Below are 115,343 nucleotides of genomic sequence, written 5' to 3' on the forward strand. Positions count from 1 at the left end.
GCATGCTGGCCGTTGGCGCAGACCAGGATCAGCGGTTTGTCCTTGTGTTTTTCCAGCTCAACCAGGCGCTTGGCCAGGCTGTCATGCGGAATGTTGAGCGAATCGACGATATGGCCAGCGGAGTATTCCTTTTTCGCCCGCACATCGACCACCAGGGCATGTTCGCGGTTGATCAGCGCAGTAGCCTGCTGGGTGGTCAGCACTTTGCCGGCCTTGCGCCCTTCGGTGACAATCAGCAGGGTCAGTACTACCAGAAAGGCGGTGGTCAGAATGTAATGGTTGCCGATGAACTCGATAAGTTGCTGAAAAAACTGCATTGAAGAGGTTTCCGGATGAATAAGAAAGTGGGCCAGTATACACAGCCTGTACGTTGTGCAGAACCTTTGCTCCCGGGCTTGCCGGACTGTGTCGATTGACTGGCTGCATAAGCCCTATTGGCTGGGCTGCATGACAGGCCGCATGCGGACAAGTAAACTGTGGCCAATCCGGCGGGCCGTCCCGAGTGCGGGCCCGCATCCCGTTTTCAGTTAATGATCTGCGAGTTGAGTCCTTATGACCACAGTTGCCCCCAAACCCCTGGTGCTGATGATCCTGGATGGCTTTGGCTACAGCGAGTCGCCCGAGTCGAACGCCATCATGGCTGCCACTACCCCAGTCTGGGATCGGCTTTGGGCTGAAGCTCCACGCACCCTGGTTTCGGGGTCGGGAATGGATGTGGGTCTGCCGGACGGGCAGATGGGCAACTCGGAAGTCGGTCACATGAACCTGGGTGCCGGACGCATCGTCTACCAGGACTTTACCCGGGTGACCAAGGCGATTGCCGATGGCGACTTCTTCAGCAACCCGCAGATTTGCGCGGCGGTCGATCAGGCGGTAGCCGGTGGCAATGCCGTGCATGTGCTTGGGCTGTTGTCGCCGGGCGGCGTGCACAGCCATGAACAGCAACTGGTGGCGATGGTTGAGCTGGCGGCTCAGCGCGGTGCCGAGCAGATTTACGTACATGCCTTTCTTGACGGCCGCGACACCCCGCCCAAGAGTGCCGAGCCTTCACTGCACCTGCTCGACAACACCTACCAGCGCCTGGGCAAGGGCCGCACTGCCAGTCTGATCGGCCGCTATTTCGCAATGGACCGCGACAACCGCTGGGATCGGGTCGAGGCGGCTTACAACCTGATCGTCGATGGCAAGGCTGAATTCACTGCGGCCAATGCCGTCGATGGTTTGATGGCCGCCTATGAACGCGGTGAAAGCGACGAGTTCGTCAAGGCCACCAGTATCGGTGAGCCAGTCGCGGTGGCCGATGGCGATGCAGTCGTGTTCATGAACTTCCGGGCCGACCGGGCCCGTGAACTGACCCGGGCCTTCGTTGAGCCGGCGTTCTCTGGTTTCGAGCGCGCCCGGGTGCCGCAACTGTCGGGGTTCGTCATGCTGACCCAGTATGCCGCCGATATTCCGGCGCCTTGTGCCTTCCCGCCGGCCAGCCTCAACAATGTGCTGGGCGAGTATCTGGCCAAGCAGGGCAAGACCCAGCTGAGGATTGCTGAAACCGAAAAGTACGCGCACGTCACCTTCTTCTTCTCCGGTGGCCGCGAAGAGCCGTTCGAAGGTGAAGAGCGGATCCTGATTCCCTCGCCACAGGTCGCTACCTATGACCTGCAGCCGCAGATGAGTGCGCCGGAAGTTACCGACCGGATCGTCGAGGCCATCGAACAACAGCGTTACGATGTGATCATCGTCAACTATGCCAACGGCGACATGGTTGGCCATACCGGGGTGTTCGAGGCAGCGGTAGCGGCGGTCGAGTGCCTGGATGGCTGCATTGGTCGCATTGCTGAGGCGCTGGCCAAGGTCGGTGGCGAGGCGCTGATTACCGCTGATCATGGCAATGTTGAGCAGATGGCTGACCACAGTACTGGTCAGGCCCATACCGCGCATACCTGTGAGCCGGTGCCGTTTGTCTATGTTGGTCCGCGTCAGGTCAGCCTGCGTGATGGTGGCATCCTCTCGGATGTGGCGCCCACCGTACTGACCCTGCTCGGGCTGGAGCAGCCGCCGGAGATGACTGGCCGCTCGATCGCCAGTCTGAATTGAGCCTGCGCGTATGCTGAGGCCATGGTGCTGGCGTATTGGGGTAGCGTTGCTGCTGGCAGCACTGGTCGGCGCGCCAGCGCTGCAGGCTGAGCCGAGCGATTCGCGCGAGGCCCGGGCCGAGCTGCGTCAGACCCAGCAGGAGATCGACCGGCTGAAGAAAATGCTGGACAGCCTGAAGCAGGAAATGGGCGGGCTGGAAGCGGATCTGCAGAAGAGCGAGAGCGAAATTGGCCGGCTGCGGCGCGAAAGCGGTGAGCTGGAGCGCCAGATTCGCGAAGGCGAAAGCCGGCTGCGTGACCTGCGCGGCCAGGCCGCTGCCTTGCAGGTGGCGCTGGAGGCCCAGCAAGAGCAGATTGCCCGGCAGCTACGGGCCGCCTACATGGCCGGCCAGCAGGATTACCTCAAGGTCATGCTCAATCAGGACGACCCGGCACGGATGGCGCGGATGTTGCGCTATTACGAATATGTCGGCCGGGCCCGGGTCGATGAGATCGAGCGCTACACCGACACCCTGACTCAGATCCGCCAGGCAAGTGCTGCGATTGCTTCCGAACAGGCCGGTCTGCAGCAGAACCGTGAGCAACTGGCCAGCCGCGAGCAGGCGCTGCAGGGCGAGCAGCAGAATCGTAACCGGGCGCTGTCCGGGTTGCGCAGTCGCAGTCAGTCGCAGAGCGAGCAGCTCAAAAACCGCGAGGCCGAGCGTGAGGCTTTGACCAATCTGATCAAGCGTTTGGACGAAGCGGTCACCAGTATTCCTACACCCGCCGGCAACCTGCCCTTTGCCCAGGCGCGCGGCAAGCTGCCACTGCCGGTACAGGGGCGAGTTCAGGCTCGTTTCGGCAGTCAGCGTGGCGAGGACGCCCGGCTTAAATGGGATGGCCTGCTGATCGGTGCCAACGAGGGCGCGCCGGTACATGCCATTCATGGTGGCCGGGTGGTGTTTGCCGACTGGCTGCGGGGCTCCGGGCTGTTGCTGATTCTGGATCACGGCGACGGTTATCTGAGTCTATATGGACATAACCAGAGCCTGCTGCGCGAGGTTGGCAGTTGGGTTCAGCCCGGTGAAGCGATTGCTACCGTGGGGCGCAGTGGCGGGCAGTCGAGCCCGGCGCTGTATTTTGCCATTCGCCACCAGGGCCGCGCCCTTGACCCGCTGGCGTGGTGTATGCTGTCTGGATAAAGCGGGTTGTGAATGTTCCCCGCTAACAGTGCCTTGGGAGAAGATGATGACCGTTGTGCGTATCCTGTTCGCTGCCGGCTTGAGCCTGGCGCTTGGCGTGGCCTCACTCCAGGCCCAGGAACAGGAGTTGGCGGCGCCATTGCCGCTCAATGAACTGCGTACCTTTGCCGAGGTGCTGGACCGGATTCGTAGCGCCTATGTTGAACCGGTGGACGATGCCACGCTGCTGGAGAACGCCATTCGCGGCATGCTTGAAGGGCTCGATCCGCATTCGGCCTACCTGGAGCCGGAGGCCTTCCAGGGCCTGCAGGACAGCACGACCGGGCAGTTTGGCGGGCTGGGCATCGAGATCGGACAGGAGGACGGCTTCATTCGGGTTATTTCGCCGATTGACGATACGCCGGCGGCCCGTGCCGGGATTGAGGCGGGTGATCTGATCATCAAGATCGACGATCAGCCGGTCAAGGGCATGAGTCTGGTCGATGCGGTCAACCTGATGCGAGGCGAAGCCGGCTCCAAGGTCACCCTGACCCTGGTGCGCGGCACCGGTAGCCCGTTCGAGGTGGAGCTGACCCGGGCGGTGATCCGGGTTGCCAGTGTGCGTTCCGAGGAGCTGGAGTCCGGTTATGCCTATTTGCGTATCACCCAGTTCCAGAACAATACCGGCGATGAGGTGCGTCGCAGCCTGGGCAGTCTCAACCCCAATGGCGAGCTCAAGGGACTGGTGCTGGATCTGCGCAACAACCCTGGCGGGGTGCTGCAGTCGGCGGTCGAGGTGGCTGACAGCTTTCTCGATCAGGGCCTGATCGTCTATACCCAGGGACGTCTGAGCAATGCCGAGATGCGCTTCAGTGCCACCAGCAACAATCCCAGTCGCGGCGTACCGCTGGTGGTGCTGATCAATGGTGGCTCGGCCTCGGCCTCGGAAATCGTCGCCGGCGCCCTGCAGGATCACGCCCGGGCGGTGATCATGGGTACCGACAGCTTCGGCAAGGGTTCGGTTCAGACGGTGTTGCCGCTGAACAATGACCGGGCGCTGAAGCTGACCACCGCGCTGTATTACACCCCCAATGGTCGCTCGATCCAGGCCCAGGGCATCGTGCCGGATATCCATGTCGAGCGCGGCCGGGTTACTCAGGAGCGGGAGGAGGCCGGTTATCGCGAGGCTGACCTGCAGCGCCACCTGGGCAACATCAACGGCGAGGAGCGCACTACCCGGCAGGTGCAGGCCGAGCGCAGTGAGCGGCGCCAGGATACCGATTATCAACTCAGTCAGGCCCTGAATCTGCTCAAAGGCTTGAATATCACCCGCAGTCGTCAATGAGGCTGTTGCTGTTCGGGCTGCTGGCTCTGCTGGCAGCCTGCTCGGACGCGCCTGCCCCTGCCGAGATACCAACCCGCGACGCTGAGACGGAACTGCAGATTGAGCTGCAAGAGTCGCCACCGCCAGCGCTTGCTGGTCGTGGCGATAGCGCTGACTGGATGGCTATCGAGCATGCGGGCTGGCCCGAGCGGCCAGCCGAGGTGTTGGCTCCAGTGCTGCCTGATCCCGGTCCTGTGCTGGCTATCATTATCGACGATGTTGGTCATGCTTATGCCCAGGGCCGGCGGATCATCGATATGCCGGTACCAATCGCCCTGGCGATTTTGCCGCATACCCAGTTTGCCCAGCGGCTGGCGCAGGAAGCCGCCGAGGCCGGGCGCACGGTCATGCTGCATCAGCCGATGGAAAACGGCGCCGGGCTGGATATCGGCCCGGGTGGTCTCTACAGCGGTATGCCCGAGGAAGAGTTTGACCGGGTGCTGCGCGACAACCTCAACAGCTTTGTGCCGATTCAGGGGCTCAACAACCACATGGGCAGCCGTCTGACTGCCGAGCGTGAGCCGATGGACCGGCTTATGCATCATCTGCAGGGGCGTCAGTTGTTCTTCATTGATAGCCGTACCACCGCCGCGACCCAGGCGGCGTTTGCTGCCGAAGCGGCCGGTGTACGCCATCTGTCGCGTGATCAGTTTCTCGATCATGTGCGTGAGCCTCAGGCGATTGCCGCGGCCTTTGAGCAGGGGCTGCGGCTAGCTCGGCAGAATGGTCAGGCGCTGCTGATTGGGCATCCCTACCCGGAAACCCTGGATTATCTGGAGCGGGTATTGCCGGAACTGGAAACGCGTGAAGGGGTGCAGGTGGTTGGTGTTGAGGAGCTTTTAGCGCGCAAGTACGCGCGCTGAGAGCGGTATCGCCGTGGACGATACCGCCTGGCCCTGTTACAGGCGCATTTCGATGCCGCGTGCCGCCATGTAGGCCTTGGCTTCGGCGATGCTGTATTCGCCAAAGTGGAAGATGCTCGCCGCCAGTACCGCATCGGCGCCGCCCTGCAGTACGCCGTCCGCCAGATGCTGGAGGTTGCCGACCCCGCCCGAGGCGATCACCGGGATGTGCAGCGTATCGCTGATGGCGCGGGTCACGCCCAGATCGTAGCCGCTCTTGACCCCGTCCTGATCCATGCTGGTGAGCAGGATTTCGCCGGCGCCCAGATCCTCCATCTTCTTGGCCCAGGCCACGGCATCCAGACCGGTCGGCTTGCGCCCGCCATGGGTGAAGATTTCCCAGCGCCCGGGCTCGCCGTCGGCCGAAACCCGCTTGGCGTCAATGGCCACCACGATGCACTGTGAGCCGAAGCGGTCGGCAGCCTCGCCAACGAACTCCGGGTTGAATACCGCAGCAGTGTTGATCGAGACCTTGTCGGCACCGGCGTTAAGCAGGTTGCGGATGTCCTGCACGGTGCGCACGCCGCCGCCCACGGTCAGCGGAATGAACACCTGGCTGGCCATGCGCTCGACCGTGTGCAGGGTGGTATCGCGTTCCTGGTGGCTGGCGGTAATGTCGAGGAAGGTGATCTCGTCGGCACCCTGCTCGTTGTAGCGCCGGGCGATCTCCACCGGGTCACCGGCATCGCGGATATTCTCGAACTTGACGCCCTTGACCACGCGACCGTTGTCGACATCGAGGCAGGGGATGATGCGTTTGGCCAGGGGCATTGCAGTTCTCCGGGGTGAAAAGGTTGATTCTACAGTTGGCGGCTGTCCGGCATGGCGTCATTGCGAGGAGCGTCAGCGACATGGCAATCCATGTCTGTGCTGCCAGGGTCGCATGGATTGCCGCGCCTTCGGCTCGCGGTGACGTTGTCAGGTGCCATGCCTTCGGCCCACATGACAGCCCGGGGCGGCTGAGGTCTCAGCCCTGTGCGCGGTCGCACAGGGCCTGCGCCTCGGCCACATCCAGCGTGCCTTCGTAGATGGCGCGGCCGGTGATGGCGCCGATGATGCCGGGGGCGCGGGCGTCGAGCAGGGTCTGGATGTCGCCAAGATTGTGGATGCCGCCGGAGGCGATCACCGGAATCGAGGTGGCATTGGCCAGCGCGGCGGTGGCCTCGACATTGCAGCCCTGCATCATGCCGTCTTTGGCGATGTCGGTGTAGACAATCGCGGACACGCCATCGGCTTCGAAACGCTTGGCCAGATCGATGACCTGAATGCTGCTGACTTCGGCCCAGCCATCGGTGGCGACAAAGCCGTCTTTGGCGTCCAGGCCGACGATCACCTTGCCGGGGAAGGCGCGGCAGGCCTCGCCAACGAATTCCGGCTGCTTGACCGCCTTGGTGCCGATGATCACGTAGCTGACTCCAGCCTTGACGTATTCCTCAATGGTTTCCAGCGAGCGGATGCCACCGCCGATCTGGATCGGCAGATTCGGGTAGCGCCGGGCGATGGCGGTGACCGCCTCACCGTTGACCGGCTTGCCCTCGAAGGCGCCGTTCAGATCGACCAGGTGCAGGCGCCGGCAGCCGGCGTCTACCCATTTGGCGGCCATCGCGACCGGGTCGTTGGAGAACACCGTGGCATCGTCCATCAGGCCCTGGCGCAGGCGTACGCAGGCGCCGTCTTTGAGGTCGATAGCGGGGATGATCAGCATCAGTTTTTCCTTTGGAAACAGCGTGAGCGTACGGCTCGCAGCTCGGGTTATTACCAGCGCCCGTCCCAGGCCAGAAAGTTCTGCAGCAGTTGCAGGCCATTGGTATGGCTTTTTTCCGGGTGGAACTGGGTGGCGAAGACATTATCGTCGGCCACGGCGGCGGCGAAGTCGACCCCGTAGTGGCAACGCCCGGCGACGTGCTTGCCCGGGTCGGCGTAGAAACTGTGGACGAAGTAGAAACGCGCGTCCTGCTCGATGCGGTGCCACAGCGGGTGGTCGATGGTCTGCTTGACCTGATTCCAGCCCATGTGTGGCACTTTCAGGCGCTGGCCGTCGGCCTCGCGCAGTTCGTCACCGAAAAACCGTACCTGGCCGGGGAACAGCCCGAGGGCGTCGACACCGCCATTCTCTTCGCTGTGTTCGAGCAGCATCTGCATGCCGACACAGATACCCAGTAGCGGCTTGTCGGTGGCGACCTGGCGCACGACCTGATCCAGGCCGAGCTGGCGCAGTTCGCTCACGCAATCACGAATCGCGCCGACACCGGGCAGGAGCACCCGGTCGGCGGCGAGAATCCGTTCAGCGTCGCTGGTCACCTCGACATGACGGGCGCCGACGTGCTCCAGCGCCTTGGCGACCGAGTGCAGATTGCCCATCCCGTAGTCGATGACGGCAACCACGGACATCAGAGGCAGCCCTTGGTCGAAGGCATCATGCCGCTCATGCGCGGGTCCAGTTCCAGGGCCATGCGCAGCGCCCGGCCAAAGGCCTTGAACACCGTCTCGATCTGGTGGTGGGTATTGACCCCCTTCAGATTGTCGATGTGCAGGGTAGCCTGGGCGTGATTGACGAAGCCCTGGAAGAATTCCATGAACAGATCGACATCGAAGCCGCCGACGGTGGCACGGGTATAGGGCACATGCATGTGCAGGCCGGGGCGACCGGAGAAATCGATCACCACGCGTGACAGCGCCTCGTCCAGCGGCACATAACTGTGGCCGTAGCGGCAGATGCCCTTCTTGTCACCGATTGCCTTGGCGAAGGCCTGGCCGAGGGTGATGCCGACGTCCTCGACGGTGTGGTGATCGTCGATGTGCAGGTCGCCGCGGCAGTGGATGTTGAGGTCGATCAGACCGTGTCGGGCGATCTGGTCGAGCATGTGCTCAAGGAAGGGCACGCCGATATCCAGGTCCGCCTGGCCGGTGCCATCGAGGTTGATGGACACCTTGACCTGGGTTTCCAGGGTATTGCGCTCGACGCTGGCCTTACGCTCAGCCATGGCAGTTCTCCGCTGAATAATCTATCAAGGGCGTGCATTATACGGTTTGCGCCGGATAGGGGCTACTGGCGGGCCGATCAGGATTGACTATCAGGGGGGCAGAGCAGACCAATGGTGGATGTCGAGGTGGTGGTAGTGGGAGCCGGGGTGGTCGGGTTGGCGATTGCCCAGTGCCTGGCTGCTGCTGGGCGCGAGGTGCTGGTGCTGGAGCGTGAGCCCTGGCCGGGGCAGCACGCCTCCAGTCGCAACAGCGAGGTGATCCATGCCGGGATCTACTACCCGCCAGGTTCGCTCAAGGCCCGCTTGTGCCGCGAGGGGCGTGATCTGCTGTATGCCTGGTGTATCGAGCGTGGGGTGGAGCATCAGCGGATCGGCAAGCTGCTGGTGGCGGTTGAGGAGAACGAGTGTCCGGCGTTGGCGCGGCTGCAGGCCAATGCGCGGGCCAACGGAGTCGAGCTGCAAGCGCTGAGCGGTGCCGAGGTGCTGGCGCTGGAACCGGAATTGCGGGCGGTGGCTGGGTTGTTTTCGCCGCTGACCGGCATCATCGACAGTCACGCCCTGTTGCAGTCGTTCGAGACTGCACTGCAGCAAGGCAGTGGTCAGCTGAGCCTTAATACCGAGGTCAGACGCTTGCACCCTCAGGCAGATGGCTGGCAGGTTGAGGGCGACAGCGCAGGCCAGGCCTTTAGCCTGCGCTGTCGCTGGCTGATCAACAGTGCCGGGATCTTTGCCCAGGCATTGACCCGGAGCATTGACGTCGAGCTGCGAGCCGTACCGGCCTTGCACCTGTGTCAGGGGCGTTATTTCAGTTACAGCGGCCGTTCACCCTTTCGTCATCTGGTCTATCCGATGCCAGAGGTCAACACCGCCGGGCTGGGGGTGCATGCGACGCTTGATCTGGGCGGGCAACTGCGTTTCGGCCCGGATGTACGCTATGTCGATAGCCTTGATTATCGGGTTGATCCGCAGTTGCGCGAGCAGTTTGCCAGGGCCGTGCAGCGCTATTGGCCCGGCTGCCAGGCCGAGCGCCTGCAGCCGGGTTATGCCGGTGTCCGCGCCAAGCTGTCCGGGGTCGGGGAACCGGCTGCCGATTTCATTCTCCAAGGTCCTGCCGAGCATGGCCTGGCCGGGCTGATCAACCTGTTCGGCATCGAGTCACCGGGGCTGACCGCCAGCCTGGCCATCGCCAATGAGGTCGCGGTCCGGCTCGGCAGGCTTTAAGCTAGGGATACACTGATTAAATCGGTTCGGTGCGTCAGCCCGGTTGGCACAGGCCTGTGCTGGACACGCCGTAAACCCGTCCCTGGGGGCTCGTAGATGCCATCCTTGGCATCTAACGGTCCAACACAGGCCTGTGCCAACCGGGCTGGCGGGCTTTTGTGCAATTAATCAGTGTTTTCATAGGCTGAGCCTGAAGCAACGAATATCGGTGTAAGTGCTGTTGCCGGTAACAGCACTTGATTAGCAACCAAGGAGAGAGCGATGAAGTCGCTGGCCAAACTGATAGGTCTGGTGGTGTTCGGGGTAGTGGTACTGGCGGTCGGGATTCTGTTTTTCCTGACCCGGATGTTCGACCCGAACGACTACAAGGAACACATCCAGCAAGCCGCACGGGACAAGGCCAGTGTCGAGCTGACCCTGGGCGGAGATATTGGCTGGTCGCTGTTCCCCTGGCTGGGTATCGAACTCAAGGATGTTGGCGTTGCGCCGCTGCATGATCCTGATCAGCCCTTGGCACAGGTCGGTTCACTGGGGCTGGGCGTTGAAGTTCTGCCGCTGCTGCGTCGGCAGTTGCGTATGAGCGACGTGATCCTCGACAGCGTCAGTCTCAATCTGATCAAGGATGCCGACGGCAAGGGCAACTGGGAGTCCATCGGTCAGCCGGCCGAGTCGCCCGCGCGCACGCCACAACCGCCAGCCGAGACCGAGCCGCCAGCCCGTCAGCCAGCGCCGCAGACCACTGCAGGCGAGCTGGATATTTCCATCGAAAGTGTGCGCATTACCAATGCGCGGATTCACTACGAAGACCGCCAGAGTGGTGAGCGCCTGCAGTTCGAGGATGTCAACCTGAGTACCGGGGCACTGGTCGAAGGTCAGCCGTTCGATCTGGCCTTTCTTGGGCTGATGCTCGCCGAGCAGCCGGTCATGCGCACCCGCATCGATCTCAAGGGGGTAGCGCAGTTCGATCTGGGGCTCAAGCGTTACCAGCTTGAGGCGCTTAATCTCAAGATCGACGCCAGTGGTGAGCCGTTCTCCGGGCGGGCGGTCAGTCTGCAGTTGCAGGGTGATGCGCTGGTCGACCTGGCTGCCCAGGTGGCGGAGCTGAACCAGATGCGCCTGAGCCTGGCCGACATGCGCGCCACCGGGCAACTGCGGGCCAGTGAGCTGGACAAAGCCTTGAAGCTCGGTGGCCAGCTCGATGTGGCCGAATTCAATGCCCGCGAGTTGCTGCGCTCGCTCGGCCAGGAGGTGCCGGAAACTGCCGACCCGCGAGCACTGGAAAAAGTGGCCCTGACTGCACGACTCAATGGCAGCAGCAACAGCCTGATGCTGGAGCAGCTCAAGCTGGTGCTCGATGGCACCGAACTCAGTGGCAGTTTGGGAGTAGCTGACTTCGAGCGGCAGGCCCTGCGCTTTCAACTGACGGGCAACCAGTTGAATATCGACAACTACCTGCCGCCGAGTGAGAAGCCCACAACCTCGGCGGCCCCGGCCGGACGCCCGGGTGGCAGCAGTTCGACGGCTGAGCCCGAGCCCTGGAGCGATGAGCCGGTATTGCCGCTTGAGTTGCTGGCGCGGCTGGATGTCGATGGCAGCCTGGATCTGCAGCAGGTGCGTCTGACCGAGCTGGATATCGCGCCGTTCAAGGCGGCTGTGGTGGCCCGCAATGGCCGGGTCCGGTTGAATAATCTTGAGGGCGGGGTGTTTGGTGGCCAGTTCAAGGCTTCTGCTGAGATCGATACCCGCCAGACTCCGGTCAGCCTGAGTGTCAGCAAGCAGTTGACCGGTATGGACTCGCTGGCGGTGCAACGTGCCTATGAGGTCGCCGAACAGTTTCGCGGCCGGCTGGACCTGACCCTTGAGGCGCGCTCAAGCGGCAACAGCATCAAGCGCTGGATCGAAACCATGAACGGTAATGCCCGTTTCAGTGTCAGCGACGGTGCTCTGCTCGGGGTCAATCTTGAGCAGCAGTTGTGCCGGGCCATTGCCCTGGCCAACCGGCGCAGTCTGAGCGAAGCGCATGGCAGCGAAGATACCCCGTTCCGCAGCCTGAACGGCAGCTTCCGGATCGTCAGCGGTAAGGTCAGCGGTGATGATCTGGTCGCCGCGCTGCCGGGTATCCAGGTCAAGGGCCGGGGCGATATCGATCTGCCGCCGCAGCGTCTGGACTATCGCCTGGGGCTGTTGCTGGAGGGCGATACCCGGGAAATGCCGGATCCGGCCTGCCAGGTCAATCAGCGCTATGTTGGCATCGAGTGGCCAGTGCGCTGCCGTGGCTATCTGCATAATGCCGCCAGCAGTTGCAACGTGGATACCGATGGTGTGGCCCAGATTGCTGCCCGGTTGGTGGGCAGTGAGGCACAGCGCAAGGTTGAGGAGCGTCTGCAGGAGCGCCTGGGCGATCAGGCCCCGGCCGTGCGCGAGACCATTCGCGGGCTGTTCAACCGGTGAGTCCTGAAGCTTTTTCCCAGGCGGTATTGCAGTGGTACGACAGCCACGGGCGCAAGGATCTGCCCTGGCAGCAGGGGATTACCCCGTATCGGGTCTGGGTGTCGGAGATCATGCTGCAGCAGACCCAGGTGGCGACGGTGATCCCCTATTTCGAGCGCTTCATGCAGGTGCTGCCGGATGTGTTCGCCCTGGCCGCCGCGCCGGCTGACGAGGTGCTGCATCTGTGGACCGGGCTTGGCTACTACAGTCGGGCGCGTAACCTGCACAAGGCCGCGCAGCTGGTGGTGCAGCAGCATGACGGCGTGTTTCCGCACGACCTGGAGGCCCTGACTGAGCTGCCGGGGATCGGCCGCTCCACGGCCGGCGCCATCGCCAGCCTGAGCATGGGGTTGCGCGCGCCGATTCTGGACGGCAACGTCAAGCGGGTGCTGGCGCGTTATCACGCGGTCGAGGGTTGGCCTGGTGAAACCCGGGTGCAGGCCCAGTTGTGGCAGTTGGCCGAACGCTATACGCCGCAGCAACGGGTCAATCACTACACCCAGGCGATGATGGATCTGGGGGCCACGCTCTGTACCCGCAGCAAGCCGATGTGCCTGGTGTGTCCGCTGCAAGCTGGCTGTCAGGCCCGAGTGCTTGGTCAGCCTACGGCTTATCCGCACTCCAAGCCGCGCAAGGCATTGCCGGTGCGCCAATGTGTAATGCCGCTGCTGGTCAATTCGGGTGGTGACATCTGGCTTGAGCGACGCCCCGATTCGGGGCTCTGGGGTGGGCTTTGGTGCCCGCCTCAGCTCGATGATGGTGCACAGTTGGCTGACTGGCTCCAGCAACGTGGCTGGCAGGCTGGTGAGCCTGCGGTGCTGGAGCCGCTGCGCCACACCTTCAGTCATTTCCACCTGGATATACAGCCTCTGTTGTTGCAGGTCGGGCCTGGCGCTGGCGTGGCCGAGGGCGGGCAGGTCTGGTATAACCTGCGCCAACCGTCCCGCCTGGGCCTGGCCGCACCGGTCAAGAAACTGCTCAAACGGGTCGCCCCGCTGATCGACAAGGCTTGAGAGGAGTCTTCACATGACACGCACCGTGATGTGCCGCAAATACAAGCAGGAGCTGCCGGGTCTGGACCGGCCGCCGTATCCAGGGCCCAAGGGCGAGGCAATCTATCAGGACGTGTCCAAGCGTGCCTGGGACGAGTGGACCGCCCATCAGACCATGCTGATCAACGAGCGGCGGCTGAACATGATGGATCCGGAGGATCGCAAGTTCATCCAGCAGGAGATGGAGAAATTCCTGTCCGGGGAAGAGTACGCCCAGGCTGAGGGCTATGTGCCGCCAACCGAGTGATTCTGCTAAGCGGCTGAAAAAATAAAATATTTTTGTCCGGCCCGCTTGACAGTTCTAAGCATAAACCGTTTAATAGCGGCCCTGTCGCCCAGGTAGCTCAGTTGGTAGAGCAGGGGATTGAAAATCCCCGTGTCGGCGGTTCGATTCCGTCCCTGGGCACCATGATTAAAAAGCCCGCTGGCCTTGCCAGCGGGCTTTTTTTATTGCCATGGATCAGCGTTCACCATGCTGGCCTGTTTAATCTGGAAAGACTTTTGCATGCAAATTCGAGACATGACCCGATCAGGGTTCTTGGTCATGTCGGGAGCCTGTGCTAGTTTTGCCGGATGACAGGAAGATTGCAGAAGGAACTGTCGGTCAGCCGGCACCGGGTTCCGGTTCAATGAACATGACGCCAACGGCGTCCGACTGGATAACGACAAGTGACACCCCCTGCTCTGGAAGTACGTAACCTGCATAAACGCTACGGCGACCTTGAAGTACTCAAGGGCGTCGATCTGATCGCCCGGGACGGTGACGTGATCTCGATCCTGGGCTCATCCGGCTCCGGCAAGAGCACCCTGTTGCGTTGCATCAATCTGCTGGAGAACCCCCATGCCGGGCAGATCTTTGTTGCCGGCGAGGAACTCAAGCTCAAGTCTGGCAAGGATGGCGCACTGGTTGCCGCCGACAACAAGCAGATCAATCGCCTGCGTGCGCGGGTCGGCTTCGTGTTTCAGAGCTTCAACCTGTGGCCGCACATGAGCATTCTCGACAACATCATCGAGGCGCCGCGCCGGGTGTTGGGGCAGTCCAAGGCCGATGCGATTGCCGCCGCCGAGGTGTTCCTGGAAAAGGTCGGCATTGCCGACAAGCGTCATGCCTTTCCGGCCCAGTTGTCTGGCGGTCAGCAGCAACGGGCAGCGATCGCCCGGACCCTGGCCATGCAACCACGGGTGATCCTGTTTGATGAACCGACCTCGGCACTTGACCCGGAAATGGTCAACGAAGTGCTGTCAGTGATTCGGGCGCTGGCCGACGAGGGGCGTACTATGCTGTTGGTGACTCATGAAATGGGCTTTGCCCGCCAGGTGTCCAGTCAGGTGGTATTTCTGCACAAGGGGCAGGTCGAGGAAATCGGCACCCCGGAGCAAGTGTTCGAGCATCCGAAATCGGAGCGCTGCAAGCAGTTCATGTCCAGCCATAGGTAAGGAGCAATACCGATGAAAAGCTATAAGAAGATCCTGATGGCCGCTGCGGCCGCCGTGTTTATCAGCGCTCCGGCGCTGGCTGCCGAGAAACTGCGGATCGGTACCGAAGGTGCCTACCCTCCCTTCAACCTGATCGACAGCAGTGGCAACGTGGTTGGCTTCGATATCGATATCGCCATGGCCCTGTGCGAGAAGATGGAAGTTGAGTGCAGCATTGTTACCTCGGACTGGGATGGCATCATTCCGGCACTGAACACCCGCCGCTTCGACTTCCTGGTCGCTTCCATGTCGATTACCGACGAGCGCAAGCAGGCCGTTGATTTCACCGAGCCCTACTACACCAACAAGCTGCAGTTTGTTGCTCCCAAGTCGTCCGACTTCCAGACCGACGAGGCCAGCCTCAAGGGCAAGACCATTGGTGCCCAGCGGGCGACCATCGCTGGTCAGTGGCTGGAAGACAACCTGGCCGGAGTGGTCAATATCCGCCTGTACGACACCCAGGAGAACGCTTACCTGGATATGAGCTCCGGACGCATTGATGGTGTGCTGGCCGACAACTTCGTGCAGTACGAGTGGTTGCAGAGCGATGCTGGCGCCAACTTCGAGTTCAAGGGTGAGCCGGTCTTTGACAACGACCAGATCGGTATCGCCGTGCGCAAGGGTGATCCGCTGCGTGAGCGTCTGAACAAAGCGTTGCAGGAAATCCTCGAAGACGGAACCTACGAGCAGATCAACGCCAAGTACTTCCCCTTCAGCATTTATTGATCCGGCTGGCCGGGCCTGATGGCCCGGCCGTTCTGACGAGCGCCCATGTTCGATTTACACGGCTTTGGTCCGGCCCTGCTTGACGGGACCTGGATGACCATTCGTTTGTCCCTGGCAGCGGTTGCCCTGGGCCTGGTATTAGGCCTGCTCGGGGCCAGCGCCAAGATCTCCGACAAGATGCTGTTGCGTGGCCTGGGGGGCTTTTACACCTCGGTGGTACGCGGTGTGCCGGAAACCCTCTGGGTTCTGATGGCCTACTTCGGCACGGTGTCATCGCTGAACTGGCTGGGTAGCCATTTCGGCAATCCGGAATTCAGCTTCAGCCCCTTCGTGGCTGGCACCCTGGCCCTTGGTCTGTGTTTTGGTGCCTACGCTACCGAGGTGTTCCGCGGAGCGCTGCTGTCGATTCCGCCCGGGCAGAAGGAAGCCGGGCTGGCGCTGGGCATGTCGAATCTGCGTATTTTCTGGCGCATTACTCTGCCGCAACTGTGGCGGGTGGCGTTGCCGGGGCTGGGCAACCTGTATCTGATCCTGCTCAAGGATACCGCACTGGTTTCGTTGATTACGCTCAATGAACTGATGCGCCAGGCGCGTATTGCCGGGCAGGCGACCCGTGAGCCCTTTACCTTCTTCTTTGCCGCCGCGCTGATCTATCTGGCGCTGACGGTGATTATCATGATTGCGCTGCACTGGTTCGAGCGTCGCGCCAACCGTGGCTTTGTGAGGACTGAGCTATGAGCTGGCTGGAGCGTTGGGAACTGGTCGTGCGCTGGTGGCCGCAGCTGTGGAGCGGCGCCCTGATGACCCTGGAGCTGGTCGGCCTGGCAGTGGTGCTGGGGCTGATTCTGGCCATCCCGCTGGGGCTGGCGCGGGCCTCACGGCACTGGTATGTGCGCGTGCTGCCCTACAGCTACATCTTTTTCTTCCGTGGCACGCCGCTGCTGCTGCAACTGTTTCTGGTCTATTACGGCCTGTCGCAGTTCGAGGCGGTGCGCCAGAGCATATTCTGGCCCTACCTGCGTGAGCCCTACTGGTGTGCGCTGATCACCATGACCCTGCACACCACCGCCTATATCGCGGAAATCCTGCGTGGCGCGATTCAGGCCGTGCCGCCGGGCGAGGTTGAGGCCGCGCGGGCTCTGGGCATGTCGCGGCGTCAGGCCCTGCAGTACATCATTCTGCCGCGCGCCATCCGCATCGGCCTGCCAGCCTACGGCAACGAAGTGATCCTGATGCTCAAGGCCAGCGCGGTGGTCTACATGATCACCCTGATGGACATCATGGGCACCGTCCAGACCATCAATTCGCGGACCTACCAGTATGAGCTGTTCTATCTGGTCGCTGGTCTGATGTATCTGGTCATCACCCTGGCCTTCACCCAGGTGTTCAAGCTGATCGAGCGCTGGCTGAAAGTGGACGCCAGCCGCCGGCGCTAAGATCTCATGGACTTTGCGGCCCGGTTCGCCGCACTGGACGCTTGGCTGTGTGAACACCAGGCGCTCTGGCGAGCCAAACCCTTCACCCAACTGACCCTGGCCTGGGAAGCCGACTGGCCGGCATTGGCCGCCTGGTTGCGTGAGCGCAGCCTGGAGCAGGCCGAGCGCGAACACAACCAGCCCTGGCAGTTGCCGGCACCTGCACCTTTTCCTGCTTTGGCTGCCCAGGCACAGGCTCTGAGTGCGGTCGAAGACTGGAGCAGTGCCGTTAAGGCCGAATTGCCGGAACTGCTGTCCCGGCATATCCCCGGGCGCAAATGGCAGCAAATCACGCGGTTTGCCGCCGTTAGCCGGCAGCGCTGGCAGCGCTCGCCCAGCCACTGGCTTGACTGGTGCGCCGGTAAAGGTCATCTGGGACGCTTGCTGGCCTGGCAAAGCGCTCTGCCGCTGACCTGTCTGGAGCGAGATCCCCAGCTCAATTTTGACGGTGCAGCCATGAGCCGGCAGCAGGGCATTGCTGCCCGGCATCTGGATGCCGACGTGCTGCAACCGGCCGCCTGGCAGCAACTGCGCCCCGAGCACAGTCTGTTGGCACTGCACGCCTGCGGTGAGCTGCACATGACGCTGCTGCGCGAAGGCGCGGCGCGGGGTTGTGCCCAACTGGCGGTCTCTCCCTGCTGCTACAACCGCATCAGCCGCAGCGAATACCAACCCATGTCGCAACGAGCGGCCCGCTCGGCTCTGCGCCTGAGCGAGGAGGACCTGCGTCTGCCACTACAGGAAACCGTGACCTCGGGCCAGCGAGTGCGACGTCTGCGTGATCAGTCCATGGCCTGGCGCCTGGCCTTCGATCTTTGGCAGCGTCAGGCCCGTGGGGTAGACAGCTACCTCAGTACGCCCTCGCGCCCGGAGAGCGCCCTGAATCAAGGCTTTGAGGCCTTTTGCCGCGACATGGCGGCACATCACCAGTTGGAACTACAGCCGCCGGCCTGCTGGGCTGAGCTTGAACAGCAGGGCTGGCAGCGGCTGGCCGTGGTGCGCAACCTCGAATTGGTGCGGGCACTGTTTCGCCGACCGCTGGAAATCTGGCTGTTGCTCGACCGGGCGCTGTTTCTTCAGGAGCAGGGCTATCAGGTGCAACTGGGCCAGTTCTGTCCGCCTGAGCTGACGCCGCGCAATCTGCTGATTGTTGCCGAGCGCAACTAAGCGTTTGCCAACATCCTATCACCACACTTCCCACGGCTTGCGCACAGGGTTATCCACAGGAATGGCTGGGTTGTGGTTATCCACGCTTGCTGTGTATAACTGTGTGGGTGACGTCTTGGTAACCTCGTGAAAGCCAGATATTACAAGGCTTTCAGCGCTCTGGCTGAAAAGTGATCTTTGTTGATTGTGCAGAAAAAACAAGGAGTTGAGGGGGCTTTGTCAAGCGCTTTTAGAGAAATAATTCACAACCTTGGTATGGTTGTGCATAGCCTCCTGAAGTCGCAGAAAACCGGTCTGTGGCTTTACACCGACCGCAGTCCCTATATAATGCATCCCGCGCCGGTATAGCTCAGCTGGTAGAGCAACTGACTTGTAATCAGTAGGTCCCGGGTTCGACTCCTGGTGCCGGCACCAAGCAAAAAGGTCTGCAGTGATGCAGGCCTTTTTTTGTGGTCGCGAGTTCATCACGCCAACGATGGCAGGCAGGGCGGAGCAGGTGGCCAAGGTGCTGAGCGCTCAGCTGGATACCGTGCGGTCGCAGCAGAGCATGTGAGCAGGTTATGTGTGTCGCATCGACATAGATTCTTGCTAAATGGCTATCAGCCATTGCCAGTTCGAAGCTATTCATCCTTTCCACTACGGTAATGACCGAACCGGTCGTATCGTCAATGTCCTGTACCTGATTGAGCAACAGCTACTTACCCTGCCCATTCTTTATTTAAGCCGGACCATCATCGACGGCATCCATGCCGCTTACGGAAAATTCTACTTTTGAGCGCCGTGGGTTTTCGGGGGTACCCGATGGCCAGTCCCAGGGTTTCGCCGTCGTTGTTCTTCCAAGGCATGGGGCGGGCGCTGGCGAGGTCGAGCAGGGTTTGGAGCATGGGGTCTTCTGGACGGCTTGCCTTCATAATGTATATACATATGGTTTTGGCGACCAGCGGTCGTTGCCCGGCGCGTGGCCGGTGCCGCCGTGGTCTGTGGCTTTGGCAGCTCTATATAGGCTGTTTCAGCCAGAATTAATCGATTTTGAAAGGCGTTTTGACCCTTGGTCATGTTTCTTTGCATGGCTTGACGATCGTCATGATGATCTCTATTGTATATACAAAACAAGTGTGGAAAATCCCATGTCGGCATTCCCAACCCCGAAACAACTGTGGCGTGACGTGCAGGTCTTCGATGGCCTGGCCCAACTGGACGAGCCCATGACCCTGCTGGTCGAGGGCGAGCGTGTCGCCGGCCTGTGGCCGGCGCGCGAGTTCGACGAGGCGCAGGCACAGGGCGCGACCGAAGTCGGCCGCGGCGGAGTGCTGACCCCCGGCCTGGTCGATTGCCACACCCACCTGGTCTATGCCGGTAACCGCGCCGGTGAGTTCGAGCAGCGCCTGGAAGGGGTGAGCTACGAAGAGATCGCCCGCGCCGGTGGCGGCATCCTCAGCACCGTACGCGCTACCCGCGCGGCCAGCGAGGACCAGCTGATCGCCGCCAGTCTGCCGCGTCTCGATGCGTTGCTGGCCGATGGAGTGACCACCCTGGAGATCAAGTCCGGCTACGGCCTGACGCTAGACGACGAACTGAAGATGCTGCGTGTGGCGCGTCGGCTAGGCGAGCTGCGCCCGGTGCGCATCACCACCACCTTGCTCGGTGCCCATGCCGTGGCCCCGGAATACGTCGGCCGCGCCGACGACTATGTGGCGCTGGTCTGCGAGCAGATGATCCCGGCGGCCGCCGCCGAAGGCCTGGCCGATGCGGTGGATGTGTTCTGCGAGGGTATCGGTTTCTCCCCGGCCCAGTGCGAGCGCATCTTCCAGGCCGCCCAGGCCCATGGCCTGGCGCTTAAGGCGCATGCCGAGCAGCTCTCCAACCTCGGCGGCAGTACCCTGGCCGCGCGTTACGATGCGCTGTCGGCCGACCATATCGAATACCTCGACGAGGCCGGCGTACGCGCCCTGGCCGCGGCCGGCACCGTCGCAGTACTGCTGCCCGGCGCCTTCCACGTGTTGCGCGAGACCCAGCTACCGCCCATCGAGTTGCTGCGTCAATACGGCGTGCCGATGGCGGTGGCCAGCGACGCCAACCCCGGCACCTCACCGATCTGCATGCCGACGCTTATGGCCAACCTGGCCTGCAGCCTGTTTCGCTTGACCCCGCGCGAGGCGCTGAGCGGCATGACCGCCCAGGCCGCCCGCGCCCTCGGCCGCCCCGACCTGGGGCGGATTGAGGTTGGGTCGCCCGCCGACCTGTGTCTGTGGGACGTGCAGTCCCCGGCCGAACTGGCCTACGCCGTTCAGGCCGGCCGCCTGCGCCAGCGCATCTTCAACGGAGAGATCGTGTATGCACGCTGACCGTCATTCCATGGAGGCCTGGGGCGGGCGTACCGACCCCGAGCCGGACAGCTCGCGCTGGCACCAGCGCATTCGCGCCCTCAACGGCGACAGCCAGCCTGGCCTGGCCCTGCTCGGCTTCGCCTGCGATGAGGGGGTACGTCGCAATCATGGCCGGGTCGGAGCCGCAGCCGCGCCGCTGGCGATGCGCAAGGCGCTGGCCAACCTGGCCTGGCACCGCCAGGCGCCGGCCTATGACGCTGGCGACGTGGTCTGCGAGGACGGCGATCTGGAAGCTGCCCAGAGCCGCCTGGGGCGCAACGTCTGTGCGCTGCTGGATGCCGGCCATCTTCCCGTGGTGCTTGGCGGCGGTCACGAAGTGGCCTTCGGCAGTTGGTCCGGTCTGGCCGAACATCTCTCCGGCAACCATGCCCCGAAGATTGGCATCGTCAACTTCGACGCCCATTTCGACCTGCGCGACCCGGCCCATGTACATTCCTCCGGCACGCCCTTCGCCCAGATCGCCGAGCAGTGCGCCGCCCGCGGCTGGCCGTTTCGCTATGCCTGCCTCGGTGTCAGCCGCGCCAGCAATACCCGCGCGCTGTTCCAGCGTGCCGCCGACCTCGGCGTGCTGGTGCGCGAGGACCGCGAGATCCGCGAGTCAAGCCTCGACGCCATCGGCGCCGAGCTGGACGCCTTTGCCGCCGGCTGCGACGTGCTCTACCTGACCATCGACATCGACGTGCTGCCGGCCTGCGAGGCCCCCGGGGTCAGCGCCCCGGCTGCGCGCGGGGTGCGCCTGGAGCTGCTCGAGCCCTTGATCGAACGGCTCAAGGGTAGCGGCAAGCTGCGCCTGGCCGATCTCGCTGAGCTCAACCCCGAATACGACATCGACAACCGCACCGCCCGCGTGGCGGCGCGCCTGATCCATCTGCTGAGCCTCTGAGCCAGGAGCCTGACGTGACCACCAAGACCAATAAATACCGCGACATTGAGATCCGCGCTCCGCGCGGCACCCAACTCAGCGCCAAGAGCTGGCTGACCGAGGCGGCGCTGCGCATGCTGATGAACAACCTCGATCCGGACGTGGCCGAGAATCCCAAGGAGCTGGTGGTGTACGGCGGTATCGGCCGCGCCGCGCGCGACTGGCAGTGCTTCGACAAGATCGTCGAGGTGCTCAAGCGCCTGGAAGACAACCAGACCCTGCTGATCCAGTCCGGCAAGCCGGTGGGCGTGTTCGAGACCCACCCGGACGCCCCGCGCGTGCTGCTGGCCAACTCCAACCTGGTGCCGCACTGGGCCAACTGGGAGCACTTCAACGAGCTGGACCGCAAGGGCCTGGCCATGTACGGCCAGATGACCGCCGGCAGCTGGATCTATATCGGCAGCCAGGGCATCGTCCAGGGCACCTACGAGACCTTCGTCGAGGCCGGCCGCCAGCACTACGGCGGCAACCTCAAGGGCCGCTGGGTGTTGACTGCTGGATTGGGCGGTATGGGCGGCGCCCAGCCGCTGGCCGCCACCCTGGCCGGCGCCTGCTCGCTGAACATCGAGTGCCAGCAGAGCAGCATCGACTTCCGCCTGCGCACCCGCTACGTCGACGAGCAGGCCAGCGATCTCGACGACGCCCTGGCGCGCATCGACAAGTACTGTGCCGAGGGCAAGGCGGTGTCCATCGCCCTCTGCGCCAACGCCGCCGACGTGCTGCCGGAGCTGGTGCGCCGCGGCGTGCGTCCGGACATGGTCACCGACCAGACCAGTGCCCACGATCCGCTGCACGGCTACCTGCCGTCCGGCTGGAGCTGGGAGGAGTACGTGGCCCGCGGCAAGCGCGAGCCCGAGGCGGTGGTCAAGGCCGCCAAGCAGTCGATGGCGGTGCACGTGCGCGCCATGCTCGACTTTCAGAAGATGGGCGTGCCGACCTTCGACTACGGCAACAACATCCGCCAGATGGCGAAAGAGGAGGGCGTGGCCAACGCCTTCGACTTCCCCGGCTTCGTCCCGGCCTATATCCGTCCGCTGTTCTGCCAGGGCATCGGCCCGTTCCGCTGGGCCGCGCTGTCCGGCGACCCCGAGGACATCTACAAGACCGACGCCAAGGTCAAGGAACTGATCCCGGACGACGAGCACCTGCACCGCTGGCTGGACATGGCTCGCGAGCGCATCGCCTTCCAGGGCCTGCCGGCGCGCATCTGCTGGGTCGGCCTGAAGGACCGCGCGCGCCTGGCCCAGGCGTTCAACGACATGGTCGCCAGCGGCGAGCTGAAGGCGCCGGTGGTGATCGGCCGCGACCACCTGGACTCCGGTTCGGTGGCCAGCCCCAACCGCGAGACTGAGGCTATGCTGGACGGCTCCGACGCCGTGTCCGACTGGCCGCTGCTCAACGCCCTGCTCAATACCGCCGGCGGCGCCACCTGGGTCTCGCTGCATCATGGCGGTGGCGTAGGCATGGGCTACTCGCAGCATTCCGGGGTGGTCATCGTCGCCGACGGTTCTCCCGAGGCCCGCGCCCGCCTGGGGCGGGTGCTGCGCAACGATCCGGGCACCGGGGTTATGCGTCACGCTGATGCCGGTTATGACATCGCCATCGATTGCGCCAGGGAACAGGGCCTGGATCTGCCGATGCTCTAAGCATCGGACACAACAGCTGGAGCCGCGGGCGACGGAGGCCTGCGGCGCTGGCAGACTTCTTAACGCTGTTCCCAGCAAAGGCAGGCAACAATGAATACAAATAGCCGTAAACGCCTGAACGCGGGGGTTTTCATCCCCGCTTTCACCATCATTTTTCTCGCGGTTGTCGTGGGGCTGGTCGACAATGCGGCCCTGGTCAAAGTCGCCAAGGGTATCTTCTATTTCTCCCTGGTCGATTTCGCCTGGCTGTACCAGCTGTTGGCCATCTCCGCGCTTTCGGTCACCGCGTATATCTTTTTCTCCAAGGCAGGCGACATTCGCCTGGGCGGGGCGAATGCCAAGCCGGCGTTTTCCATGGCCACCACCTTTGCCATGGCGCTGACCGGCGGTATCGCCACCGGCGTAGTGACCTACTCGGTCAACGAGCCGATCATCTACCTGGGCAACGTCTACGGCGAAATTGGCAACCAGTCCTTCGCCCCCGGCAGCGCCGAGGCAGCGATCTTCGCCCTGGCGCGCAGCTTCCACAACTGGAGCTTCATTCCTTACGCCATGTACTCGGTGGTTGGTCTGATGATCGGCTACATGCACTACAACCGGAAACAGGCGTTCTCCATCTCCTCGACGCTGACGCCGGTGCTCGGTCGCCACGAGCAGCGGCCCATGGTGCGCTCCTTGATCAACGTGGTGGCGGTGCTGGCCATCGCCCTCGGCCTGGCCTCGTCGCTCGGCGCCGGACTGGCGCTTATCAGCTCGGGTATCGAGTCGCAGTACGGCATTCGCCCGACGCCGTTGACCTGGCTGCTGCTGACCTTGGTGATCGCGTCTATCTTCATCATCTCAGCGCTGTCAGGGCTCAAGCGTGGGATCCGCGTGCTGTCGTCGATCAACGCCTATATCTTCTATGCCTTCGTGGTGATCCTGCTGGTGGTCGGGCCGATCAGCTACATCCTCAGCTTGTCGACCACCTCGATCGGCTACTGGCTGAACAATTTCTTCCTCTGGTCGTTCGACACCAAGGAGTCTGGCGGCGAGGCTCTGGTGACCTGGTGGACCATGTACGACTGGTCGATCTGGATCGCCTATGCGCCGCTGATGGGCTTGTTCCTCGCGCGCATTTCCTACGGCCGCACCCTGCGCCAATTCCTGATTATCAACTGGATACTGCCATCGCTGTTCGGCATCGTCTGGTTCGCCATTTGGGGAAGTTCGGCGATCAAGTGGCAGTTGGACGGCACCCTTGATCTGGTGCGCATCGTCACCGAGAACGGTGCGGTATCCGGGCTATGGGGCTTCCTCCAGCACCTGCCGCTGGCGGCTATCCTGGTACCGCTGGCGATATTCACTCTGATCATCTCCTTCGCCACGGCGGCCGACTCGATGACCTCGACCATCGCCTCGATCTGCACCCACGACATCCGCGCGGACGAGGAGTCGCCGAAGCGGCAGAAGGTGATCTGGGGGCTGTCGATCGGTGCCATCGCCTTCATCATGGTCGCCTATGGTGGTGGCGCGCAGGGCGTCGAGGGCATCAAGTACCTGGCTGCGGCCGGTGGTTTCAGTGTGTTGTTCCTGTTCATCCTGATCGTCGCCGCAGCAGCGCGGGTGTTTATCTTCAAGCAGCACGAGCCAAACGGCGAACGCGTTGCCGAACCGGCGACTCTGGAGGGTGCGGCGAATGAATAGTCAGGCAGAGGTACTGATCGGCGACAGCGCGGTCGACTGGCAGCAGGTGGTGACGGTGGCTCGCCAGCACCGGCCGCTGCGTCTGGCTGAGAGTGCCTGGGGACGCATCGACGAGGCGCGCGCCGCGGTGCTGGCCATGGCTGGTTCGGGGCAGGCGCACTACGGCATCAATACCGGGCTGGGCGCGTTGTGCAACGTGGTGCTGGCGGCAGACGAGCTGCAGCGGCTGTCGCGCCACACCCTGATGAGCCACGCTTGTGGCATCGGCGCGCCGCTGCGCAGCGAGCAGGTTCGAGCGATAATGTGCTGCGCGGTGGTCAACTACAGCCACGGCTACTCGGGCATAAGCCGCCAGGTGGTTGAGGGGCTGCTGGAATTGCTCAACCACGACCTGGTGCCGGTGGTACCGGCGCAGGGTTCGGTCGGTTATCTCTCGCATATGGCGCATATCGGCTTGGCCCTGCTCGGCGTCGGCGAGGTGGAGCTGGCCGGCCGCCGCCTCGCCGCCAGCGAAGCGCTGCAAACCATCGGCCTGGCACCGCTGACGCTGGGGCCGAAGGACGGCCTGAGCCTGGTCAACGGTACCCCGGCGATGACCGGCCTGGCCTGCCTGGCGTTGGCCGACGCCAGCGCGCTGGCCGACTGGGCCGATATCGTCGCGGCGATGAGTTTCGAGGCCCTCGGCGGGCAGCTCGAGGCCATCGACCCGGCCGCGATCCAGCGCAAGTCGCATCAAGGCATGCAGCGCAGCGCCGCCAATCTGCGCTGCCTGCTGGCCGGTAGCCAGGTGCTCGAGCGCAGCCAGGGCGAGCGCCTGCAAGATGCTCTCAGTGTGCGTTCGATTCCCCAGGTACACGGTGCCTGCCGCGACCAGTTGCAGCACGCTGCTCGCCAGGTGGTCGATGAACTTAACTCGGCCACCGACAACCCGCTGGTGGTGCGCCAGGGCGAGGGCCACCGGATCGTCTCCCAGGCCAACCCCCACGGCGAGTCGGTGGCGATGGCCTGCGACCTGCTGGCCATCGCCGTGTGCGAGTGGAGCAGCATCGCCGAGCGGCGCACCTTCCGCCTAGTGACGCCTCAGGCCAACAGCCTGCCGGCGTTTCTCACCGCCGAGGGCGGGGTAAAGTCGGGGATGATGATCGCCCAGTACAGCGCCGCCTCTCTGGTGGCGGACAACAAGCGCCTGGCGCTGCCGGCGGTGATCGACAACTTTCTCACCTCGGGCCTGCAGGAGGATCACCTGAGCCTCGGCGAGAGCGCCGCGCTGAAGCTGGACAAGGCTCTGGACAATGCCTTCCAGGTGCTCGCCATCGAATACCTGCTGGCGGCTCAGGCCTTCGACTTCATCAAGCACAGGCCTTTCGGCGAGGGCACGGGGCGGGCCTGGCAACAACTGCGTGAACGGGTCGCCAGTTACACCGAGGAACATCCGCTGCACCTGGATATCCGCGCCAGCTACGAGCTGTTGCGCGATGCTCGGACTCTGGCCGCGCTGCGTGAGCAGCTGGCGCCCATCGACTGCTGAGGTAATCGAGCTATGCCAGTTATCCACATTTGTCCCGGCCAACTGACTCTGGCCGAATTGCGTGCCGTCTACCAGGCGCCCATGTGTCTGACGCTGGACGCCAGCGCCTATCCGGCCATCGATGCCAGCATCGCCTGCGTCAACCAGATCATCGCCGAGGGTCGTACCGCCTACGGCATCAACACCGGCTTCGGCCTGCTGGCGCAAACCCGTATCGCCAACGACGATCTGGAAAGGCTGCAGCGTTCGCTGGTGCTGTCGCATGCCGCCGGCGTCGGCGAGCCGCTGGACGACGCTATGGTGCGGCTGATCATGCTGCTGAAGATCAACAGCCTGGCACGCGGCTTCTCTGGTATCCGTCGGCAGGTGATCGAGGCGCTGATCGCCCTGGTCAACGCCGAGGTCTACCCGCTCATTCCTTTGAAAGGCTCAGTGGGGGCCTCCGGCGACCTGGCGCCGCTGGCGCATATGTCGCTGATCCTGCTCGGCGAAAGCCAGGCGCGGCACCAGGACCAGTGGTTGCCTGCCAGAGAGGCGCTGGCCATCGCGGGTTTGCAGCCGATGAGCCTGGCCGCCAAGGAGGGTCTGGCCCTGCTCAACGGCACCCAGGTGTCCACCGCCTATGCCCTGCGCGGGCTGTTCGAAGCCGAAGACCTGTATGCCGCCGCCAGCGTCTGCGGGGCGCTGAGCGTCGAAGCCATGCTCGGTTCGCGAGCGCCCTTCGATGCGCGCATCCACGCTGCCCGCGGCCAGCGCGGGCAGATCGACGCGGCGGCTGCCTTCCGTCATCTGCTTGGCGACAGCAGCGAGATCGGCCGCTCCCACGCCGCCTGCGACAAGGTGCAGGACCCCTACTCGCTGCGCTGTCAGCCGCAGGTCATGGGCGCCTGCCTGACTCAGTTGCGTCAGGCCGCCGAGGTGCTGGCGGTGGAGGCCAACGCGGTGTCGGACAACCCGCTGGTGTTCGCCACCGAGGGCGACGTGATCTCCGGCGGTAACTTCCATGCCGAACCGGTGGCCATGGCCGCCGACAATATCGCCCTGGCCATCGCCGAGATAGGCTCGCTCAGCGAGCGGCGCACCTCGCTGATGATGGACAAGCACATGTCGCAGCTGCCGCCGTTTCTGGTGGCCAATGGCGGCGTAAATTCCGGTTTCATGATCGCTCAGGTAAGCGCCGCGGCGCTGGCCAGCGAGAACAAGGCGCTGGCACACCCGCACAGCGTCGACAGCCTGCCCACTTCGGCCAACCAGGAAGACCACGTGTCCATGGCCCCGGCGGCAGGCAAGCGCCTGTGGGAAATGGCCGCCAACACCCGCGGCGTGCTCGCTGTGGAATGGCTGGGCGCCTGCCAGGGTCTGGATTTCCGCGAGGGGCTGAAGAGTTCGCCGGCCCTGGAGCAGGCTCGCCAGGCGTTGCGGGCTAAGGTGCCCTACTACGTCGAGGACCGCTTCTTCGCCCCGGACATCGCTGCGGCCGATGCCCTGCTGGCCGCGCGGGTGCTGACGCCATTGCTGCCAGTCGGGTTGTTGCCCTCGGGATAGCTTGGCGCGGGGTGACGGTAAATGGTCTTTTAGAACTTCCCTGAGCCACTCGTTCGGCACTTAGCCAGTTAATTCGTAATAACTACCGCGCTGCTGTCGGCGCGGCGCCAGAGAGTGGGCGATGTTCTCCAAGTTTAAAAAGAGTGCCAGCTGTTGCATGGCATTGCAGCAGGGTTGTGTCCGTGAAAAATAAAACCAAACGAGTGAGGGTGGCAATATGTTGTTGAACAATTATAAGAAATATCAACCGAGCTATATGTTTTTCGCCGCGCTGTTGTTCGCGCAAGGCGTTGCCGCGGCGCCGGTTACCGATAATCTGGACGTCGGCGGTGCACTGCGGGCGCGCTTTGACTACGATCCGGATCGGGATATCCAGAAGTTGTCGTTCGATACATTTCGCATCGATGTCAATTACAACTCGGATACTTGGATCGGTTCTGCGCAGTATCGATTTTATGGCGGCTCTTACCCCTATGATTATGTCGATAGTATTGGCGACGTATCTTTTCCGGCCTGGGCCTGGATAGGTTACAAGTTTGACGAGTCGCAACAAGTTCAGGTCGGTATCAATCAGATGCCCTTTGGTTTGTTGCCCTATTACGGCAGCACCTTCTATCTGGGCCTGGGCAACGTTGTCGGCCTGGAGGATGTACATAACCTCGGCGTTAAATACATCAAGGACGATGCTGACTGGAACCTCCAGGCCGGTTTCTACCCAAGCGATGGTGGCCAGTGGAAGGGCACCAGTCGCGGCGGAAAGTCCTTCTCGACCAACGTCGCCGCCGCCGACGATTATGTGGTTGATGGCAGCGACAACGACGAGAAGAACAAGCTGGTTCTGCGCCTGGCGCGCAAGCTCACAATCGCCGGTTGGTCATCAGAAATCGGCGGCTCTTTGCTGACCTCGACCCTGGAGAACCAGGACACCGGCAAGGATGGCCGGCGCTCGGTATTCGCCGCGCATTATCTGGGCAAGAACGGTCCCTGGGGCGTGCAGTTGCAGGCCACCCGGCAGCATATGGATCCGAAGAATGCCGGTACCGATAAGGTGGTGACCTTCGGCAGCTTCGACGGAACCTTCAACGTGGCGTCCAAGGGCAACCTGTACTTGGCCGACCTCAGTTACGACCTGCCGGGCAGCTACTGGCTGATTTCCGGGGTGAAGCTGTACGGCAACTACAGCCGCTTCGACAAGTCGGAAAGTTCCTTCAAGGATTCCGAGCGTTTCATCTTGGGCACCTCATTTTCCTTCAAGGAGCTGTGGATTGCCCTGGAATGGCTGCATGGCAAGAACGATCCCTATCTGGGCGGCAGCAGCTACACCCAAAGCCTAGGGGCTGGCGGCAGCAATCAGTGGGAAAATCAGATCTACGCCAATATCGGCTACTATTTTTGAGTCAGTCAGTCAGTCAGCAGCGAGCTGAGCGCTTCACAGGTACAGGCCGGTGATCACCCGGCTTGTGCCCATATTGTGGCAGTCGCACGCCGTTGTCCCTACGCGCAGGCGAGAGGAGAGGCTATCATCTGCACTTCGGGTACAACCCAAGGAGTCGCAGTGATCAGCACAACCCCCCGCTACCGGGCAATTGAGGAATACCTGCTCGAGCGCATCCGTAACGGCGCTTTTCCGGTCAACCACCAGATCCCGCCAGAAGAGCAGCTGGCGCGTGACTTCGGTGTCAGCCGCATGACCGCCAACAAGGCGATCCAGAACCTGGTGCAGAAGGGCTACCTGGTTCGTCAGGCCGGGCTCGGCACCTTCGTCACCGACCGCAAGGTCGAGTCGCCGCTGCACGAGGTGATGAACATCGCTGCCGAAGTGCGTGGCCGTGGCTGTGTCTACGGCAATCGGGTGATCCGCTGTGAGGCCATCGCAGCCGACGACGAGGTGGCGCTGCGTCTCGGTCTGCGCCTGGGTGCCGAGGTGTTCCATAGCATCCTGGTGCACCTGCAGGACGGCCTGCCGATCCAGCTCGAGGACCGCTTCGTCAACCCGCGCTGGGTGCCGCATTACCTGGAAACCGACTTCACCCAGCACACACCCAACGAGGTGCTGGTGGCCAGTTGCCCGATTTCGGACGTGGAGCATGTGGTGGAGGCGGTGCTGGTGGATGGGCGAACCGCCGAGCTGCTCGAAATCGAGTTGAGCATGCCCTGTCTCAGCGTGATCCGCCGCACCTGGTCGGAGGACCATCTGGTCAGCTATGCACGGCTGATCCATCCCGGTGACCGCTATAAGCTGCGTTCGCTGTATAAACACCGGGGATGACCAGCCCGTAGGGTGCGCACAGCCTAGGTCGCCCCGCGACACCCTACGTCAGTCAGCGATCAACTGATCGCCCCCGCTGAATCGTCTTCTTCAACTCTTCCGGGGTAATCGATCCGACAATATTCACCCCACTGCCCGGCAACGGCTGGCGCAGGATGTTGCCCTTGATCTTGCCGATCACGTGCATCTCGCAGGGTTTGCAGTCGAACTTCAGAGTCAGTTCTTCGTTGTCGTGCACCAGCTTCATCGGCTTGGCGTTGCTGCGCACGCCGATCACACCCTTGGCCTGTTTCGGGCACAGGTTGAAGGAGAAGCGCAGGCAGTGTTTGGTGATCATCACCGGCACCTCGCCCAGTTCCTCGTGGGCCTCGAAGGCGGCATCGATCAGCTCGACCCCGAAGCGCTGGTAGAAGGCCCGCGCTTTATGGTTGTAAACGTTGGCCAGAAAGCTCAGGTGCGATTCCGGGTAGATCGGTGGCGGTTCGCTCACGGCTTTGCGACCACCTCGCGGGTGGGCGCTCAGGCGGGCGGAGTCCAGTTGCTCAATCACCGCGCGACGCAGTGCCTTGAGGCGCGACAGCGGCACGAAGGGCAATTCTGCCAGCGCCAGCTCGATACCCTCACAGTGGTACAGGGTGTTGCCCAGCTGGGTCAGCAAATCCTCGATCTGGCTGCGCGCGCGCTCGGCGTTCTGCGCTGCTTCAACGGGACCCTCCAGTGTCTGGCTGACCGTCACTCCGTCTTCGCTATGAGCGCTCAGCTGCAGGGCATTGGCATCGCCGCCGAGTACCCAGTGCAGGCCGACACGGCGTTCGGCTGAGGGTTTCAACAGTGCCTGCTGCCAGTTGTGGTCCAAGTTGCGGCTCAGGGTCTGACCCGGGCGGGCACGGCGCAGCGCCTCGGGCAGCTCGTTGGGTTCGATGCGGTAGTGCCAGCGCGGCTGGCCGTCCTCGTCCTGGTGCTGGCTGAGCAGTTCGGCGATATTGGCGCGAAAGCCGACCACCTCGCGCTTGACCAGCACATTGAGACCATCGCCGTTGTTCAGCGGCTCCTGGCTGCTGACCAGCAGATCGGTCTTGCGTACCTGTTGCAGCTCGCCGACCGGCAGACCGGTGAAGGTCGGGGTGTCGAAGGCGCCGATATCGAGTTTGCGCGCATTGACGAAATAATCGGTGCTGCCGCGGTGGAAGGTCTTGTCCGGGTCGGGGATGAAGAAGTGCTGACTGCGGCCACTAGAGGCGCGAGCCAGATGCGGGCGCTCGGCCAACACCGCATCCAGTTGCTGGCGGTACCAGGCGGTGATGTTCTTCACATAGCCGACATCCTTGTAGCGGCCCTCAATCTTGAACGAGCGGATGCCGGCATCCACCAGCGCGCCGAGGTTGGCGGTCTGGTTGTTGTCCTTCATCGACAGCAGGTGTTTTTCATAGGCGATAACGCCGCCGTGCTCGTCGGTCAGGGTGTAGGGCAGGCGGCAGGCCTGCGAGCAGTCGCCGCGGTTGGCGCTGCGCCCGGTTTGCGCGTGGGAAATGTTGCACTGGCCGGAAAAGGCCACGCACAGCGCACCGTGGACGAAGAACTCCAGCGGCGTGTCTACTGCTTCATGAATTGCGCGGATCTGCTGCAGGCTCAGCTCGCGCGCCAGCACCAGCTGGGAAAAGCCGGCCTGACCAAGAAAGCGGGCCTTCTCCAGGCTGCGGATATCGCACTGGGTACTGGCGTGGATCTCGATCGGCGGGATGTCCAGTTCCATCACCCCCATGTCCTGCACGATCAGTGCATCGACCCCGGCATCGTACAACTGGTGAATCAGCTGGCGCGCTGGCTCCAGCTCATCGTCATGCAGGATGGTGTTGAGGGTGACGAACACCCGCGCATGGTACTGATGGGCAAAGTGCACCAGCGCGGCAATGTCGGCAACGCTGTTGGCGGCGTTGTGCCGCGCACCAAAGCCGGGCCCACCGATATATACCGCATCTGCGCCATGCAAAATGGCCTCGCGGGCAATCTCGGCATCACGCGCCGGGCTGAGCAGTTCGATATGGTGGGCAGGCAGGGACATGGCAATAACCGTAGGCTGGCAAAGCGCGCATTGTAGCCTTGGAGTTCTGTCGCTGCATTATTGTGGTGATGATTGGTTGATCTGCGGAGTGAGGCTTCTTTGGGTTTTTGGGGTAGTGAGGGAGCACCGGTCTGGTTGCGACCGGTGGTTTGTTCAATGATGTATACCTAGCGCTTGCTCTCAAACTTATTGAGCGAGCCAGATCTCGAACATCGGTGCGTCGTATCGAATAGTGCGGCAGAGAGCTCATTGAGGTCGTCCGGGTTGAGATTCAACAATCGTTCGCCACTGCTTGGGATGAACTCAGGCCAGAGGGGGGCATTTTCTGCGCTGAGCTCACCATTATGGTTTTTAGCAAAAGCTGTCCAATAGTCGATCATTGCTTGAGCCAGAGCCAACTGCTCACCGGTCAAAGTCGCGCTCAGTTCCGTCAACAGGTCGCGATCCGCGAACAGATAGGTCAGCTCGAAGGCATGGGCTGCGCCATAGTCGAAATCAGGTACCTCAGGTAACAAGGGCGGAGCGTTACGATCGCTGAACTCATAGGCAAAGGTCGTGACGTGCTCAGCTATCTGCCGGGTTTGCTGCAGACTGTTGCAGGCAAACACCGCATCGGTTCCCAGAGCGCTTAGGGCATAGGGGACGCCGCCATAAGTCTCTGGTGGATAGGCTGCTGCCAACAGTTCGGCTGTAGCGCTGTCTGCTCCGGTGGATGCCTGGATCAGGGCTGAATAGGTGAGCTCGTTGACGGGGATACCGCGAAGCAGGGCAACGCCGACATAAAATCGCCACTCGTCAAGGTTGCTGCCAATCAAGACTGGCTTTGCGTTGAATTGGCCACTGGCCAATGCGCTTTGAATCGATTGGGGCAGGGTGTCCGTGTCGGTGACCGGCAAGAAGCTGATTGGTATCAGGCCAAAGTTCAGAGGGCCGCCGCTTGCTTTGGCATCTTGCTGCGCTTGCAATATGTCTTCTGGGCTCAGGCTTCTCAGGCAGTTGGCTGTATCAACTTTACAGCCTGCCAGAGCTGCCACCTCTGCGCCGAGAGTTTCTGCTTGCTGCAGGCTGCGCTGTGCAGGCATATACGACCCACTCTGGATGATGGCTTTGTCAAACAGAGTTGCTGATGCAGGTGAAACCAGGTGCGACAGGACGGCATGGCCGCCAGCGGACTCGCCAAATATGGTGATATTTTCAGCGTCGCCTCCGAATTCGGCAATATTGGCGCGCACCCAGGCAAGAGCGGCTTGCTGGTCCATCAGGCCGTAATTGCCGGATTCTCCAGACTCTGCACTCAAGTCGACATGAGCCATGAAACCCAGCAGGCCAAGGCGGTAATTCAACGTAACTACGGTGACGCCATTTTCAACAAGTCGTTCGGGATTATAGGCCGCTCCGCCTGACCCTGTTTCAAAGGCACCCCCATGGATCCAGACCATGACCGGGTGGCTGCCGTTGAGATCTGGAGTGTAGACATTCAGAAACAGGCAGTCTTCGCTAAAGGGGCCTTGCTCAAACAGGCCCGGATTCTGTGGACAGTCTGGACCAAAGCGGTCTGCGACCAGTACCGCGTTGCCTCTGTCCGCTGCTGGTATAGGAGCGGAAAAGCGCATGTCCCCGATTGGGGGGGCAGCATATGGGATGCCCTTGAAACTGAGCAAACCATTCTCATCAACCCCCTGTACCGGGCCTTGTTCTGTTTGAACGACAAATGAGACAGGATTGGTTGGCGCTGAGCTGCTGCCTGAGCCTGACAGACAGCCACTCAGTGCTATGGAAAGCAGTGGGACGGTAAAGAGTCCGCGTAGGGAAAGCTGAGAGCGTGTTGTTAGCATTTTTGCGTCTCGACTAGAGCCTGCAGTAAATTGGTTTTCTGCAAGTACGGTTTTTGTTATGAATCACTTGTTGCCATGACCATCGGTCAAGGTGTCGCTAGAGATTTTCACGACTGATGTTTGAGTGTTTTGTACGCGATCAGACACAAGGGGCAAGTTATGCAAAGCCAGCCAGTCGAAGCCCTTGATGTCACAGGGGTGCTTAATGGCAATGCCTGGTTTGCCGGGCTACCTGATGAGTTGAGAAACTGGCTTGTTGCTCACTCCCGTCTTTTCAGTCTGGCTGCTGGAGAGCGACTCTTTGCACGGGGTGATGCGCCTGATGGCCTTTATTGTGTAGGTTCAGGTCTGCTTCGGTTGACGGGTATTACGGAAGGCGGGCAAGAAGCCATTCTGGCAGTAGTGGGGGCGCCGCATTGGTTCGGTGAGATCGCTCTGTTCGACAATGCACCCAGAACCCATGATGCCTGGGCGGAAACAGATGTGGTTCTGGTGCATGTTCCACAAAAAGAGTTGGCAAGACTACTGACGGAGAAGCCGACCTATTGGCAAATATTTGGTCAGTTGTTAACGCAAAAGTTGCGTTCCGCCTTTGTTCTTATGGAAGACCTGCTCCTATTGGCCCCACAACCCCGCGTCGCCCGGCGTCTCGCCTTGATGGCGACCGGCTATGACACGTTGCAAGGACGCAGCCGACGGGTTCTTAGAGTGACCCAAGAGCAGTTGGCCTCGATGCTGGCTCTTTCCAGACAAACGGTTAACCTGGCATTGCGTGAGTTGGAGGCGGCCGGCCTGATTCGTCGTTTGCGCGGAGCTGTAGAGATCCTGGATCTGAGCCGCTTGCAGCAGTCCGTTAGTGTATTGTGAGGTTCCCGGGCTGCTCTTTCTGCCGAGGCAGGTAGCAGCCCGGATTGCTCAGCCAATCGAACCAAGTTGCCGCAACTGCTCCAGTACCAGCGCATGCAGGGCTGGATCGCCACAGGCAATCACCCGGCCACCGTGTTGGGCATCGCCGCCCTCCCAGGTGGTCATGCGCCCGCCAGCGCCCTCAACGATTGGAATCAGAGCTTGCACATCATAGGGTTGCAGGCTGGCTTCCATGACCACGTCAACCAGGCCGGCAGCCAGCATGCAGTAGGCGTAGCAGTCGCCGCCAAAGCGCAGCAACTGGACCTGATCGGCAATGTGCTGGAAGGCCTGATGCTCGGCGGCGCTGGTGAACATATCCGGCGTGGTGCACATCAGCCGGGCCTGGGCCAGTGACGGGCAGGTGCGGGTGCGCAGTGGCTGGCCATTGAGCCAGGCGGCCTGGCCATTGCCACTGAAGCGCTCGCCGGTATGTGGCTGGTTCATGATGCCCAGGCGCGGACGCTGGCCGTCGTTGAGGGCGATCAGGGTGCCCCACAGTGGCAGGCCGGTAATGAATGCGCGGGTGCCGTCGATCGGGTCGAGTACCCAGGTCAGAGGGGAGCTGCCCCGGAACGACTCTTCCTCTTCACCCAGGATCCCGTGCTCGGGATAGTGCTGCTGGATCAACTCGCGCATGGCCCGCTCAGCAGCCTGATCGGCGACGGTAACCGGGTCATAGAGACCGGCCCCCTTGTCGGTTACCGCCAGCGGGGCGCGAAAGTGGGGTTGGATCGCCAGGGCTGCGGCGTCGGCCAACTGACCGGCGAAGGCGAGATAAGGTGTGAGTTGTTCTTGGCTCAACGACATGAAGGAGGTCCTGTGATCAAGGGGCCTGCCGATTATACGAGCTGTTGCTGGCAGGTGGTACGGGCCTGGAAATGAATGCATGATGGCCGTTTGTAATCATGGTGTCATCTTGGTTGACCACCATGCTGCCGAGCCACATACCCGCTTTATGGATGGACATGCATGCGCAGTCGTTTGCCTGTTTCACCTGGCGTTATCCAGACAGTCCTGCTTGCGTTGGGGTTGCTGATTATCGTACTGGTCTGGACGCATTACCGGATGCTCGACCAGCGCGCGCGTGAGCAAAGCCTGGACTGGAAAGCGGCTGAGCACCTCAATCTGGCAGTCATTATTGCCGAAAATCTTAAACAGATAACCGACCGTGCCCGGGCTCTTGGTTCAGAGGCGGCGCGCTCTGGTGTTATCGATGCGGGCCGGGCGCGTCCGCTGGCGGTATTGCTGGCCAGCGACCCGGTATTCAATCGTCTGGTTGCATTTAATTCCGAGGGTGAGCTGTTGTTTGCCAGCCATGATCAAGGTCCCGAAGTGTTGGCTTCTGACTGGCGTGAGCAGTTGCAGGCTCACCGCAGTGAGTTCGGGTTGGCTCCCTTCCTGTTGGCCGCGGAGCCAGATGCCGCGTTGAGACCGAGCTGGCGCTTGCCGATCCTGTTGCCGGTTGCTGATACGAGGAGTCAGCGTCTGGAGATGTTATTGCTGATTGAACTGGACATCGGTTATCTGGCCAGTCTTTACCAGCATCTGGATTTGGGGCGTACGGGATTTATTCGTCTGCTCGATGGCGCGGGCAACGAGCGGATGCGGGCTGATTCCAGCGGCGTGCAATTTGCCGTTTCGCGTCTGCAACCGGCATTACCGGCGCGTGGTTCGCTGCAAGGACAGTTCTCCACGATTCTTGGCGGACTTAGGTACCAGAGCATGTATCGGCGTATGCCACAGCATGGCTTTACGGTAATGGTCAGCCAGTCGCAAGCTGAAATTCTCGCGCCAGTCGAGGCCGCTGTGGCGCGCCAGCGCTGGTTGAGTCTGCTGATCAGCCTGGTCATCGCCGGTTCTCTGCTCTGGCTACTGCGTATGCTGCGTACTCAACAGATTGCCTATCAGGCCCTACAGGCTTCGGCGGCAGAGAACCGGCAATTGATCGAACGGTTGGAGAAGGAACATGACCGCAGCAGCCGGGCAGCCTCGACAGATCATCTTAGTGGCCTGTTCAATCGTCGTCAGTTCATTCAGGTGGCTGCTGAGATTCTGGCTCAGCAGCGCAGTCGCAGGCGTTTGCTGGCGGTACTGTTCATTGATCTTGACCGTTTCAAGTCGATCAATGACACACTTGGTCATCGCATTGGTGATCTGTTGCTGCAGGCGGTTGCCGGGCGTATTCAGCGGCTGTTGGAACCTGGAGATCAGGCTGCCCGTTTTGGTGGTGACGAGTTCGTTGTGCTACTGGCTGGCGGGCGCACCGAGCTGCAGATCGACCAGTGGGTGGCGACACTTACCGAACGCTTGTCATCGACCTATCAGCTTGACGATATCGAGTTGAACACCAGCCCGAGCATAGGAATCGCCATTTGTCCGCGTGATGCCCAGGACGTCGATGGTCTGATTCGCAACGCCGACGCTGCGATGTACTCGGCCAAACGTGCAGGGCGCGGCCGTTACCGTTTTTATGACGCCTCGCTCAATACCGGCAATGTCGAGGCATTTCATCTTGAGCAGGGCTTTGCCGAGGCGTTGCGCTCTCATCAGTTTGTGCTGCAGTTCCAGCCACTGGTGCATTTGGATAGTGGCCGTATCGACGGCTATGAGGCTCTTGTGCGCTGGCGGCATCCACACTATGGCCTGCTTTACCCTGACCGCTTTATTGCAGTAGCTGAGCGCAGCGGATTCATTGTGTCTCTGGGGCAGGAGGTTTTGCGTCTGGCCTGTGAACAACTGGCGCAGTGGCACGAGGCAGGACTGGAAACGTCGGTAGCGGTCAATGTTTCAGCATTGCAACTGGCGCAGCCGGAGTTTGCTGATACGGTGCTGGAGCTGCTTGCTGGCCTGTCCTTGCCTGCACAGAGACTGGAGTTGGAGATTACCGAAACCGCGATTCTGCAGCGCGAAAGCCCGGCGCTGGACAACCTGCACCGGTTGCGTGTGGCAGGGATTGGCGTGAGTCTGGATGACTTTGGTCAGGGCTACGCTGGCTTTGCCCATTTGCAGGCATTGCCGTTGACTCGGCTGAAAATCGACCGCAGCCTGATTGCGCAGTTATCCAATAGCCATGATGACAGCCTGATTGTTTCAACCACGATCATCCTGGCCAAACGCCTGAAGTTGCAGGTGGTAGCTGAGGGAGTGGAAACTCGCGAGCAGCGGGTGCATCTGCGTCTGGCTGGTTGCGACCTGGCCCAGGGGTATCACTTCAGCCGGCCCATGGATGCCGAGGCTGTGCCAGCCTTTGAGGAAGATTTCAACGCTGAAAAGGTAAAGGTGCCGTCATGACCCGAATGTTGTTCTGTATGTTCTGGTTGTGTCTGGTGGGGCCAGCTTTTGCTGAGTCTCCGTGTGCGCAGGACAGCCTGCATCTGGCAATGATTCCAAAGAAGGACATTGATCGTCAGATCACCGAGTACCAGCCGCTGATTACTCTGCTTGGCCAGGAGTTGAGTCTGCCTGTACGGGTTTTTCGTGCCACTTCCTATGAAAGCGTGATTGATGCCGTGGTATCTGGTGGTGTCGATCTGGCCGTGCTTGGTCCAGCGTCCTACGCTTTGGCCTGGGCACGTAACCCTGATATCGAGGCCTTCGCTTCGCTAACCCTGCATCAGGGGTACTTTACGCCAGCCGGCGGTTATTATCAGGCCCTGTTACTGGTGCGCCGCGACAGTGGTATCGAGGGCTTATCGCAAACACGCGGTTTGCGGGTGGCGTTGAACGACCCGGCCAGTACCTCTGGAGCGCTTATTCCCAATCGCGAGTTTCCTTATGCTGTCGGGGTTGGGTTAGCCCGCTTTTTCGGCGCTCAGGTATATACCGGCTCTCATGACAAGTCGCTGGATGCACTGCTGGCCGGGCGAGTAGATGCGGCTTTTGTTTCTAGCGCGCGAGCTGACGAGTATCTGCGCCGGGGTTTGCTTGATGAACATACCCTGCGGGTGCTGTGGTCCTCACAGCCTATCCATTATGACCCCTTTGTGTTTCGGGCTGGCTTGTGTGAGGAACTGAAGCAACCGATTCGGGAGCTGTTGTTGAGCGCCAACCCGGCTTTGAGCGGGTTTCTCGCCAGCCAACAGGCTGCGGCGCTGACAACCGTGAGTCATGAAGACTATCTGCCGCTAATCCAGCTACTGGCTGAGGAGTGACAGGCGGCTCAGGCTGACGGGCTTCCCGAAATTAACTGTCTATACTTTCCTGGCTGCAAGGGATGGCCCAGGTTTTCGGGCTCGTTGGCCTGGAGCCACCTCGAGTCTTTCATACGGACATAGAGGCAATCACAATGACGCATGTACTTCGTTTTCATCTGCTTGCTGCCCTGGCGTTGATGCTCATACTCTCCAGCGCCCTGTTCAATCGGGCGCTTGCCGCCGACGCCGAGACCCTGGCGCGAGACTCACGGCAGGCTCTGCAATCGCTGTATCAGTCCAACCCTGTTGCTGAAACCCTGTCACGCAGCGCCAAAGCGGTGCTGGTATTCCCCAATATCGTCAAGGCGGGCCTGGTGTTCGGCGGCAGTTATGGGGAGGGCACATTGTTCAAGGGCGGTGAGGTGGCGGGTTACTACAACTCGGTCAGCGGCTCTTGGGGCTGGCAGGCCGGGGCGCAGTCTTATGGTTATGCGGTGTTTCTGATGACCGATAATGCGGTGAACTACCTGAGCGAATCCCGGGGCTGGGAAGTGGGTGTCGGGCCGACGGTAGTGATGGTTGATGAGGGCGTAGCCCGGCAGTTGTCGACTACCACCCTGCAGGATGATGCCTACGCCTTCATCTTCGATCAGCAGGGGCTGATGGCCGGGCTAAGCCTTGAGGGCAGCAAGATTTCGCCTATCCGCCGATGAGCTGGAGCCGGCGCGTGGTCCGCGCCGGCGCTGGCTAGACGCGCAGAGCTTCCAGCTGTTCTCGCACCGCTGGCGGCAATGCAATGGGGCGGTTGTTGGCCGGATCAATCAGCACCATGACGCTATTGGCGGCAGCCTGGACCTGGTCCTTGTGCAGGGCACAACCGGTGAAGCAGAACGAGCTGTTGCCAATACGGTTGATGCCGGCCGCCAGTTCCACTGCATGCCAACCGGGCTGGTAGTTGTCGAAGCAGATATCGGTGGAGGCGACCAGTACGCCCAGACCCTGCAGGTCGAGGCTGCGAATGGCGCCAAAGCGGGCCTGCTCCATATAGCGGGCCAGAGCCGCTTCGCTGCGCTGACTATCGGCATCGAGATCGGCATAACGCGGGGTGACTTGCTGACGTACCGCGAAGTTGTGCGCGTGCGCCAACTGCTGGCGGAAGCTGTCGTCGGGTAATGCCGCAACCTCGCCGCTGACGGCTGGCAACAGACCGGTGCGAATATAGTCGGGCAGTTCTACCCATTGCCCCTGAGCCAGTGCGCCCATGACACAGTCCTGTACGCCGACCCGCTGACCATTCTGGAACAGTTCACTACGGACCCGGTATTGCTCGGTATCGCAGCTCAGAACACTGACCTCGGCCTGCACGTCACTGCCATACCAGGTCACTTGCTGGTAATTGGTGACGCTACGCAACGGGCGCAGGCGGACCTGGTCGGAGAACCAGGCATCGGGTCCGAACAGTTCCAGGTGGGCGCGCAAGCGTGCTTCCTGATGGAAGTGGTAAAGCCGGGTGTTGTTGACGTGGCGCCAGGTGTCCAGGTCGGTGTAACGCGGAGAAAGAGTGCATTGGAACAGAAAATCTTGGGACATGATGGCGGGCAATCCTGGGCTGCTTGTACGTTGTTCTGGCTACAGCATGGCGTTCTGAGTGGCAGGCTGCAACCGCTGCGGCGCAACTATGAACTAGATGGATAGGCTGTCATTTCGAGAGCCAGATAAGGCCGTCAGTATGGTCAGGTTCTTTTGTCGGAGAGCGAGCTCCAGGCCGGCCAGCGGGCGTTGACCCAGAGTGATAAGGCGATTATCGCGCCGCCAATGGCCAGACGCAGCAGGTCGGCGTCACGGTTCCAGATCAGCAGATTGACCAGTAGCCCGGCCGGTACCAGGGCGTTGTTCATGATACCCAGAGTACCGGCATCGACCTGAGTGGCACCACGGTTCCAGAAGAAGAACCCGAGCCCGGAGGCGACCAGCCCCAACCAGGCCAGCACGCCCCAGTGCAGGCCGCTGCTGGGCAGTTTGTCCGGGTTGCCAAGTAGCAGCCAGGCGGGCAACACCACCAGCAACGCGCCGATGAAGAAAAAGCCGAAACCTTGCCACTGCTGGCGCACATCGATCCGGTAGTGGCGAATCAGATGGGCATAGCCGACCTGCCCGGCAGCAAAAGTCAGGTTGGCCAGTTGCAGAATCACAAAGCCGGTGATGAAACTGTCGCTGATGCCGTCATAGCGGATGATTCCGGCACCGAGCACTGCGATCAGCGTGGCTACCAGCGGGCCGCTGCTGAAGCGGCGGCGCAGGGCATTGTCGACCAGCGCCACATACAGCGGGGTGAAGATAGTGAACAGCAGCACTTCCGGCACGCTGATGTAATTGAACGACAGATACAGGCCGATATAGGTAACCCCGAACTGCAGGGCGCCAACCAGCAGTACACCGGCCATCAGTCCGAGCGGCAGTTGCCGTGGCCGCAGTAATGGTAGAAACAGCAGACTGGCGAGCACGACGCGGGTAAGTACGGCAAAGTAGCTGTCGACCTGGCCCGCGAGGTACTCGCCGATCAAACTGAACGATAGGGCCCATAGCAGGGTAACGGCAATCAGGCTGGGCATGGCAGTTGTCAGTAAAGCAGGGGCGCGCAGTATATCGCTGAGTTTGGTAGGCTCACCAGTTGTGCTTGCATGAGCCCTGTAAGTGCATTACTAAAATATCGTCAGTCCAGTGGCGTTTTTTGTTAGCCTAGCCGGAGTAGCTCAGCTGGTAGAGCACGTCATTCGTAATGATGGGGTCGCAGGTTCAACTCCTGTCTCCGGCACCAACCTAAGCCCAGCGGAAAAACTTCACCTGAGCTCGCAGTCGTTCGGCCAATTCGGCCAGTTCCCGGCTCGAGGCGGTCACCTGATCGGAGCCGGCTGAGGTTTCCACTGTGGCATTGTGGATGCGGGTGATGTTCTGGTTGACCTCTTCAGCCACAACGCTTTGCTGCTCGGCGGCACTGGCGATCTGTGCGTTCATATCATTGATGGCACCGACTTCCTGGCGGATACGTGTCAGCGCGGCTTCGGCTTCATGTACCTGCTGCACAGTATCCTGCGCCAGTTCACGGCTGGTCTGCATCACCTCAACGGCATTTGCAGCGCCATCCTGTAGGGTGGTAATCATCTGCTGGATCTCGCGCGTCGAGGCCTGGGTGCGGTTGGCCAGCGAGCGCACCTCGTCGGCCACTACGGCAAATCCACGGCCATGCTCACCGGCGCGTGCCGCTTCGATGGCGGCATTCAATGCCAGCAGGTTCGTCTGCTCGGCGATAGCGTTGATCACCTCGATAATGGTTTCAATGCTTGCACTGTCGCGCGACAGTTGTTGCACTGTGTCGGCAGCGGTTTCTAGGGTGTTGGCCAGACTCTGCACCGCGCTGGCCGTGCGGCTGACGCGCAGATTTCCGGTTTCAACTTCGGCATCAGCGTTGCGCGTGGCGGCGGCGGCCTGACTGGCATAGCCGGCAACTTCACTGACGGTGGCGGCCATCTGGTTCACCGCCGTGGCCATCTGTTCAGCTTCGCTGGACTGCAGGCGGATCTGACGATTGTTGTTGCTGGCGGTTTCGCGCAACTGAGCCGATGACTCCCGCAGCTCACCAGCCACGTTGCTGACATCGCGCAGAGTCTGTGCTAGTCGCTGCACGGTATCGCCGACCGCGGCCATCACGCTGTCAGGGTGGCGGGTATGAATGGCCTGCTCTAATTCACCTTCGGCCAGGCGCTGGATGACGGCTGCGACTTCGTGCGGCTCCGCGCCCAGGGTTGAGCGCAGGTGGCGGATCAATAGTAGTGAGACCACAAGGCTGACCAGCACTGCCAGCGAGCTGATCACTAGCATCAGTGTGGCAAAACCGCCCGCAGTGGCACGCACGCGGGCCACATCCGCGCTTATCAGCGCTTCCTGGTGATCAATAAAGGCATTGATGAGTTGCAGCCAGGTGCTATAGGCCGGTGAGACCTGCTTCAGCAGCATCTGGCGGGCGGCGTCGCCGCGCAGTTTGACGAGCTGGTCCGAGTAGTCCAGTGCCCGTTGCTCGATATGTTCGATGTCGCTTAGTAGACGCCGCTCCTGTTCGCTGCTAGGGGTGTTGGCAAACACAGTTTGCATGCCGTGGCGAGCCTCATCGTAGAACTTTTGCAAGCGCTCGATATCCCGCAGGAAGCCTGCTTGCTGACCTGCATCCTCGCTCAGCACTAAATCGCGCAGGGCAATTGCGCGGTCGTGCACGCTGCCGCGAAAGTTGATCGCCATGCGCTGTTTGATGGTGGCGCCTTCACCAACATCAGTCAGGGTGCGGTCGATCATGCCAACGCGTTGAATGCCGATCAGGGTGGTGAGGATCAGCAGTGAGAGCAGCAGGCCGAAACCCAGGCCCAGGCGCTGGGCCATGGAAAGTTGCGAGAACATGTAGGAATCCTTGCGGTACGGGGTGCGCAGGGGTGTGCGCTAGAATATTATACAAAAGTTGTACGATGTTTGACTCTTGTACAACTTATTGGTCGCAAAGTAAAGCTTGCTATCAAGCTGATGCCTTGGTTGCCGGCCTGTCTCTGTATGGTTTACATGGGGTTTTCATTGGTCAGACTGATGGGCTGCCATTCCGTGAATCAAGTTCGTGCTACGCTGCTTGTACAAGCGTTACCGTCTGTCCAGTATTTTTATTTTCAACGTAGGAGTTCCTGCTGTGACCGATCTGGATGCATTTCGTCAGCAAACCCGCGCCTGGCTGGAGGACAACTGCCCGCAGAGTATGCGCGCCCCGGTAACCAGCGATGCCGACGCCTGTTGGGGCGGGCGCAACTTCCAGTTTCAGAGTGAGGACCAGAAACTCTGGCTCGAACGCATGGCCGCGCGTGGCTGGACCGCGCCTGACTGGCCGCGCGAGTATGGTGGCGGCGGGTTGAGCCGGGCCGAGACCAAGGTTCTGCAGGAAGAAATGGCCCGCATCAAGGCACGCGCGCCGCTGTCCAGTTTTGGCGTGTGGATGATCGGCCCGGCGATCCTCAAGTTCGGTTCCGAGGAGCTCAAGCGTCAGCATCTGCCGCCGATCATTCGTGGTGAGATCCGCTGGTGTCAGGGCTACAGTGAGCCGGGCGCCGGCTCCGACCTGGCCGGGCTGCAGACCCGTGCCGAGGATCACGGTGATCACTTCATCGTCAACGGCCAGAAGATCTGGACCTCCTATGCCGACAAGGCTGACTGGATGTTCTGCCTGGTGCGCACCAATACCGAGGCCAAGAAACAGTTGGGCATCAGTCTGGTGCTGTTCGACATGACCACTCCTGGTGTCAGCACCCGGCCAATCAAACTGATCTCCGGCAGCTCGCCGTTCTGTGAGACCTTTCTCGACAACGTGCGGGTGGACAAGGATCAGGTGGTTGGCGAGATCAACGCTGGCTGGACCATCGCTAAATACCTGCTGACCCATGAGCGCGAAATGATCGGCGGTATGGGTCGTACTGCCGCCGGGCAGAAGACCCTGCCGCAGATCGCCGTCGAGGCCATTGGGCTGGAGGACGGCAAGCTGGCCGACGGTTATCTGCGCAGTGAAATCAGTCGTTGGGACATCGACGCCGCGGCCTTTGCCCTGACCAGCGAGCGTGTGCTTGATGAGGCCAAGGCCGGGCAGGGCGTGGGTGCTGCCTCGGCGATGCTCAAGTACTACGGCACCGAACTGAACAAGCGTCGCCAGGAACTGAACATTGCCCTGCATGGCAGTCAGGCCATGGTCTGGGAAGGCGAGGCCAGTAATGAGGGTGCCATGCCGCGCACCTGGCTACGCTCCAAGGGCAACTCGATCGAGGGCGGCACTTCGGAAATCCAGCTCAACGTTATCGCCCGCAACATTCTCGGGCTGCAATGAACCGAATCGAGGAAATGTGCATGAGCGCTCTGGTACTCAATGAAGAACAAGCAATGCTCAAGGATGCCGCCAAAGGTTTTCTGGCGGAACAGGCGCCGGTCAGCCAGTTGCGCGCCCTGCGTGATACGCGCGACGAAACGGGGTTTTCCCGTGAGCTGTGGCAGCAGATGGTGGAAATGGGCTTCAGCGGCACTCTGGTGCCTGAAGCTTTCGGTGGTACGCAGTTCGGCCATGTCGGCATGGGTCAGATCAGTCTGCAGTGCGGGCATAACCTGAGCGCTTCGCCACTGTTGTCGACCGCAGTGCTTGGCGTCAGCAGCCTGTTGCTGGGCGGCTCCCAGGCGCAGCAGACTGAGCTGCTGCCCGCGATTGCCGAGGGCCGACTGCTGACCGCGCTGGCGATTGATGAAAGCCCGCGCCACGCGCCCTGGCGGGTCGCTACCCGGCTCAGTCGCGACGGCGAGGGTTACCGTCTGAATGGGCGCAAGCTGTGTGTGGTTGACGGCCACGTTGCCGACTGGCTGATTGTGTCGGCGCGCAGCAGTGGTGAAGAGTCCGCCCGCGAGGGTATCAGTCTGTTGCTGGTCGAACGTGCGGCGCCGGGTGTCAGTGTCGAGCGCACCATCATGGCCGATTCACGCAATGCTGCTCTGGTCAGCTTCGATAATGTCACCCTGCCGGCCGAAGCGCTGCTGGGTGTCGAGGGGGAAGCCGCTGCGGTACTGGAGTGGGTACTGGATGTTGGCAACGCGCAACTGGCTGCCGAGCTGCTGGGGATAGCCGAAGAAGTGTTCAGTCGCAGTGTGGCCTATTTGCAGGAGCGCAAGCAGTTTGGCGTTACGCTGGGCTCGTTCCAGGCCTTGCAGCATCGCTGCGCGCATCTGTTCAGCGAGATCGAACTGGTCAAGTCGGCGGTGCTCAAGGCTTTGCAGGCGCTGGATGCGTCGGACCCTGAGGCGCCGCAGTGGGTCAGTCTGGCCAAGGCCAAGGCCTGCGAGGTGGCCGAACTGGCGACCAACGAGGGAGTGCAGTTGCACGGCGGTATGGGCATGACCGATGAGTTCGATATCGGCCTGTTCATCAAGCGTGCACGCCTGGTCCAACAACTGTTCGGTGACTACCGTTACCACGCCAACCGGTTTGCCAGCCTGCGCGGCTACTGAGTTGTACAGATGCGACAAGGCCGGGCAATGCCCGGCCTTGTCGTGTCAGTACCGATGACTCAGAAGTGCACCTTGACGATCAGGTTGGTCGCGCTCTGGTCGGTCTTGAAGGCGCTGCTGTCCTTGATGCCGTACTTGTTCTTCCAGTAGTCGTACTCGATACCCACGTACAACTGCTTCTCGGCCCAGCTCATGGCCTTGCCGAGGTCATACTTGATCTGCGGGTTGAACTTGAAGTTGGCGTGGTAGCCACTGCGACTGTCGTTGTCGACCACCCAGTCGATGAAGCCATCGATCAGAATGTCGGAACGCCCGGCCGGCACGGTGTAGGCCCACACCGGCGTGATCTGCCAGACACCACGACCACCGTCCGGAGTATCGGCGCGGCGGTAATAGGTGTTGAGCTGAAAGTAATCGAAGCCGGGGATGTCGAGGTCAAAGCCAGGACCGAGCAGGTAGTTGTGCAGATCGCCACGGCCGAATTCGTAGGTGGCGGCCAGCAGCACGTCCTTGATTGGGCCAACGCTGAGATCCTGGCCACTGAGCTTGCCGAACGACAGGCGTGGAGAGAACTCGCCGTAGTAACTGCTGTTGTCTCCCCGGGCGTTTTTGTCGCCGTTGTAATGGATGCTGTCGATGAAGAAGAACAGGTCACCGAAATTCCAGCCGCTGACATGCTCGAAGGTGACGGTTTGCTGGGTCTTGGGGTCGACCTGGAAATCCGTTCCGTACAGATAGGTCAGGCTGTTGTTCTGCCATTGCAGAGGGTAGGCCAGGGCACTGGCGCTGGTCAGCAGAGCGCAGGCGCCCAGGGCGGCGGTGACGAAACGTGGCATGTGATACTGCTCCGGTATGCATTCTTTGGGGGGTTGGCGGTGGCGCGGTTTGGCGCCCGGCGCGCATGGTAAAAGCAAAACGCCAGATTGCACAGGGTCTGATGCGATACCACTAGGCACGAGGAGGTTCAGTGTTTAACCTTTCGGGGTGTCTAGCTTGCCGGATTCTGACTAATGCTGCTTCGCGGACTGACCTGGCTGATCCTGTTTCAGCTTTTGGGTACGGGGCTGAATGCCCTGTTTTTGCCTTTTTTGCCCGGCCCGATCATCGGGATGGCGCTGCTGGTGGTGTATCTCTGCGTGCGCGGTGGAGTCAGCGATTCACTGGATCTGGCTGCCAGCGGCTTGCTCAAGTACCTGCCGCTGATTCTGGTGCCGCCGGCAGTCGGGGTCATGGCCTATGGCGCCGAGATCGCTGCTGATGCCTGGGCGATTGCGATAACGCTGGGGCTGTCTTTCATCCTTAGTCTGCCGCTGTGCGGCTGGCTGATGCAGCGGCTGATCCAGCGTCAGCAGCGGGGGCGTTCATGAGCGGTTCATGGCAACTGGCCTGGCAGGCGGTAGTCGGGCACCCGCTGTTCTGGCTCGGGGTGACCCTGGGGGCCTATCAATTGGGGCTGGCATTGTATGAGAAGAGCCGGCTGGCGATCTTCCATCCAGTGCTGGTGTCGGTGCCGATCGTAGTTGCGGTGCTGTGGAGTCTGGACGTGGATTTTGCCGGTTACCGCGCAGCGGTAATGCCGCTGCTGATTCTGCTTGGTCCGGCCACGGTGGCCTTGGCGATTCCTCTGTATCTGAATCTGCGGCGCATCCGCCAGTTCTTCTGGCCGGTGCTCCTGACCCTGGCCTTCGGTGGGCTGTTCGCCACCGTCAGCACCTTGTTGATCGCCTGGCTGCTGGGGGCCGACAACATGATCCTCATGACCTTGGCGCCTAAGTCGGTAACCTCGCCGATTGCCATGCTGGTGGCCGAGCAGATTGGTGGTGTAGCGGCGTTGGCGGCGGTCTTTGTAATGTTCACCGGGGTGCTGGGGGCGGTGTTTGGCCCCTGGCTGTTGCAAGTCTGCGGCATTAGCCATCCGGCCGCGCGGGGCATGGCGCTGGGAATGATCGCCCATGCGGTAGGGACTTCACGTGCACTGGAGGAGGGCGAGGAAACCGGTGCCTTCTCGGCCCTGGCCATGAGCCTGATGGGGATGGCCACTGCGTTGTTGCTGCCGCTCGGGGTGGCGTTGTGGGCTATGCTCTGAGGGTTGTCCCGGAGCGTGCTTGAACGGCGCTGATGGGGTGCAATGCCATGGATCTGGGGACTCCGGAGGATTGGAAGCGGCGAATTTGATTTGCGTCAATTTGCCATATACCGCTTAGGGTGGCTTGGTGGGACACTTTTTATGCTGTCCCGACCGTCTCTTTCACCGGAGTAAGCAGATTGGTATTGTTGAACTCTTGCGCCTGCAATTCGCCTTTACGGCGATGGTGCACTTGCTGTTCGTTCCTTTGACCCTGGGGCTGGCTTTCATTCTGGCGATTATGGAGTCGGTCTATGTGATGCCAGCAAGACCCTTTATCGCGACATGACCAAATTCTGGGGTAAGCTGTTCGTTATCAACTTTGCCCGGGGGCACCACCGGCCTGGCGATGGAGTTTCCAGTTCGGCATCAACTGGTCGTACTGCTCGCACTATGTTGGCGATATCTTCGGTGCGCCGCTGGCGATTGAAGCGCTAATCGTGTTCTTTCTCGAATCCACTCTGTTCGGCCTGTTCTTCTTTGGCTGGGACCGCATGAGCAAGGTCAAGCACCTGGCGGTCACCTGGCTGATGGTGCTGGATCTGTCACCAGGTGTCGATGAACGGCCGCAGGCCACGCTCGAGTGACTCCGGCGGTGCCGAGCTGAGTCCGCGCAGGAGCCAGTCGCGGGTCTCCAAGGGGTCGATCACCGCGTCAATCTCAAGGAAGCTGGCCATGCTCAGCCCCTTGCCGCGCTGATACAGCTCGGCCACCAGTTTATCGAACAGTGCTTGCTGTTCGGCGGGATTCTCAAGCGCCGCCAGCTCCTTGGCATAACCCAGGCGCACTGCACCCTCAAGGCCCATGGCACCAAACTCGCTGCTCGGCCAGCCGATGGTGAACATCGGCGCATGGAAACTGCCAGCGGCCATGGCCTGAGCGCCAAGGCCGTAGCCCTTGCGCAGTACCACGGTGAAGAACGGAATCGTCAGGCTGGCGGCGGTGACGAACATCCGCGAGACATGGCGCACCGTGGCCTGTTGTTCGGCGTCCGGGCCGACCATGAAGCCGGGGGTGTCGCACAGCGAAACCATCGGCAGGCCATGGGCCTGACACAACTGCATGAAGCGTGCGGCCTTGTCGCCGGCCACCGCATCGATGGCGCCGCCCAGATGCATGGGGTTATTGGCGATCAGGCCGAAGGCCTTGCCGTTGATGCGGATCAGCGCGGTGATCAGGCCGGGGGCGAACTGCCGGCGCAGTTCCAGCACCGAGCCGGAATCGGCCAGGGTTTCGATCACCTCACGGATGTCGTAGACGCGCAGGCGGTTCTCCGGAATCAGGTGACGCAGCAAGCGCTGGTCGGCACACCCGCCGCCGGGCAGGTCGCCCTGGAAGTAACTCAGGTACTGCTTGGCCACCCGGGTAGCTTCGGCTTCATCTTTGACCAGTACGTCGATCACCCCGTTGGGGCTCTGCATACTGGTCGGGCCAACCTGTTCCGGTGTAAAGCGGCCCAGCCCGCCACCTTCGATCATCGCCGGGCCGGCCATGCCGATGGTCGCGTTCTCGGTGGCGATGATCACGTCACAGCAGCCGAGCAGCGCGGCGTTACCGGCAAAGCAGCGTCCGGAGACCACGCCAACCAGCGGCACCTGACCGCTGAGCCGGGCCATGCGCATAAAGGTGGTGCAGTCGAGTCCCGCTACGCCAACCTTGTCGATGTCGCCGGGGCGTCCGCCGCCGCCTTCGGTAAAGAACACCAAGGGCAGGCGCCATTGCTCGGCCAGCTCAAGCATGCGGTCGGTTTTCTTGTGGTTGGTCACGCCCTGGGTGCCGGCGAATACCGTGTAGTCGTAACTCATGGCCATGCAACGGGCCTTTTCCGCGCCAAACTGCGCGGCATTGACGGTGCCGATGCCGGCAATCAGACCGTCGGCCGGGCTCAGCTTGAGCAATTCCTCGTGTGTGCGGCGGGTGCGTTGGGCGGCCAGGGCAAAGCCGCCGTATTCCATAAAACTGCCATCATCCAGCAGATCAGCCAGGTTTTCGCGGGCGGTGCGCTGGCCGGTCTTGCGCCGTTTGGCCACCGCATCTGGGCGACGGGTATCGGTCAGCTCGGCCTGACGCTCGAGCACCTCGCGCAGGTCGGCACGGATATGTTCCAGATCAATACTTTCCTCGGTCACTATACCTTCGGCGCTGACCTCGGCGGGCTCGAGAAACAGCAGGGGGCTGCCTTCGAACAGGTTGTCGCCGGGTGCGACTGCCAACGCCCGAACAATACCGCTTTGGCTGGCCTTGACCACGAACTCCATCTTCATCGCTTCCATTACCGCTACCTGCTGGCCAGCGGCGACGGCGTCGCCGACCTGCACATCCAGGCTGACCAGTACGCCCTGTACCGGGGTGTTCAGTGGTTCAGTGCCGGCCGGGGCATCGATATCGGTTTGGCGCTGGGTCTGGCTGGTTGACTGGCCCTTGGCATACAAATGCGGATGAGCCTGACTGCCTGCGCCGACCAAGCTTGCCGCTTCGGCTTCGATAAAGCCGGTGCTGACCTGATTGGCCTGCACTGCCGGATGCTGCAGCAGGTTCTGCAGAAAATGCAGGTTGCTGGCCACACCTTCCAGACGGAATTCGCACAGAGCGCGGTAGGCGCGCTTGAGCACTTGCGGGTAGTCGGCAGCGGCCTGCACGATCAGCTTGGCCAGCAGCGAGTCAAAGCTGGGGCTGGTGGTATAGCCGCTGTAGCCGTAGCCATCGACGCGGATACCAGCACCGCTCGGCGGTTCATAGGCGCTTAGGGTGCCACCGGCTGGACGGGCGCTGCCGTCGCTGGCCATGCTTTCCAGATTGATCCGCAACTGCACGGCGTAGCCGCGCGGTGCGGGTATCCGGTCCTGGGTCAGCCCCAGTTCGGCCAGTGTTGCGCCAGCGGCCAGGCGCAGCTGAGTCTGCGCCAGATCCAGTCCGGTGACCGCTTCGGTGACCGTGTGCTCGACCTGGATACGCGGGTTGGCTTCCATGAAGACGAAGTCGCCGCTGTCTTCATCAAGCAGGAATTCGACGGTACACAGGCCGCGATAGCCGACCGCGCCAGTGAGGGTCAGCGCGGCCTGCAACAGCTGTTCGCGGATCGCTGGGTCCAGCCCCGGTGCCGGGGCGATTTCCAGCAGCTTCTGGTTGCGTCGTTGCAGGGTGCAGTCGCGCTCCCAGACATGCGCGACCTCGCGGCCATCGCCAATGATCTGCACTTCGATATGTCGGGCGCGGCGGATCAGTCGTTCGATATACAGCTCGCCACTGCCAAAGGCAGCCGTGGCCTCGGATTGGCAGCGGGCGTAGGCCTCGTCCAGTTCGGCCGGTTCAAGCACCGCGCGCATGCCTCGGCCACCACCACCGGCCAGTGCCTTGAGCATCACCGCAGCGCCGGGCCCCAATTGCTGCATAAAGGCGCGGGCCTGCTCCAGCGAGGTTGGTTCATTGGTGCCCTGCACCAGTGGGATACCCAGTTCCAGTGCCAGAGCGCGGGCGCTGGCCTTGTCACCAAAACGTTTGAGCACCTCGGCGCTGGGGCCAACAAAGCGGATACCGGCACTGTCGCACTGGGCGGCGAAGGCAGCGTTTTCACTGAGAAAACCGTAACCGGGGTGGATAGTGTCGCAGCCCTGCTCACGGGCGATGGCGATCAATTGCTCGCCATCCAGGTAGGCACTGGCCCCCCGGCCCCTGAGGGCGATGGCCTGATCGGCCTTGTGCCGGTGCAACGAGGCGGCATCGTCCTCGGCATACACGGCGATGCTGGGGATATCCAGTTCGGCGGCGGCGCGGGCCAGGCGGATGGCAATTTCGCCGCGGTTGGCGATCAGCAGTTTGGTGATGGGCATCAGAGCCAGTCCTTGAGTTCGTTTTTCTTGACCTTGCCGGTCGCGGTCATTGGCAGTGACTCGACCAAACGGATTTCCGGGATCTTGTAAACGGCCATGGCCTGTTTGCACCAGTTCATCAGGCTCTCGACATCCAGCCCGCTACCGGGCTTGGCCACCACAAAGGCCACGGGTACTTCGCCTTTTTTATCATCCGGGCGACCGATCACCGCCGAAGCCAGCAGTTGCGGATGCTGGCCAAGCATGGCTTCCAGCTCACTGGGGAAGACGCTCATCCCGTTGACCTTGAGCATTTCCTTGCGTCGACCCAGGTAGCGGATAAAGCCCTGTTCGGTAATCACGCCGCTGTCGCCGGTATGCAGCCAGCCATCCTTGAGCGCTTCAGCGCTGGCCTCGGGTTTGTTCCAGTAACCTTTGAGCAGTGAGGGACTGCGCAGGCACAGTTCGCCTTCCTCGCCCAGCGGCAGTAGTTCGCCGGTTTCGAAACTGCAGACCTTGAACTCGGTGCCTGGTACCGGAAGGCCGACGAAGGTGGGCGCGGATTTAAGGTCGAAGTCGTCGTCCTGCAGGCCGGCGGTGAAGGTGTCGCAGGTATGGGTTTCGGTCATGCCGAAGCTGGTTTCAAACAAGGTGCAGCCGGTCAGCTGGTGCCAGCGGCGGCGGTATTCCGGAGTCAGTTTCTTGATAAAGGACACGCAACTGGTGACGCTCAGCGAGCTGAAATCGAATGTCTGTACCTGCGGGTGATCCAGCACCTCGGCGGCGCTATCGACCAACAGGCCGGTGTGATTGACCCGGTAATGCTGAATCGCGCTCATGAACGCCAGAGCGTCCCAACGCGCCAGCAGCACCAGCGTGGTACCGCCGAATACCGGGAACAGCAGCCCGGCGTTTTCGCCGGCGATCCAGAACTCGGGCATGAAATTCAGGCTGACGCGCTGACTGTCCAGTCCCAGTGCCGCGGGCAGGAAGCTGGCGCAGGTATAGAGCATGTCGCCGTGGGTGTGGATGCAACCCTTGGGCAGGCCGGTGGTGCCGCCGGTGTAGTTGAGTGCGGCGACATCATCCAGAGCTGGTGTCGGCCAATCGCGACGTGGTTTTGTGACGGCCAGTGCCGGCAGCAGGTCGATGCTGTCGCTCACTTCCAGCTTGGGCGCACGCAGCAGGTCCGGCACCGGAATCGGTGGCTCGGCTGGGCACAGTTCGGACAGACTGGTGCTGATTACAAGGCGCAGATCGGTGCCTTCGCGGGCCTGGCGCACCACCGGCAGCAGTTGGTCGAAGCAGACGATCACGCTGGCACCGCAGTCCTTGAGCTGGTAGCCCAGTTCCATCGGCATGGCCATCGGGCTGACCGGGGCGTGAATGGCACCGGCCTTGAGTATGCCGTAGAACACAATGTGGAACTGCGGGCAGTTGGGCATGAATACCGCGACCCGTTCACCGGGCTGAATACCCTGGGCGTGCAGCAGAGTAGCGAAACGGTCGGATTGCTCGTCCAGCTCGGCATAACTCAGACTGTAGCCATAGAACTGCACCGCCGGCTTGTCCGGACTGGTGCGGCCCCAGTGCCGCAGGTATTCGGTCAGCGGCTGGCGCCCCAGCGGGTATTCAGGTTCGCGCGCATGGCCGTTAGGCCAGGCCTGCTGTTGCAGGTGCGCGAGTTGTTCCAGATACGCCTGTTCGTTCATGCCGGGATCCCTCTGCTGTTGTTATATGGTGTGTACCCTGGTGCAAGAGTAGGCAGGCTGGCGTAGCACTGAAAGCGATGATTATTCATTCGGAATCATGAATGTGCTTCATGATTTGGCTGAGGCCAGCTAGATTCATGGCTAGGTTCACCAATTGCCGAGTTTTCCCATGAATGAAAAGAATGCCGGGCCATCATTGGGGCGGATGGACCTCAATCTGTTCCGTACCTTCGAGGTGATCTATCGCGAGCGCAGTTTGACCCGGGCGGCGGCGGTCCTGCATGTCAGTCAGTCGGCAGTCAGTCATGCCCTGTCCCGGTTGCGCGAGCAGTTCGCTGACCCGTTGTTCGTGCGGCAAGGGCGGGGTGTCGTGCCGACGACGCTGGCAACACGGCTGGCGCCGGGCATCCTCGACAGCTTGGAGCGCTTGCAGCAAAGTGTCGGACGATTGCAGCAGTTCGACCCGGCCCGTGATCAGCGTATCTTTACCCTGAACCTGCCCGAGCAACTGGAGCCCGTGTTGTTGCCCAGTCTGCTGGTACATCTGCGCAAAGTGGCGCCGTATTGTCGGGTGCGTACTGCCGGGGTGCGCTGGAGTGAACTGGCTTTGGAACTGGCGGCTGGACGGGTCGATCTGGCGGTGCAGATTGCCCGGCCTACCGATGCCTTTCTGCGTCAGACCAAGCTGCTGGAAGAGCCGCTGTGTGTGGTGGCGGCGCCGGGTTTTTCGGGCGAGCTGAGTGCTGAGCGCTATCTGGCGGCGGAACACATTGCGGTGGCATCCTGGCGACGAGGGTTGAGCTTCGAGGATTTGGCGCTAGGGCATCTGGGGTTGGTACGCCAGGTGGTCCAGCGCTGCCAGAACTATCAGGCCGCCTGTCTGGTGGTCGCCCAAAGCGATCTGCTACTGACTATGTCGCGCCGGCACGCCGAGCTGGTTGGTCGGCCATTGGGCAACCAACTGCTGACATTGCCTTTGCCGTTGCCTTCGATTGGCCTGAATCTGTACTGGCATGAGCACGCCGAGCATGATCCGGCCAACCTTTGGCTGCGCCAGCAGGTCAGCCGGATTGCCGGTAGGCCCTAGAAAAGCTCCAGGGGCGCCATGCTGTCACTGACCGGATAGGCACCGCTATCCAGCTCGTCCCAAGGTGGCGGAGCGTCCTCTTCCTTGAACACTTCCAGAAATGCGCCATTGCTGCCCGGTCGGGCGGCTCGGCCAGTCAGCGGATCGATACGCACGCTAAGCACGCCTTGAGGAACTGGTTGGCTGTGTTCCGGCTTGCCGTCCAGTGCTGCCGCCATGAAGCGCATCCAGATCGGCAAGGCCGCAGTGCCACCGAATTCACGACGGCCAAGAGTGGACGGCTGGTCAAACCCGACCCAGACCGCTGAAGCGTAATCGCCGTTGTAGCCGGCAAACCAGGCGTCTTTCTGCTCGTTGGTGGTGCCGGTCTTGCCGGCCAGATCTGGTCGTTGCAAGGCGCGGGCGCGAGCGGCCGTACCGCGGGTGATCACGTCCTTGAGCATGCTGGTCAACAGGTAAGTAGTACGCGGGTCTACGGTCTGCTCGGCCAGCAACACAGTGTTCGGTTCTTCGACCAGAGCCAGGGGGGCGCTGGTGTAGCGTTGAATCCGCTCAAGATGAGCGGCCAGCGCCTCGGGAGTCACTACAGGCTTGGCAAAGTCGATGATCTGGCCGTGGCGATCCTCGATCCGCTCGATCAACCAGGGGTCGACCTTGTAGCCGCCATTGGCGATGACCGCATAACCCTGGGCGATCTGCAGCGGGGTCAGCTCCGGTGTACCAAGTGAGGCCGACAGATTGCGCGGCAGATCGGAGCGGGGGAAGCCGAAACGCTCAATGTAGGTCAGCGACTCATCGACGCCGATTTCCTGCATCAGGCGGATGGATACCAGGTTACGCGAGCGGTACAGCGCTTCACGCAAACGGATTGGGCCGAGGAAATCGCCCCCGGAGTTCTGCGGTCGCCAGACCGAGTTCATATAATCGTCGACGAACACCAGAGGGGCGTCATTGACGATAGTGGCCGGGGTGTAGCCATGATCCAGAGCGGCGCTGTAGAGGAACGGCTTGAAGCTGGAGCCGGGTTGGCGCCGGGCCTGGGTTGCGCGGTTGTAGTTACTTTGCAGGAACGAAAAGCCGCCGACCAGAGCCTGAATGCTGCCGTCTTGCGGTGACACCACCACCAATGCCGCTTGGGCGCTGGGTACCTGGCTCAGCCGATAGCCGCCATCTTCGTTGGCGATAACACGTATCACGTCGCCGGGTTTTAGTACGTCGGCAGGGCGGCGTGGGGTGGGGCCCATGCTGTTGGCGTTGAGATAGGGACGGGCCCAGCGCATGGCTTCCCAGGCAATGGTGCCGGTATTGCCATTGCGCAGGCGGATCTCGACCTGTTCTTCGTCAACCTGGGTCACCAAGGCTGGCAGCAGGCCGCCCAGCGCTCGATAGGGTGCCAGAATGGTCTGCCAGTTGGCTGGGTCTGCATCCGGGTGGCGGTCTTCCGGGCCGCGGTAGCCATGGCGTTGATCGTATTCGATCAAGCCTTCACGCAGGGCACGATTGGCATAGCTCTGCAGTTCGCTGGAAACGCTGGTGTAGACGTGGAAACCGTCGGTATAGGCTCGCTCGCCGTAGCGCTCAATCATTTCCAGGCGAGCCATCTCGGCAACGTAGGGTGCTTCCATTTCCGGGTTGGCGCCATGATTGCGCGCCCGAATCGGGCTAGTGACCGCTTCCTGATAGGCGACCTGATCAATGTGTCCGAGATTGAGCATGCGCTGCAAAATCCAGTCGCGGCGAATCTTGGCGCGCTCGGGGTTGATCAGTGGGTTGAAGCGTGACGGAGCCTTGGGCAGGCCGGCGATCATGGCCAGGTCAGCCAGCGGCAATTCATTGATGGATTTGCCGTAATAGACTTGGGCGGCAGCTTCTACCCCGTAGGCGCGGTTGCCCAGATAGATCTTGTTGATATAAAGCTCGAAGATTTCCTGCTTGCTGAGATTGCGTTCGATTTGCAGTGCCAACAGGATTTCATTGAGTTTACGGGAGAATACCCGCTCGCTGGTGAGGAAGTAGTTCTTCGCCACCTGCATGGTAATAGTGCTGCCACCAGTCTGAATCTGGCCGCTTTGAGCCAGTTCGGTGGCGGCGCGCAGCAGGCCTTTGGGATCGACGCCATGGTGGTTGAGGAAGTTGTCGTCCTCTGCGGCCAGCAGGGCGTTGATGAAATCGCTGGGGACCTGGTCGAAGTTGACCGGGAAACGACGCATCTCGCCGAATTCGGCTATCAATTTGTGATCTGTGCTATATATCCGCAAAGGAGTTTGCAATTCGAGCTCGCGGAGTGTTTCAACATCGGGAAGTGCGGGGCTAAGATACAGAGCTACCCCGCTCAGTCCCAGGATTGGGGCACTCAGCAAGGCGATCAGGGACCAGAATAAAAATTTCAGAAAGCGCATAAGAGGAATATTAAATTCCCTGATAGATGAAATGGTTAGCAATCGGGCTGGATGAGAACGGGTTAACAGTCTGCATTATAAGCGCATTTTTTTTGTTTACGCCATTTGCGCTTGTTAAAGGACTGTTATTTAATGTAGTAAAACATAAACCGTCCGTAAGTGTCGGATGCTGATAGGAAATTGGCTGTGCTAGGGCTCCTAAAAAAGAAAGCAAATACGCTGCTGGGCATAGACATCAGTTCCACAACCGTGAAGCTGTTGGAGCTCAGTCGTTCAGGTAACCGCTACAAGGTCGAGGCCTACGCGGTTGAGCCACTCCCTCCAGGGGCGGTGGTGGAGAAGAATATTGTTGAGCTGGATGGGGTGGGGCAGGCGCTGGAAAAGGTCCTGGCACGCTCGAAAAGTCCACTCAAGCAGGCGGCTGTGGCTGTCGCCGGCTCCGCCGTGATCACCAAGTCCATCGAGCTTGATGGCGGCCTTACTCCCGAAGAGATGGAAGAGCAGATCAAGCTCGAGGCCGACCAGTACATTCCTTATCCGCTGGATGAAGTGGCGATTGACTTCGAAGTTCAGGGGCCGGCGCCACGCAACCCCGATCGGGTTGAAGTGTTGCTGGCAGCCTGCCGACGGGAAAATGTCGATATTCGCGAGGCTGCGCTGGCACTGGGCGGGATGGCTGCCAAGGTGGTCGAGGTCGAAGCTTATGCTATGGAACGAGCCTGCGAGCTGGTCATCGACCAACTGGAGGGTGACCGGGATGATCTGACCATCGCAGTGATCGATATCGGCGCCACCATGATGACCCTCAGTGTTCTCAACAAGGGTCGCATCATATACACCCGCGAGCAGTTGTTCGGCGGCAAGCAACTTACCGACGAAATCCAGCGTCGCTATGGATTGTCGCTGGAAGAAGCCGGGTTGGCGAAAAAGCAGGGCGGACTACCTGACGACTATGAGAGCGAGGTTTTAGGTCCGTTCAAGGACGCTGTCGTGCAGCAGGTCTCTCGTTCGCTGCAGTTCTTCTTTGCCGGCGGTCAGTACAACGACGTCGACTATATCCTGCTGGCTGGCGGCACCGCCTCGATTCCCGGGCTCGATCAACTGATTCAGCAGAAGATCGGCACCACAACGCTGGTGGCTAACCCCTTTGCAAACATGACCCTCTCGAACAAGGTCAATGCCGTTGCCCTGAGCAATGATGCGCCTGCCTTGATGATTGCATGCGGTCTGGCGATGAGGAGTTTCGACTGATGGCGCGCATCAACCTGTTACCTTGGCGTGAAGAGCTCAGGGAAGAACGCAAGAAGGAATTTCTTACCGTACTGGCGCTGATTGTGCTGTTTGCCGGTGCGCTGGTGTTCCTGGCCGACCGGCACTTCAACGGCCAGATTTCTCACCAGAATGCCCGCAACGAATTGCTGCGCCAGGAAATTCGTCTGCTTGAGGCGCGGATCCGCGAGATCGATCAGCTTCAGGCTCGGCGTACGCAATTGCTGGAGCGGATGAAAGTCATTCAGGACCTGCAGGGCAATCGACCGATCATCGTGCGTGTGTTTGATGAGCTGACCCGCTCATTGCCGGACGGCGTTTACTTCACCTCGCTGGAGATGAAGGGCAGCACTATCAGCGTCAAGGGTGGGGCTGAATCCAATAGCCGGGTTTCCAACCTGATGCGCCAGATGGATGCCTCGGATTGGCTGGCTGCGCCGAACCTCACTGCGGTCCGGGCCGTCACTCAGGGTGCACTGGATCAGGCTAACGTGTTTGAACTGTCGGTGCGGCAAACCGAACCTGCCACCAGTAGTGAAGAGGGAGGGCAGCCGCAATGAGTCTGGCCCAATCCATTGAAAGTTTGAAAAAGGTCGATATCAACGACCTGGACTTCAACAATATCGGTTCCTGGCCGGGAGCACTCAAAGTCATCGTCGGGGCCCTGCTGTTGGTGGTGTTGCTGTTCTTGGGCTACCACTTCCACCTTAAGGACCTGCAGGCCAGCCTTGAGCGGGCTGAAGCCCAGGAAACCACCTTGCGTCGGGATTTTGCCGACAAATCGTTCCGGGCCGCCAACTTGGAAGCCTATAAAGAGCAGCTCGAGGAGATCGAGGAGCGCTTCGGCGCGCTGCTCAAACAGTTGCCAAGCGATACCGAAGTGCCGGGCCTGCTCGAAGATATCACCCAGATGGGGCTGAACAGCGGCCTGGAGTTTGAATCCATCACCCTGCAGCCGGAAGTCACCACGCAGTTCTATATCGAACTGCCGATTCGAATCGTGGTTCAGGGCAGCTATCACGATTTGGCGACCTTCGTCAGCAGTGTGGCGGGTCTGCCGCGGATCGTAACGCTGCACGATTTCACGATTGCGCCCTTGTCTGCCGGCAATCCAGATTTGCTGAAAATGGACATTCTGGCCAAGACCTATCGCTATAACGAAGCAGCCGAAGGGGGGCAGCAATGATCGTGCGCAAGCGTTTGTTCAGTGCGTTGCTGTTGACGCCGTTGCTGCTCAGTGGTTGCGGTAAGGGCGAGTTTTCCGATTTGCAAGCATTCATGGATGAGACCCGAGCCCGGCCGGCCGGCAGTATCGAGCCGCTGCCCAGGTTCAAACCGTACGAAGCTTTCACCTACAGTGCCTCTTCGCTGCGCAGCCCGTTCCAGCCTCCGATCAGGATTGATCTGAGTCAGCGCGAGCGTGGGTCCCAGGGGGTCAAGCCGGATGAAAACCGGGTTCGCCAGTTCCTGGAAGGGTTCAATATCGAAGGCTTCGAGATGGTCGGCACGCTGAGCAATCAGGGGGGGATGCAGGCGCTGATTCGTGGCGCCGGCAGTGTGCACCGGGTCAGAATTGGCGATTACCTTGGGCGTAACCATGGGCGGGTCGTCAGCATCGATGAAGGCCGTGTGGACGTGCTTGAAATAGTTCCGGACGGTGAAGGTGGTTGGTTGGAGCGGCCGCGAACCCTCAGCTTGGCTGGGCGCGGATAAATCAACCAGGGAGAGAGAACAACATGAACTGCCAACAGTCACGCGTGGATCGCAATACAATGCCTCTAACCAGGAAGTTTTCCCTCGCTGCAGTCCTAGCGCTGCTCAGTCCCCTGGCCTTGGCGGCCAACCTGCAGAACCTGGATGTTGCCGCATTGCCGGGTGATCGGGTCGAACTCAAACTGTCATTTGACGAGCCGCTGAGCGATGCTCCGCGTGGCTACACCATCGACCAGCCAGCCCGGATCGCTCTGGATCTGCCTGGAGTAAAAAACCAACTAGGGCAGCGCAGCCGGGAGCTCGGGCTGGGCAATGCTCGCAGCGTCAACGTAGTTGAGGCCAATGATCGCACCCGCCTGATCATCAATCTGACCAATCTGGTGCCGTACAACACTCGGATCGATGGCAACCACCTTTATGTGCTGGTCGGTGCGCAAAGTGCGCCAGGCTACAGTGCTGCTCCGGCCTCGACCGCCTCGGCTCCGGCCGCCAGTCCCAGTTGGCGTGACGCCGGCCAGCCGGCGGTCAGTGCTCCGGCTGCCGGTGGTCGGGCGATCACCAGTCTGGACTTTCAGCGTGGTGAGCAGGGCGAAGGTAATGTGATCATTGATCTGTCCGACGCCTCGATCCGGGTTGATGTTCAGGAGCAGGGCGGCCGGGTTCGTCTGAACTTCCCCGATACCCGCCTGCCTGACCCGCTGCGTGTTCGTCTGGATGTTAAGGACTTCGCAACGCCGGTGAATTTCATCAACGCCAGCAGCACCAGCTCCGGGGCCAGTATCAGCATTGAGCCGAGCGGCTACTACGAGCACCTGACCTATCAGGCCGACAATCGTCTGATCGTCAGCTTCAAGCCCCTGACTCGGGCCGAAGCCGATCAGCGCCGCGCCGATGCCTTTACCTACACCGGTGAAAAACTGTCGCTGAACTTCCAGGATATCGAAGTGCGCTCGGTGCTGCAGTTGATTGCCGATTTCACCGACCTCAATCTGGTGGCCAGTGACACCGTACAGGGCAGCATTACCCTGCGCCTGCAGAATGTGCCCTGGGATCAGGCTCTGGATCTGGTGCTCAAGACCAAGGGGCTGGATCAGCGCCGAATTGGCAACGTGCTGCTGGTCGCGCCGGCAGATGAAATCGCCGCCCGTGAGCGTCAGGAACTGGAGTCTCAGCGCCAGATCGCGGAACTGGCTCCGCTGCGTCGTGAGCTGATTCAGGTCAACTATGCCAAGGCGGCCGATATCGCCAAGCTGTTCGCCTCGGTTACGGCTAATGACAGTGGCCAGCAGCGTGGTTCGATCACGGTGGATGACCGTACCAACAGCATCATTGCAATGGAAACCCAGGACAAGTTGGACGAGTTGCGCCGTATCGTTACCCAATTGGACATTCCGGTACGCCAGGTCATGATCGAGGCGCGGATTGTTGAGGCCAATGTCGGTTTCGACAAGGCGCTCGGGGTGCGCTGGGGTGGTAACGTCTGGATGGGTGACCGCTTCACAGTATTTGGCAAGGACGGCGAAAGCGGTGTGGATGATGACGAAGATGCTTCGACTGCACGATTCCAAGGGCGGCGGACGCTGCCTGTTAACACCCCGTTCGTCGATCTGGGTGTGCTGAACTCCACTTCCGGTATCGGTATCGGCTTCCTGACCAATAACGCGATCCTCGATCTGCAGTTGTCGGCGATGGAAAGTACCGGTAACGGTGAGGTCATTTCCCAGCCCAAGGTGGTAACCTCGGACAAGGAAACCGCCAAGATCCTCAAGGGTTCCGAAATTCCCTATCAGGAAGCCAGCTCCAGCGGTGCCACTACTACCGCCTTCGCTGAAGCCGTACTGTCGCTGGAGGTGACTCCGCAGATCACTCCCGACAATCAGGTAATCATGGACGTGGTGGTTACCAAGGACGAGCCGGACTTCACCAATACCGTTAATGGTGTTCCGACCATCCGCAAGAACGAGGTCAATGCCAAGATCCTGGTGGCCGATGGCGAAACCATCGTGATCGGCGGAGTATTTGCCAGTGAGACCCAGCGTGGTCAGGAGAAGGTACCGTTCCTGGGCGATCTGCCTGTGTTGGGCAGAATGTTCCGCCGCGACATTTCGATCGACAACAAGACCGAACTGTTGATCTTCCTGACACCGCGTATTATCAATAACGGGGCTATCTCACTTGCCAGGTAAGTTAATTGCGTAACGTGTTTCTGGTAGGCCCGATGGGAGCAGGGAAAAGCACCATCGGGCGTTTGCTTGCCAAAGAACTCAAATATCCCTTCAAGGATTCCGACCGGGAAATCGAGGCGCGCACCGGGGCAGATATTCCCTGGATTTTCGACGTGGAAGGCGAAGAGGGCTTTCGTCAGCGTGAAGAAGCCATGATTGCCGAACTGGTGTGCGAGCAGGGAATTGTGCTGGCCACCGGTGGCGGTGTGGTGATGCGTGAATCCAATCGTCGGGCCTTGGCCGAGCATGGTCTGGTGGTTTATCTGCGGACCAGTGTCGAGCAACAGTTGCAGCGTACCGCCAAGGATCGCCAGCGCCCGTTGTTGCAGACTGCTGACCCTGAGAAGGTGCTGCGCGAACTAATGGCCAGGCGCGATCCGCTGTATCGCGAGATCGCCGGGCTGACCATCGATACCGACCAGCGTGGCCCCAAGGCAGTGGTCAATACCATCGTTGCCCGACTGCTGGACGAGCAGGGCGCGTGAGTTGGGTCGATCTGGTGCCTGGCTCGTGCGCTGGAACCGGGGACTGATGTATCCTTTCCGCAACTTTCCGGGAGAGGCTCCATGCACCGATTGACCGTAGATCTCGCTGACCGCAGTTATCCCATCTCGATTGGTAAGGGCTTGCTCGACCAGCTCGAGCAGTTTGCTCCCTATATCGCCGGGCGTCAGGTTTGCATCGTTACCGACGATATCGTGGCCCCATTGTATCTGGAGCGGTTGACCCGGACTCTGGACGGTTATCAGGTGTTGCCGGTGGTTCTGCCGACCGGCGAGGCTTACAAGAACTGGGCAACCCTGCAGCAGATTTTCGATGCCCTGCTGGCGGCCAGGCATGATCGGCGCACTACCCTGATCGCCTTGGGCGGCGGGGTGATTGGTGACATGACAGGGTTTGCCGCGGCCTGCTATCAGCGCGGGGTCGACTTCATTCAGGTGCCGACTACGCTGTTGTCGCAGGTTGACTCCTCCGTGGGAGGCAAGACAGGCATCAACCACCCGGCCGGCAAGAACATGATCGGTGCCTTCTATCAGCCCAAGGCGGTAGTGATCGATACCGATAGCCTGTCCACCTTGCCACAGCGTGAAGTCAGTGCCGGTCTGGCGGAAATCATCAAATACGGTCTGATCCGCGACATCGAATTCCTGGCCTGGCTTGAGGCGCACATGGTGGCATTGCGTGGGCTTGAGTCTGAGGCAATCACCCAGGCGATTGCCCGTTCCTGCGAGATCAAGGCTGAGGTGGTAGCTGCCGATGAGCGCGAAGGTGGTTTGCGCGCGATCCTCAATCTGGGCCACACCTTCGGCCATGCGATTGAGGCGCATCAGGGCTATGGGCAGTGGTTGCATGGAGAGGCAGTAGGCGCCGGTATGGTCATGGCGCTTGAGCTTTCCCGACGCCAGGGCTGGATCGATGCGGCTGACTTCCAGCGCGCAGTGACTCTGATTGCCGCTGCCGGCCTGCCGGTTCAGGCTCCCGCGCAAATGGCGGCGGAGGATTTTAGCCGGCTGATGGCGGTCGACAAGAAAGTTCTGGACGGCCAGTTGCGCCTGGTGTTGCTGCAGCGCCTGGGCGAGGCGGTGATAACCGCCGATTATGACAAGGATGCGCTGCTGGCGACGCTGTCAGCCAGCGCGAAATGACGGAGACCGAGGCGCACATGTCAGCTCTGACGGGTGTAGAAAGTTATCTCGAGCATTACCAGCTCAGCCATGATCCCTTTGCCGCCCGCACGCCGGGCTTCAAATTTTTTACCCCCAAGCGCAAGGAAGTGCTGGCCGAGTTACACCACCTGGCTCGTTATGCCAGCAACCTGTTGGTCATCACAGGGCCGCATGGTAGCGGCAAGACTTTGTTGCGCCAGGCGTTGGTCGCCAGTTGCAACAAGGATACGGTGCAGTGCGTGGTGATGTCTGCCCGTGAGCACTCGGGTGAGGCTCAGGTGCTGGCAAGCCTCTGCCAGGCCGCCGAGGCCGGATCGCAGGATATCCAGGCCTTGCTGGCCAGAGCGGAACAGTTGCATCAGGTCGGGATTCAGCTGTATCTGGTGGTCGATGATGCCGAGAAGCTTGACCAGCAAGCATTGCAGTTGCTGGCCGACCTGAGCCAGGTTGCCGGCAAGGCGGCGCCCCGGGTGTTTCTGTTCGCTGAGCCGGCGTTCGAAGAAGCGCTGGCCCGACTGGATACCGATGGAGAGCCGGACTGGGTGCGCCGCATCGAGTTGCTGCCCTATGAACTGGACGATACCCGGGATTATCTGGCACAGCGTCTGGAGGCAGCCGGTCAGGGTATAGAGCTGCTTGATGATAGGCAGGTCCTTTGGATCCATGAACATAGTGGCGGCTGGCCTGGAGCGATCAATCAGGCTGGGCGCCAGGCGATGATGGCGGCGATGGGCGATGAATTGGAGGTGCCGAGGGCGGCGCGCAAGGGGCTGGTGTTGCCGCTACGCTCACTGGTGGCCCTGGTGCTGGTAGGTTTGGGTGTGATGTTCGCCTGGTTCATGGGCGACCGGCCGCAGGAGCCTTCCCGTACCGTATTGCAGTTGCCTGACCCCGTGGTTGAGGTGGAGGCGCGCCCGACCCCGTCTCCGCAGCCAGCCCTGGTTGCGCCGGTGGAAATAGATCCCGTGGCCGAGCCGCTTGCGTCTGCACCTGAACCTGCGCCTGCACCTGTAGTGGCCGAGCCAGAGATTGCGCCGCCTGCTGAACCGGTTGCGGAGCCTGAGCCGATTGCAGCGCCGACCCCGGCGCCCCCGCCAGTGACCACTGCGTCTGCTCCTGCCGCCGCACCAGTACCGTCTTCTGAGACTGCTGTTGGTGGCGCGCATACTGCTGCCTGGTATCGTCAGCGCCAGGGCAGTGAGTATGTGCTGCAGTTGCTGGGTACGCGCTCACGTCAGGCAGCGCTGGATTTCGTTGCGGCCCAGCGTGGTGTCAGTGATCTGGGCTACTTCGAGACGCGTCACGAAGGGCAGCCCTGGTTCGTGGTAACCCAGGGGGTCTATCCAGGACGCCAGCAGGCCCAGCAGGCAGTTAATGGCTTGCCGGAGGCTGTGCGCCGACAAAACCCCTGGCCCAGGAGTATTGCCAGCATTCAGCAATCGTTGCAGTAATCACTTCGGCCGGGGCCTGTCTCACAGGCCCCGGCCAGACCCTTGAAGGGTCGAAATAACGACCAGCCACCGAAAAAGCTTTCCTATTTACGACATTTGGATATGCTTTTGCGGCAGAAAGTGCCGAAAAAAAATTGTGGCGGTACCTGCCCCTGTGTAAAATGACTGCCCTTTTGTCCCGCGCCTGACCAGTTTTTTTTCTGTTCTGGTTTATGCAAGCGCTTGAAATTAATAGATTTTCTGAGAGTGTGCCTATGAAAGCAGGTTTGTATCAGCCTGATCAGTTCAAGGATAACTGTGGCTTTGGCCTGATAGCCCACATGGAAGGCCAGCCCAGTCATCACTTGCTGCAGACGGCTATTGAAGCCCTGACATGCATGACGCACCGCGGTGGCATCAATGCCGACGGCAAGACCGGTGACGGTTGTGGTCTGCTGATTCAGAAACCTGACCAGTTCCTGCGCGCCGTAGCCCAGGAGACCCTGGGTGTGGCACTGCCCGAGCAATATGCGGTGGGCATGATCTTCATGGGCGCGGATGATGCTAGTACGCAAGCCGCGCACCAGGCGTTCGAGGTCGCGTTGGCTGATCAAGGCCTCAGCCTGTTGGGGTGGCGCCCGGTGCCGGTGGACGAGAGCGTCCTTGGCCCGCTGGCTCTGAGCTGCATGCCGCGTATCGAGCAGCTGTTCATCTCTGGTGAAGGTCTGGACGAGCAGCAACTCGGCATCAAGCTGTTCTATGCCCGGCGCAAGGCTGAAATCGCCATGCAGGGCGATGACAACTTCTATGTCTGCAGCCTGTCGCACAAGGTCATTTCCTATAAAGGTCTGATGATGCCGGCAGATCTGGCCAGCTTCTTCCCCGACCTGGCCGATGCTCGCATGGAAACCGCGATCAGCGTGTTCCACCAGCGCTTCTCGACCAACACCCTGCCGAAGTGGCCGCTGGCTCAGCCGTTCCGCCTGCTGGCGCACAATGGCGAGATCAACACCATCACGGCCAACCGCAACTGGGCCCATGCCCGGCGCAACAAGTTCTGCAACGAACTGCTGCCGGACCTGGATCAACTGGCTCCGCTGGTCAACGTTACCGGGTCCGACTCCTCCAGCATGGACAACATGCTTGAGCTGCTGATCACTGGCGGCATGGACCTGTTCCGCGCCATCCGCATGGTAGTGCCGCCGGCCTGGCAGAACGTCGAGACCATGGACGCCGACTTGCGCGCGTTCTACGAATTCAACTCCATGCATATGGAGGCCTGGGACGGCCCGGCCGGTATCGTATTGACCGAAGGTCGCTACGCCGTCTGTCTGCTCGACCGCAATGGCCTGCGCCCGGCACGTTACGTGGTGACCAAGAATGGCTACATCACTCTGGCTTCGGAAATCGGTGTCTGGGATTACCAGCCCGAGGACGTGATCAGCAAGGGCCGGGTTGGCCCGGGCCAGATCCTGGCAGTCGATACCCAGACTGGCGAAGTGCTGCACACTGACGAGGTGGCCAACCGTCTGAAGTCGCGTCACCCATACCGCAAGTGGCTGAAGGAGAATGCTCTGCGCATCCAGGCTACCTTGGATGACCGCGACCATGGTTCGGACTTCCTCGACGACGCGCGTCTGCAGCAATACATGAAGATGTTCCAGGTCACCTTCGAAGAACGTGATCAGGTCCTGCGTCCGCTTGGCGAGAATGGTCAGGAAGCAGTTGGTTCTATGGGTGACGACACGCCGATGGCGGTGTTGTCTGGCCGTGTACGTTCGGTCTACGACTACTTTCGCCAGCAGTTCGCTCAGGTTACCAACCCGGCGATCGACCCGCTGCGTGAATCCATTGTCATGTCGCTGGAGACCTGCCTGGGTGCCGAGCGCAATGTGTTCGAAGAGACCGCCGATCACGCCAACCGGGCGATTCTCAGCTCGCCGGTGATCTCGCCGGCCAAGTGGCGCACTATCCTTACCCTGCAGCGCCCCGGCTTCGCCCACCAGATCATTGCCCTGAACCGCCCTGAAGGTCAGTCGCTGGACGAGGCGGTACGCGCCATCGCCGCCGAGGCCGAAGCGGCTGTGCGTGAAGGCAAAACCCTGCTGGTGCTCAGCGACCGGGCCATTGAGCCGGGCAAGCTGCCGGTGCATGCGGCGCTGGCTGTCGGCGCGGTACACCACCACCTGGTCGACAAGGGCCTGCGCTGCGACGCCAACATCCTGGTTGAAACTGCCACTGCCCGTGACCCGCATCACTACGCCGTGTTGCTGGGCTTTGGCGCCACGGCGGTCTACCCCTACCTGGCCTATGAAGTGCTGGGTGACCTGATCCGTACCGGCGAAGTCATCGGCGACCTGTACGAGGTGTTCAAGAGCTATCGCAAGGGCATCTCCAAGGGTCTGATGAAGATTCTCTCGAAGATGGGGATCTCGACCATTGCCTCTTACCGCGGGGCGCAGTTGTTCGAGGCTGTGGGTCTGGCCGATGAAGTGGTCGACACCTGCTTCAAAGGGGTTGCCAGCCGCATCCAGGGTGCCCGCTTCTGCGATCTGCAGGACGAGCAGAGCCTGCTCGCCCGTGAAGCTTGGAATCCGCGTAAGCCGATTCAGCAGGGTGGCCTGCTCAAGTTCGTATTCGGTGGCGAATACCATGCCTACAACCCGGACGTCGTGCGTGCGTTGCAGGACGCCGTTCAGGGCGACAGCTATGACAAGTATCAGGAATATGCCGCGCTGGTTAACAGCCGCCCGGTAGCCGCGCTGCGCGACCTGCTCAAGCTGCGCGACGATCAGCAGTCGATTGCGCTGGATGAGGTCGAGCCGTTGGAGTCGATCTTCAAGCGTTTTGACTCGGCCGGCATCTCGTTGGGTGCACTGTCGCCGGAGGCGCACGAAGCCATTGCCGAGGCGATGAACCGCCTGGGTGCGCGCTCCAACTCCGGTGAGGGCGGTGAAGATCCGGCCCGCTATGGCACCGAGCGCACCTCGAAGATCAAGCAGATCGCGTCCGGCCGCTTTGGCGTGACCCCGGAATACCTGGTCAATGCCGAAGTGCTGCAGATCAAGGTGGCTCAGGGCGCCAAGCCCGGCGAGGGTGGCCAGTTGCCGGGTGGCAAGGTCAATGAACTGATCGCTCGCCTGCGTTACTCGGTGCCTGGCGTCACCCTGATTTCGCCGCCGCCGCATCACGACATCTACTCGATCGAAGACCTGGCTCAGCTGATCTTCGATCTCAAGCAGGTCAACCCGCAGGCCCTGGTCTCGGTCAAGCTGGTCTCCGAGCCCGGTGTCGGCACCATCGCCGCCGGGGTCGCCAAGGCCTATGCCGACCTGATCACCATCTCCGGTTACGATGGTGGTACAGGCGCCTCACCGCTGACCTCGATCCGCTATGCCGGCTCACCCTGGGAGCTGGGCCTGTCTGAAGCTCACCAGACCCTGCGCGGTAACGACCTGCGCGGCAAGGTCCGGGTACAGACCGACGGTGGTTTGAAAACTGGCCTGGACGTGATCAAGGCAGCGATTCTCGGCGCCGAGAGCTTCGGCTTCGGTACCGCTCCGATGATCGCCTTGGGCTGCAAGTACCTGCGCATTTGTCACCTGAACAACTGTGCGACCGGTGTTGCCACCCAGAACAAGCATCTGCGTGACAACCACTACATCGGTACTGTGGAAATGGTGATGAACTTCTTCACCTATGTCGCCATGGAAACCCGTGAGTGGCTGGCCAAGCTGGGCGTACGTAGCCTGCAGGACCTGATCGGGCGTACCGATCTGCTGGAAATCCTGCCCGGCAACACGGGCAAACAGCAGAATCTGGACCTGCGTCCGCTGCTCGGCAGCGATCTGGTGCCGGCCGACAAGCCGCAGTACTGCGAATCGCTGCGCAATCCGCCGTTCGACAAGGGCGAAACCGCCGAGAAGATGGTCGCCATGGCCCGCGCTGCTATCGACGGACGTACCGGTGGCGAGTACCAACTGACGCTGACCAACTGCGACCGTTCGATCGGCGCCCGGGTCTCCGGCGAGATTGCCAAGGTTCATGGCAACCAGGGTATGGTCAGCGCACCTATCACCTTCCGCATGACCGGTACCGCTGGTCAGAGCTTCGGGGTGTGGAACGCCGGTGGTCTGCAGATGTATCTGGAAGGCGATGCCAACGACTACGTCGGCAAAGGGATGACCGGCGGCAAGCTGGTCATCGTCCCGCCCAAGGGTAGTCCGTTCCGCTCCGAGGAAACCTCGATCATCGGCAACACCTGTCTGTACGGCGCGACCGGCGGCAAGCTGTTCGCCGCGGGTGTGGCTGGCGAACGTTTCGCCGTGCGCAACTCCGGCGCCCATGCGGTGATCGAAGGTGCCGGCGACCACTGCTGTGAATACATGACTGGCGGTATGGTCTGTGTGCTTGGCAGTACCGGCTACAACTTCGGTGCCGGTATGACCGGTGGTTTCGCCTATGTGCTGGATCGCGACAACAGCTTCTTCGACAAGCTCAACCACGAACTGGTCGAACTGCACCGGATCAGCAACGAAGCGATGGAGGCCTATCGCAGCCATCTGACTCAGGTGCTGACCGAGTATGTCGCCGAAACCGGCAGCGCCTGGGGCGCGGAAGTATTGGATAACCTGGATGACTACATTCGCCGGTTCTGGTTGGTCAAGCCCAAGGCAGCAAGCCTGCGTGCGCTGCTGACCAGCACTCGCGCCAATCCGCAATAAGACGAGCGTCCAGCGGCGGGCCTGCGGGCCCGCCAGCCACCGTGATTGACCTGCCATCCGCTGCGGCGGGTGGCTGCAAAGAGGTTTAGATATGGCTGACCGTTTGAGCAACGACTTCCAGTTCATTGAAGTGGGTCGCAAGGATCCGAAGAAGCGCCCACTGCGTGCGCGCAAGACCCAGTTCGTGGAAATCCATGAGCAGTTCAAGCCGGAAGAGGCCTCCGACCAGGCTCACCGCTGCCTGGAGTGTGGCAACCCGTACTGTGAATGGAAGTGCCCGGTGCACAACTTCATTCCCAACTGGCTGAAGCTGGTGTCCGAGGGCAACATCCTCGAAGCCGCCGAGCTGTCGCATCAGACCAATACCCTGCCGGAAGTCTGTGGCCGGGTCTGCCCGCAGGATCGCCTGTGCGAAGGTGCCTGTACTCTCAATGACGGCTTTGGTGCCGTGACCATTGGCTCGGTCGAGAAGTACATCACCGACACCGCCTTTGCCATGGGCTGGCGTCCGGACATGTCGCAGGTGGTCAAGACTGACAAGCGCGTGGCCATCATTGGTGCCGGTCCGGCTGGGCTGGGCTGTGCCGATGTGCTGGTGCGTGCCGGGGTCTCGCCGGTAGTGTTTGACCGCAACCCGGAAATCGGTGGCCTGCTGACCTTTGGCATCCCCGAGTTCAAGCTGGAGAAGCAGGTCATGTCGCGCCGCCGCGAGGTGTTCGAAGGCATGGGCATCGAGTTTCGTCTGAACACCGAAGTCGGCAAGGACGTGACCATGGATCAGCTGCTTGAGCAGTTTGATGCGGTATTCATGGGCATGGGCACCTACACCTACATGAAGGGTGGCTTCCCTGGCGAGGATCTGCCGGGCGTTTACGATGCGCTGGATTTTCTGATCGCCAACGTCAACCGCAACCTCGGCTTTGAGAAGTCGGCGGATGATTTCATCGACATGCAGGGCAAGAAGGTCGTAGTGCTGGGTGGTGGTGATACCGCGATGGACTGCAACCGGACCTCGATCCGTCAGGGCGCCAAGGCGGTTACCTGTGCCTACCGACGTGACGAAGAGAACATGCCGGGCTCGCGCAAGGAAGTGAAGAATGCCAAGGACGAGGGCGTCAAGTTCCTGTTCAACCGCCAGCCGATCGCCATCGTTGGTGAAGACAAGGTGGAAGGCGTCAAGGTAGTGGAAACCCGCCTTGGTGAGCCGGATGCCCGTGGCCGTCGCAGCCCGGAGCCGATTCCCGGTTCCGAGGAAGTGTTGCCGGCCGATGCGGTTATCATTGCCTTCGGTTTCCGTCCCAGCCCGGCGCCCTGGTTCGAGCAGTTCCAGATCGAGACCGACAGCCAGGGCCGCGTTGTAGCCCCGGAGCAGGCCCGCTACAAGTTCCAGACCAGCAACCCGAAGGTGTTTGCCGGTGGCGATATGGTGCGCGGTTCCGATCTGGTGGTAACGGCGATCTGGGAAGGCCGCCAGGCCGCCGAGGGGATTCTCGAATACCTCGAGCTCTGATCGCTGAGCGATCCTGGAAGGGCGCCTGATGGCGCCCTTTTTGTTTGTTTGGGCGAGAGTTGCGTTGGGTGGTGGCGGGGCTTGGCCTGGTCGAGACACGCTACAAGCCTTCCCTGGGGCAGTACGGCTAGATGCACAAAGGCGCAGAATCGGATCCACAAAGCTCGCCAAGCCTGAGGCGTGGCAGTTCGCCGCACCAGGCCTGATCTTTGCAGTCAAATCCCGGTACAATGGCCGCTGATTCCGCAACTGGACACAGATCCCATGACCGAACTCAAGAATGATCGCTTTCTGCGCGCCCTGCAGCGCCAACCCGTGGACGTGACCCCGGTCTGGATGATGCGGCAGGCTGGACGCTATCTGCCCGAGTATCGTGCATCGCGAGCTCGTGCTGGCGACTTCATGGGGCTGTGCACCAATCCCGAGATGGCCTGCGAAGTCACCCTACAGCCGCTTGAGCGCTACCCGCTGGACGCTGCGATCCTGTTCTCCGACATTCTCACCATTCCCGACGCCATGGGCCTGGGGCTGTACTTCGAGACTGGCGAGGGTCCGCGCTTTCGCAAGCGTATCGACAGCGTCGCCGATATTGCCGCGCTGCCGATTCCCGACCCCGAAAAGGATCTGGGCTATGTGATGAATGCCGTGCGCACCATCCGCCGTGAACTCAATGGGCGGGTACCGCTGATCGGCTTTTCCGGCAGCCCCTGGACTCTGGCCACCTACATGGTCGAGGGTGGCTCGTCGAAGGATTTCCGTAAGACCAAGGCCATGCTCTACAACGAGCCGGAAGCCATGCACCAGTTGCTCGGCAAGCTGGCCGATGCGGTGACCAGTTACCTCAATGGTCAGATCCTGGCTGGCGCCCAGGCGGTACAGATCTTCGATACCTGGGGTGGCAATCTGTCGGCCGATGCCTACCAGAAGTTCTCGTTGGCCTATATGCGCAAGATCGTATCCAGACTGATTCGTGAGCACGATGGTCGCAAGGTGCCGGTGATTCTGTTTACCAAGAATGGCGGTCTGTGGCTGGAAAGTATTGCCGAGTCCGGCGCCGACGCGTTGGGCCTGGACTGGACCATGGATATCGGCGTGGCCCGTTCGCGGGTTGGTGCCAAGGTAGCCTTGCAGGGCAACATGGACCCGGCGGTGCTGTACGCCAGTCCGGATGCTATCCGCGCCGAAGTCGGGCGGATTCTGGCCAGTTACGGCAAGGGCAGTGGCCATGTTTTCAACCTCGGCCACGGGATTACTCCCGAGGTCGACCCAGCCCACGCCGGGGCCTTTATCGAGGCGGTACACGAATTGTCAGCGAAATATCATGATCCCTCTGCCATAGTGGTCTGAGGTTAGGCGTGGGTTGTAAGGAGAGACGGCTATGCGGCGAGTGGTATTCAATCAGAAGGGCGGGGTGGGCAAGTCGAGCATTGCCTGCAATCTGGCGGCCGTGAGTGCGGCGGCCGGCTACAAGACCCTGGTGGTCGATCTCGATCCGCAGGCCAATTCCAGTCATTACCTGCTGGGTGATGGGCTGGCCAATGTGGATCATACCTTGGCCGATTTCTTTGCCGAGACTTTGTCAGCCAGCCTGTTCAGCAAGAAGGCTGAGCAGTTCGTCAGTGAAACGCCGTTCGAGAACCTTTGGTTGATGCCGGCCAGCCCCGAGCTGGCCGAGCTGCAGCACAAGCTGGAGTCACGCTACAAGATCCAGAAGCTGCGCAAGCTGCTCAAGGATCTCAAGGGCAGCTATGAGCGGATCTACATTGATACCGCTCCGGCTTTCAACTTCTACACCATTTCGGCTCTGATCGCGGCCGATCGTTGCCTGATTCCCTTCGACTGTGATGCCTTCTCGCGTCAGGCCCTGTATGGCCTGCTCCGCGAACTGGAGGACATTCGCGAGGAGCACAACGACGAGCTGGAAGTGGAAGGTATCGTGGTCAACCAGTTTCAGCCGCGGGCGACCCTGCCTCAGCAGATGATCGACGAACTGGTCGCCGAAGGGTTGCCGGTACTGCCGGTACACCTGCCCAGTTCCGTGCGTATGCGTGAATCACACCAGGCCAGCACGCCGCTGATCTTTCTCGACGGGCGGCACAAGCTGACCCAGCAATTCATCAATTTGCACGATCATCTGGAAAGCCGCTGAGTCTACTCAGCGGGCCACCAGCACATCGCAGGGCGGTTGGCGCAGCAGCTCCACCGCCAGGCTTCCAAGCAACGCGTCGCCAAGGCCGCTACGGCTATGCCCGCCCAGAGCGATAAAGTCTGGTTGCAGCAACGCGACCGCTTTCTGCAAGGTGTCCAGAACCCCACCTGACTCGATCAGCAGCTCGACCTGGGGCCGGGCAATACCCAGCATATCCAGGGTGCTCATCTCATCTTCAAGCAGATAGCTCAGGGTTTCGCGCTGCTCTTCGTGGAAGCGGTCCCGGGCGGCCTGGCCGGCCAGCCGCAGGCCGAGCGGAGGTTGGCAGATATGCAGGGCGTGCAGTTGGCCACCCTGCAGTAGCTTGGCGGCGGCCCTGAGCGCGGCACTGGCGCAGGCGGAAAAGTCTAGCGCCATCAGTGCCTGACGATAGTCACCGCTTTCCCGGGCAACCAGCAGTACCGGTGCGGCGGCCAAGCGACTGACCCGCTCCAGGTTGGTGCCGATAAACAGTTCAGGCTGGGTCTGGTGGTGCTGGCCCATGACGATCAGTTGCGCGTCCTGCTCGGCGGCGACCCGCAGAATCGTATCGGTGATCCGCCCGGGCAGAACCTGCAGTTCAATCTGTAATGGCTGGCCGGCCTGACACAGAGTGACCTGCGCGCCCAGCAAGTCGCGCGCCTGCTGGCACAGTTGGTCACGGGCCATCAGCGGCAACTGATCGTCGACCGTGTGCAGAACCGTGAGCGGTACCTGTAGCCGCTGAGCCAGTTGGCAGGCCCGCTTGAGGGCGAGCTCGGCATTGGCACTGAGGTCGCTGGCAATCAGAATTGGTGACATCACTGTCCTCCTGAGCGGATAAATTTGCCTCACTATGCGCCGCTTTTGCGGCAGGAATATTGATACAGGGCAAGTGCATGGTGTCAGTCTGCGTGGCATGCTGGACTACACACCCAGCAACCAGTGAAAGGAAGCCTAACAATGAAGCTTGAAACTCTGGCGATTCATGCCGGTTACAGCCCTGACCCCACCACCAAGGCGGTCGCCGTCCCTATTTTTCAGACCACCTCCTATGCCTTCGACAACACCCAGCATGGCGCAGATCTGTTCGATCTCAAGGTTCCGGGCAATATTTATTCGCGGATCATGAACCCGACCAACGACGTACTGGAACAACGCATCACCGCGCTGGAGGGGGGCGTTGGCGCATTGGCGGTAGCTTCCGGGATGGCGGCAATCACCTATGCGATTCAGACGCTGGCCGAGGTGGGCGACAATATCGTCTCAGTAGCCAAGCTTTATGGCGGTACCTACAACCTGTTTGCCCATACCTTGCCGCGGCAGGGCATAGAAGTGCGTTTTGCCGCTCATAATGATATTGCCGCCCTGGAAAGCCTGATCGATGAGCGGACCAAGGCGGTGTTCTGCGAGTCGATCGGCAACCCGGCGGGCAACATTATCGATCTGCAGGCGCTGGCCGATGCCGCCCACCGCCATGGCGTGCCGCTGATCGTCGACAACACCGTAGCCTCACCGGTGCTGTGCCGGCCGTTCGAGCATGGCGCCGATATTGTGGTGCACTCGTTGACCAAATACATTGGCGGCCACGGCACCAGCATCGGCGGGATTGTGGTTGATGGCGGTAAATTTCCCTGGGCGACCAATGCCGAGCGTTTCCCGCTGCTCAATACCCCGGATCCGTCCTACCACGGGGTGACCTATACCGAGGCATTTGGGCCGGCAGCCTTTATTGGCCGCTGCCGGGTGGTACCACTGCGCAACATGGGCGCGGCGCTGTCACCGTTCAACGCTTTTTTGATTCTGCAGGGCTTGGAAACCCTGGCGCTGCGCATGGAGCGTCATTGTCAGAACGCCCAGCGGGTGGCCGAATTTCTCAAGGGGCATCCGCAGGTCAGTTGGGTGCAGTACGCCGGGTTGCCGGATCATCCTGAACATGCGCTGGCGCAGCGCTATCTGGGCGGAACGCCGGCCTCCATCTTGTCGTTCGGTATCAAGGGGGGGCAGGAGGCCGGTGCACGGTTTATCGATGCGCTGCAACTGATCGTGCGGCTGGTGAATATCGGTGATGCCAAGTCACTGGCCTGCCACCCGGCCACCACCACTCACCGTCAGCTCAATGACGAAGAGTTGAAAAAGGCCGGGGTCAGTCGCGATATGGTGCGGTTGTCGATCGGGATTGAGCATATCGACGATATTCTCGCTGATCTTGAACAGGCGCTAGGCGCGGCCCAAAGCTGAGTCTGAGCCCATTGTTCCCGGCTATCAGGCCGGGAACAGAGGCCAGATCAGTGGGATTACCAGGGTGGCGGTGGCCCACATGATCAGGTTGAGCGGTACGCCGATGCGCAGGAAGTCGCTGAAGCGGTAGCCACCGGCACTGTAGACGAAGGTGTTGGTCTGATAGCCGATCGGGGTGGCGAAGCTGGCGCTGGCGGCAAACATTACCGCGACCACGAACGGACGGGGATCGGCGCCCAGTTGCTGGGCCACGCCGATGGCGATGGGCGTCAGCAGTACCGCCACCGCATTGTTGCTGACCAGTTCGGTCAACACCGAAGTCAGCAGGTAGATGAACGACAGCATGAACAGCGGCCCAAGCAGCGGCGACAGGCCCATGACCTGGCCAACGATACCGTCGACCAGGCCAACCTTGTTCATCGCGATACTGAACGCCAGCATGCCGAAGATGATGGTCAGGATCCGCCAGTCGATCGACTTGTAGGCATCCTCGGTGTCCAGACAGCCGGTGGCCACCACCACGGCGGCGGCGATCATCGCCAGGCCTTCGATGGGCATCACCTTGAGCGCTGCCAGCAGCATCACCGCAACAATCGCGGCAATCGCAATCGGTGCCTTGTCGCGCCGATAGGCGCGTTCCTGCACGGTGTTGAGGCTGATCAGCTCGCCATTGTCGGCGAATTTCTTGATTTGCGCCGGGGTGCCTTCGACCAGCATCACATCGCCGAACTGCAGCTGAAAATCGTCGAGGTTGTCCTCGATGTTTTCGTTGTGGCGGTGGATCGCCAGTACGTGGATGCCATAGCGGGCAGTCAGGTTGAGGTCTCGCATTGGCCGGTGGCTATAGCGTGAGTTGCGCCCGACAATCGCTTCGGCCAGGATCACATCGCGGGTCGAAATGGTCTCGAAATCGGCGATCTGCTCACGGTTGAAGGCCAGCACGCCGCTCTGACGCAACTCGACGAAGTTGCGCATGTTGGCGTGCAGCACCAGCCGGTCGCCGGCGCTGAGCACCGTAGTATTGACCGGAGTGGTCAGTTCTTCATCGCCACGGAAAATCTTCAGCACCTGAATGCCGCTGTTGCCGTTGAGGCTGGCGTCGGCGATGGTCTTGCCGATTACCGACGAATCATGCGGCACCAGCAGTTCGGTCATGAATGGCCGGCTCTGGTCCGGGCGCAACTGCTTGGACAGGCTCTCGCGAGCCGGCAGCAGGCGCTGGCCGACCAGCAGGATAAAGGTTATGCCGATCACCGCCATGATCAGCCCCGGTAGGGTGATTTCAAACATGCCGAACGGCTCCAGGCCGTTGGCCCGGGCCACGCCATCAACCAGAATGTTGGTCGAGGTGCCGATCATGGTCATGGTGCCGCCGAGAATGGTGGCGTAGGACAACGGGATCAGCATCTTCGACGGCTTGGTGCCGACCTGGGTGGCCAGGGCAATGGCCACCGGGGTCAGAATGGCGACCACCGGCGTGTTGTTGATGAAGGTCGACAGCAGCCCGGCGGTTAGCATCAGGCTGAACAGGGTGCGCCAGGGGCTGCCGCCACCCATCCGTGACAACCAGTTGCCGAGTGACTCGACACAGCCGGTGCGTTCCAGTGCTGCTGACAGGATGAACAGACAGGCAATGGTGATCGGTGCGCTGTTGGACAACACGCCAAGGACCTCGGCCGGGGTCAGCAACTGACTGACCAGCAGCACCGCCACGGCAATGCCGACTACCACGTCGGGGCTGAACTTCTCCCGGGCGAAGGCGTAGAACACCCAGCCCAGCAGGGCGGCGACGCCGATCATTGGCAAGGAGTCCCAGCTCATTGGCAACCTGAATCTCGTGTGAGGTATCGGCCCCGGACAAAGGAGCCAGCAATGGGCGCCAGATTAAACAGGCCGCTTAGTCTTGTCCAAGTCCAAAAACTGATTTTTATATGCTTTATTGGAATATATAAGCATTGGTTACATTTCGCCCCGTGTTCGCGGGCCCGGCTGCATCGGCCATACCCTATAGTCAAGATAAGGATTGTCGGTCATGGCGCCTGCCTTATGGGCTTGTATCAGGGCTTTTAATCGGGAGTCTTGGCGCTTGACCCTGCCGGATGCCTGGCCGTAGTGTTCAAACGCTTGTATGAATCTAGGGTGGCGGGTATGGTCCGCGCCGCCTGTTGGGAGACCTGAAAATGCCTGAATATAAAGCCCCCTTGCGTGACATGCGCTTCGTCATGGATGAAGTGTTCGACTTCGCTGCCGGTTATGAAGCCTTTGGTCTGGACGAGGTGTCGCCTGATCTGGTTGGCGCGATTCTTGAGGAAGGCGCCAAGTTCGCTGGTGAAGTGCTGGCACCCCTGAATCGGACTGGTGATGAGGAAGGTTGTCACATCGACAATGGCGTGGTGACTACGCCCAAGGGCTTCAAGGAAGCCTATCAGCAGTACGTCGACAACGGCTGGGGTTCGATGACGGGCCCGACCGAGTATGGCGGCCAGGGCCTGCCGGCTTCACTGGGTCTGGTGATTAACGAGATGATCGCCTCGGCCAACTATGCCTGGAGCATGTACCCGGGCCTGTCGCACGGCTGCGCCGCGGCGATTCGCGCGCATGGTACTCAGGAGCAGAAAGACCTGTACCTGAGCAAGCTGACCCCCGGCACCTGGACCGGCACCATGTGCCTGACCGAGCCGCACTGCGGTACCGACCTGGGGTTGATCAAGACCCGCGCGGTCCCCCAGGCCGATGGCTCTTACAAGATCACCGGTACCAAAATCTTCATTTCCTGTGGCGAGCATGATATGGCCGAGAACATCGTCCATCTGGTACTGGCCAAGTTGCCAGACGCGCCAGCCGGGACCAAAGGCATCTCGCTGTTCATCGTGCCCAAGTTCCTGCCCGACGCCAATGGCGAGAGCGGTGAGCGCAACAGCCTGGTCTGTGGTTCGATCGAGCACAAGATGGGGATCAAGGCGTCGGCGACCTGCGTGATGAACTTCGACGATGCCACCGGTTTCCTGATCGGCGACATCAACAAGGGCCTGAACTGCATGTTCACCATGATGAACCATGCGCGTCTGGGTACCGGTATGCAGGGTCTGTGTCATGGTGAAGCGTCCTATCAGAGCGCTGTCACCTATGCCAAGGATCGTCTGCAGATGCGTTCGCTGTCTGGTCCGGCTGCGCCGGAGAAGCCCGCTGACCCGATCATCGTACACCCCGATGTACGGCGCATGCTGCTAACCATGAAGGCCTTCAACGAAGGCAATCGGGCGCTGGCCTATTACACCGCACAGTTGCTGGACAAGGCCCACTACTCCAAGGACGAGGCCGAGCGTGCCGATGCCGAAAGCCAGTTGGCGTTCCTGACGCCGATCTGCAAGGCGTTCATGACCGAGACCGGTCTGGAAGCCACTATCCTCGGCCAGCAGGTGTTCGGCGGGCATGGCTACATTCGCGAATGGGGTCAGGAGCAGCAGGTGCGTGATTGCCGCATTGCCGGCATCTATGAAGGCACCAACGGCATTCAGGCGCTGGACCTGCTGGGCCGCAAGGTGCTCGGCAGCCAGGGTAAGCTGCTGATGGCCTTCACCAAACAGGTGCACAAGTTTTGTCAGGCCAATGAAGGTCACGCCACGCTGGGCGGTTACGTCAAACAGCTCAACGGGCTGAACGCCCAATGGGGTGAACTGACCACCAAGATCGGCATGAAGGCCATGCAGAATCGCGAAGAAGTCGGTGCGGCTTCGATGGACTTCCTGATGTTCTCAGGTTACGTCACCCTGGCGTTCTTCTGGCTGAAGATGGCTGTGGCAGCCCAGCAGCAATTGGATGCCGGCAGCACTGAAGCGGCCTTCTATGAAACCAAGCTGGTGACACAGGAGTTCTACTTCAAGCGTCTGCTGCCGCGCGCCTCGGCCCATAAAGAGGCTCTGGAGGCCGGTGCCGATTCGCTGATGAAGCTGAGCGCCGAGCAGTTCTAAGCCCAGGCGCATAATCTGCGCGCAAGCTCATGCGGTAATGCACAACCCCGGGCCTTGGTTCGGGGTTGTGCGTTTCTGGCACAGAGCTGCTCAGGATATAGCTGTGATGGATTTTGAGACAGAAGCGATTTTTATATGACCAGAAAAAGCAAAAAAGTCATATAGGGACGCTATCGGTCCTTTTGTTTGCGCGATACAATCGCCGGATGCTCCCGGTATGGTCCGGGCACGTTTTTGCAAGAGGAGTCGTCCCATGGCTGAATACAAAGCCCCCCTGCGTGATATCCGTTTCGTTCTCAATGAAGTTTTCGAAGCCGACCAGTTGTGGCAGAACCTGGCGGGTCTGAACGGAGCCATCGACGCGGAAACCGCCGATGCCATGCTGGAGGAAGCCGGCAAGATCACCTCGCAAACCATTGCGCCGCTGAACCGTAATGGCGACGAAGAGGGCGCCAAGTGGGATAACGGTGTGGTGACTACCCCGACCGGTTTCAAGGATGCCTACCAGACCTATGCCGAGGGTGGCTGGGTCGGCCTCTCGGGCAACCCTGAATTTGGTGGCTTGGGTATGCCCAAGACCCTGGGTGTGCAGGTGGAGGAAATGCTCTACGGCGCCAACAACAGTTTTGCCCTGTACGTTGCCCTGACTGCCGGCAGCACCCTGGCGCTGGATGCCCACGGTAGCGAAGAGCTTAAGCAGACCTATCTGCCCAACATGTATGCCGGCACCTGGGCCGGAACCATGTGTCTGACCGAACCGCATGCTGGTACCGATCTGGGCATCATTCGGACCAAGGCAGTGCCTGAAGCCGATGGCAGCTATTCGGTGACCGGTACCAAGATCTTCATCACCGGCGGTGAGCATGATCTGACCGAGAACATCATTCACCTGGTGCTGGCCAAGCTGCCCGACGCGCCGGCCGGCCCCAAGGGCATCTCGCTGTTCCTGGTACCCAAGTTCCTGGTCAATGCCGACGGCAGCCTGGGTGAGCGCAATAGCGTCTCCTGTGGCTCGATCGAGCACAAGATGGGGATCAAGGCATCGGCTACCTGTGTGATGAACTTCGACGGTGCCAAGGGCTTCTTGATCGGTGAGCTGAACAAAGGCCTGAACGCCATGTTCACCATGATGAACTACGAGCGCCTGTCGATCGGTATTCAGGGCATCGGCTGCTCCGAGGCTTCCTATCAGAGCGCCGTGGCCTACGCCCGTGAGCGGATCCAGAGCCGTGCGCCGACTGGTGCGCAGCAGCCCGACAAGGCGGCCGACCCGATCATCGTGCATCCGGATGTGCGTCGCATGCTGCTGACCATCAAGGCCATGACCGAGGGTAGCCGGGCGTTCTCGACCTATGTCGGCTCGCAACTGGACATCAGCAAGTTCTCCGACGATGCTGCCGCCAAGAAAAAGGCCGAGGATCTGGTCGCGCTGCTGACCCCGGTAGCCAAGGCCTTCTTCACCGATGTCGGTCTGGAAAACTGCGTGCATGGCCAGCAGGTATTCGGGGGCCACGGTTACATCCGCGAGTGGGGTCAGGAGCAACTGGTGCGCGATGTGCGTATTGCCCAGATCTATGAGGGTACCAACGGCATTCAGGCGCTTGACCTGATGGGTCGCAAGACCGTGGCCAACGACGGTGCCTTCTTCAAGCAGTTTGCCGATGAGATCAAGGGCTTTATCGCCGACAACGGCGATCAGGCACTGGCTGAATTCGTCCAGCCGCTGGCCGCGGCGCTGGCCAATCTGGAAGAGCTGACCGCTCAGGTCATCGACCGTAGCAAGACCAACCCGAATGAAGTCGGTGCGGCCTCGGTCGAGTACCTGCATGTGTTCGGTTACACCGCCTATGCCTACATGTGGGCGAAAATGGCCAAGGTGGCCCTGGCCAAGCTGGATCAGGACGGTGATGGTTTCTATCAGGCCAAACTCAGCACTGGGCGGTTCTTCGTCAAGCGTCTGTTGCCGCGTATCCAGTCGCTGAGCGCGGCGGTACGTTCCGGTAGCGAGCCGCTGTTCGAGCTAAGCGCCGAGCAGTTCTGAGTCGGCGTCAGGCCTGCCGGTATGGCCGGCAGGCCATGTAAGCCATGGCTTACATGTACTGATGGTAATGGACTATGGGCACTGCCTGCCGCTCTGCGTAACATCATGAAACGCAAGGAGCCAGCAGGAAGCAGCCCAAACAACATGGATTAAGGACAGTGCCCGGGGGGCATACCATTAGGGATGATCAGGACCCGTTCTGCAAAGCCTCGCTTCGGCGAGGTTTTTTCTTTTCTGCCCTGCCGCCATGACTCAGGCGAACCGGCATTCAAGTACTCCCAATTCGCCCATTTCCACCCGTACCCGATCGCCGGCCCCAACCTCCTGCATGGGCGCTAGCGCTCCGGACAGCACGATTTCCCCCGCCCTGATCGGGGTACCCTGACGCGCTAGCTCACGGGCCAGCCACAGGCAGGCATTGAGCGGGTTGCCCATGCATTGGCTGGCGTGCCCTGATAGCGGCGTCAGGTCATTGCGCTGTAATTGCACCTCCAGAGTGCTCAGGTCCACATCGCGTGGGGCTAAGGGCCGAGAGCCGAGCACGAACAGTCCCGAAGACAGGTTGTCCGCCAGCGCGTCGAACAGGTTGCGAGGCCAGCCTGTCAATGCCGAGTCACAGATTTCCAGCGCCGGTGCCACGCCGCCCAGGGCGTCGAGCAGGTCGGCTACTTGCAGGTCCGGGCCGTCCAGGGTTTCGGCAAACACAAATGCTACCTCCGCCTCCACCCTGGGTGCCATCAGCCGTGGCGTGGGGACTGGCTCATCCTCGCAGCATTGCCAGTCATACGCCAGAACGCCAAACAGTGGGTGATTGAGCCCCATGGCCTGTTGCGCCCGTGGGTCGGTGAGGCCAAGCTTGTAGCCGATCAACTCCAGCCCGGCACTACATTGCAGTGCAGTCAAAGCCCGCTGGGTAGCATAGGCCTGCTCCAGACTGGTGATACCGAAGCGCTCGGCAACCGGCGCACAGGGCGCCAACTGCTGACGGGCCTGGAACAACGTCTGGGCTGCGGCTTGTGAGTCGAAAACGGGCGTGTTCATGCGGCGGATCCGCCGACCGGCTTGTCGCCGACCACCGTAGTGCGAAACATTTCCCGCCGCTTGCCGAAATAGTCCGAGACCGGTTGATGCCAGGTGCAGCGGTTGTCCCAGATGGCTAGTGTGCCGGGTGCCCAGCGCATACGGCAGGTAAAGGCCGGGGCGGTGGCGACAGAGAACAGGTAGTCGAGGATCGGTCGCGACTCCTCGGCCTTCATTCCTTCGATACCAAGGGTGTAGGCGGGGTTGGCGAACAGCACGTTGCGGCCGGTTTCCGGGTGGCGGGTGATCAGCGGGTGACTGCGCACGTCATGGTCAACGTTTTCGCCATAGACAATCTTCATGCTTTCCAGCCCGGCATTGTGCTTGGCATTAGGGCCATAGCCGAACTCGGGAGTGTGGATGCCGCGCAAACCGAGCAGCATGTTCTGCATGGCCGGCGACAGCCATTCGTAGGCCAGGTACATGTTGGTATAGAGGGTATCGCCGCCGACGTCAGGCACATCGTGGCCGTACAGCAGGGTAAAGGCCGGCGGACGTTCCTGAAAGGTCCAGTCGGTGTGCCAGGCGCCACCAAAGACGATCGGTGTGCTTTCGTCGGCCTCTTTACGTACATGCACCACATGCGGGTGATCAGCCATGGGTTTGACATAGGGTTCGTTACCGAACTCGCCAAAGCGCAGCGTCACCGCCTCCAGTTGGGCGACGGACAGACTCTGATCGCGAATGAACAGCACCAGATGGTCCATCAGCGCCTGACGCAGTTCTGTCTGGCCTTCGTCGGACAGGTTGTTGAGGTCGATGTCATAGACATCAGCGCCCATCGAGCCGGCTACAGGGGATATCTTGAAGTGTTGGTAGCTGCGGGCCTGGTTGTTGCTGGCGCTGGTGTAGAAGAACTCGGGCATGATGGTTACCTTTTCTTATGAGTCATGGCCCGGTCAGCATGCTACAGGGCCTATACTTCGGCCATGACTTCTACTGCCATCGCATGACAGATACTGCCAGAACGGAGGAGTAATGGACTGGCGACAACGACGTGACAGCACCAATGTCAGTTACCTGCTGGAGGTTGCGGGGCAGCTCGGCGTGGCTGCCGATGAGTGTCTTGCCAACACTGGCCTGAGCCTGGAACGACTGGCCGCGGGTGAGGGTTTTGAGCTGTGGCAGGAGCTGGCTGTGGTGCGCAATTTGGTGGCGCGCTGGCCGCACCCAGGTACTGGGCTGCGGGTCGGCAAGTGCTACCACCTGACCAGTCTGGGGTTGTTGGGCTATACCATGCTGGCCAGCCGTACCCTCTGGGAAGCGATCCAGGTCAGTGAGCGCTTTCGCCCGTTGTCGCTGTCGATCTGCCCGGTAAGCCTGCAACCGCATGAGCAGGGGCTGTGGATGTGCCTGGATGACAGTGTTCTGCCCGAGGATGCCCGTTGCCTGGTGGTTGAGCGCGGGTTGGCGGCCTGGAAGCGGGTATTCTCTGAGCTGCTGCAGCGGCCATTCATACCGCTGCAGGTTTCCCTGGCGCTGACCACGGCCGGCTCAGCGGCGGATTACAGTGCCCATTTCGGTTGCCCGGTCCTGTTGCGGCAGCCACGTAATGCCATGTTGATCGCGCGCAGCGACCTGGATAGCGCTTTGCCCCTGGCCAATGCCCAGACCCAGCAAACCTGTGCCAGCCTCTGCCAGCGCCTGTGTGATGACCTGGGGGATGTCCAGGGCGTGCTGGCGCGACAGGTGCTGCAACGGTTGATGAGTCATTCCGGACGCCATTGCCGGGCGGCCGAAGTGGCAGGTTGGCTGGGGCTTTCCGAGCGCACCCTGCATCGCCGTCTGGCCGAGGAGGGCTACCCGTTTCGCGGGCTCGACGAGCGGGTGCGGCGTAATCTGGCCGAGCGTCTGCTGGGCGACAGTGCCTTGGGGCTGGAAAGTATCGCGCAGCAGCTTGGCTATGCCGAGGCGGCGAGTTTTTCCCGGGCATTCAAGCGCTGGACCGGCCGCTCGCCGGATCAGTGGCGGCGCCAGCGTTTGCGCTCTGGCGAGCCCTTGACGCTGTTGGGAGAGACCTATGCTTGAGCTGTTACAGGTCAGCAAGGACTACGCCAGTCCACAGGGCAGCATCCGCGTGCTGGAACAAGTCGACCTGCAATTGGCGGCGGGTAGCAGCTTGGCCCTGACCGGTGAATCGGGCTGTGGCAAGAGCACATTGCTGCATCTGGTGGCCGGCCTGGATCTTCCTGATGGCGGCGATATTCGCCTGGATGGCCAGAGTCTCACTCGCCTGGGCGAAGCCGGGCGGGCTGCCTGGCGGCGTCAGCGTGTGGCGCTGGTGTTTCAGCAGTTCAATCTGATCCCGTCCTTGCCGGTGGCAGACAACCTGGCGTTCCAGGCCCGTCTGGCCGGGCGTCTGGAACGTCCCTGGCTGGACTATCTGACCCGGCAACTGGGTCTTGAAAGTTTGCTCGGGCGTTATCCCGAACAGCTCTCCGGAGGCCAGCAACAGCGGGTGGCTGTTGGCCGGGCGCTGGCGGTCCGGCCACAGTTGCTGCTGGCCGACGAGCCAACCGGCAACCTGGATGAGCAAACGGCTGAAGAGGTCATGGCCTTGCTGCTGAAATTGGTGGCGGACAGTGGCTGCAGTCTGTTGATGGTGACGCATAGTCTGCATCTGGCCTCGCGCCTGGATCGGCAGGTGCGGCTGTCGGCTGGGCAATTGCACTGATGCTGGGGCGGCTCGGTTGGACCTGGCTGACCTTGCTCAGTCATTGGCGCCGGCATCCGTTGCAGGCGTTGTGTCTGCTGGTCGGCCTGTGGCTGGCTACGGCGCTGTGGAGCGGGGTTCAGGCGCTCAATGCCCAGGCGCGTGACAGCTATGAGCGCGCGGCCCAGCTGTTTGGTGACGGTCAGCAAACGGTACTGATCAATCCGGCGGGACAGATGCTGGCCGAAGCGGATTATATTGACCTGCGTCTGGCTGGCTGGCCAGTGTCCCCGCTACTGCGTGGCAGTCTGCGGTTTGAGGGCCCCGATGGCCCGCGACGCCTGCAAGTACTGGGGGTTGAGCCCTTGACCCTGCCGGCCGGAGGGCTGTTGGGCCGCCAGCTCAACTCGGCGTCCGACTTGAGCGATTTCATGTATGCGCCGGGGCGTACCTGGCTGGCGACCGATACCCTGGCCGAGCTGGGGTGGCAGCCGGGCCAGCAGCCGCAGACTGAGCATGGCGCGCGCTTGCCAAGCCTACAGGTTCGGGATGAACTGCCGTCAGGCACTTTGGTGGTCGATATCGGCCAAGCCCAGGCCCTGCTGGAACGGCCCGGACAACTGAGCCAGCTGCTGGTTGAGCAAGGCTTTGCCGCAGACCGGCCAGCCTTGCCGGCCGGTATTGAGCTGGTCTGGGATCAACGCGAAGAGGCTGACCTCGAGCGCCTGAGTGACAGTTTCCACATGAACCTGAGCGCTCTCGGACTCTTGGCCTTTCTGGTCGGGCTATTCATTGTCCATGCCGCTGCTGGTCTGGCGCTGGAGCAGCGCCGGGGGCTACTGCAGACCTTGCGAGCCTGCGGTGTGTCGCTGAGTCAGCTCAGTACGGCGTTGATCCTGGAGCTGTTGGTGCTGGCGCTGCTGGCAGGGCTGTTGGGACTGGTCAGCGGTTATCTGATCGCCAGTCTGCTGGTGGGCGATGTTGCCGCCAGCCTGCGGGGCCTGTATGGCGCTCAGGTGGTCGGGCAACTGCGGCTTGAGCCTGGCTGGTGGTGGGCCGGACTGGGTATGGCGGTGCTGGGCTGCGCTCTGGCTGGTGCTGCCAGTGTGCTGCGCGCCCTGCGTCTGCCGGTTCTGGCCTGGGCGCGGCCCCAGGCCTGGCGCGAGGCACAGGGGCGAACCCTGCGACGATTGTCTCTGGCGGCTGTGGTGCTGCTGGGGGCGGCGTTGCTGTTGGTGTGGCGTGGTGACAGCCTGGTGTCTGGGTTCATGTTGCTGGGCTGTCTGCTGCTGGGCGTGGCCTGGCTGTTGCCGTTATGGCTGGCGCTGTTGCTGCGGCTTGGCCAGCGCCTGGCCAAACAGCCGGTTTGGCAGTGGTTCTGGGCCGACAGCCAGCAGCAGTTGGGTGGTTTGAGTCTGGCGCTGATGGCTCTGCTGCTGGCGCTGGCGGCCAATATCGGGGTGGGCAGCATGACCGAAGGGTTTCGCAAGACCTTTGTCGGCTGGCTGGATCAGCGTCTGGCCGCGGATATCTATGTGCGTCCGGACGGCGCCACAGAGGCTGTGCAGTTGAGTCGCTGGTTGCAGGCCCGACCTGAGGTTGTTGGGCTGCTGCCCAGCTGGCAGCAGGAACTGCGCGTCGGTGGCTGGCCAACGGAGGCCAGTGGCGTGATCAATCATCCCCTGTACGCCGAGTCCTGGCCGCTGCGCGACAGCCTGGCCCAGGCCTGGCCACGCCTGCATGCGGGCGAAGGGGTCATGGTCAGTGAACAGCTGGCGCAGCGGCTGGGGCTGACGCTGGGCAGCAATCTGGAGCTACTGACGCCAGCCGGGGTGCAGGTTTTCGTGGTCCTGGGGCACTATGCCGACTATGGGAATCCGCGTGGACAGGTGCTGATGGCCGCTGAGCGCTTTCGCGAGCTATGGCCGCAGCGTGAACTTACCAGCATCGGTGTCCTGACCCGGGAGGGGGCAGCCGCGCAACTGGTCGAGGCCCTGCGCCATGAGTTCGATCTGCCGGGTAACCGGGTGATCGACCAGGCCACACTCAAAGACTATTCGCGTCAGGTGTTCGAGCAAACCTTCGCCGCCACGGCGGCGCTCAACAGCCTGACCCTGGGCGTAGCGGTGATTGCCCTGTTGTGCAGCCTGTTGAGCCTGGCCGACAGCCGCCTGGGGCAATTGGCTCCGCTCTGGGCCATGGGCCTGACGCCAGCGGGGCTGGCCCGGCTGAGTCTGATCCAGATGCTGGCGCTGGCGGGCCTGACCTGCCTGCTGGCGATTCCGCTGGGGCTGGCGTTGGCCTGGGTGCTGGTCGAGGTGGTCAATGTCCAGGCTTTTGGCTGGCGCCTGCCCTGGCACTGGTTCCCCGGGCAGTGGCTGGTGCTGACGGCACTGGCGCTGCTGGCGGTACTGCTGGCCAGCCTGGGCCCGGTATGGCGGCTCAGCCGTCAGGGGCCGATGGACATGTTGAGGCGCTTGGCGCATGACTAAAGCTTATCTGTGTCTGCTAATGATAGCGCTGCTGCTCAGCGGCTGTGAGCCAGCGCGCGAGACGCCGGGTGAAGGCTTTGCCGGGCTTGGCCGTGAACAGCAGGGCTATGCTCCGGTGGTGCCGGGGCGGGTACTGAGCTTCCCGGCCGACCATGCGGCCCACCCCGAGTTTCGTATCGAATGGTGGTATGTCACCGCCAATCTCAAGGATCAGCAGGGACGTGACTGGGGCGCGCAGTGGACTCTGTTTCGGCAGGCGCTACAGCCGCACACCGAGACGTCGCCAACCGCCGGCTGGGGTCAGCCGCAGGTCTGGCTCGGGCATGCGGCACTGACTCAGGCGCAGGGTCATCGCCATGCCGAACGTCTGGCCCGAGGGGGCGTCGGTCAGGCTGGGGTGGAGTTGAATCCCTATCGCGCCTGGATTGATCACTGGCAACTGAGCGGTCAGGCCAATGCCATGCTCAGCCCGCTTTGGGTGCAGGCACAGGGCGAGAACTTTGGTTATCGGCTGGAACTGCACAGTGACCGGCCGGTGGTATTGCAGGGCGAGCAGGGATACAGCCGCAAGTCCGACAGCGATCAGGCCTCCTATTACTACAGCCAGCCGTTCTATCAGGTCAGGGGCGAGATCGAGTGGGATGGCGAGCGGCTGGCGGTCACGGGGCAGGGCTGGCTTGATCGGGAGTGGAGTAGCCAACCGCTGGCAGAAGATCAACAGGGTTGGGACTGGTTTTCTCTGCATCTGGATAGCGGCGATAAGCTGATGCTGTTCCGGCTGCGCAGCGAGCAACGCGGACATTACCTGTCCGGCACCTGGATCAGCGCCACGGGGCAGACCTGGCCGCTGGCACCTGAGGCGGTCGAGATCGAGCCGCTCAATCAGACCTCAGTGGCCGGGCGTCAGCTACCGACCCGCTGGCACCTGCGAGTAGCCGCGCGGGATTTCGAGGTTACGACCGAGGCCCTGAATCCACAGGCCTGGATGGGCACCGGCATTCCCTACTGGGAAGGGCCGATTCGAGTGTCCGGCAGTCATGCCGGGGTTGGTTATCTGGAAATGACCGGTTATTGAGGCTTGACGCTGTGCCGGCCGGCGGCGTAGATTGAGGCCATGTCAGCGCTCAACGTGTTTTTCGCCCGAATGATTATTACCGCCATTCCGATATTGGCGGGCTGACACGCGTCCATCCCAACCCGCCCTTGAGGCGGGTTTTTCATGACTGCTCCGAGGGTTAAAAGCCAGGAGGCAGCATGAATACCCGTTTATCCCCCGAGCCAGAAACCTGCCGGGACCCGCAACCCTATAGCCGCAGCGGATTGGGTGGCGCCATTCGCCCCGGACTCGCGCCCGGTCTGCTGCGCGATTATGTCGCCCGCATTCTGTCGGCCCCGGTGTACGAGGTGGCGCATGAGACGCCGCTGCAGCAAGCCGCGCAGCTTTCTTCCCGGCTGGGCAACCGGATACTGCTCAAGCGTGAAGATCTGCAGCCGGTATTTTCCTTCAAGATCCGTGGCGCCTACGCCAAGCTGGCCAGTCTGGATGCTCAGGCCCGCGCCGCCGGGGTTATCTGCGCTTCGGCCGGTAATCATGCCCAAGGCCTGGCATTGGCAGCCCGGCACCTGCAGGTCAAGGCGCTGATTGTCATGCCCGCCAATACCCCACAGATCAAGGTCCAGGGGGTACGCCAGCAGGGCGCCCAGGTGTTGTTGCAGGGCGATAGCTTCACCCAAGCGTTGGAGTACGCCCAGCTACTGGCCCGGCTACAGGGTTACAGCTTTATTGCGCCCTACGACGACCCCGAGGTGATCGCCGGGCAGGGCACGGTGGCTGTCGAGCTGCTGCGTCAGCAGGCCGAACTGGACGCGGTGTTCGTGCCGGTCGGCGGCGGTGGTTTGATTGCCGGGGTGGCGGCTTATTTGAAGTATCTCAACCCGGCAATCCGGGTGGTTGGGGTTGAGGCCGAAGGCTCAGCTTGTCTGAAAGCGGCTCTGGATAGCGGTAAACGAGTGGTGTTGCCGAGTGTGGATGGCTTTGCTGATGGAGTGGCTGTGGCTCAGGTCGGGGTGCATAACTGGGCTCTGTGTCGTCATCTGGTCGATGAGGTCATCAGCGTCGGCAACGATGAAATCTGTGCAGCCATTCGCCAGGTCTACGAGGACACCCGGGCGATCACCGAACCTTCGGGTGCCCTGGCCGTGGCCGGGTTGCAGCGTTATGTAGCCCGCAGCGGGTGCCGGGATCGGACCCTGGTGGCAATTACCTCGGGCGCCAATATCAATTTCGCCAGCCTGCGCCATGTGATCGAGCGCACTGAGCAGATGCTCAGTGTGGCCTGATGCGCTCGATCCGGTCCGGATGGATGATGATCTGGCCCTGCTTGAGCAGGCCGCCAATGGCTTTCTTGAAATTGCCCTTGCTGACCCCGAACAGCGCGGCAATGTCTTCGGCCGGGCTTTTGTCGCTGAGCATCAGAACGCCCTGATGGGCATCGAGCTGCTCCAGAATCCGGCTTTGCAAGGTCTCGGCCGCGTCGCGTCCCAGTGGCTGCAGGCTCAGGCTGATCTTGCCGTCGGGCCGCAGCTCGCGGATATAGCCCTGCTCGCGCATGCCACTGCGAACGAACTTGAACAGTTCATTTTTGTGCAGCAGGCCCCAATGCTGGCCATTGATGATGGCTTTGTGGCCCAGGTCGGTGCGTTCGGCAATCAGCAGGTCAACCGCCTGCCCAGGCTGATAGCGCGCCGGGGTTTTGTCCAGGTAGCGGTCCAGCTTGCTGGTCGCGGTAATGCGCCGGGTGTGCTTGTCCAGATACAGGTAGACCAGACAATACTGACCCACTTCCAGCGGACGCCGGGTTTCCGAGTGGGGCAGCAGCACATCCTTGGGCAAGCCCCAGTCGAGAAACACCCCGGTACGGTTGATGTCGGTGACCTTAAGGCTGGCAAATTCACTGACCAGAGCCTTGGGCTTGCGGGTAGTGGCGATCAGCCGGTCTTCACTGTCCAGATAGATGAACACGTTGAGCCAGTCATCGACCTCGGCCGGCTCGTCCTTGGGGATCTCGCGTTTGGGCAGCAGAATTTCACCATCCGGCCCGCCGTCCAGGTAAAGCCCGAAGTCGGTGTATTTGGTGATTTGCAGGGTGTTGAAGCGGCCCAGGGCTGCCATAGGGGATTCTCGCAGGAATGGGGGAAGCTTGAGGAGTAGTGTATCGGAGAACGTAAGAAATGGTGGGCCCACCAGGACTTGAACCTGGGACCAAGCGATTATGAGTCGCCTGCTCTGACCAACTGAGCTATAGGCCCTATATATCAAACTGGGCCGGATTATACGGTGTGGATGGGCGACTGACTAGGCGCTGTGACGTAGGAAGCTTTTGGCGAACTGGCTGGCGGGTAGTGGTCGGCTGATCAGGTAGCCCTGAACCACATCGCAACCCTGCTGCTCCAGCAGGATTTTCTGTTCCTGGCGTTCGACGCCCTCGGCGACGACGCTCATACCCAGGTTGTGAGCCAGGACAATGATCGACTGGGTGATAGCCGCGTCCTGAGCCCCGGGTAGCCCGGAGACGAAACTGCGGTCGATCTTCAGGGTGTCCAGCGGCAGCTCCTTGAGATAGGCCATGGACGAATAACCGGTGCCGAAATCGTCGATCGACAGATGTATGCCCAACTGGCGGAACTGCTGCAGCAGGGTGACCGATTCACGCTGGTGGTCCATGACGAAGTCTTCGGTGATTTCCAGCTCCAGATAGCATGGCGGAATCTGATAGCGCTCCAGTACCTGCTCGATGTTTTTCAGCAGGTGTTTGTCCCGCAGTTGCGCGCCGGAAATGTTGACCGCCAGGCGCATCGGGGCAAAGCCCTGGTGTAGCCAGGCGCCAAGCTGTGCGCAGGCGCTGTCGAGAATATAGCGGCCCAGTTCGACAATCAGACCGGTTTCCTCGGCCAGGGCGATGAACTGTTCTGGGCCGACCAGGCCACGCTGAGGGTGTTCCCAGCGCACCAAGGCTTCGACCCCGTCGAGCTGGCCGTTCTTGAGGTTGAGCTTGGGCTGGTAGACCAGGGTAAATTCGTCGCGCTCAAGGGCGTGGCGCAGTTCGTTCTCCAGCGCCATGCGCTGGTGGGCATCGGCGGTCAGTTCGCTGGTGTAAAAGGCGTAGCGATTGCGGCCCAGGTTTTTGGCTCGATACATTGCGGCATCGGCATGCTTGATCAGACTGTTGACGTCGTTGCCGTCGCGGGGAAACAGGCTTATGCCAATGCTGGCGCTGACGAAGAACTCATGGTCTTCGGCGATGAAGGCGTTGCGAAAAACCGCCAGCAACTTGTCGGCGATACTACCGGCGTCCTGTTCCTGATGCAGGTGGGGGAGCAGGACGATGAACTCGTCGCCGCCGTGGCGGGCGACTGTATCAATTTCGCGCAGGACCGAGCACAGGCGCTCGCTGACCGATTTGAGCAGGATGTCGCCGATATGGTGGCCAAGGCTGTCATTGATCTGCTTGAACCGGTCCAGATCTACGAACAGCAGGGCGCCGGGGTGAGTATCCAGGCCGCGGGCCTGCGCTGCCAGTGCTTCACGCAGGCGGGCCTCGAACAACGTGCGGTTGGGTAGTCCGGTCAACGGGTCGTGGTGGGCCTGGTGATCGAGCCGGGCCTGGGTGTGCTTGAGCGGGGTAATGTCGCTGAACACCATCACCACCTGGCTGAGTTGGCCTTCGTCGTTGAGCACCTGGCTGACATTGGCCCAGCTGGCATAGAGTTCACCATTCTTACGTTGGCTCCAGGCTTCGCCCTGCCAGTGTCCGTGACTGTTGAGTGCCTGCTCGATCTGCTCAGGCAGGTCGGGGTCTTCGGCCTGTTTGGCCAGCAATAAGGCCGGCTGGCCGACCACTTCGGCTGCGCTATAGCCGGTAATGTGGCTGAACGCGCTGTTGACTGCCAGTACGGTGCCTTCGGCATCGGTTATCATGACCCCTTCAGTGGTGTTTTCAAACACGGTCGCCGCCTGGCGCAGGGAGGCTTCCATGCTCAGACGTTCGCTGACGTCCCGGGCGATGGTCAGTACGCAGGGCTGGTCCTCAATGGTGACGGCCTCGCAGGACAGTTCGACCTGACGGATTTCGCCATTGGCGATAACGATATCGGTCCGCATGTCACGGACTCTACCTCGCCGCACCAGTTCGTCGAGCATGCGTTGTCGATCACTCTTGTTACGCCAGAGTCCCAGCTCCAGGGTAGAGTGTTGCACGGCCTGATCACGCTGATAGCCGGTGATAGCGGTAAACCCATCGTTGATGTCGAGCAGCAGGCCATCGCTGAGGCGGGAGATCAGCAGGCCGTCGGGTGAGGCGTGAAACGCGCGGGAGAACTTTTGCTCGGAGAGCCTGAGCTGCTCCTGGACGGTCTTGAGTTCGGAGATATCGCGAATCACCACCACCAGAGTCGGGTGGTTGTTGAGGCTGACCTTGCGCGCGGAGAGCAGGGCGGTAAAGGGCACGCCGCGCCGTGGCCGAAAGCGGACTTCCAGGTTGCTTTCCTTCTGCGTGTTAAGCCGGGCCAGCATGGCCGGGCCGATACCTTCTTCATACCAGATGCCGAGTTCGGTGGAGGTTTTGCCCAAGGCTTCGTCGCTGCGAATACCAAGCAGATGCTCGAACGTACGGTTGACGGCGAGCAGTTTGCCGGTCGCGGCGTCGGCCAGCACGATGATGTCGGGGCAATTGTGAAATACCGAGGCGAAGCGATGCTCGGACAGACGTAAGGCGTGCTCGGTGCGTTTCTGTTCGTGAATGTCGATCAGCAGGCCACACAGGCCGATGACGTGCTGTTGGTCGTCGCGCTGGCAACTCACCAGATTGCGTAACCAGAGGGCGTTGCCGTGCTGATCAAGCATGCGAAAGTCATAGCTGTGATCCTGGCCGCTGGCGAGTTCCTGGTGCATGTAGTCCAGTACCCACTGGCGATCGCCAGGATGCAGATGGGTTTGCCAGAACCCCTTGAGCAGCCACTGGTCGGTCGGGTAACCCAGCATGGACTCGGCATGGGCTGAGACGTAGGTGAACTGCAGATCGGGCAGATTCATCTCCCAAGTAATCGCGTGCAGCTTGTCTACCAGTTGCCGGTAGTGCTGGTTCTGCTGACGTAGCAGTTCCTGAGCTTTCAGGCTGGATGGCGAGGGTTTGGGTTTACGGTGGTCGAGCAGCAGCAGCGCACCCAGTAACAGGGCGCTGACTGGAATCAACAACAGGAGTGAGAGCGGGAGTTGGGCCGCAGTCATAGGCTGGCAGGCCGTGCATGCCAGGGCGAGAAAGGCAATCAAGCCTGTGCGGGCCACTACAGTCATTCTAGCGACGACCCTCTTCCTTGTTGGTGACGAAGCGATGTCCCTTGAGTGTAGCGTCTTGAACGTGAAAACGCCCGGCATGCCGGGCGTTTCTAGGAGGGGCTTTACTCGTCGAGGAAGCTGCGCAAGTGGTCACTGCGGGTCGGGTGACGTAGCTTGCGCAGGGCCTTGGCTTCGATCTGACGGATCCGCTCGCGGGTTACATCGAACTGCTTGCCGACCTCTTCGAGGGTGTGGTCGGTATTCATGTCGATGCCGAAGCGCATGCGCAGCACCTTGGCTTCGCGGGCAGTGAGGCCGGCGAGTACTTCGCGGGTGGCTTCCTTGAGACTTTCCACAGTCGCCGAGTCGATTGGTGATTCCATGGTCGAGTCTTCGATGAAATCGCCCAGGTGCGAGTCTTCGTCGTCACCAATCGGGGTTTCCATCGAGATCGGCTCCTTGGCGATCTTCAGGACTTTGCGGATCTTGTCCTCGGGCATGTCCATGCGTTCGCCCAGCTCTTCCGGGGTCGGTTCACGACCCATTTCCTGCAACATCTGGCGGGAAATCCGGTTGAGCTTGTTGATCGTCTCGATCATGTGCACCGGAATCCGGATGGTGCGTGCCTGGTCGGCGATCGAGCGAGTGATCGCCTGACGAATCCACCAGGTAGCGTAGGTCGAGAACTTGTAGCCACGGCGATATTCGAACTTGTCGACCGCTTTCATCAGGCCGATGTTGCCTTCCTGGATCAGGTCGAGGAACTGTAAGCCGCGGTTGGTGTACTTCTTGGCGATCGAGATAACCAGACGCAGGTTGGCCTCAACCATTTCCTTCTTGGCCCGGCGCGCCCGTGCCTCACCGATCGACATGCGTCGATTGATGTCCTTGACCTCGGAGATGGTCAGTTCGGCATCCTGTTCCAGTGAGGCCAGTTTTTGCTGGGCCTTGATGATCTCAGGCTTGAGCGCTTCCAAGGCTTCGGCGTAGCGCGGTGCTTCAGCCAGCAGACTGTCGACCCAGCCTTCGTTGACTTCGTTACCGGGGAAGCTGCGCAGGAAGTCGGCGCGCGGCATGCGTGCATCGCGCACGCACAGCTGCATGATGGCGCGCTCCTGGGCACGAATCTGGTCCTGGGAGTCACGCACCCGGTTGACCAGCGCTTCGTACTGCTTGGGCACCAGCTTGATCGGCATGAACAGCAGTGCCAATGCTTCCAGCTCGGCGGTCGCCTGGTCGCTGCCACGGCCGTGCTTTTTCAGTGCCAGCTTGGCTTTTTCCAACTGCTCGGCCACTGCGGTGAAACGCAGGCGAGCCTCTTCCGGGTCCGGGCCGCCGTCACCTTCGTCATCGGAACTGTCGTCGCCGTCCTCGTCCTCATCGTCGTCGTCATTACTGTCGTCGTCTTTGAGATTCTCGGTCGGGATGTCGTCGTTGTCACTGGCGGACAGGCCGTCGTCGTCCGGGTCGATATAGCCGCTGAAAATATCCGACAGGCGGCCACCTTCCTCGGTGATCCGCTGGTAATCGGCAAGAATGCCGTCAACAGTACCCGGGAACATGGATATCGCGGCCATGACTTCGCGAATGCCTTCCTCGATGCGTTTGGCGATTTCAATTTCGCCTTCACGAGTCAGCAGTTCGACGGTGCCCATTTCACGCATATACATGCGCACCGGGTCGGTAGTCCGGCCAATATCGCTTTCCACCGCAGCCAGCGCGGCAGCGGCCTCTTCGGCGGCGGCTTCGTCGGCGTCGTTATCGGCGAGCAACAGAGCATCGGCATCCGGGGCTGTCTCGAAGACAGTGATGCCCATGTCGTTGATCATGCGAATAATGTCTTCAACCTGTTCCGGATCGGAGATATCCTCCGGAAGATGGTCGTTGACTTCCGCATAGGTCAAAAAGCCCTGCTCGCGACCGCGGGCGATGAGCTCCTTGAGACGGGATTGCTGTTGCGCTTTTCCGGACATAACAACCCTTGTGGATGCCTTGGTGTGCAAAAAAGTAAGCTGCGGATTATAGCCTGAAATCAGGCTGTCGCGCCAGTTGGCGCGTGTTTAGTTGTTGCTGACGGGGGTCTGGCGCCGGCTCAGAAGCTCGCGTAGCAACTGCTTTTCCTCGGTGGTGAGCGGCGTATGGGACGATTTTTCCAACAGGCGTTCGATACGGCGATCAGTTTGTCGTGCCATCAATGTATTTATAGTGTCGAAAAACTGTTGTTCAAGGTTTGCCCCGGGATTATTTAGTAACCATTCGCGTTCGGCCAGCTGGTTGAGCTGGTCACCGAGTGCAGTGCCGTGCCAGCGAGCCAGAAGCTGGATGGTGGTCTGTTGCGGATTTTTTTGCAGGGCATCGATCAGGGCGACCAGCAGTTGGGCCTGATCGTCGTCATCGTCGGCGAACTGATTGGCCTCATTGACCAGGCCCGCCAGGTGCGGGTGATGCAGCAGAGTTCGGGCGGCGCTGATCAGGGGGTTGTCCACACCGGCGCGCTGGCGCTTGTCCTGGCGGGGGCGAGCCGCTTTTCTGACTGGCTCTTCCGGCAGGTGGTCAGCCCAGTCCGGATTGGGTTCGTAGTTGGGCAAATATTCATAGTCGTAGCCATAATCCGGCGAGCTGTCCTGGGTGGGGGCGGATTGCGGCGCTGTTGTCGGCAGGCTATCCAGGTCCATGCCGGTCAGGCGTTCAAGTGACTGGCGCAGCAAGCGGCGCAGCAGGCTGCCGGGAACCTGTTCGATCAATGGCAGGGCCAGGCTGGCTAGATGGGCTTTGCCTTCCAGGCTGTCTGGGCTGGCTTCTTCGCTCAGGTGGCGAAACAGGTAGTCGGTCAGCGCCACTGCCTGTGAGCTCAAGCGGGTACGGAAGGCATCCTGGCCTTCTTCGCGGACCAGGCTGTCTGGGTCCTGGCCTTCGGGCAAAAACAGAAAACGCACATGGCGTCCATCTTCGAGGGTCGGCAGGCAGGCCAGCAGGGCACGCCAGGCGGCCTGGCGTCCAGCGTTATCGCCGTCGAAGCAGAATACCACGCTGTTGACCACCCGGAACAGGCGGCGCAGATGCTCTTCGCTGGTGGCGGTGCCGAGAGTGGCAACGGCGTTGCCGATCCCGTGCTGGGCCAGGGCGATCACGTCCATGTAGCCTTCGACCACCAGGATATCGTCCAGTTGCCGATGCTGGCGGCGCGCCTCGAACAGACCATAGAGTTCGCGGCCTTTGTGGAAGACCGGGGTTTCTGGCGAGTTCAGGTATTTGGGCTTGTCGTCGCCCAGTACCCGGCCGCCGAAGCCGATCACCCGCCCGCGGCTGTCGCGGATGGGGAAAGTGATGCGGTCGCGGAAACGGTCGTAGCGCTTGCCGCTATCGGGGTTTTCTACCAGTAGCCCGGCTTCGATCAGAGCCTTCTGTTCGGTGCTGTCGCGGCTCAGATGATTCATCAGATTGTCCCAGCCGGGAGGTGCGAAGCCGATATCGTAGAGCTTGGCGATCTGGCCGGTCAGGCCGCGACCTTTGAGGTAGTTGACTGCCCGCTGGCGCTGGGGGTGATGGCGCAGTTGTTGGCGGTAAAAGGCTGCGGCCTGCTCGAGCAAGGCATATAGCGGGCTGTCCTGGCGCGGTTGGCGCTTGTTGCCGCGCTGATCTGTGCGCTCCTCGCGAGGCACGTCCACCCCGACTTGGCGGGCCAGTTCCTCGACAGCCTGGGGGAAGTCCAGGCGTTCGTAATCCATCAGGAAACTGATGGCGTTGCCGCCGGCGCCGCAGCCGAAGCAGTAATAGAACTGTTTGTCCGGGCTGACGCTGAAGGAGGGCGATTTTTCGTTGTGGAACGGGCAGAGGGCAGAGTAGTTCTTGCCGGTTTTCTTCAGTTTCAGGCGTGAGCCAACGACTTCGACGATGTCGGAGCGTCCGAGCAGGTCGTCAATGAAGCCTTGTGGGATCAGCCCGGACATGAAGGCACCTTGAAAGAGTAGGGTCCGCTTATCATAGCGTCGATGAGGTAGCTGGCTCTATCGCTGGATAAGGGCCGGCTGCAAACGACGCAAACGCAAAAATCCAGCCTTGTTCCGCTTTTGCGGAGGCCGGACTCATGCGTTTTTGGGTTTGTCGCTCCGTCCGCGCTGGCTTAACCAGTGGGTGCGGACAGATGGACTAAACTCAGTACAGGCGCTCGCGGCGACGCTGTTCGCGTTGCAGCTTCTTGGCGTGACGCTTTACAGCGGCAGCAGCCTTGCGCTTGCGCTCGGTAGTGGGCTTCTCGTAGAACTCGCGGCGACGGACTTCGGCCAGAACGCCAGCTTTTTCACAGGAGCGCTTGAAGCGGCGCAGGGCCACGTCGAAGGGTTCGTTCTCTTTAACTTTGACGGCAGGCATTTCGTACCTTTCTCAAAACTGTGCTGTGAGTCATTGCCGCCGACCTGAGTCAGCGACACATTGCATTTCAAGGGGAGCGGATGTTACCGCCTTAATCAGATAAATGCAAAGCATAAATTGCTGAAAAACTGGCCTGTGGGCCGGCGGGTGATTATGATGCGCGGCATGTGACGCGGTAATGACTGCGTATTGTAAGGTGAGAATTGCGATTATGCGTGTATTGGGTATCGAAACCTCCTGCGATGAAACCGGCGTGGCGCTGTATGACAGTGAGCGCGGCCTGTTGGCCGATGCGCTGTTCAGCCAGATCGATCTGCACCGCATCTATGGCGGTGTGGTGCCCGAGCTGGCCTCGCGCGATCATGTTAAACGCCTGATTCCGCTGCTGCGTGAGGTGTTTGCTGCGGCGGGTGTGGCCGAGGGTGAGGTGGATGGCGTGGCTTATACCGCCGGGCCGGGACTGGTGGGTGCGCTGCTGGTTGGTGGCGCCTGTGCCAAGGCTATGGCGTTTGCCTGGGGCGTGCCGGCCCTGGGTGTACACCATATGGAAGGCCACCTGTTGGCGCCGATGCTCGAAGAGCAGCCGCCGGAGTTCCCGTTTGTCGCTTTGCTGGTATCTGGCGGCCATACTCAGTTGGTACGGGTTGACGGTATTGGTCGCTATCAGTTGCTGGGCGAGTCGCTGGACGATGCCGCTGGCGAAGCTTTTGACAAAACCGCCAAGCTGATGGGCTTGCCGTATCCGGGCGGCCCGGAGATTGCCCGACTGGCCCAGGCCGGCACCCCGGGGCGCTTTGTATTTCCCCGCCCAATGACTGACCGCCCGGGGCTGGATTTCAGCTTCAGTGGTTTGAAAACTGCGGTACTCAATACCTGGCAGCAGTGCCAGGCGGCAGATGATGCCAGTGAGCAAACGCGCAGTGACATTGCCCGGGCTTTTGAGCTGGCGGTGGTCGAGACCCTGACCATCAAGTGTCGTCGGGCGCTCAAGGCTACCGGGCTAAAGCGCCTGGTCATTGCCGGAGGGGTCAGTGCCAACCGTGAATTGCGCCACTCGCTGGGCAAGATGGCGGCTGGCCTGAAAGGCGAGCTGTTTTATGCGCGCCCGGCCTTTTGTACCGACAATGGCGCGATGATCGCCTATGCCGGTTGTCAGCGCCTGTTGGCTGGGCAGCAGGATCAGGCCGGCATTCAGGCGCGGGCGAGGTGGCCGATGGAGGAACTTGTGCCGCTCAACGCCTGAAGTGGTTTTCTACGCCGCGCAGCAGGCGGCGCATGTTGAGTTGGTGGCGCAGCAGTATCAGCAGGCTCATCAGGCCCAGCGGCATGAACAGTTCGGGTGCCATCCAGGCCAGCCAAGGCAGCAGCGCCAGGCAGGCGCAAATCGAGGCCAGTGAAGCGATCCGCTGCCAGGCGAAGAGCAGCAGCCAGAAGCCCAGGCAGAATATCGCACTGGGCCAGGATACCACCAACAACACGCCGGCGGCGGTGGCGACGCCTTTGCCGCCCCGCCAGCGATGGAATACCGGCAGCATGTGGCCGACAACGGCGGCCAGGCCCAGCCAGGCCGCCAGAATGTCGTCCAGGCCCGCCAGTTGGCCTAGTCCGGCAGCCAAAGCGCCCTTGCCTAGATCACCGAGTAGCGTGGCCAGAGCCAGGGGCCTGCGACCCAGGCGCAACATGTTGCTGGCACCGGGATTACCGGAACCCAGGCTACGAGGGTCGGGCAGTCGACGCAGGTGACTGAGCAGCACGGCAAATGAAATCGAACCGAGCAGATAAGCGCCGACTAGCAGTAAAATGAATAAGGTCATGCTGGTGACCATAGGGTCTGTTGCCGTTTCATCGCAACCGCGCCGGAGCCTGTTTTTTTGCGCGAGGCAAGGCGCGAAATGCGAGGTTTGGTGGGCCAAATAAGCATTGAGGACCCTAGCCAAAAAGGCGATTGTAATCGACTGTGGAGAGAAGTGTGGATCTGGTATTCATCAATGGCCTGGAAGTCGAGGCCGTGATCGGCGTCTATGACTGGGAGCGCGAGATTCGCCAGCCGCTGGTGATTGATCTTGAGCTGGGCTGGGATATCCGTCGGGCTGCAGCCGAAGACAATTTGCAGGCGACGCTGGACTATGCGGCCATCAGCCAGCGCGTGCTGGACTGGGTCAGTGCAAGTCGGTTCCTGCTGGTCGAGGCGTTGGCCGAGGAGCTGGCGCATCTGATTCAGACCGAGTTCGCCGTGCCTTGGCTACGCGTGCGGGTGACCAAGCCCGGTGCAGTGGCCGCTGCCCGGGGGGGCGTGGGGGTGCAGATCGAGCGGGGAGTGCGCCCGGCATGATCGAGGTATTTCTCGGCCTGGGCAGCAATACCGAGCGCGACGACCACCTGCGCCGGGGGCTGGATGCACTGGAGCAGTTGTTGGGGCCGTTGGATCTGTCACCGGTCTTTGAAAGCGAGGCGGTCGGGGTGCTGGGCCGGCGTTTTTACAACATGGTGGTAGGCGCCTACACGCACTTGCCGCTGGCGGATCTGAATGCTGCGCTGAAGGCCATCGAGGCGGCCTGCGGTCGTCGGGAACAGGTGTCTCCTGGGCGCATTACCCTGGATATCGATATTTTGACCTATGGCCAGTTGTGCGGCGTGCATGACGGTATGCGCCTGCCACGGGCAGAAACCGCCCGCAATGCCTTTGTGCTGTGGCCGCTGGCCTTGCTTGCGCCGCATGCCCGGCTTCCGGGTGACGGGCGCAGCTATCTTGAATTGTGGACCTGCTGGCAGGGTGATCAGGTCCTGTGGCCGATCGCCTTCGACTGGCGCGGTCGGGCGTTGAGTGCGCCTGAGCTGGTTGCTGAGCATCAGGCCCGGGCGGTATCGGCCAAGTAAGGCCCTACCGGGCCTTGGTGTAATTGATCAGTACGTCCAGACGCTGATGTTCCAATGCCTTTCCCAGTTCCGCACCCTGTAAACCCTGCTCTAGCAAGGGCTGAATGCTGACCTCGCGAGCGAGTCGGGCTGCTTGGCGCAGATAGTCGGCCTGCGGATAGGGCTGTTGTTCAAGGCCAAGGCGCCCGCGGGCGTCGGCTTCACAGGCGCCGAGAAACAGCTCGAAGCGCTCCGGCCTGCGATAGATGTCGAAGGCCTTGAACAGCTTGAGCAATGTCTGTGGGCGTAATTCCAGAGCCCTGTGGCAATGGGTGTGATATTCGCAGGTCAGCAGGGCCAGTTCCTGGCACTCGCGCGGTACCTTGAAGCGCTGATTGACCGCCTTGACCGCTTTCAGTCCCTTGGTTTCATGGCCGTGGTGTTTGGGCCAGTGCTCGCTGGGCGTCAAACCCTTGCCCAAGTCGTGCAGCAGGTTGGCCCAGCGGGCTGGCAGTGGCAAGTCCAGTCGGGCAGTCTGGGCCAGTACCAGCAGCAGGTGCTCGCCGGTATCGATCTCCGGGTGATGGGGGGCTGGCTGCGGTACGCCAAACAGTGCGTCAACCTCGGGCAGCAATTGTGCCAAAGCACCGCATTCACGCAATACCCGGATGAAGACTTCCGGGCGTGGTTCCATCAGTGCCCGGCTGATTTCCTTCCAGACCCGCTCGGCAGTCAGCGCCTGCAGTTCGCCGGAGCCGGCCAGTTCAGCCATCAGCGCCAGGGTTTCGGGCGCTACCACGAAGCCCAGGTCGGCATAGCGGGCGGCAAAGCGTGCGACCCGCAGCACTCGCAGCGGGTCTTCGACAAATGCCGGAGACACATGGCGCAGGATCCGGGCCTGCAGGTCCTGTTGGCCGCCGTAGGGGTCAATCAGGCCGCCCTCGGCGTCCATAGCCATGGCATTGACTGTCAGGTCACGGCGCAGCAGATCCTGCTCCAGGGTGACGTCCGGGCTGGTGTGAAAGGTAAAGCCGCCATAGCCGACCCCGCTTTTGCGCTCGGTCCGAGCCAGTGCGTACTCTTCGCCGCTCTTGGGGTGCAGGAATACCGGAAAGTCCTGGCCCACCGGGGTGTAACCCTCACTGCGCAGTTGCTCAGGGGTGGCGCCGACCACCACCCAGTCGCGTTCGCTGACGGGCAGGCCAAGAAGTTGGTCGCGGACGGCGCCGCCGACCAGATAGGTAGCATAGGAACTGGACATGAGGCTCAGGCTGTAAGATTCAGGCCTGCAGCTTATCAGACCGGCGGTATGCTGAGGTCGAACTTGGGCATCTTCTCGTCGTCGGCCCCTGGCTTGGGAGGCATGTGCATGGCCTGCACCAGTTTGTCGCCGTCCATACTTTCCAGGTGGACGTCAAAGCCCCATAGCCTATGCAGGTGGCGCAGCATTTCCTGGGTGGTTTCGCCCAGTGGTTTGCCGTCGTGACGTTGATGCCGCAGGGTCAGCGAGCGGTCGCCACGGCGGTCAACCCGCCAGACCTGAATATTGGGTTCGCGGTTGCCCAGGTTGTACTGGGCGGCGAGCAACTGACGAATGCTGCGGTAGCCACTGTCGTCGTGGATGGCGGCAATTTCCAGGTGGTCGTCATGTTCGTCATCGACCACGGCAAACAGTTTCAGGTCACGGATGACCTTAGGCGACAGGAACTGCAGGATGAAACTTTCGTCCTTGAAGGTACGCATGGCGAATTTCAGGGTTTCCAGCCAGTCACTGCCGGCAATGTCGGGGAACCAGCGGCGATCTTCCTCGGTCGGGTTTTCGCAGATGCGGCGGATGTCCTGCATCATCGCAAACCCCAGTGCATAGGGGTTGATGCCACTGTACCAGGGGCTGTCGAACGGTGGCTGGTAGATCACGCTGGTATGCGATTGAAGAAACTCCATCATGAAACCGTCGGTGACCCGCCCTTCGTCGTACAGGTGGTTGAGCAGGGTGTAATGCCAGAAAGTCGCCCAGCCCTCGTTCATGACCTGGGTCTGACGCTGCGGATAGAAGTACTGTGCGACCTTACGCACGATGCGTACCACCTCGCGTTGCCAGGGCTCCAGTAGCGGGGCGTTCTTTTCGATGAAGTACAGCAGGTTTTCCTGTGGTTCGGCCGGGTAGCGCGGGTCTGGCTTGTCTTTCTCGCGCCGCTCGTCGCTGATCGGAATGGTGCGCCACAGGTCGTTGACCTGCCGCTGCAGGTGCTCTTCACGCTCGTGCTGGCGCTGGCGTTCCTCTTCGGCGGAGATCGGATAGGGACGCTTGTAGCGATCGACCCCATAGTTCATCAGCGCATGGCAGGAATCCAGCAGGTCTTCGACGGCGTCGATGCCATGACGCTCTTCGCATTCGCTGATGTACTGCTTGGCGAACACCAGGTAATCGATGATGGCGCTGGCGTCGGTCCAGGTGCGGAACAGGTAGTTGCCCTTGAAGAACGAGTTGTGCCCGTAGCAGGCGTGGGCGATGACCAGCGCCTGCATGGTCATGGTGTTCTCTTCCATCAGATAGGCGATGCAGGGATCGGAGTTGATCACGATCTCATAGGCCAGGCCCATCTGGCCGCGCTTGTAATTTTTCTCGGTGTGCAGGAAGTGCTTGCCGTAGGACCAGTGGTGATAGCCCAGCGGCATGCCCACCGAAGCGTAGGCGTCCATCATCTGCTCGGCGGTGATGACCTCAATCTGGTTCGGATAGGTATCCAGACCATAGACGTCGTGGGCGATGCGACCGATCTCGCGATCATAGTCGCGGATCAGGTCGAAGCTCCATTCCGAGCCGGTGGAGATCAAATGCCGAGTCATGTGACCATCCTCTTCTGGAACAGCTTGCGAAAGACCGGATAGATGTCTCCGGCATCGACGATCTGCTGTTGGGCAAAACTGTCGGCGAAGCGCTCCGAGACCTGTTCGTACTCGTACCACAGGGCCTGGTGCTCGCGCGGGGTGATTTCCACATAGCAGTAGTACTGCATGGCCGGCATGATCCTGTTCAGCAGCAGATCGCGGCAGATGGGAGAGTCGTCATTCCAGTTGTCGCCGTCCGAGGCCTGGGCGCAATACAGGTTCCATTCGTTCGGGGAGTAGCGTTCCTCGATGATCTGTTGCATCAGTCGCAAGGCGCTGGAGACGATGGTGCCGCCGGTTTCACGGGAGTAAAAGAACTCTTCCTCATCGACTTCCTTGGCGCTGGTGTGGTGGCGGATGAACACTACTTCGATGCGCTCGTAGTTACGTCGCAGGAACATGTACAGCAGAATGTAAAAACGTTTGGCCAGGTCCTTGGTGGCCTGGGTCATGGAGCCGGACACATCCATCAGGCAGAACATCACTGCCTTGGAGCTGGGCGTTGGCTGCTTGGTGATCAGGTTGTAGCGCAGGTCGAAGGTGTCGAGGAACGGGATGCGCTCGATCATGGCGCGAAGATGCAGGATTTCCTGTTCCAGGCGTTGAATGTCGGCCAGGTTGTCAGGCTGGGTCAGGCGCAGTTGCTCCAGCTCCTTGCGCGCTTCGCGCAGTCGCGCCCGGCTGCCGCCGGACAGGGCGATGCGCCGGGCATGGGCGGCGCGCATTGAGCGGACGATATTGATCCGCGACGGGTTGCCCTGCTGGCTGATGCCGGCCCGTACCGGCTTGAAGGTGTCGGTGCCGGCCAGGTGGCGCTTGACCAGGTTGGGCAGGGCCAGATCCTCGAACATGAAGTCGAGGAATTCCTCCTGGGTGATCTGGAAGACGAACTCGTCCATGCCTTCGCCGCTGTTGCCGGCTTTGCTGCCACCCTGGCCTCCGCCTCCGCCCTGGGGGCGAGGAAGGCGGTCGCCGGTGGTGAATTCGCGATTGCCTGGGTGGACCCGGGTTTGCCGTCCGCCGGGACCATGGTGAAAGATCGGCTCGTCAATGTCCCGGGCCGGAATACTGATTTGTTCACCATGCTCCATATCGGTAATCGAACGCCGGCCTACCGCCTCTTCCACGGCTTTCTTGATATGCGACTTGTAACGCCGCAGAAAGCGCTGGCGGTTGACCATGCTTTTGTTCTTGCCGTTCAAGCGTCGGTCAATCACATAACTCATTCGGGCCCCTCCGGGGCCGCTGGCTCAAAGCTTGGAGCGGCCCCTGTGGTAGTGTTGCCTAGGCGTGTACTACGCTCGTATTGCCTTCGCGTTATGCGGGTTACTGAGCTTTTCTTACACGCAGATACCATTCCGACAGCAGCCGCACCTGTTTTTCGGTATAACCGCGCTCGACCATGCGGGTGACGAAGTCGTTGTGTTTCTTCTGATCCTCTTTCGATGCCTTGGCGTTGAAGCTGATGACCGGCAGCAGGTCTTCGGTGTTGGAGAACATTTTCTTCTCGATCACCACCCGCAGTTTTTCATAGGACAGCCAGGTCGGGTTCTTGCCGTGGTTGTGGGCCCGGGCCCGCAGTACGAAGTTGACGATCTCGTTACGGAAATCCTTCGGGTTGCTGATGCCGGCCGGTTTCTCGATCTTCTCCAGTTCCTCGTTGAGCGCGGCTCGGTTGAGAATCTCGCCGGTATCCGGATCGCGGTATTCCTGATCCTGAATCCAGAAGTCGGCATACATGACATAGCGATCGAAGATGTTCTGTCCGTATTCGCTGTAAGACTCCAGGTAGGCGGTCTGGATTTCCTTGCCGATGAAGTCGACGTAACGCGGTGCCAGATACTCCTTGATAAAGCGCAGGTAACGCTCGCTGACATCGTTGGGGAACTGCTCCTGTTCAATCTGCTGCTCCAGCACATAGAGCAGGTGAACCGGGTTGGCGGCAATCTCGCTGTGATCGTAGTTGAACACCTTGGACAGGATCTTGAAGGCGAAACGGGTCGACAGGCCGCTCATACCTTCATCGACGCCAGCCGTGTCGCGGTACTCCTGAATCGACTTGGCCTTGGGATCGGTATCCTTGAGGTTTTCGCCGTCATAGATGCGCATCTTCGAGTAGACGTTGGAGTTTTCCGGTTCTTTCAGGCGCGACAGCACTGAGAACTGGGCCAGCATTTTCAGGGTGTCCGGGGCGCAATGGGCGCTGGCCAGCGAACTGTTGGTCAGCAGTTTCTGGTAGATCTGGATTTCATCACTGACCCGCAGGCAGTAGGGCACCTTGACGATGTAGATGCGGTCGATGAAGGCCTCGTTGTTCTTGTTGTTGCGGAAGGTGTGCCATTCCGACTCGTTGGAGTGGGCCAAAATGATGCCGCTGAACGGAATCGCCCCCATGCCTTCGGTGCTGTTGTAGTTACCTTCCTGGGTGGCGGTCAGCAGCGGGTGCAGCACCTTGATCGGTGCCTTGAACATTTCGACGAACTCCATCAGCCCCTGGTTGGAGCGGCACAGGCCGCCGGAGTAGCTGTAGGCATCGGGGTCGTTCTGCGGGAACTCTTCCAGTTTGCGGATATCGACCTTGCCGACCAGTGAGGAGATGTCCTGGTTGTTCTCATCGCCCGGTTCGGTCTTGCTGATGGCGACCTGCTGAAGGATTGAGGGGTAGAGCTTGACCACCCGGAACTGGCCGATGTCACCATTGAATTCATGCAGGCGTTTGACCGCCCAGGGCGACATGATACTGGTCAGGTAGCGCCGGGGGATGCCGTAGTCTTCCTCGAGAATAGCGCCGTCTTCCTCGGCGCTGAACAACCCCAGCGGCGACTCGAATACCGGTGAATCCTTGATTGCATAGAAGGGCACCTGCTGCATCAGCGCCTTGAGCTTTTCCGCCAGCGAGGACTTGCCGCCGCCGACCGGGCCGAGCAGGTAGAGGATCTGTTTGCGCTCTTCCAGGCCCTGGGCCGCATGCTTGAAGAACGATACGATGTGCTCGATTGCGTCTTCCATGCCGTGGAAGTCGGCGAAGGCCGGATAGCGCTTGATCATCTTGTTGGAAAAGATCCGCGATAGCCTGGGGTCCAGCGAGGTGTCGATCAGCTCCGGTTCGCCAATCGCCTTGAGCAGCCGTTCCGACGCGCTGGCGTAGGCCATCGGGTCGGTTTTGCAGAGCTCAAGGTATTCCTGCAGGGAATAGTCCTCCTGCCGTGTGGCTTCGAAGCGGTTCTGAAAATGGCTGAATATGCTCATGACACGACCTCGCTGTTGCCTGGGATGAGGTCTGTGACTTCCGGGCACCTCCCCGTCTGACGCGCAGTATCGGGCGACGGCAAATCCTGATGCGTGAATCCCCCAATACCACCTGTTGCACGGGCATGCATGGGGAGTCTGTCGGAGACCCGGCAACCGGCGTCCCGGCTACCGAAGGGACCGGCAGGCTCCCTTGTTATCGGAAGCCGGCAGACCGGCACTCACTTCTTTGATTGCCTTGTTCTCAGAATAGTTCTTTTGCGCGCGGGGGGAAGGGCGATTATGAAAAAAAGTGCGACGAAGAGCGGGCTGGGCGGTTCAGTTTTGCTCAATGTACTCAGGGTAGTATTGGCGCCACAGTTCAAAGCCACCATCCAGACTGTAGACCTCGGCAAAGCCGACATTGGCCAGATAAGCGGCGGCCGGCTGGCTGGAGTTGCCGTGATAGCAGCAGACAATCAGCGGCTGCTGTTGGTCGGTACTGGCGATGAACTGGGCGAGGTTGTCATTGTCGAGTCGAACCGCGCCACGAATATGCCCCAGGGCATAACTTTGCGGGTCGCGAATGTCGGCGAGGTTGGCTCCGTTCTCCAGGAGTTTGGCCGCCTGCTCGGCACTGATACGTTGAAATTCGCTCATGCTCATAGGCTCATCCTCTTAGTCGGCACAGTCGCACTGGTGTCGTTCGCCGGTTTCCAGGTTCATCAGGGTCATGTTTCCCCCCCAGACACAGCCACTATCGAGTGCATGTACTCCGGGGGTATCGCAGCGCGCCTCAAGAGCAGCCCAGTGGCCAAAGACGATCTGGGTCTCTGGGTCGCGACGGGGGAAGCTGAACCAGGGGGCAAAGCCCTTGGGGGCATGCCCCAGGCCTTCCTTGGATTTCAGGTCCAGAGTGCCATCAGCCAGACAGAAGCGCATGCGGGTCAGGTAGTTGGTAATCACTCGCAGCCGCTCGGTGCCCTTGAGGCTGGGTTTCCAGCGGTCAGGCTTGTTGCCGTACATCTCGTCCAGATACCAGGGCAGGCGCTCATCGCAGCGCAAGACCTCTTCAACCTCGGCCGCTCGGGCCAGAGTCTCCTTCACCCCCCAGATCGGCGGGATGCCGGCATGGGTCATGATGATGTCATGGGTCGGATCATAATGCGCCAGCGGCCGGCGGCGCAGGCTTTCAAGCAACTGTTCGCGGTCCGGGGCCTTGAGAATGGCCAGCAGGGTATCGGATTTGCGCAGCCGGCTGGCATCACGAGCGGCGGCCAGCAGGTGCAGATCATGATTGCCCAGTACCGCCACGCAGGCATCTCCGAGGCTGTCGAGAAAGCGTAGGGTCTCCAGCGAGTCGGGACCACGGTTGACCAGATCGCCGACTGACCAGAGGGTGTCACGCGAGGGATTGAAGCCAACCTCGGCCAGCAGGCACTTGAGGGGCTTGAGGCAACCTTGAATATCTCCAACCGCGTACGTGGTCATGGTGCTCTTGTCAGTTCAGGGCGTTGGGCTGAGCCAGCCGGAACAGCGGAATGCCAGCGCGAAAGGCGTGACCGTCCTCAGCTCGCATGCCATAGCTACCTTCCATGGTGCCCACCGGAGTCTCCAGAACGCAACCACTGGTGTAGGTGTGGCTGGCGCCGGGCGCGATCACGGGCTGTTCGCCGACCACGCCGGGGCCGCGCACTTCCTGCAGCTTGCCATTGCCGTCGGTGATCAGCCAGTGGCGGTCGAGCAGTTGGGTGGCGATGTCACCGGTATTGCTAATGGTGATGGTATAAGCGAAGGCAAAACGGTTGGCCTGGGGCTCCGACTGTTCATCAAGGTAGCGGGTGGCTACCTTGATGCTGATGGCATAATGCGGGTCAGAACTCATTGACCTCGCTCCTGGTCCGCCAGATGGTTGGCCAGGCGGACGAAGCCGGCCAGGTCAATCTGCTCGGGCCGCAGTCCCGGGTCGATCCCGGCCGCTTCGATGGCGCTGCTGTCGAGCAGCGGCTTGAGCGTGTTGCGCAGGGTCTTGCGGCGATGGTTGAAGGCTTCACGCACGATCCGCTCCAGGCAACTCAGATCCTTGGCAGGATGAGGCAGACTGGCGTGGGGGGTGAGCCGGACAATCGCTGAGTCGACCTTGGGCGGCGGGTTGAACGCGCCGGGGCCAACATCGAACAGGTGTTCGACCTGGCAACGGTACTGGACCATGATGCCGAGCCGTCCGTAGTGATTTTCACCGACCTGGGCGGCCAGGCGCTGGACCACTTCCTTTTGCAGCATGAAGTGCATGTCGGCGACATCTTCGGCCTGATCCAGCAGGTGGAACATCAGCGGGGTCGAGATGTTGTACGGCAGGTTGCCGACGATGCGCAGTTTCTCGCCAGCCTCGACCAGGCTGCTGAAATCGAACTTCAGGGCGTCGCCCTTGTGCAGCCGGAACAGCGGGTTATGGCCGAACCGGGCCAGCAGGATCGGGTGCAGGTCGTGATCGAGTTCGACTACGTCCAGCCGAGTGTTGCCGGCCAGCAGGCCGCTGGTGATCGCGCCCTGGCCGGGGCCGATTTCGACCAGATGCTGGCCTTCACGCGGATGGATGGCGCGCAGGATGCGGTTGATTACGCCGTGGTCATGGAGAAAATTCTGGCCGAAGCGCTTGCGCGCCCGGTGTGGGGCAAACTCAGTCATGGTGTGTTCCGGCTTCGATCATCTCGATGGCGGTAGTGAGGGCTACGTACAGGCTACCGGCATCGGCGCGGCCGGTGCCGGCCAGATCCAGCGCGGTGCCGTGATCGACCGAGGTGCGGATGATCGGCAACCCCAGGGTGATATTTACGGCCTGACCGAAACCCTTGTGTTTGAGCACCGGCAGGCCCTGGTCATGATACATGGCCAATACCGCATCGGCCTGATCCAGGTGCTTGGGGGTGAACAGGGTGTCGGCTGGCAGGGGACCTTGCAGATCCAGGCCGCGCTCGCGCAGGCGTGCCAGCACTGGCTCGATTACTTCGATTTCCTCGCGCCCCAGATGTCCGCCTTCGCCGGCATGCGGGTTGAGGCCGCAGACCAGAATGCGCGGGTTACTCAGACCGAATTTGTGGCGCAGGTCGTTATCCAGGATGCCGATGACCCGTTCCAGCAGTGGCTGGTCGATGGTGTCGGCTACCGCTCGCAGTGGCAGATGGGTGGTGGCCAGGGCTACCCGCAGGCCGGGGCAGGCCAGCATCATCACGACCTGTGCAGTGTGGGTCAGTTCGGCAAAGAACTCGGTGTGCCCGGAGAAGGCCACGCCGGCATCGTTGATTACGCCCTTGTGGACCGGGGCGGTGACCACGGCGGCAAACTGCTGGTCCAGACAACCCTGGCCGGCCTGGCGCAGGGTTTCCAGCACGTAGCCGGCATTGGCCGGATCGAGCTGGCCGGGCCGGCAGCGACTGGTTAACGGCACATGCTGCACGCATAGCTGACCGGCTGTTTGCGCTGCGGGCGGCTGGCTGGGGTCGAACGCTGTGAGTTCTACCGTCAGGCCCAGTTGCCGCGCCCGCTCATGCAGCAGGTCGATGTCGGCGATGATCACCCGTTGGTGCCGGCAGGGTTGGGCTGCCAGCATCAGACACAGGTCGGGGCCGATACCCGCCGGCTCGCCGGCGGTCAGGGCAATGGCATGACAGCTCACTAGATGCGGATCTCGACGAAGGCTTCATCGCGGATTTCCAGCAGCCAGCTCTGCAGTTCTTCCTCGTACTTGCGGTTCTGCAGCAGGTTGATGGCTTGCTGCTCGCGCATTTCCTCGGTCATGTCGACCCGGCGTGAATCCTGGACTTCGAGAATGTGCCAGCCGAACTGGGTCTGGAACGGCAGCGAGACCCGGTTCTGTGGGGTGTCGAGCATCATGTCGCGGAATTCCGGCACCATCATGTCCGGCGATATCCAGTTGAGCGAGCCACCGTTGAGCGCCGAACCCGGATCTTCGGAGAAGGCGCGGGCCAGAGTGGCGAAGTCTTCGCCGTTCTGGATGCGCTCATACAGCCGGCGCACCAGTTGCTCGGCTTCCTGTTCGGAGCGGATTTCGCTGGGTTTGATCAGGATATGGCGGACCTGAAACTCCTCGACCAACTGGCTGTCGCCACCGCGCTTTTCCAGCAGTTTGAGGATGTGGAAACCGGCCGGGGAACGGATCGGCTGGGTGATTTCACCCACTTCCAGGCGGCCCACGGCGGTGGCAAATGGTCCGGGCAACTGAGCAGCCTTGCGCCAGCCCAGCTCGCCGCCTTCCAGCGCGGTATCACCGCCCGAGCGGCTGACTGCCAGAGTGGTGAAGTCGGCGCCAGCACTCAGTTCCTGATGGATCTCGGCGGCGGCCTGGGCGACACGTTCAACATCGGCCTGGCTGGCGCTGTCGGAGATCGGCAGAACGATCATTGCCAGGCGGTAGTCGGCCGACATCTGGAACCGGCCTACCTCGGAGTTGAGGAAGTTGCGCACTTCCTGGTCGGAGACCTGGATACGCTCGGCCACCCGGCGCTGACGCACCCGGTTGATGATCATCTCGCGGCGGATCTGGTCGCGGGCTTCGGCGTAACTGATGCCGTCACGCTCCAAAGCGGCGCGGAACTGGTCAAGGGTCAGGCCGTTGCGCTCAGCTACCTGCTGCATGGTCTGGTTGAGGCTGGCGTCGTCGATCCGAATGCCGGCGCGCTCGGCCATCTGCAACTGGATGCTTTCCAGTACCAGGCGCTCGATGACCTGCTCGCGCAATACGCTGTCCGGGGGCGCACTGGTGCCACGCTCCTGGAGCTGCAGGCGCACGCTGTGCATGCGCTGTTCGACTTGACTGGCCATCACCACGTCGTTGTCGACGATAGCGGCGACCCGGTCCAGCGGAACTACCTGGGCCTGGAGCTGGCTGCTGAGAAAAAGGCCAGCACACAGGCTGATCAACGCTGGGTATAACTTAGAAGGCATTGTCTTCACGCTCTCTGTAACCAGGGATACCTTCGTTCAGAAGGTTTTCAACACGACTACCGGTTAGGTTGCCTAATCCTTTGAACACGATCTGCAGGAAAATTCCCCGATCCGGTTCGTCATTGCGGTTGGGGTTGAGACTGGTCTCGTCATAGTCGATCCAGTACCGGTTGATGACCCGCAGCTTCCAGCAGCAACTGTCGTACTCGAAGCCGCCGTAGCTTTCCAGAGTACGATTGCGGCCGTAGTCATACTGCCAGCGGCCAATCAGGCTCCACTGCGGGCTGACCGGCCAGATGAACGAGAAGTCATGCTGGTCGATCTTGTAGTAGTTCTTGATGTAGTTGGGGCTGCCCGGCAGACCGTAATCGGGATTGAAGGTCCATTGCCCGGTTTCGCGGTCGAAGCGCAGGGTGTCGTTGCGATAGCGATAGCCAACGTTGACCACCTTGCGCGGGTTGTCGGCCGGCTGGTAGTGCCACATGGCGCTGCCGGAACGGGTGGTGCGCTGATCCGGATCCCAGTTGAAGGTCGAGTTGAAGCGCCAGTCGCGGTTGTAGCGGTACTGGTACTCCAGCGCGTAGGGCGATACCGATGCCTGAGCAGTGTCGCGAGTACGATAATCGATCCCGCGCAACTGTACCTTGCGGTCCTGGAAGTAGTAGGCCTGGCCAATACTCAGGCGTTGGCGCTCGAAGCCGTTGGCCTCGATCCAACGGTTGGTCAGGCCGAGTGACAGCTGGTTGGCATCGCCAATGCGGTCCTTGCCGGAGAAACGGTTTTCCCGCCACAGCGCGCCATAACTGAAGCTGGGCTCGCCGGAGTCGAAGATCGGGATATCGGTCTGGTCTTTCTCCGGTACATATAGATAGAACAGCCGCGGCTCCAGGGTCTGGGTGTAGCTATTGCCGAACAGCTCGGTGGGTCGGTCGAAGTACAGGCCGCTGTCGACGCTGAAGATCGGCAGACCACGGTCCTGGCTGCTTCTGAACCGTTCGTCGGCATTCAGGCTGGTCTTGCCCTGGTTGTCGAGCGACAGGTCGTAGTGGGTATAGGCATATTTGACCGAGGGGCGCAGGAAGCCCCAGGTCCAGTTCAGTGGCAGGCTGACGCCCGGCTCCAGGTGCAGACGCTCGCCCTCGGCGCGGGTCAGGCCCTGCAGCCGGTCGTCGTACCAGCGATGTTCGGGGCCGCCGGTGTTGCCATCCTGATCGGTAAAGAACCCGCTCATCAGGTCACGCTGGAAGCTGACGTACTCGGTCCGGTAATCCAGGCGCACGCCGCCGGGCTGCATCGGCACCACGCCGTTGACGGTCAGCTGTGGCAGCCGCTCGTACGGGGTGATGTCGGTGATAGTGGCCCGCTCGTAGGCGTGCAGGTTGAGCCGGGCAGTGTAGCTGTCGCCACGCCAGCTCAGGCTGCCACGCTGGTCGAGGAAGTTGTCGGTCTTGATCCCCAGGTAGGTGTTCAGATCCTGGAAGTAATAGGGGTCGCTGATGTCGGTGTAGTCGACCTCGGCTCGCAGCCGGGAGCCGAACTGCGATTCGTTCTGCCAGCTATACATCCAGCGCTGGTCTTTGTATTTGGACTGCAGCTTGCGCTCGTCTTCGCGGTCGTCGAGGAACGCCGCGCCGACCTGGCCGCGGCTGCTGGGGGTCAGATAGCGGAACTCTCCCTCCATCAGCAGACCGCGGTCGGTCATGATGGTCGGGTACAGGGTGGCGTCGTAGTTGGGCGCCAGGTTCAGGTAATAGGGCAGTGTCAGCTCGCTGCCCGAGTTTTGGCTGTAGGACATGCTCGGAACCAGCAGGCCGCTCTGGCGCCGGTCGTCGATCGGGAAGTAGATGTAGGGGGTGTACAGCACCGGTACATTCTTGACCCGCAGAGTCACATTCCTGGCTTCACCCCAGCCTTTCTCCCGGTCCAGTTCGATATCGCGGCCGGTCAGGGTCCAGGTGTTATGGCCTGGTTCGCAGGTGGTGTAGGTGCCATTGGCAACCACGATGATCGCATCTTCGCGGCGTTTGAGGCTGTCGGCGGTGCCGCGGGCGTGCGCCTCGTGCATCACGTAGCGGACATCCTCGACCTGGGTGGCGCCGGTGCCGATATCCATCCGGGCCCGATCGCCCAGAACCAGAACGCCGTCGTCACGCAGGCGGACGTTGCCCTGCAGCTCGACCTCGTTGGTGTTGCGGTTATAGCGAGCCTGGCTGGATTGAGCCTGCAGGCGACCCTGGCGCAACAGCACGTCACCTTCGAGGGTGC

The 115,343-nt window shown here is 61.2% G+C and carries 90 protein-coding genes, 4 tRNA genes and 1 pseudogene (2 of these 95 running past the window's edge); 58 read left to right on the forward strand and 37 right to left on the reverse strand.

Features of this window, described 5'->3' with window-relative positions; translation table 11 throughout:
• On the reverse strand, positions 1-317 hold the 5' portion of the coding sequence (locus tag BVH74_RS06450; RefSeq protein WP_080049270.1) for a rhodanese-like domain-containing protein. It extends 106 nt beyond the left edge of the window; the window shows 317 of its 423 coding nt (coding positions 1-317); the start codon lies at positions 315-317; the stop codon falls past the left edge of the window.
• Positions 318-552: 235 nt separating this feature from the next.
• Between BVH74_RS06450 and gpmI the strand changes: the two genes are divergently transcribed.
• The 4 genes from gpmI to BVH74_RS06470 are packed head-to-tail and all read left to right on the forward strand — an operon-like array spanning position 553 to position 5,497.
• On the forward strand, positions 553-2,091 hold the full coding sequence (gpmI, locus tag BVH74_RS06455) for a 2,3-bisphosphoglycerate-independent phosphoglycerate mutase (protein WP_080049271.1): 1,539 nt from the start codon (positions 553-555) through the stop codon (positions 2,089-2,091).
• Positions 2,092-2,101: 10 nt separating this feature from the next.
• The gene (locus BVH74_RS06460; protein ID WP_080049272.1) at positions 2,102-3,271 is read left to right on the forward strand and encodes a murein hydrolase activator EnvC family protein; all 1,170 of its coding nucleotides are present in this window, start codon (positions 2,102-2,104) and stop codon (positions 3,269-3,271) included.
• Positions 3,272-3,317: 46 nt separating this feature from the next.
• Positions 3,318-4,595 carry a S41 family peptidase gene (locus BVH74_RS06465; RefSeq protein WP_373279482.1) on the forward strand — a complete coding sequence of 426 codons (1,278 nt, stop codon included), beginning with the start codon at positions 3,318-3,320 and terminating at the stop codon, positions 4,593-4,595.
• Entirely contained in the window at positions 4,592-5,497 is a 906-nt protein-coding gene (locus BVH74_RS06470; protein WP_080049274.1) for a divergent polysaccharide deacetylase family protein, read from the forward strand. The genes BVH74_RS06465 and BVH74_RS06470 overlap by 4 nt, the downstream gene beginning before the upstream one ends.
• Before the next feature lie 36 nt (positions 5,498-5,533).
• On the opposite strand, the gene hisF is transcribed toward BVH74_RS06470, so the two are convergent.
• The 4 genes from hisF to hisB all read right to left on the reverse strand — a co-directional run bounded on the left by hisF (position 5,534) and on the right by hisB (position 8,520).
• On the reverse strand, positions 5,534-6,307 hold the full coding sequence (hisF, locus tag BVH74_RS06475) for an imidazole glycerol phosphate synthase subunit HisF (protein ID WP_080049275.1): 774 nt from the start codon (positions 6,305-6,307) through the stop codon (positions 5,534-5,536).
• A gap of 196 nt (positions 6,308-6,503) precedes the next feature.
• On the reverse strand, positions 6,504-7,241 hold the full coding sequence (gene hisA, locus BVH74_RS06480) for a 1-(5-phosphoribosyl)-5-[(5-phosphoribosylamino)methylideneamino]imidazole-4-carboxamide isomerase (protein ID WP_080049276.1): 738 nt from the start codon (positions 7,239-7,241) through the stop codon (positions 6,504-6,506).
• A gap of 50 nt (positions 7,242-7,291) precedes the next feature.
• Positions 7,292-7,927, reverse strand: a complete 636-nt coding sequence (gene hisH / locus BVH74_RS06485) for an imidazole glycerol phosphate synthase subunit HisH (RefSeq protein ID WP_080049277.1) — start codon at positions 7,925-7,927, stop codon at positions 7,292-7,294.
• Positions 7,927-8,520, reverse strand: a complete 594-nt coding sequence (hisB, locus tag BVH74_RS06490) for an imidazoleglycerol-phosphate dehydratase HisB (protein WP_080049278.1) — start codon at positions 8,518-8,520, stop codon at positions 7,927-7,929. The genes hisH and hisB overlap by 1 nt, the downstream gene beginning before the upstream one ends.
• A gap of 111 nt (positions 8,521-8,631) precedes the next feature.
• On the opposite strand from hisB, the gene BVH74_RS06495 reads away from it, so the two are divergent.
• From BVH74_RS06495 to hutC, 20 genes are all read left to right on the forward strand, one after another.
• Entirely contained in the window at positions 8,632-9,741 is a 1,110-nt protein-coding gene (locus BVH74_RS06495; protein WP_080049279.1) for an NAD(P)/FAD-dependent oxidoreductase, read from the forward strand.
• A gap of 261 nt (positions 9,742-10,002) precedes the next feature.
• Complete coding sequence (locus tag BVH74_RS06500; protein WP_080049280.1) at positions 10,003-12,192, forward strand: AsmA family protein; 2,190 nt, start codon at positions 10,003-10,005, stop codon at positions 12,190-12,192.
• Positions 12,189-13,244: an A/G-specific adenine glycosylase gene (gene mutY, locus BVH74_RS06505; RefSeq protein WP_080049281.1), complete on the forward strand. Its 1,056-nt coding sequence runs from the start codon at positions 12,189-12,191 to the stop codon at positions 13,242-13,244. The genes BVH74_RS06500 and mutY overlap by 4 nt, the downstream gene beginning before the upstream one ends.
• 13 nt (positions 13,245-13,257) lie before the next feature.
• Positions 13,258-13,530 carry an oxidative damage protection protein gene (locus BVH74_RS06510; protein WP_080049282.1) on the forward strand — a complete coding sequence of 91 codons (273 nt, stop codon included), beginning with the start codon at positions 13,258-13,260 and terminating at the stop codon, positions 13,528-13,530.
• 86 nt (positions 13,531-13,616) lie between these two features.
• Positions 13,617-13,692, forward strand: a tRNA-Phe gene (locus BVH74_RS06515).
• A gap of 260 nt (positions 13,693-13,952) precedes the next feature.
• Entirely contained in the window at positions 13,953-14,720 is a 768-nt protein-coding gene (locus tag BVH74_RS06520) for an ABC transporter ATP-binding protein (RefSeq protein ID WP_080049283.1), read from the forward strand.
• Positions 14,721-14,732: 12 nt separating this feature from the next.
• Positions 14,733-15,485 carry an ABC transporter substrate-binding protein gene (locus BVH74_RS06525; protein WP_080049284.1) on the forward strand — a complete coding sequence of 251 codons (753 nt, stop codon included), beginning with the start codon at positions 14,733-14,735 and terminating at the stop codon, positions 15,483-15,485.
• A gap of 45 nt (positions 15,486-15,530) precedes the next feature.
• Positions 15,531-16,223 (forward strand): ABC transporter permease, encoded by a 693-nt coding sequence (locus BVH74_RS06530; protein ID WP_080049285.1) that lies wholly within the window; start codon positions 15,531-15,533, stop codon positions 16,221-16,223.
• Entirely contained in the window at positions 16,220-16,921 is a 702-nt protein-coding gene (locus tag BVH74_RS06535; RefSeq protein WP_080049286.1) for an ABC transporter permease, read from the forward strand. Before BVH74_RS06530 ends, BVH74_RS06535 begins: the two co-directional genes overlap by 4 nt.
• 6 nt (positions 16,922-16,927) lie before the next feature.
• Positions 16,928-18,127 carry a methyltransferase gene (locus BVH74_RS06540; RefSeq protein ID WP_080049287.1) on the forward strand — a complete coding sequence of 400 codons (1,200 nt, stop codon included), beginning with the start codon at positions 16,928-16,930 and terminating at the stop codon, positions 18,125-18,127.
• Between the two features lie 338 nt (positions 18,128-18,465).
• A tRNA-Thr gene (locus BVH74_RS06545) sits at positions 18,466-18,541 on the forward strand.
• A gap of 178 nt (positions 18,542-18,719) precedes the next feature.
• Positions 18,720-18,902: a Fic family protein gene (locus tag BVH74_RS18765; RefSeq protein WP_218189169.1), complete on the forward strand. Its 183-nt coding sequence runs from the start codon at positions 18,720-18,722 to the stop codon at positions 18,900-18,902.
• Positions 18,903-19,254: 352 nt separating this feature from the next.
• The gene (hutI, locus tag BVH74_RS06555) at positions 19,255-20,472 is read left to right on the forward strand and encodes an imidazolonepropionase (protein ID WP_080049288.1); all 1,218 of its coding nucleotides are present in this window, start codon (positions 19,255-19,257) and stop codon (positions 20,470-20,472) included.
• Complete coding sequence (hutG, locus tag BVH74_RS06560; protein ID WP_080049289.1) at positions 20,462-21,397, forward strand: formimidoylglutamase; 936 nt, start codon at positions 20,462-20,464, stop codon at positions 21,395-21,397. Before hutI ends, hutG begins: the two co-directional genes overlap by 11 nt.
• Positions 21,398-21,411: 14 nt before the next feature.
• Positions 21,412-23,082: a urocanate hydratase gene (gene hutU, locus BVH74_RS06565; protein ID WP_080049290.1), complete on the forward strand. Its 1,671-nt coding sequence runs from the start codon at positions 21,412-21,414 to the stop codon at positions 23,080-23,082.
• Positions 23,083-23,172: 90 nt separating this feature from the next.
• Complete coding sequence (locus BVH74_RS06570) at positions 23,173-24,768, forward strand: BCCT family transporter (RefSeq protein ID WP_080049291.1); 1,596 nt, start codon at positions 23,173-23,175, stop codon at positions 24,766-24,768.
• Positions 24,761-26,296, forward strand: a complete 1,536-nt coding sequence (locus BVH74_RS06575; protein ID WP_080049292.1) for an HAL/PAL/TAL family ammonia-lyase — start codon at positions 24,761-24,763, stop codon at positions 26,294-26,296. The genes BVH74_RS06570 and BVH74_RS06575 overlap by 8 nt, the downstream gene beginning before the upstream one ends.
• A gap of 12 nt (positions 26,297-26,308) precedes the next feature.
• Positions 26,309-27,841, forward strand: a complete 1,533-nt coding sequence (hutH, locus tag BVH74_RS06580) for a histidine ammonia-lyase (RefSeq protein ID WP_080049293.1) — start codon at positions 26,309-26,311, stop codon at positions 27,839-27,841.
• A 217-nt stretch (positions 27,842-28,058) separates the two neighbouring features.
• A complete protein-coding gene (locus BVH74_RS06585; RefSeq protein WP_080049294.1) occupies positions 28,059-29,237 on the forward strand; it encodes a hypothetical protein in 1,179 nt (392 codons plus the stop codon).
• A gap of 159 nt (positions 29,238-29,396) precedes the next feature.
• A complete protein-coding gene (gene hutC / locus BVH74_RS06590) occupies positions 29,397-30,110 on the forward strand; it encodes a histidine utilization transcriptional repressor HutC (protein WP_080049295.1) in 714 nt (237 codons plus the stop codon).
• Positions 30,111-30,162: 52 nt separating this feature from the next.
• Here the strand turns inward: hutC and BVH74_RS06595 are convergent, their stop codons facing one another.
• Both BVH74_RS06595 and BVH74_RS06600 read right to left on the reverse strand, forming a co-directional pair.
• Positions 30,163-32,172, reverse strand: coding sequence for a peptidase U32 family protein (locus tag BVH74_RS06595; RefSeq protein ID WP_080049296.1), 2,010 nt, complete (start codon positions 32,170-32,172; stop codon positions 30,163-30,165).
• Positions 32,173-32,339: 167 nt separating this feature from the next.
• Entirely contained in the window at positions 32,340-34,007 is a 1,668-nt protein-coding gene (locus BVH74_RS06600; protein WP_080049297.1) for a carboxylesterase/lipase family protein, read from the reverse strand.
• Between the two features lie 159 nt (positions 34,008-34,166).
• Here BVH74_RS06600 and BVH74_RS06605 point away from each other — a divergent pair, with 159 nt between their 5' ends.
• On the forward strand, positions 34,167-34,874 hold the full coding sequence (locus tag BVH74_RS06605; protein WP_080049298.1) for a Crp/Fnr family transcriptional regulator: 708 nt from the start codon (positions 34,167-34,169) through the stop codon (positions 34,872-34,874).
• A gap of 48 nt (positions 34,875-34,922) precedes the next feature.
• Here BVH74_RS06605 and hisN read toward each other — a convergent pair whose 3' ends face one another.
• Positions 34,923-35,723: a histidinol-phosphatase gene (hisN, locus tag BVH74_RS06610; protein ID WP_080049299.1), complete on the reverse strand. Its 801-nt coding sequence runs from the start codon at positions 35,721-35,723 to the stop codon at positions 34,923-34,925.
• A gap of 162 nt (positions 35,724-35,885) precedes the next feature.
• Here hisN and BVH74_RS06615 point away from each other — a divergent pair, with 162 nt between their 5' ends.
• From BVH74_RS06615 to BVH74_RS06625, 3 genes are all read left to right on the forward strand, one after another.
• A complete protein-coding gene (locus tag BVH74_RS06615) occupies positions 35,886-38,207 on the forward strand; it encodes a putative bifunctional diguanylate cyclase/phosphodiesterase (protein WP_080049300.1) in 2,322 nt (773 codons plus the stop codon).
• Positions 38,204-39,067 carry a phosphate/phosphite/phosphonate ABC transporter substrate-binding protein gene (locus tag BVH74_RS06620; RefSeq protein WP_177344515.1) on the forward strand — a complete coding sequence of 288 codons (864 nt, stop codon included), beginning with the start codon at positions 38,204-38,206 and terminating at the stop codon, positions 39,065-39,067. Before BVH74_RS06615 ends, BVH74_RS06620 begins: the two co-directional genes overlap by 4 nt.
• A gap of 134 nt (positions 39,068-39,201) precedes the next feature.
• A complete protein-coding gene (locus tag BVH74_RS06625; RefSeq protein WP_080049301.1) occupies positions 39,202-39,762 on the forward strand; it encodes a lipid-binding SYLF domain-containing protein in 561 nt (186 codons plus the stop codon).
• A 34-nt stretch (positions 39,763-39,796) separates the two neighbouring features.
• On the opposite strand, the gene BVH74_RS06630 is transcribed toward BVH74_RS06625, so the two are convergent.
• Complete coding sequence (locus BVH74_RS06630; protein WP_080049302.1) at positions 39,797-40,639, reverse strand: acyl-CoA thioesterase family protein; 843 nt, start codon at positions 40,637-40,639, stop codon at positions 39,797-39,799.
• A gap of 143 nt (positions 40,640-40,782) precedes the next feature.
• Complete coding sequence (locus tag BVH74_RS06635; protein ID WP_080049303.1) at positions 40,783-41,661, reverse strand: carboxylate/amino acid/amine transporter; 879 nt, start codon at positions 41,659-41,661, stop codon at positions 40,783-40,785.
• 130 nt (positions 41,662-41,791) lie between these two features.
• On the opposite strand from BVH74_RS06635, the gene BVH74_RS06640 reads away from it, so the two are divergent.
• Positions 41,792-41,867: transfer RNA gene (locus BVH74_RS06640), tRNA-Thr, on the forward strand.
• Positions 41,868-41,869: 2 nt separating this feature from the next.
• On the opposite strand, the gene BVH74_RS06645 is transcribed toward BVH74_RS06640, so the two are convergent.
• Positions 41,870-43,498, reverse strand: a complete 1,629-nt coding sequence (locus BVH74_RS06645; RefSeq protein WP_177344516.1) for a methyl-accepting chemotaxis protein — start codon at positions 43,496-43,498, stop codon at positions 41,870-41,872.
• Positions 43,499-43,775: 277 nt separating this feature from the next.
• Between BVH74_RS06645 and BVH74_RS06650 the strand changes: the two genes are divergently transcribed.
• Positions 43,776-44,954, forward strand: a complete 1,179-nt coding sequence (locus tag BVH74_RS06650; RefSeq protein WP_080049304.1) for an acyl-CoA dehydrogenase family protein — start codon at positions 43,776-43,778, stop codon at positions 44,952-44,954.
• A 20-nt stretch (positions 44,955-44,974) separates the two neighbouring features.
• Entirely contained in the window at positions 44,975-46,117 is a 1,143-nt protein-coding gene (locus tag BVH74_RS06655) for an acyl-CoA dehydrogenase family protein (RefSeq protein ID WP_080049305.1), read from the forward strand.
• Between the two features lie 59 nt (positions 46,118-46,176).
• On the opposite strand, the gene BVH74_RS06660 is transcribed toward BVH74_RS06655, so the two are convergent.
• Positions 46,177-46,953: an outer membrane protein OmpK gene (locus BVH74_RS06660; protein WP_080049306.1), complete on the reverse strand. Its 777-nt coding sequence runs from the start codon at positions 46,951-46,953 to the stop codon at positions 46,177-46,179.
• 174 nt (positions 46,954-47,127) lie between these two features.
• On the opposite strand from BVH74_RS06660, the gene BVH74_RS06665 reads away from it, so the two are divergent.
• From BVH74_RS06665 to BVH74_RS06675, 3 genes and pseudogenes are all read left to right on the forward strand, one after another.
• On the forward strand, positions 47,128-47,484 hold the full coding sequence (locus tag BVH74_RS06665) for a CidA/LrgA family protein (RefSeq protein ID WP_080049307.1): 357 nt from the start codon (positions 47,128-47,130) through the stop codon (positions 47,482-47,484).
• Positions 47,481-48,203 carry an LrgB family protein gene (locus tag BVH74_RS06670; protein ID WP_080049308.1) on the forward strand — a complete coding sequence of 241 codons (723 nt, stop codon included), beginning with the start codon at positions 47,481-47,483 and terminating at the stop codon, positions 48,201-48,203. The genes BVH74_RS06665 and BVH74_RS06670 overlap by 4 nt, the downstream gene beginning before the upstream one ends.
• A 223-nt stretch (positions 48,204-48,426) precedes the next feature.
• A pseudogene (locus BVH74_RS06675) lies at positions 48,427-48,781 on the forward strand (cytochrome ubiquinol oxidase subunit I); the annotation flags it as partial.
• 6 nt (positions 48,782-48,787) lie between these two features.
• On the opposite strand, the gene BVH74_RS06680 reads toward BVH74_RS06675, so the two are convergent.
• Together BVH74_RS06680 and BVH74_RS06685 are read right to left on the reverse strand one after the other, a co-directional pair.
• Positions 48,788-52,072 carry a carboxyl transferase domain-containing protein gene (locus BVH74_RS06680; protein ID WP_080049309.1) on the reverse strand — a complete coding sequence of 1,095 codons (3,285 nt, stop codon included), beginning with the start codon at positions 52,070-52,072 and terminating at the stop codon, positions 48,788-48,790.
• Positions 52,072-53,763: an AMP-binding protein gene (locus BVH74_RS06685; protein WP_080049310.1), complete on the reverse strand. Its 1,692-nt coding sequence runs from the start codon at positions 53,761-53,763 to the stop codon at positions 52,072-52,074. Before BVH74_RS06685 ends, BVH74_RS06680 begins: the two co-directional genes overlap by 1 nt.
• A 169-nt stretch (positions 53,764-53,932) precedes the next feature.
• Here BVH74_RS06685 and BVH74_RS06690 point away from each other — a divergent pair, with 169 nt between their 5' ends.
• The gene (locus BVH74_RS06690; RefSeq protein ID WP_080049311.1) at positions 53,933-54,850 is read left to right on the forward strand and encodes a LysR family transcriptional regulator; all 918 of its coding nucleotides are present in this window, start codon (positions 53,933-53,935) and stop codon (positions 54,848-54,850) included.
• Here the strand turns inward: BVH74_RS06690 and BVH74_RS06695 are convergent.
• Complete coding sequence (locus BVH74_RS06695; protein ID WP_080049312.1) at positions 54,847-57,249, reverse strand: penicillin-binding protein 1A; 2,403 nt, start codon at positions 57,247-57,249, stop codon at positions 54,847-54,849. The two genes, BVH74_RS06690 and BVH74_RS06695, sit on opposite strands and share 4 nt — an antisense overlap.
• 186 nt (positions 57,250-57,435) lie before the next feature.
• Between BVH74_RS06695 and BVH74_RS06700 the strand changes: the two genes are divergently transcribed.
• From BVH74_RS06700 to BVH74_RS06755, 12 genes are all read left to right on the forward strand, one after another.
• A complete protein-coding gene (locus BVH74_RS06700) occupies positions 57,436-58,500 on the forward strand; it encodes a pilus assembly protein PilM (protein WP_080049313.1) in 1,065 nt (354 codons plus the stop codon).
• Positions 58,500-59,078 carry a PilN domain-containing protein gene (locus BVH74_RS06705; protein ID WP_080049314.1) on the forward strand — a complete coding sequence of 193 codons (579 nt, stop codon included), beginning with the start codon at positions 58,500-58,502 and terminating at the stop codon, positions 59,076-59,078. The genes BVH74_RS06700 and BVH74_RS06705 overlap by 1 nt, the downstream gene beginning before the upstream one ends.
• Entirely contained in the window at positions 59,075-59,704 is a 630-nt protein-coding gene (locus BVH74_RS06710; protein ID WP_080049315.1) for a type IV pilus inner membrane component PilO, read from the forward strand. The genes BVH74_RS06705 and BVH74_RS06710 overlap by 4 nt, the downstream gene beginning before the upstream one ends.
• A 2-nt stretch (positions 59,705-59,706) precedes the next feature.
• Positions 59,707-60,231 (forward strand): pilus assembly protein PilP, encoded by a 525-nt coding sequence (locus tag BVH74_RS06715; protein WP_080051647.1) that lies wholly within the window; start codon positions 59,707-59,709, stop codon positions 60,229-60,231.
• 59 nt (positions 60,232-60,290) lie between these two features.
• A complete protein-coding gene (locus BVH74_RS06720) occupies positions 60,291-62,417 on the forward strand; it encodes a type IV pilus secretin PilQ (protein WP_080051648.1) in 2,127 nt (708 codons plus the stop codon).
• A gap of 5 nt (positions 62,418-62,422) precedes the next feature.
• Positions 62,423-62,941, forward strand: coding sequence for a shikimate kinase AroK (gene aroK, locus BVH74_RS06725; protein ID WP_080049316.1), 519 nt, complete (start codon positions 62,423-62,425; stop codon positions 62,939-62,941).
• An 81-nt stretch (positions 62,942-63,022) separates the two neighbouring features.
• Positions 63,023-64,102: a 3-dehydroquinate synthase gene (gene aroB / locus BVH74_RS06730; RefSeq protein WP_080049317.1), complete on the forward strand. Its 1,080-nt coding sequence runs from the start codon at positions 63,023-63,025 to the stop codon at positions 64,100-64,102.
• 17 nt (positions 64,103-64,119) lie between these two features.
• Positions 64,120-65,574 (forward strand): AAA family ATPase, encoded by a 1,455-nt coding sequence (locus BVH74_RS06735; RefSeq protein ID WP_165443766.1) that lies wholly within the window; start codon positions 64,120-64,122, stop codon positions 65,572-65,574.
• A 254-nt stretch (positions 65,575-65,828) separates the two neighbouring features.
• Entirely contained in the window at positions 65,829-70,277 is a 4,449-nt protein-coding gene (gene gltB, locus BVH74_RS06740) for a glutamate synthase large subunit (protein WP_080049319.1), read from the forward strand.
• 91 nt (positions 70,278-70,368) lie between these two features.
• Positions 70,369-71,787, forward strand: coding sequence for a glutamate synthase small subunit GltD family protein (locus BVH74_RS06745; protein WP_080049320.1), 1,419 nt, complete (start codon positions 70,369-70,371; stop codon positions 71,785-71,787).
• 264 nt (positions 71,788-72,051) lie between these two features.
• A complete protein-coding gene (gene hemE, locus BVH74_RS06750) occupies positions 72,052-73,134 on the forward strand; it encodes a uroporphyrinogen decarboxylase (RefSeq protein ID WP_080049321.1) in 1,083 nt (360 codons plus the stop codon).
• Positions 73,135-73,165: 31 nt separating this feature from the next.
• Positions 73,166-73,936, forward strand: a complete 771-nt coding sequence (locus tag BVH74_RS06755) for a ParA family protein (RefSeq protein WP_080049322.1) — start codon at positions 73,166-73,168, stop codon at positions 73,934-73,936.
• A 6-nt stretch (positions 73,937-73,942) separates the two neighbouring features.
• On the opposite strand, the gene BVH74_RS06760 is transcribed toward BVH74_RS06755, so the two are convergent.
• Positions 73,943-74,776, reverse strand: a complete 834-nt coding sequence (locus BVH74_RS06760) for a universal stress protein (RefSeq protein WP_165443765.1) — start codon at positions 74,774-74,776, stop codon at positions 73,943-73,945.
• Between the two features lie 141 nt (positions 74,777-74,917).
• On the opposite strand from BVH74_RS06760, the gene BVH74_RS06765 reads away from it, so the two are divergent.
• The gene (locus BVH74_RS06765) at positions 74,918-76,195 is read left to right on the forward strand and encodes a bifunctional O-acetylhomoserine aminocarboxypropyltransferase/cysteine synthase (RefSeq protein WP_080049324.1); all 1,278 of its coding nucleotides are present in this window, start codon (positions 74,918-74,920) and stop codon (positions 76,193-76,195) included.
• A gap of 24 nt (positions 76,196-76,219) precedes the next feature.
• Here the strand turns inward: BVH74_RS06765 and BVH74_RS06770 are convergent, their stop codons facing one another.
• A complete protein-coding gene (locus BVH74_RS06770) occupies positions 76,220-78,016 on the reverse strand; it encodes an SLC13 family permease (protein ID WP_080049325.1) in 1,797 nt (598 codons plus the stop codon).
• A 359-nt stretch (positions 78,017-78,375) separates the two neighbouring features.
• On the opposite strand from BVH74_RS06770, the gene BVH74_RS06780 reads away from it, so the two are divergent.
• Positions 78,376-80,166, forward strand: a complete 1,791-nt coding sequence (locus tag BVH74_RS06780; RefSeq protein ID WP_080049327.1) for an acyl-CoA dehydrogenase C-terminal domain-containing protein — start codon at positions 78,376-78,378, stop codon at positions 80,164-80,166.
• Between the two features lie 253 nt (positions 80,167-80,419).
• Positions 80,420-82,207 carry an acyl-CoA dehydrogenase C-terminal domain-containing protein gene (locus tag BVH74_RS06785; RefSeq protein ID WP_080049328.1) on the forward strand — a complete coding sequence of 596 codons (1,788 nt, stop codon included), beginning with the start codon at positions 80,420-80,422 and terminating at the stop codon, positions 82,205-82,207.
• A gap of 252 nt (positions 82,208-82,459) precedes the next feature.
• Here BVH74_RS06785 and BVH74_RS06790 read toward each other — a convergent pair whose 3' ends face one another.
• Both BVH74_RS06790 and BVH74_RS06795 read right to left on the reverse strand, forming a co-directional pair.
• Complete coding sequence (locus BVH74_RS06790) at positions 82,460-83,248, reverse strand: 2-keto-4-pentenoate hydratase (RefSeq protein ID WP_080049329.1); 789 nt, start codon at positions 83,246-83,248, stop codon at positions 82,460-82,462.
• Positions 83,245-84,153: a TauD/TfdA dioxygenase family protein gene (locus BVH74_RS06795; protein WP_080049330.1), complete on the reverse strand. Its 909-nt coding sequence runs from the start codon at positions 84,151-84,153 to the stop codon at positions 83,245-83,247. Before BVH74_RS06795 ends, BVH74_RS06790 begins: the two co-directional genes overlap by 4 nt.
• A 112-nt stretch (positions 84,154-84,265) precedes the next feature.
• On the opposite strand from BVH74_RS06795, the gene BVH74_RS06800 reads away from it, so the two are divergent.
• The 5 genes from BVH74_RS06800 (at position 84,266) to ilvA (ending at position 90,772) form a co-directional block, all read left to right on the forward strand.
• Positions 84,266-85,315, forward strand: coding sequence for an AraC family transcriptional regulator (locus BVH74_RS06800; RefSeq protein WP_080049331.1), 1,050 nt, complete (start codon positions 84,266-84,268; stop codon positions 85,313-85,315).
• Positions 85,308-85,961: an ABC transporter ATP-binding protein gene (locus BVH74_RS06805; protein WP_080049332.1), complete on the forward strand. Its 654-nt coding sequence runs from the start codon at positions 85,308-85,310 to the stop codon at positions 85,959-85,961. Before BVH74_RS06800 ends, BVH74_RS06805 begins: the two co-directional genes overlap by 8 nt.
• A gap of 2 nt (positions 85,962-85,963) precedes the next feature.
• Entirely contained in the window at positions 85,964-88,432 is a 2,469-nt protein-coding gene (locus BVH74_RS06810; RefSeq protein ID WP_444542551.1) for an ABC transporter permease, read from the forward strand.
• Positions 88,425-89,507, forward strand: a complete 1,083-nt coding sequence (locus BVH74_RS06815; RefSeq protein WP_080049334.1) for a lipocalin-like domain-containing protein — start codon at positions 88,425-88,427, stop codon at positions 89,505-89,507. Before BVH74_RS06810 ends, BVH74_RS06815 begins: the two co-directional genes overlap by 8 nt.
• Positions 89,508-89,686: 179 nt before the next feature.
• On the forward strand, positions 89,687-90,772 hold the full coding sequence (gene ilvA, locus BVH74_RS06820) for a threonine ammonia-lyase, biosynthetic (protein WP_080049335.1): 1,086 nt from the start codon (positions 89,687-89,689) through the stop codon (positions 90,770-90,772).
• On the opposite strand, the gene BVH74_RS06825 is transcribed toward ilvA, so the two are convergent.
• The 6 genes from BVH74_RS06825 to rpsU all read right to left on the reverse strand — a co-directional run bounded on the left by BVH74_RS06825 (position 90,759) and on the right by rpsU (position 99,137).
• Positions 90,759-91,604 carry a CvfB family protein gene (locus tag BVH74_RS06825; protein WP_080049336.1) on the reverse strand — a complete coding sequence of 282 codons (846 nt, stop codon included), beginning with the start codon at positions 91,602-91,604 and terminating at the stop codon, positions 90,759-90,761. The genes ilvA and BVH74_RS06825 overlap by 14 nt on opposite strands.
• 60 nt (positions 91,605-91,664) lie before the next feature.
• Positions 91,665-91,741: transfer RNA gene (locus tag BVH74_RS06830), tRNA-Ile, on the reverse strand.
• Positions 91,742-91,787: 46 nt separating this feature from the next.
• Entirely contained in the window at positions 91,788-94,784 is a 2,997-nt protein-coding gene (locus tag BVH74_RS06835; protein WP_177344517.1) for a sensor domain-containing protein, read from the reverse strand.
• Positions 94,785-94,888: 104 nt separating this feature from the next.
• Positions 94,889-96,739: an RNA polymerase sigma factor RpoD gene (rpoD, locus tag BVH74_RS06840; protein WP_080049338.1), complete on the reverse strand. Its 1,851-nt coding sequence runs from the start codon at positions 96,737-96,739 to the stop codon at positions 94,889-94,891.
• Between the two features lie 87 nt (positions 96,740-96,826).
• Entirely contained in the window at positions 96,827-98,716 is a 1,890-nt protein-coding gene (dnaG, locus tag BVH74_RS06845; protein WP_080049339.1) for a DNA primase, read from the reverse strand.
• Between the two features lie 205 nt (positions 98,717-98,921).
• A complete protein-coding gene (rpsU, locus tag BVH74_RS06850) occupies positions 98,922-99,137 on the reverse strand; it encodes a 30S ribosomal protein S21 (RefSeq protein ID WP_080049340.1) in 216 nt (71 codons plus the stop codon).
• Between the two features lie 211 nt (positions 99,138-99,348).
• Here rpsU and tsaD point away from each other — a divergent pair, with 211 nt between their 5' ends.
• Complete coding sequence (gene tsaD, locus BVH74_RS06855; RefSeq protein WP_080049341.1) at positions 99,349-100,380, forward strand: tRNA (adenosine(37)-N6)-threonylcarbamoyltransferase complex transferase subunit TsaD; 1,032 nt, start codon at positions 99,349-99,351, stop codon at positions 100,378-100,380.
• Here tsaD and plsY read toward each other — a convergent pair.
• Positions 100,370-100,951, reverse strand: coding sequence for a glycerol-3-phosphate 1-O-acyltransferase PlsY (plsY, locus tag BVH74_RS06860; protein ID WP_080051649.1), 582 nt, complete (start codon positions 100,949-100,951; stop codon positions 100,370-100,372). The two genes, tsaD and plsY, sit on opposite strands and share 11 nt — an antisense overlap.
• Before the next feature lie 155 nt (positions 100,952-101,106).
• Here plsY and folB point away from each other — a divergent pair, with 155 nt between their 5' ends.
• Positions 101,107-101,469 carry a dihydroneopterin aldolase gene (folB, locus tag BVH74_RS06865; protein ID WP_080049342.1) on the forward strand — a complete coding sequence of 121 codons (363 nt, stop codon included), beginning with the start codon at positions 101,107-101,109 and terminating at the stop codon, positions 101,467-101,469.
• The gene (folK, locus tag BVH74_RS06870; RefSeq protein WP_080049343.1) at positions 101,466-102,014 is read left to right on the forward strand and encodes a 2-amino-4-hydroxy-6-hydroxymethyldihydropteridine diphosphokinase; all 549 of its coding nucleotides are present in this window, start codon (positions 101,466-101,468) and stop codon (positions 102,012-102,014) included. Before folB ends, folK begins: the two co-directional genes overlap by 4 nt.
• 4 nt (positions 102,015-102,018) lie before the next feature.
• Here the strand turns inward: folK and BVH74_RS06875 are convergent, their stop codons facing one another.
• The 11 genes from BVH74_RS06875 to BVH74_RS06925 form a co-directional block, all read right to left on the reverse strand.
• On the reverse strand, positions 102,019-103,254 hold the full coding sequence (locus BVH74_RS06875) for a multifunctional CCA addition/repair protein (RefSeq protein ID WP_080049344.1): 1,236 nt from the start codon (positions 103,252-103,254) through the stop codon (positions 102,019-102,021).
• Between the two features lie 35 nt (positions 103,255-103,289).
• Entirely contained in the window at positions 103,290-104,843 is a 1,554-nt protein-coding gene (locus tag BVH74_RS06880) for a SpoVR family protein (protein ID WP_080049345.1), read from the reverse strand.
• A complete protein-coding gene (locus BVH74_RS06885; protein WP_080049346.1) occupies positions 104,840-106,111 on the reverse strand; it encodes a YeaH/YhbH family protein in 1,272 nt (423 codons plus the stop codon). The genes BVH74_RS06880 and BVH74_RS06885 overlap by 4 nt, the downstream gene beginning before the upstream one ends.
• Before the next feature lie 100 nt (positions 106,112-106,211).
• The gene (locus BVH74_RS06890; protein ID WP_080049347.1) at positions 106,212-108,134 is read right to left on the reverse strand and encodes a PrkA family serine protein kinase; all 1,923 of its coding nucleotides are present in this window, start codon (positions 108,132-108,134) and stop codon (positions 106,212-106,214) included.
• A 318-nt stretch (positions 108,135-108,452) separates the two neighbouring features.
• On the reverse strand, positions 108,453-108,773 hold the full coding sequence (gene glpE / locus BVH74_RS06895) for a thiosulfate sulfurtransferase GlpE (RefSeq protein WP_080051650.1): 321 nt from the start codon (positions 108,771-108,773) through the stop codon (positions 108,453-108,455).
• 18 nt (positions 108,774-108,791) lie between these two features.
• A complete protein-coding gene (locus BVH74_RS06900) occupies positions 108,792-109,604 on the reverse strand; it encodes a symmetrical bis(5'-nucleosyl)-tetraphosphatase (RefSeq protein WP_080049348.1) in 813 nt (270 codons plus the stop codon).
• A 10-nt stretch (positions 109,605-109,614) separates the two neighbouring features.
• The gene (gene apaG / locus BVH74_RS06905; protein WP_080049349.1) at positions 109,615-109,998 is read right to left on the reverse strand and encodes a Co2+/Mg2+ efflux facilitator ApaG/CorD; all 384 of its coding nucleotides are present in this window, start codon (positions 109,996-109,998) and stop codon (positions 109,615-109,617) included.
• On the reverse strand, positions 109,995-110,801 hold the full coding sequence (gene rsmA, locus BVH74_RS06910) for a 16S rRNA (adenine(1518)-N(6)/adenine(1519)-N(6))-dimethyltransferase RsmA (protein WP_080049350.1): 807 nt from the start codon (positions 110,799-110,801) through the stop codon (positions 109,995-109,997). Before rsmA ends, apaG begins: the two co-directional genes overlap by 4 nt.
• The gene (gene pdxA / locus BVH74_RS06915) at positions 110,794-111,789 is read right to left on the reverse strand and encodes a 4-hydroxythreonine-4-phosphate dehydrogenase PdxA (protein WP_080049351.1); all 996 of its coding nucleotides are present in this window, start codon (positions 111,787-111,789) and stop codon (positions 110,794-110,796) included. Before pdxA ends, rsmA begins: the two co-directional genes overlap by 8 nt.
• Positions 111,789-113,078 carry a peptidylprolyl isomerase gene (locus BVH74_RS06920; RefSeq protein ID WP_080049352.1) on the reverse strand — a complete coding sequence of 430 codons (1,290 nt, stop codon included), beginning with the start codon at positions 113,076-113,078 and terminating at the stop codon, positions 111,789-111,791. The genes pdxA and BVH74_RS06920 overlap by 1 nt, the downstream gene beginning before the upstream one ends.
• On the reverse strand, positions 113,068-115,343 hold the 3' portion of the coding sequence (locus BVH74_RS06925) for an LPS-assembly protein LptD (RefSeq protein ID WP_080049353.1). It continues 457 nt past the right edge of the window; only the last 2,276 of its 2,733 coding nucleotides appear in the window; the start codon falls outside the window, past its right edge; it ends in the stop codon at positions 113,068-113,070. The genes BVH74_RS06920 and BVH74_RS06925 overlap by 11 nt, the downstream gene beginning before the upstream one ends.

This window comes from Halopseudomonas phragmitis, assembly GCF_002056295.1.
GTDB lineage: Bacteria > Pseudomonadota > Gammaproteobacteria > Pseudomonadales > Pseudomonadaceae > Halopseudomonas > Halopseudomonas phragmitis.

What these genes read in the sequence shown, in the direction of transcription:
- gpmI (WP_080049271.1), top strand. Translation starts at nt 553, where the DNA reads ATGACCACAGTTGCCCCCAAACCCCTGGTGCTGATGATCCTGGATGGC.
- BVH74_RS06460 (WP_080049272.1), top strand. Translation starts at nt 2,102, where the DNA reads ATGCTGAGGCCATGGTGCTGGCGTATTGGGGTAGCGTTGCTGCTGGCA.
- BVH74_RS06465 (WP_373279482.1), top strand. Translation starts at nt 3,318, where the DNA reads ATGACCGTTGTGCGTATCCTGTTCGCTGCCGGCTTGAGCCTGGCGCTT.
- BVH74_RS06470 (WP_080049274.1), top strand. Translation starts at nt 4,592, where the DNA reads ATGAGGCTGTTGCTGTTCGGGCTGCTGGCTCTGCTGGCAGCCTGCTCG.
- hisF (WP_080049275.1), bottom strand. Translation starts at nt 6,307, where the DNA reads ATGCCCCTGGCCAAACGCATCATCCCCTGCCTCGATGTCGACAACGGT.
- hisA (WP_080049276.1), bottom strand. Translation starts at nt 7,241, where the DNA reads ATGCTGATCATCCCCGCTATCGACCTCAAAGACGGCGCCTGCGTACGC.
- hisH (WP_080049277.1), bottom strand. Translation starts at nt 7,927, where the DNA reads ATGTCCGTGGTTGCCGTCATCGACTACGGGATGGGCAATCTGCACTCG.
- hisB (WP_080049278.1), bottom strand. Translation starts at nt 8,520, where the DNA reads ATGGCTGAGCGTAAGGCCAGCGTCGAGCGCAATACCCTGGAAACCCAG.
- BVH74_RS06495 (WP_080049279.1), top strand. Translation starts at nt 8,632, where the DNA reads ATGGTGGATGTCGAGGTGGTGGTAGTGGGAGCCGGGGTGGTCGGGTTG.
- BVH74_RS06500 (WP_080049280.1), top strand. Translation starts at nt 10,003, where the DNA reads ATGAAGTCGCTGGCCAAACTGATAGGTCTGGTGGTGTTCGGGGTAGTG.
- BVH74_RS06510 (WP_080049282.1), top strand. Translation starts at nt 13,258, where the DNA reads ATGACACGCACCGTGATGTGCCGCAAATACAAGCAGGAGCTGCCGGGT.
- BVH74_RS06525 (WP_080049284.1), top strand. Translation starts at nt 14,733, where the DNA reads ATGAAAAGCTATAAGAAGATCCTGATGGCCGCTGCGGCCGCCGTGTTT.
- BVH74_RS06530 (WP_080049285.1), top strand. Translation starts at nt 15,531, where the DNA reads ATGTTCGATTTACACGGCTTTGGTCCGGCCCTGCTTGACGGGACCTGG.
- BVH74_RS06535 (WP_080049286.1), top strand. Translation starts at nt 16,220, where the DNA reads ATGAGCTGGCTGGAGCGTTGGGAACTGGTCGTGCGCTGGTGGCCGCAG.
- BVH74_RS06540 (WP_080049287.1), top strand. Translation starts at nt 16,928, where the DNA reads ATGGACTTTGCGGCCCGGTTCGCCGCACTGGACGCTTGGCTGTGTGAA.
- BVH74_RS18765 (WP_218189169.1), top strand. Translation starts at nt 18,720, where the DNA reads ATGGCTATCAGCCATTGCCAGTTCGAAGCTATTCATCCTTTCCACTAC.
- hutI (WP_080049288.1), top strand. Translation starts at nt 19,255, where the DNA reads ATGTCGGCATTCCCAACCCCGAAACAACTGTGGCGTGACGTGCAGGTC.
- hutG (WP_080049289.1), top strand. Translation starts at nt 20,462, where the DNA reads ATGCACGCTGACCGTCATTCCATGGAGGCCTGGGGCGGGCGTACCGAC.
- BVH74_RS06570 (WP_080049291.1), top strand. Translation starts at nt 23,173, where the DNA reads ATGAATACAAATAGCCGTAAACGCCTGAACGCGGGGGTTTTCATCCCC.
- BVH74_RS06575 (WP_080049292.1), top strand. Translation starts at nt 24,761, where the DNA reads ATGAATAGTCAGGCAGAGGTACTGATCGGCGACAGCGCGGTCGACTGG.
- hutH (WP_080049293.1), top strand. Translation starts at nt 26,309, where the DNA reads ATGCCAGTTATCCACATTTGTCCCGGCCAACTGACTCTGGCCGAATTG.
- BVH74_RS06585 (WP_080049294.1), top strand. Translation starts at nt 28,059, where the DNA reads ATGTTGTTGAACAATTATAAGAAATATCAACCGAGCTATATGTTTTTC.
- BVH74_RS06595 (WP_080049296.1), bottom strand. Translation starts at nt 32,172, where the DNA reads ATGTCCCTGCCTGCCCACCATATCGAACTGCTCAGCCCGGCGCGTGAT.
- BVH74_RS06600 (WP_080049297.1), bottom strand. Translation starts at nt 34,007, where the DNA reads ATGCTAACAACACGCTCTCAGCTTTCCCTACGCGGACTCTTTACCGTC.
- BVH74_RS06605 (WP_080049298.1), top strand. Translation starts at nt 34,167, where the DNA reads ATGCAAAGCCAGCCAGTCGAAGCCCTTGATGTCACAGGGGTGCTTAAT.
- hisN (WP_080049299.1), bottom strand. Translation starts at nt 35,723, where the DNA reads ATGTCGTTGAGCCAAGAACAACTCACACCTTATCTCGCCTTCGCCGGT.
- BVH74_RS06615 (WP_080049300.1), top strand. Translation starts at nt 35,886, where the DNA reads ATGCGCAGTCGTTTGCCTGTTTCACCTGGCGTTATCCAGACAGTCCTG.
- BVH74_RS06620 (WP_177344515.1), top strand. Translation starts at nt 38,204, where the DNA reads ATGACCCGAATGTTGTTCTGTATGTTCTGGTTGTGTCTGGTGGGGCCA.
- BVH74_RS06625 (WP_080049301.1), top strand. Translation starts at nt 39,202, where the DNA reads ATGACGCATGTACTTCGTTTTCATCTGCTTGCTGCCCTGGCGTTGATG.
- BVH74_RS06630 (WP_080049302.1), bottom strand. Translation starts at nt 40,639, where the DNA reads ATGTCCCAAGATTTTCTGTTCCAATGCACTCTTTCTCCGCGTTACACC.
- BVH74_RS06635 (WP_080049303.1), bottom strand. Translation starts at nt 41,661, where the DNA reads ATGCCCAGCCTGATTGCCGTTACCCTGCTATGGGCCCTATCGTTCAGT.
- BVH74_RS06645 (WP_177344516.1), bottom strand. Translation starts at nt 43,498, where the DNA reads ATGTTCTCGCAACTTTCCATGGCCCAGCGCCTGGGCCTGGGTTTCGGC.
- BVH74_RS06655 (WP_080049305.1), top strand. Translation starts at nt 44,975, where the DNA reads ATGAGCGCTCTGGTACTCAATGAAGAACAAGCAATGCTCAAGGATGCC.
- BVH74_RS06660 (WP_080049306.1), bottom strand. Translation starts at nt 46,953, where the DNA reads ATGCCACGTTTCGTCACCGCCGCCCTGGGCGCCTGCGCTCTGCTGACC.
- BVH74_RS06665 (WP_080049307.1), top strand. Translation starts at nt 47,128, where the DNA reads ATGCTGCTTCGCGGACTGACCTGGCTGATCCTGTTTCAGCTTTTGGGT.
- BVH74_RS06670 (WP_080049308.1), top strand. Translation starts at nt 47,481, where the DNA reads ATGAGCGGTTCATGGCAACTGGCCTGGCAGGCGGTAGTCGGGCACCCG.
- BVH74_RS06680 (WP_080049309.1), bottom strand. Translation starts at nt 52,072, where the DNA reads ATGCCCATCACCAAACTGCTGATCGCCAACCGCGGCGAAATTGCCATC.
- BVH74_RS06685 (WP_080049310.1), bottom strand. Translation starts at nt 53,763, where the DNA reads ATGAACGAACAGGCGTATCTGGAACAACTCGCGCACCTGCAACAGCAG.
- BVH74_RS06690 (WP_080049311.1), top strand. Translation starts at nt 53,933, where the DNA reads ATGAATGAAAAGAATGCCGGGCCATCATTGGGGCGGATGGACCTCAAT.
- BVH74_RS06695 (WP_080049312.1), bottom strand. Translation starts at nt 57,249, where the DNA reads ATGCGCTTTCTGAAATTTTTATTCTGGTCCCTGATCGCCTTGCTGAGT.
- BVH74_RS06705 (WP_080049314.1), top strand. Translation starts at nt 58,500, where the DNA reads ATGGCGCGCATCAACCTGTTACCTTGGCGTGAAGAGCTCAGGGAAGAA.
- BVH74_RS06710 (WP_080049315.1), top strand. Translation starts at nt 59,075, where the DNA reads ATGAGTCTGGCCCAATCCATTGAAAGTTTGAAAAAGGTCGATATCAAC.
- BVH74_RS06720 (WP_080051648.1), top strand. Translation starts at nt 60,291, where the DNA reads ATGCCTCTAACCAGGAAGTTTTCCCTCGCTGCAGTCCTAGCGCTGCTC.
- aroB (WP_080049317.1), top strand. Translation starts at nt 63,023, where the DNA reads ATGCACCGATTGACCGTAGATCTCGCTGACCGCAGTTATCCCATCTCG.
- BVH74_RS06735 (WP_165443766.1), top strand. Translation starts at nt 64,120, where the DNA reads ATGTCAGCTCTGACGGGTGTAGAAAGTTATCTCGAGCATTACCAGCTC.
- gltB (WP_080049319.1), top strand. Translation starts at nt 65,829, where the DNA reads ATGAAAGCAGGTTTGTATCAGCCTGATCAGTTCAAGGATAACTGTGGC.
- BVH74_RS06745 (WP_080049320.1), top strand. Translation starts at nt 70,369, where the DNA reads ATGGCTGACCGTTTGAGCAACGACTTCCAGTTCATTGAAGTGGGTCGC.
- hemE (WP_080049321.1), top strand. Translation starts at nt 72,052, where the DNA reads ATGACCGAACTCAAGAATGATCGCTTTCTGCGCGCCCTGCAGCGCCAA.
- BVH74_RS06755 (WP_080049322.1), top strand. Translation starts at nt 73,166, where the DNA reads ATGCGGCGAGTGGTATTCAATCAGAAGGGCGGGGTGGGCAAGTCGAGC.
- BVH74_RS06760 (WP_165443765.1), bottom strand. Translation starts at nt 74,776, where the DNA reads ATGTCACCAATTCTGATTGCCAGCGACCTCAGTGCCAATGCCGAGCTC.
- BVH74_RS06765 (WP_080049324.1), top strand. Translation starts at nt 74,918, where the DNA reads ATGAAGCTTGAAACTCTGGCGATTCATGCCGGTTACAGCCCTGACCCC.
- BVH74_RS06770 (WP_080049325.1), bottom strand. Translation starts at nt 78,016, where the DNA reads ATGAGCTGGGACTCCTTGCCAATGATCGGCGTCGCCGCCCTGCTGGGC.
- BVH74_RS06780 (WP_080049327.1), top strand. Translation starts at nt 78,376, where the DNA reads ATGCCTGAATATAAAGCCCCCTTGCGTGACATGCGCTTCGTCATGGAT.
- BVH74_RS06785 (WP_080049328.1), top strand. Translation starts at nt 80,420, where the DNA reads ATGGCTGAATACAAAGCCCCCCTGCGTGATATCCGTTTCGTTCTCAAT.
- BVH74_RS06790 (WP_080049329.1), bottom strand. Translation starts at nt 83,248, where the DNA reads ATGAACACGCCCGTTTTCGACTCACAAGCCGCAGCCCAGACGTTGTTC.
- BVH74_RS06795 (WP_080049330.1), bottom strand. Translation starts at nt 84,153, where the DNA reads ATGCCCGAGTTCTTCTACACCAGCGCCAGCAACAACCAGGCCCGCAGC.
- BVH74_RS06800 (WP_080049331.1), top strand. Translation starts at nt 84,266, where the DNA reads ATGGACTGGCGACAACGACGTGACAGCACCAATGTCAGTTACCTGCTG.
- BVH74_RS06805 (WP_080049332.1), top strand. Translation starts at nt 85,308, where the DNA reads ATGCTTGAGCTGTTACAGGTCAGCAAGGACTACGCCAGTCCACAGGGC.
- BVH74_RS06815 (WP_080049334.1), top strand. Translation starts at nt 88,425, where the DNA reads ATGACTAAAGCTTATCTGTGTCTGCTAATGATAGCGCTGCTGCTCAGC.
- ilvA (WP_080049335.1), top strand. Translation starts at nt 89,687, where the DNA reads ATGAATACCCGTTTATCCCCCGAGCCAGAAACCTGCCGGGACCCGCAA.
- BVH74_RS06825 (WP_080049336.1), bottom strand. Translation starts at nt 91,604, where the DNA reads ATGGCAGCCCTGGGCCGCTTCAACACCCTGCAAATCACCAAATACACC.
- BVH74_RS06835 (WP_177344517.1), bottom strand. Translation starts at nt 94,784, where the DNA reads ATGACTGTAGTGGCCCGCACAGGCTTGATTGCCTTTCTCGCCCTGGCA.
- rpoD (WP_080049338.1), bottom strand. Translation starts at nt 96,739, where the DNA reads ATGTCCGGAAAAGCGCAACAGCAATCCCGTCTCAAGGAGCTCATCGCC.
- dnaG (WP_080049339.1), bottom strand. Translation starts at nt 98,716, where the DNA reads ATGTCCGGGCTGATCCCACAAGGCTTCATTGACGACCTGCTCGGACGC.
- rpsU (WP_080049340.1), bottom strand. Translation starts at nt 99,137, where the DNA reads ATGCCTGCCGTCAAAGTTAAAGAGAACGAACCCTTCGACGTGGCCCTG.
- tsaD (WP_080049341.1), top strand. Translation starts at nt 99,349, where the DNA reads ATGCGTGTATTGGGTATCGAAACCTCCTGCGATGAAACCGGCGTGGCG.
- plsY (WP_080051649.1), bottom strand. Translation starts at nt 100,951, where the DNA reads ATGACCTTATTCATTTTACTGCTAGTCGGCGCTTATCTGCTCGGTTCG.
- folK (WP_080049343.1), top strand. Translation starts at nt 101,466, where the DNA reads ATGATCGAGGTATTTCTCGGCCTGGGCAGCAATACCGAGCGCGACGAC.
- BVH74_RS06875 (WP_080049344.1), bottom strand. Translation starts at nt 103,254, where the DNA reads ATGTCCAGTTCCTATGCTACCTATCTGGTCGGCGGCGCCGTCCGCGAC.
- BVH74_RS06880 (WP_080049345.1), bottom strand. Translation starts at nt 104,843, where the DNA reads ATGACTCGGCATTTGATCTCCACCGGCTCGGAATGGAGCTTCGACCTG.
- BVH74_RS06885 (WP_080049346.1), bottom strand. Translation starts at nt 106,111, where the DNA reads ATGAGTTATGTGATTGACCGACGCTTGAACGGCAAGAACAAAAGCATG.
- BVH74_RS06890 (WP_080049347.1), bottom strand. Translation starts at nt 108,134, where the DNA reads ATGAGCATATTCAGCCATTTTCAGAACCGCTTCGAAGCCACACGGCAG.
- glpE (WP_080051650.1), bottom strand. Translation starts at nt 108,773, where the DNA reads ATGAGCGAATTTCAACGTATCAGTGCCGAGCAGGCGGCCAAACTCCTG.
- BVH74_RS06900 (WP_080049348.1), bottom strand. Translation starts at nt 109,604, where the DNA reads ATGACCACGTACGCGGTTGGAGATATTCAAGGTTGCCTCAAGCCCCTC.
- apaG (WP_080049349.1), bottom strand. Translation starts at nt 109,998, where the DNA reads ATGAGTTCTGACCCGCATTATGCCATCAGCATCAAGGTAGCCACCCGC.
- rsmA (WP_080049350.1), bottom strand. Translation starts at nt 110,801, where the DNA reads ATGACTGAGTTTGCCCCACACCGGGCGCGCAAGCGCTTCGGCCAGAAT.
- BVH74_RS06920 (WP_080049352.1), bottom strand. Translation starts at nt 113,078, where the DNA reads ATGCCTTCTAAGTTATACCCAGCGTTGATCAGCCTGTGTGCTGGCCTT.